Genomic DNA, 98,794 nt, shown 5'->3' with positions numbered 1-98,794 from the left:
ATGTTTGAATTTAAAAACAAATTTAAAATGATTTATATTTGTTTAATTATTTTTATAGGATTTATATTTATTTTAAATAATCATCAAGTAATGGCAATGAATGATTATAATAATTTAACAGATTCAAATTTAATAGAGAATAAAATTTATGAATTGGATTTAGAAATAAATAAATTAGTTACTAAAGTTGATTTTTTATCAATTTATGATGTAGATATTACAGGACTCCAACAACAATTATATAATCTAGATCAAAAAATTAAAATTCTTTATCAAAAACTTTCTATTGTTAACACATTAAAGGACATCAAAAAACAAATTTATAATTTTTCATGTAAAAAAAAGCAAATAGATATAAATAATTTAAGTTGTGGTTGTTTGTTGCATCCAAATAAAACAATAGAAGAAATTAATAATGAACATCAAGAAAATAAATTAACTAATAAAAAAATAAATAATCTAAGGCAAATATATATTAATTTGCAATATAAATTAAATAATTTAAATTAAAAAATATATATAATTATAATCACAAAGACTCTTTCCAGAGTCTTTTTTCTTTATCAAAAAGACATTATATAACTAATTAATAAGATCATTAGATTAACCCTAAAGGAGGAAAATCAATGATTAAAAAAACCGAAAAAATTTATCTTAATTTTTTTCTTTTATATTTTTTATTTTATTTAATAATTCAATATTTGCTTATAATTATTTTCATAACCAACCCAAATCAATCATTAAATTATACGATTGCCAAACTTATTTAACAAGGATGATTAAATACCAAACCTAAATTAATAAGACATAACATCAATGTCCTAGATAAAAAAGATATTCCTCATATTTTAAAATATTTCAATATCCAAAATTATACCTATAGACTTGAAAAGAATAGGTGATAAGTGAAAAAAATTATTTTCCCTATTTATAAAAAAATTAAAAAAGGAGATTCAAAATGGCAAAAAATATCAAACGTTATTATTCCAAAATAAAATTTTTTAGAAGAAAAAAATTGACCTTAAGGTTTTTTTATGTATTGGTTATTACCTATTTTAGGTATATTATTATTACTGTTTGTATTTTTTTAGCTCATAAAGGTTATATTTGGATTGTGAAGTAAGAGAAAATATAAATAAAGGGAAGTTTTAAAATGACTTTAAGACAAATATTAACCCTTATTGTTTTACCGTACCAAACAATAATATCATAGTTATCTTATAACAATAAAGCAAATAAATAGAAACAATAACAAATATATATCACTTTATAGCTGTTAATGTTATAATAAAAATAGAAATAGTAATTTTAAAAGATAAAATAAAACTATTTTATAGATAAACAAAAGAGGACTTAAAATGATCATTTTTCAAACTACTACTTACTTTCATCCGCATTTAAATGATTTATGTTTTTTTGAAGAAAAAAGCGGTACTACTAAAAAATTAGTTTCAGCCTTAGAACCTAGTTCTAATCAATCAGGACCTAAAGATTTATTTTGTCTTTCTTGGGCTATCTGTTTTTATAAAACTTCTAAAAAAGTATTAGAAGAACAAGGACAACAAGATAAAGATTTAAAAGTAAAAATTACTTTAGAAATCTTAAAAGATAAACAAGGTTTTTGTTTTAAACCAACTGCTATTTTAGGAATTGATAAAATGTCATTAGAACAAACCCAAATAATTTTAGAACAAACCCACCAAAGATGTCCTATTTCACGTTTAATTAGTCTTAACCCTCATGTTAAAATTAAAGTAGCCCCTTATCATGAATTAATTACTCAATAAAACCTATTATCAAAAAAAAAAAAAAACACCTTTTTCAAAAGGTGTTTTTTTTATTATTTAATTATTTAAATACATTTTAGTTAAACGACGATTATCCTTAATAACTTTTTTAACTAAAGGATTGAGAATATAACTATTACATTTATGATTAACAATAGTTGTTTTAATCTCAATAATCTTTAACTTTAATAACTTTTTAGTAATAGCAGCATCTTTAGTTAACAAAAAATCTTTTTGACTCTCTTGTAAAAAACTTTTTAACACTTCTTGTTCTAATGACTCACAAGATAATAAATACTTTTTAATTTTATCTTTAGTCTTATTTTGATAAGAATAATTCATTATCAAAAAAATAACAACAGTTAATAAAATAATTAAAACAACATAAACCTGTTCCATTACTCTTTTATTTAGCCTGTTTCATACTATTGACAATTTGACGAATTTGTTTTTCAGAAGGAGTGCGTCCCATTTGACGAAACATCTCTTTAATTTGGCGTTCATTAATAGGAGGATTCTTTTGTAAATATTTCTTAAACCAACGGAACATCAAAAAGGCTCCTATAATCCCTCCTAATACAATTCCCAAAAACAAATACAAAACATTTGATAACCCCATCTTTAAAACTCCTTTCAATCATTTCTTATAATATTTACATATTTTAAAACTAAACAGTCACTTTATGATAAAAATTAAGTTTTTTATTACCATAAATTTTAACTTTGATTAATTCAAATTCTTTCATACGCAAAGGCAAATAAATCCTACGATGCGATTCACAAATAATAATACTTTTATCATGAGTTAATTTTCCTAAATAAACAAAAGCAGGTTCATATAATGCTTTAAAATAAGGAGGATCAATAATCACAAAATCAAAAACTAAATTCAATTTTTGCATTTTTTTTAAAGCCACCAAATAATGAGCATAAAAAATAACACTTTTTTCATCATCAAGTTTTAATTTAAATTGATTATATTTTAAAGTACGAAAAGCTTTTAAGGAAGCATCTACAAAAAATACTTTTAAAGCATTATGACTTAAAGCTTCAAAACCATAAGAACCATTACCAGCAAATAAATCTAATAAGACTTTATCTTTAATAGCAGTTCCTATCATATTAAAAAGAGCTTCTTTCACTAAGGAACTAGTTGCTTTAGTATCCAAAGAAGGCACTAATTTAATTTTATGACCTTTATATCTGCCTCCTATAATAGTAGTAGTTTTAGTCATAATATATGCTTATTTTTCATTTTAATATCATCTTTTAAAGATGTTAGAATAACTTTATAATCAGCAGGCAAAGGAACCCCTTTTTTTAAAAAATCATTAAAGTTATAATTTAACATTTCATAAACAGCTTGATGAATATTACGATATGCTAATGTCTCAAAATATTTTTGTTGTGGATACTCTCTTCCTGGCTCAATTTTATCACTTAAAAAGACAATTTTATCAGCATAATTCATAGTCTTGTGACCCCAAACATGCTTTTTAATAGCATTTAAGATAACTTTATCATGAACCTCTAACTCTTTTTTTAAAAAATTAGTAGCCGATAACGCATGAAAGATAGAGGGAGTATTTTGATATTTAACCATACTTGCTGTTGTTAAATAAGGTTTTTGTTGTTCCAAAGAATCATTTTTAGTATAATCATGAAATAAAGCAGCAATTTGAATAGGAACAATAGATTTACGATAATATCTTGCCATTTTAGTAGCAGTACGATAAACTCTTAAAGTATGCGCTAAACGTATCGGATCACTTTTTAATTTAATTTCAACAACTTGACGAATTTGTTTCAATAACATATCACTTACCTTCAAAATCTTGAAATTTAATTTGCCAAAGATGATAATGATTTACTTTTAACTTCTTTAAAAAATATTTTTCTCGATAAAAACGATTAAACTTAGTCCAAATGCTTTCTTTTTTAAGATTTAAAGGTTTAACCAACAAAGAAGTAATATTTGAACGATTAGCCCCGTTAATATCTGTATGTAACTGATCCCCAATCATCAAAATAGCTTCAGGCTTAAGATCAACTATATGCATTGCTTTTTGAAATGCTTGCTTTGAAGGTTTTTTAATCCATAAAGGCAAATAAATAAAATTAAAATCTTTAGTTAAAGCATGTTTTAATCTCTTATAAGAAGCATTTGAAAGAATCATAATTTTAAAAGAAACAGAAAGTTGCTGTAAAAGTTTTTTAGTTTTCATATCTAATTCTTTTTGCTGGCAATCAACTAAAGTATTATCTAAATCAAAAAATAAAGCTTTAATCCCTTTTTGTAAAAAATAATCAAAAGGAATATAGAAGACCGAAGGATAATAATACTTTGGTAAATAAAATGATTTTAACAAATTACTGTTACTCCACATTTAAAACTTTAACCCTAAAAGTATTTCCAGTTTCACTAGTAACAAAAATCACATCTCCTATTTCATGTCCTTTAATATGTTTTCCCAAAGGAGAATCAATAGAAATTTTATCAATAAAAGGATCTGATTCCAAAGTACTAACTAATTCAATAGTTTGTTTATCCCCTAAATTTAGAAACTCTAAAAAGACCTTTTTCCCAATCCCAATTTCTTTATCTTTAGAAACTTTAACTACTCGCACATTTTTTAAAATATTTTTAATTTCTAAAATACGATGTTCTATTAAAGCTTGTTCATTACGGGCTGCATCATAATCAGCATTTTCAGACAAATCCCCTTGTTCACGCGCTTCTTTCAAAGCTTCCAAATTTTCTCTCCGTTTGACTTCTATTAAATCAACTAATTCTTTTTTTAATTTCGCTATCCCTGATTGCGTTAGTTCATAAACTGTATTTTTCATCCTAAAAACTCCTTTAAACTTATTTTTAATAAAAAAATCATGAACTTTATATTTATCATCCACTATTATTTTATCTCTTTATATAAGAAACACTTAACCCATCGCCAATATTATGAAAAATAGTTGTAAAATCTGAATGATTTTCTAAAAAAACTTTAAAATCATACATTTTTTTTAAAATACCTTTATGTTTACGTTTTGGTGGATCACTATTTTGTTCACTTAAAAAAGCATTTAAATGTAGATTGTCACAAATAATAATCCCTTGAGGACGCAACAAGGAACAATACTTTAAAAATAACTTTTGATATTGAGATTTAGCAGCATCAATTAAAATTAAATCATAAACAGTTAAACAAGTTAAAGGATAAATTAAACCCTCAGCCCAAATAACATTAATTTGAAAAGGAGCATTTTGTAAAAAATTTTTAGCCAAATGATAACTAAGAAAATCTCTTTCTAAAGTATCAATAGTAGTATTTTCATTGCTTATCGCTAAAGCACTATACCCAATAGCCGTTCCAATTTCTAAAATATTTTTAATTTGATATTGCTCAATTATTTGCAAAATTAAAGTTAAACTAGTATCTTGTAAAATAGGAATATGATGATCTTTAGCATATTTTTTTAATTTAGTTAAATGTTTTGTTTTATTAAACATCATGGGCTTAAATATCCTTTCGCTTTAACGTTTTTGATAATCTAGATAATTTTGTAAGATAATAGTAGCTGCAACGCCATCTTTAAGTTGTTTAATCTTAGTTTTTTTTTTATTATTTTGTCTTAAAATTGATAACGCTTGTAAAGTGGATAACCGTTCATCCCATAAAACCACTTCCACATCACGAAAAGTTTTTTCAAGTATCTTTTTAAAAGTAATGCTTAATTTAGCTTTAATACCAATATCATTATTCATATGTTTAGGATAACCTAAAACAATTATTTTTACTTGATATTCTGTAATAATTTTTTGTAAAGGTAATATTAATTGTTGATATTGATAAGTTGGGAACAAAAGAGTAGTGAAATTTTGAGCAATCACTCCTGTTTGAGATAAAGCAATTCCCAAAGTTTTTTCCCCCAAATCCAAACCTAAATAAGAAATTTTATTTATATTTAAAATAACAAATAACTCCTTATATGTCATAATTTTATCTTATATATATTGTATGTACAATATGATACCAAGCAAAATGAGAAAAAACAGATATCAAAAGTATATCATATTAAAAAATGTAAAATTTTTCTTTTAAAAATTTCATAACTTGATTCATATTTTTAGTTATTTTAGTACCACCTTGTCCTAAAAAAGGACTTCCACCACCAGCACCCAAAGCTAATAAAGAAACTTTTTTCACTAATTGACCTGCATGTATAGTTTTACTTTTACACAAAAAAACCACTTTTTCAGAAGTCACATAACAAAGAAATAAAACTTCTAATTGCAAAGAATCAAAAAGATAATTCACAAAATATTTTAAAGCTTCTATAGGTTTTGTCTCTTCAATTATCACAAACAACTCTTTAGTAATATGATCAGGCAAAAAGCGATCTTTTTCTTGAATCAATTTATTTTGATGATATCGTAAGATTATTTTTTCAAACAATAATAATTTTTGTTGTAATAACTTAACATATTGTTGAGCATTAACAATATCTTGATAACTTTGTTGTATCTTAGGAGAAACAGGAATATCAAAGATAACACCTGGTATTTCATTTTTTTGAGCTTTTTTGATTAAATCTTGTTGACTTTTTTGATAAGATAATAATTTATGAGCTATTTTTTGATCAAGATGAGCACCACAAACTGCTTCTATCCGATAAACACCTGAGCTAATAGTCTCACAAGATAAAATAGCAAAACGGTTTAAAGCATAAGTGTTTTTAGCATGAGTACCACCACATAAATCAATAAAATCAGGGCCAATTTTAACTATTCTAATTTTATTATAATATTTTGCTTTTTGATTCTTTTCTAAAAGAGAACTATAACGCATTTGTGCTTCCGGTAAAAAAAGCTCTTCTATCTGAACACCTAAACGCTCGTTAATTTGGTGATTTATCCGCTGTTCTATCTTAATTAAAGTTTCAGCAGTTATTTTTTCAAAATGATTAAAATCATAACGCAAAGAATCAAAGCCAACCCATGAACCTTGTTTTTCAACATGCTTCCCTAATGTTTGACGCAAAACCTCTTCCAAAAGATGAGTAGCTGTGTGATGATAAGAAATTTGTTCTCTTTTATTTTGATCAATTTGAGCCACCACTTCTTGTCCTTCATGAAAATAACCTTCCACTTCATGCAAAAATTGACCATTAGGTAATTTAACAATATTTGTTACTAAAACACCGTTAATAAAACCATCATCTGCTATTTGACCTCCCATAGGAGCATAAAAAGGAGTTTGTAATAACACTATTCCTTGATCAAAAACCCTAATCACTTTAGTTACCGTATGTCCCTGATGATAACCAACAAATTCACTTTTTTCTTTAAAATTCAAAAACTTTTCTTCTTGTTGATTCATATCAGCCATAAATAATTTCTTTTTTTTAGACATCTTTTGGTGTTGTTCTAATAATTTTTTAAATTCCAAATGATCAAAAGTAACATAATGTTTTTGAGCAGTTGCAATAATTAAATCTTCTGGGATACCATAAGTATCATAAAGTTTAAAAAAATTACTTCCTGATAAATGCTTTTGATAGACATACTGCAAAAACCTTGCTTCTGCTGTTTTTAAAGTTTCTCCAAAAATATGTTCTTGTTGCAACAAAATCTTAATTATCATATCCTGATTTTGAACCAACTCAGGATAAAAATCACACATCATATTAACTGTTGCAGGAACTAACTTGTGCAAAAAAGGACAATGTAAATTGATTTTTTTACCTTGATTAACCGCTTTTCTTAAAAGTTTTTTTAAAACATAACCTCTTTTTTCATTAGTTAAAACAGCCCCATCATTAATAGCAAAAACTAATGTTTTCAGATGATCAGCAATGACTTTAAAACTTGTTTGTCCTTGATAAGTCACCTGTGATAGTTGTTCTAAGGCTTTAATTAAAGGCAAAAAAAGATCAGTTTCAAAATTACTATTAGTATTTTGAAGGATAGTAGCAAAACGTTCTAAACCAGCTCCTGTATCAATATTTTTACTAGGAAGTTCAGGATACTGTTCCATAGGAATATTAGGATCGCAATTGTATTGAGAAAAAACAACATTCCAAATTTCAATAAAACGATCATTTTCGATACCTTCTATAATTAATTCTTTATGGCGTAAATCGTATTTGATTCCTCTATCAAAAAAAATCTCCGTACAAGGACCAGAAGGTCCAACGCCAATTTTCCAAAAATTAGTTTTTAAAGGGATTAAATGTTCTTTCTTCACTCCTAAATCAACCCAATATTGATAAGTATCTTTATCTGTAGGAAAATAAGTAATATAAATTTTATCCAAAGATAAAGCAAACCATTGAGAAGAAGTTAATAATTCATAAGCAAAATGAATCGCTTCTTTTTTAAAATAATCCCCAATGGAAAAATTTCCTAACATTTCAAAAAAAGTATGATGACGCGAGGTGTGACCAACATTATCAATATCATTAGTACGAATACATTTTTGAATATTGGCAATTCTACAGCAAGCAGGAACTTGTGTTCCATCAAAATATTTTTTTAAAGGAGTTACTCCTGCATTAACCCATAATAAAGTCGAATCTTTATGAGGAATTAAAGAAAATGATTTTTCTATATAATGCTTTTTGCTCGCAAAAAAATCTAACCACATTTTTCTAATTTCAAAAGATTTCATTAACCATTAAACTCCTTTTTTTTTTTTTTGATGGAATGATTTGGTATAATATTAATAATAAAATTAGATAATATTATAAAACTATTAATAACTAAATAACTTACGTATTATAAAAAAAATTAAACAAAAGGTTCATTAAAACAAATATCATAGGTCCTACAATTCGGGTAGCAATATTAGCAAAATGAAGCAAATTAATACGACCAGTTACTGACATAATACTAATATGACCCATACTGCCTATGCTATGAGAACATAAACCTGCTGTTAAAGAGGCTTCTAAAGGATAAAAACCAAACTTTTTAGCTAACAAAAAGGCAACCAAAACAACTGTTAACAACGACGTCAAAACCATAATTACAATTTTTAAATCAAACATACATGCTTTTAAAGTTTGAAAATTAGTAGCAACCCCAAAACAAACCAAAGCTGCTGGAGTAAAATTAGTAACTGTAAATTTAGATAAGTGAAGAACATAGTTTTGATAGCGCAAAGAGAGTAAGTCAAATCTTTTAATTAAAATTAAAATAACAATCAAATAAACCATTGTATCCATTTTAAACAAAAGTTGGTTTAACATCATGCAACTATTATACAACGCAAAAACAATCATCATTCCCATACCAAGATTTTGATATGAATCCTTAAAATCATTTTGCTGTACCTTAGAAGAAGGTTTTTTAATATCTTCTGTCTTAGTTATTTGATTAATTTCTAATTGTTTATGACCACTATAAATAGTTTTATCAAATAACTTATAAAGAATGCCCCCTAACATAATAGCTAAAAGACGCATTAGAATCAAAGGAGCAATCAAAACACTTCTAATTTTATCAGGAGCAGTGGTAATTAATGGATTTTTATTTTGAAAAACTATCGAAAAGGTTTCTTGAAAACGAGTAATACCTAAATTAGTACCACCACTTGTTAAAGGATTACAAAAATAAACAATAGCATCTAAAAAGGGATTGTACGAAATAAATCCATGTTCGTAAGGAGGATGATAATCTAATAAAAAACCAACGAGACCTACTAACAAAAAAGAGCAAAATAAAGAAATTAGGGTTAAAGGAATAAATTTAACAACAGACTTTTTTAACAAATTTTTATCAATCGCCAAAATACTACTAACAGTTACAATAGTAACAAAAAATTGAGCAAAATTAATACCAATACACCATGAATTTGAGGAAGAAGGTTTATTAAAAAAAGATTTATCAATCCGTTTAACCACTTCACCAGGAACAATGCCACAATAAGCTAAAAAGGAAGGAACCAAAATACAAAGCAAAAAACCCAAACCAAACTTATTTAAATAAGGAATTTGATTGCCCACAAAATTAAACAAACAACCAAATACCATAGTTAAAAACAAAGGAGTAATTAAGGGATGCCATAATTGATCTATTTTACCTTCTTGATGAAAAAAAGATATTTGCATAACGGCAATAAGTAAAAAAATAACAAATATCAAGTATTTAAAACCAAAAATAGTTTTATTCTGACATATACTTATAACATTAACATTTTTTTGATTATAATCACGTAGGTTCAATTTTAAAAATCCTTTATTAAATTTGTTATTATTGCATAAAACATGAATCAAAAAAATATTATAAAAATCCATATTAACGCAAATAAAAAACAATATTAATCAACCTAATAATTTAAGGTTTAAGTAAAAAACAACCCTTTTTAATTAAAAAAAGAGTTGTTAGTAAAATGAAATTATTATATTTGTAGTTTTTTTAAAATTTTTCAAGTATCAATTACTATATTAACTTACCAAATAATTTAATGCATTTTATTAAAAAAATTGATTTTGAAACAAAATTTAAATATTAAAAATAATAATATTAAACTAATAATAATTTTAATACTACTACGTAAAAGAGCAAATATCAAACTAACTAAAGAAGCTATAATTAACATTTGATAATTTACTTGGATACTGTTCCAAAAAGTCAAAATATTATGAATTATTTTTTGAATAATTGTTTGAATTCCTTAACTATATTTTTTTTATGGGTTTGATTAATCAAATTAAAAAATAAAAAAACACCAATATTAATTATAAGATATTTTTGTTATTTTATTTAAGTTTTTTTAATTATATTAAGGAAAAAAAGCTTTTTTTAATTCGGGATTAAATTTTTTATTTCTTATCATTTGAATTTCCTTTTGATAAGGGGCTTTCCCATTAATATAAGGAGTTTCTAAAATCTTTGGTATTTGCTCAAAAAAAGAATGCTCAACAAACTTCATTAAAGCATTAAATCCTATTTCACCAAAACCAATATTTTCATGACGATCTTTACGACTAGCACAAATATTTTTAGAATCATTAATATGAATAACTGAAATATGACTAATTCCTAAAAGAAGATCTAAATCTTGTAAAAATAAAGTTAAATTATTTTTCAAATCATAACCAGCATCAAAAAGATGACAAGTATCAAGACAAAAAGAAACTCGTTGCTTATAGTTAACCAAATGACGAATTTGACTTAATTCTTCTAAAGTTTTTCCCACTTCAGTCCCTTTTCCAGCCATAGTTTCTAAAGCAATTTTAATTTTTAAATGTTTAGTTTTTGCTAAAATCACATCTAAACCTTGAGCAATTAAAGTTATTGCTTGTGAAATTGATTGTTTTAAAGCATTTCCTGGATGCAAAACCATTTGATTAATTTTCATAGCATCAAATCGTACTAACTCTTCTACTAAAAAATTAATAGCAAAAGCCCTTTTACGCTCACAAGGGTTAGCTAAATTAACAATATAAGGAGCGTGTCCGACAAAATAGTTAATATCTAAATTATTTTGAGAAGCCAGTTGTAAAGCTTGTTGAATTTGCAATTGATTAATACCTGTTCTCATAGTATTTTGAGGAGCTCCACTGTATACCATAAAAGTATTAGCTTGATAAGATAAAATATATTTAATAGCGCCTAAATAGTTATCTGGTTTCTTCATTGGAACATGATTTCCTAAAATCAACATAGTAAAGACTCTCTTTTGCAATTTGATAAAGTTTGAAATAAGAAAAATAGTCTTAAAATAATTAAAGCATGTCTTTTAATCTTTGGGTGTGGATTGTTAGTTTCTTTTTTTCTGTTTCTTTAAAGACCTAATTTCCACTTTTAATATTTTCTTTTTAGGAATGTGTTTAAAGCGAGAATAAGAATTAGTTTTTTTCTTGCTAGATACACTTACTTGTTTACCATTGTTATTATACCTCTGCACCTTATTTTTAACAATCACACGATTATTTGTTGTATCAGATAACATTTTTGATGCATGCGAAGGAATCTTAACTTTATTTGTATCATCTTTCATCATACTTTTTTGATCATTTCTTAAAAAACCTTCATGACTTAAAGAAGCATTATGAAAAACAATTCCCATTTGAGTTAATTTTTTAATTTTATCTTTTTCTTTAACATCATAAGGATCATATAACACAATCACTTCCCCTTTTTTACCCATTCTTGCAGTTCTACCACTTCTATGATGAAAAAACTCCAAATGAGAAGGCAAATTATAATGAATCACACACGAAGCATCAAAATCAATTCCTCTTGAAGCTAAATCACTTGCAACAACATATTGATATTTTAATTTATGAATAGCCTTTAATTCTTGTTTTCTTTGTTTAACAGGGGAAGAAGCATTGAAATTAAGTAATTTTAAATGATCATAACACAAAGTTTGAAAAATTAATTCTTGTTCTTTTTTATTATTAACAAAAATTAAAGCTAAATAAGGATTAAGTACTTTAGTTAAATGCATCAAAGTTTGCAAACGATTAGCAACAGAAGCCTTTAACAAAAAAAAAACACACTTAGAAGTATTTTGATGACCAACATCAATAAAATTAGCTTTCCCAAAATAACGATTAATAAAGGGTTTCATCGCCAAAGTAATAGTTGCTGAAAATAACAAAATTTTAGCTTTTAAATGATTAACCAAAGGTTCTAAAGAAGTTAAAAAAGCTTGATCAAACATCATATCAGCCTCATCTAAAACTAAATAAGAAACATGTTTTAAATTAATTTTATGAAGTTTAAAAGCATATTCTAAAAATTTTTCAGGAGTTGCAATAACTAAAGAAGGCTGTTTTTTGCTAAATTGTGCCAAAGCTTTTTGTTTATCCATTCCTCCATACAAAATTTTAGTAAAAATATTTTTTTCAACCTTTTTCAACATTTCCCACACTTGAAAAACTAAATCGTTGGTTGGAACTAAAATAATGGCTTGTAAAAAAGATTTCTTAAAATCAATTTGACTTAACAAAGGAAGTAAATAAGCATGGGTTTTTCCTGTTCCTGTAGGAGCCACACCTACTAAATTACCTGATTTGGAAAATTGCGCGAAAACTTCTTTTTGAATAGGGGTTAAAGTTTTAAATCGAAGTTGAATTATTTTTTTTTGAATATAGTTTTGCAAAATAAAAACCTCCTTGAATCATATATATTATATCAACTTATATCAACTAATGATAGAAACTATTTTTTTATTTACACGTTTTTACGCATTTATGTGTTCACGTGTTCAACTATATTTTCATGCACAAACATTGATTATATTGTATTTGTATTTTTTTCATAAATTAATGGTTCAAAAAAACTAATTTCAAGTTAAAATAAAAGTAAGCTTTAAGCATAATTAAAAGATTAACAGTTTCAAATAATTGATATTAATTACTAACTATTTAAAATAGTAAATCACAAACACTCACAAAGTATTAAAAATCGAAAAAACAAGAAAGAAAATCATTTATGACACCTAAAAAAAATAATCAAGAAAGTAAAAAAAAGAAAAATCTAAAAAATAATCAACTACAAAATAAAAAAAATAATACATCCCATACCAAAATTAAAATTTCTCATATTTTAGGATGGATTTTAATTATAGCTTTATGTATGATTCCTATAACCCCTTTTATTATTTTTTTATGTAACTTAACACAATAAAAACAAAAATAAAATTAAGTTTTAATTAAAATTGCTTTCATATTGGAAATAATTAATTTTCACTATTTCTTTTTTTTAGTCTTTGAATACTTAATTGATAAGTTAAAAGATAGAATTTGATTAAATAATTAATAATGATGAAAAAAATAATATTATTCGGTAAAGTTTGAAAGATTTTTTTTTATGAACATATTTAATAGTTCCTTTCTTTAAATATTTGCTAAGTCGATAATATTATTGGTTAAAGTTAAATTATCGTTAGTTAAATGTAATAGTTGATGCAAATAATAATAAATTTTAGTGAAGAAATTATTTTTAAAAGTTTTGGTTGAGGTATTATTAGTTTGTAAAGATTTTTGCTTAATTTGTTATTTTAAAACTTGGTTTTCTAATTGTAATAAATGTTTCTTTAATTGAAGGTTTTCTTGTTCTAAGGTGGTTAATTCTTCATTCGGTAAATTATTATTAATAATATTGATGTTTGCTCCATAGTTAAAAGCATTACAACGTTGAAAAATTTGTTGGTTAAGTAAAGCAAATATTAAATTTGTTTGGATAAGAAAAAATAATAATATACAAACAGTAAACATGGATTTGCTTTTTTTAAGAGAGTCAATTGTTATCACCTCCTTCGTGATATGTGTAAATTAAATAAAAAAACTCTATTATTAGATAGAGTTTTTAAATAATTTGTTATTAAGAATTGAGGATATCTGGTTTTTTAGGGGGACGAGTGGTGTCTAAGAATTGATAATAAGTTCTTGTTTGCCAACGATCGCCGCCAAAACAACAATCGTTGCTGTCAATATACCAGTTATCACTCAAGAAACCTTCTTCATATTTATAATAATGTGTCTTACTGTTTTCATCATAAAGGGTTTTAGATGAATGACCTAATTTGTTTCTAATCACTTCTCCTTGGTAAGTGCAGCCATATTGGATATAACATTGTTCTAACCATTTGACATAATCTTTTTGATAATTAGTTAAAATATCTCTTTTGGGTTGTTTATCTTGACAAATGATACAATATATTTATCTTCAGTTTCAAAAGTGTTTAATATTAAATTAGTAGTATATGATATATTAATTTGTTTATAAGAAGGTTCAGTAATAGTTATAGAATTATCATCATTATGAGTTTGTTTGTTGTAATATTCTCCTTCATAAGAATATAAATTGTTATCTCTTTTCCAATCACGGATGGATTCGTGGGGGTTAAGGTTATCTGGGAGAATAATGTGAATTGGTTTTTTTTTTGAATGATGCAATGGAAAAGATAAATGTTTTTGGCGCCATTGGACAGTTTTAAGAGTTCTTCGATATTTCCTGGGAGTTGATTGAGTTCTTGTTTTAAGGTGTTTATTTGTTCTTCGTATTTTTTTATGTTTTGGTTTAAGAGTTGTTTAAAATCATCATCTTCAATTTCTTTTAATCGTTGTTGCCTTCTTTGATGAATTTCTTGTGTGTTTTTTATGCGTTTCCTTAAGAATTTTTTTGTTGGTGATTCACTCATAATCCGAATACCATCATCGAAATAAATGGCGTCGATTTGGACATCATTTAGAGTTTCTTGGGGTAAGGGAACAACCAAACAAGTGTTAGGTGTAGCATTGTAACAACCTAGTTTAATGAGTTTGGGTTCTTTGATGATGTTGTTGTTGATTAAATATTAATTAATTATTTCTTCTTTGTTTTGACCCACGAAGATATTGGATAATATTAAATTTATATTAGGGTTATCTTCGTTAGGTTTTTGTTTGGCATCCCAAAAGATAAATGCTTCTTCGATGGCGATTTCGTATTTGAGAAGGTCTTCTAGGGTGTATTCGTAATCTCCATAAGAGTAACTGATATTGAAGAGATTAGTTTTATGTTTAAAGTATACTCCTAAGATGCCTTGAGAATAATTTTTGAGTTTAGAGGATCAAAAAATTGTTTATTATAAGGATTGTATGAGAGTTCTTCAAGACCATAGGTGGAAGTTTGGATATCGAAATATTTTAAGATGTTGGGGATATCTTTTTTATCTAGAATGTTAATATCATATCTTTTTAATTTAGGTTGGATGTTTAACCATTCTTGTTGGAGGGTTTGGGAGTCTGTTAATTTTATTTTGGATTTTGTTTGTTTGTGAAAATAGTTATGGGTGTAGATAGGGTTATGGGATAATATAAAGATAAATAAAAAAGAAATAGTTAATAAAAGAATTTTTTTAGGTGTTTGATTTGCGTCATAGTTGATTTTCCTCCTTGGTATTGAGTTTATGGCCTAACCAATTGTTGTGTGTTTTTATGTAAAAGAAAAAGACCCTATAAAGGGTCTTAATATTATAATATATTTTATAATTATTGTAATAAATGTAATTGTTGTTGTAAATTTAAGATTAAAGAAACTAAATTTTTATGTAATCTTTGCAACAAATTTCTTTCTTCGTTATTTGTTTCATCAGAAGACAAACTAAAAATTTTTATAGCTATTTGATTTCTTTCATATGAAAATTTCCAAATACGATCATTAATTGTATTTATTTCGTTTTGTATATTAAAATTATTATCCATCGCCATTACTTGATGATTATTAAAAAGAAATAATAATCCTATAAAAACAATTAAACAAAGATAAATGGTTTTAAATTGGTTTTTTGATTTAAACATTATTGAACAATTCCTTTATTTTTCAAATCTTTTTTAGAACTTTCTGGACAATCAAAATCATTTTTATTAGAATCATATTTTGATAAATTTATATATTTAATTTCATCAGATAAATAACTATCATCCTCTGTTGATGGATTTATATTCTGTTGAGAACTTTCTGGTTGATCTTGGCGAGCAATTGGTAATTGGTTATTATTTTTCCTTTTGTTATATTTTTTTATTTCTTTTGCAATGCAACTGTGTTTATATAAAAGTTCTTGTTTTTTTTCATTATCAAGTTTGAAATTTGTTAATTCATTTTGTATTGCCAATTCTGCTTGCATATACAAAGAATATTCTTCATCATTTGAAATTTCATTATTATTACTATGTTTATTACCCATCGCCATTACTTGATGATTTTTAAAAATAAAAAATAATCCTATAAAAGTAATAAAATAAATAAAAAATATTTTAAATCGGTTTTGCAATTTAACCATTCATTAAATCTCCTTTATTTTTATTCCTCTCTTGAGGTGATTTCGTAGAGAGAGTTGAGGGATGATAGGATGTCATTTTTGTCTTCAGAGGTAAATGTATCATAATTTTCTTGTAATTTATTTTTTTGTTTTTCGGCGCGTTGGAGTTTTTCGTTTAGATTTTTTATTTTGATTTTATCACAACTATCTTTGAGATTAAGTTTGCTTATTTTTTCATTATAATCATCGCACTCTTGTTGGTATTTGTTTATTGTTTTTTTTCTATCTTTTTGTATCTCTAAACATGTTTTATAATCTTTTTTTATTTAATTAATTTCTTTATGTTCTTCTTCAGAAAGTGTTAATGTTAAAATTGCATCTTTGTTTTCAGAAAAGACATAATTTTTTATTTTTTCAAAATTTTCTTTAGTAATTGTTTTTTTTGGTTTAGGTGTATCTGTTTCGCGTTTAGTTCTTGATGGTTGATTTGATTCCTTTATTATCTTCTAATTCTTTATGATAATTTGATAATGATTTTTGTTCTTTTTTAGCATCATTAATGCATAGAAAAATACCAACAGCAATAACAATTACAAATATTATAACAGCATAAATAGTTGTTTCGTGTTTTTTAAAAAAATTCATTTCTTTTAACTCCTTTCCGATAATAATAATTTATATTATCTTTTTAAAGAAATTAATTACTACTATTATACAACTTTATCGGTTTTAAATTTAAAGAAAAAATGGTTTAAGAAGGAATAGTTATTAATTCAGGCATTTTTGTTTTATTTTTTTGTTTAATTTCTTCTTGGGTTTTAGTGTAGTTAGGATTTAATTGTTTTAATTCTTCTTTAATTATTTTCATTTCTTATTTCCTTTATTAATAAAAAAAAGACCTTAAATAAGGTCTTTTTGTTTTTTTAATTTATTAATTGCTAATTTATCAATATATTCTTTTTTTATTTTAAAGTTAAATTAAGCTCATGAGTTGTTTCTGGATTGGAATAAATAGGTTGATAATCTTTCATTAATATTTCCTAATGGAGCAACAAAACTTAATCTCATAACATTTAAATTCATTTTGACTTAATTTGGTTTTAGTTGTTTTTAAAATAATTCGTGGATGAACTTGTTTTAACCATAAATGATGCAGATTAAGCATTTTTTGGCTAGTCAATGATTCATATTTCTCTTCTTTGAAAAGAAGTAGTATTATTAGATTTATGGTTTTTTTAAGGAATTGAAGGAGAATGACTTTTTCTTATTAGTTTCTCTCTGATTTCTGATTTAATAGTGAGTGTTATATAAGCGATAAAGTCATATCCTAAATCTTCATAATTATTTAAGTCTTTAATTAAACCTAAAAATCCTTCGTGGTATAAATCCTTGTTTTTCTAATAAACGCGGATAGTATTTAAATCTGTTTACTATCTTGTTTTAACAATGGTAAATGTAAATCGATTAATTGGCCTCGAATTTTTAAATTCTTTTTATTTTTTAAAAATTCTTGAAATAATTCTTGTATTAACATTTTATTCCTTTAAAAAAAATTTTTAAAAAAAGTATAAAAATTATTTAATCTTGAAAAAAACTAAATCAATAGTTAGTCTTAAAGAAATTTTAAAAAAAGTGTATAAACTTTTGGAACATTTCATATCATATCAAAAAAAAATATAATAATTATGTTAATTATCTCTTTTATGATTATTTATTTTTATTATTTGTTTATAATATTATAGTGGTTCTTCTATTGGCTATTAACAAAAATAGATAAACATAAACCTAAAACAGATGATTTTTTTTCATTATTAAACTTATTTCGTTTTCTTTAATTCATTTGATTTCATTTAAATTCACATTCCTTTCGATGCTCTTAAATTAAACCCAACTGAGTTTCAATTTAAATAAGGTTTTATTCATCAAAAAAAACAAAAAAAGGAATTTACCAAATTATGAAAAATACCCAAATTGTAAAAATTGCAAGCCCTATGCAATCTGTCATAAACACTTTAAACAAAGCTAAGGAATTATTTAAAAAAGATAACATTGACCTTCAAGTATTTAAAGTAGATTATCAAACCCACGAAGGCATTGAAATGTTATTAACAAAAAAGATAGATGGTCTTTTATACACTAACATCCATGTACTAAACGCTTTTAATGATTTTTTAAAAGTCAATAATCAAGAAATTTTAGAATTTGTCCAACCCTTTTACCATTCTAAATACGGATTATACATCAACACTAAACGTAACCCTATTTTAAAAAATTTGGCAGAAGTTAAAAAACACACCAATTTAAAAATTTTATTAGCCACTGCTTTTTCTTATATTGGCCCCTGTGATGTTCCTCGTTCCTTGATTTTATTAAACAAAATAGGTTTGATTACAATCAAAAAAGCAATGCTCCAAACTAAAAAATTTAACCTTTCTTTTAATGATATTCAAAATCCTTATCAATTAGAATTTACTAAATCATCACAAATCCCTGAAAAATTTTTAAACAACCCTCAAAAATATGATTTAATGGCTAATTGGCCTGCTTTTATGAATCCTTATCCTGATTTTTTAAAAATAGCTTCTAATATCGAAGGAACCGAAGAACCAACAGATGATTTCATTGCTTCTTATGCTATTGGTTTAGCTTGTCAACAAAGTCACAAAAATAGTATTGAAATAGCAATTTTAACCAAAATTTTAAATAATCCTCAAGTTAAAAAATTTCATTTTCAAGAAGGTGGTCCCCAACACGATTATATTATGATTAAGAATCCCCAAAAAGTAACTCAAAAAATTAAAAAATTATGGTTAAAGAAATAACAAAAGAATTAAATGTGGTTACTTTTTAGCAAAATAAAAAACAAATTACCCAAAATAAAACTTAAAAAGGAATTTATCAATATGAAACAAATAATTAAAATAGCAAGTCCTTTTGAACGAGTAATTAACACTTTATTAAAAATCAAAGATGATTTTCACACTTATAACACTCAACTTCAAATTTTAAGCGAACAAGAGGTAATTGAACAATATCAATTATCAAGCAATGATGCTCTAAAAGCTGGTTTAATTGATGCTAATATTAGCAATAATTTTCACACTATGCAAGGATATAACAATATTTATCAAAACAGTACTACACCACAAAAACTTTTAGTAATGGTAAACCCATTATTTCACCCTAAATACGGCTTATTCATCCATAAAAATAATACCTTAGGAATAAAAACATTAGAAGATGTCAAAAAACATAAACATTTACGCATTTTATTTGCCCCTTTCAATGAGTTCCATATAGCTCCTTGTGATTTATCTCGTTCTCTTTTTTTATTAAAAAAATTAAAACTTATTAATATTCCTGAAGAAAAAATAAAAACCAAAGGTTTTGGATTAAATTTAATGGATATCGAAAATATTTATGATTTACAATTTATGAAAACATCTCATCTTTTACATATATCCCAAAAATTTCAAAATCAACAAAAATATGATTTAGCCATTAATTGCCCTGGTATGATGCGTCATGATAATTTTATTAGAATAGGTTCTATCGGCGAAGGACCAGATTACAACATTGAACCCAAAGAAGATGTTTTTTTATCTTATGCAGTCATTTTAGCCACCACCAAAGAAAAGGAAAAAGACCCTAAAATAGCTATTTTACAAAAAGTATTAAACAGTCTTAATTATAAAAAACATCAATTTGCATATGGTGGTATCACCCAAGATTATATTATGGTTGAAGATCCTATTGCTTTAAAAAAAAAAATAGAAGACAAATTCTTACATAAAATACAACAATCATCAAGTTGTCATTTATAAATCAAGGGGAAAGGGAAAAAATAAAATGTTAAATCAAAAAAAACATGAAATAATTATGAATCATTATCGCAATCCTCAAAATCAAACTGATATCAAACATCAAGGTTATAAACAATTTGAAAAAATAACTCCTTATTGCGGTGATCAAATTATCATCCAAATAAAACTAGATAATAATCAAAGAATCTTAGATCTTAAATATGAAGCTAATGCTTGTTCCATTTGTTGTGCCTCTGCAATCCTAATGTCTATAAATATGAAAAAATTAGATAAAGAAGAATCATTAAGAAAAATCAAACATTTTATAGCAATGATTAAACAAGAAAGTTATCATGATAATGAACTTAATCAAGAATTAAAAGCTTTTGATATAGTTTATCAATTACCTAATAAAATTAATTGTGTTTTATTACCTTGGCAAGCTTTAGAAGGTTTTTGGTCCCAATCATTAGGATAATAACTTATTATATGAATATATAATTAATTAAATAAACAACAAAATATAAAAAATAAAAAAGACCTTTAAAAAGGTCTTTTTTATGATATCATCCAAATTTACATTGAATTGTGAATAATTTATTCTTATGTAAAAATATCATTGTCTTTATGATTGATAAAGATAAAATAATTTTATACCTAAAACACTATCAAGAAAATATTGTTGTTGGTATATCAATTCTTAATGTTCATTATAAACATAATCATATGAAAAACCAATTCCATCTCCAAAAGTATATTCTTTTGCTTTGATAATTTACCCATTGCTATTATAATCATATATATATCTTTTTTCTTTTATGCCATAAGAACTATAACACACTTTTTCCTGTACTCGTCAATTATCATAATCAAAATAACTAAATTCGTATTTATTTCCTAAATTGTAATTAACATTATAAGTTTATTGTATTATTAATTTATCATTCTCATCATAAATATATTCATTATTTCCTTCTGTTCTAGTATTGTTTTTAATACCATTTATAATATAATTGGTTTTATCTTTGGGAAACATTTCAAAAAACTATATAATCATTGATAATTTGTTTATTATTTTCTTGTTTAATTAAGTTTAATTTAATTTTAGAGTTAAAATAAATTATTTTTATCACATTGATCTTATGAACACTTTCATTATTATTTGATTTGCTTTTCATTATTGTTTGCAAAATACCAAAATAAAATCATAAATAAAATTAAGATAAAAGATATTATTACAATAATTGTCAATCCCCAAAACAATAATTTCTTATTTTTCAAATTATATAACATCTACATATTGTCTTTCTAGTTTTATCAATAATAATTAAGATATAATTATTACATTATAATTATATGATTTTAATATATAATTTGGAATAACTTTGTTATACAAATAATATAGCAAAGCCCAAACATTTAAATGAATAAACATTTGGATTTTTTTAACTATTTAGTAAACATAACCTTTATATTTTAGCAGAAGTTTTTATAATTTTTAAAGGATTTTGTTTAAATATTTTTTTTAATTGTCTTTTCATAGCAATATGATTCAATACGTAAGGATAAAAAAAAGATAATATTAAAAAGATGATAAGGTTTAATGTAAAAATCATATATAAATGTAGAACAAAGTATTTTAATACAATGATAAAATTTTCATACATTGTTAATTTTATGTTAACAAAAATCAAATATACCCAAAATAATCCATAAACAAATACACCGATACATTGAATCAAACTTAATTTTAAAATAATTAAAGATTTTAGTAACATCTTGATTAGAGGCTCTTAATGATTTTAAAATACCAATATCTTTTTGTTTTAATGTTATAACTTGTTTTATATAAACAATAATTTGAAATGTACCAATAGCTAAAAAATATAAATGAGCTAAAAAGGATCCCCGTAAGTATAAAGAAGGGACGCTTAAATCATTTTAATGAAAATAACGAAAATAATAAAGAATTAAAAAAAATAAAAGCGAACCCACAATAAAAAAGACAACATTAACTGTATTAAAAATAACTTTAAAATAAATTTTTTTATTATTTTTAAAAATATTTTTATTAATTAATAAAACTGTTTTCTTGGAAATATTAACATTGTTTTTAGGAAAAGATATGCTTTGATGATTTTTTTTAAATATGCACTATATTCTAAAGCAGAAGTCATTATAAAACCACTTTGTAACAAGTCATCTTTTTGTTGTAATAAAGTTTCTACTTCTTCTTGAGCGTAAAGATTTTTAGATATTGATTTTTTTTGGAATATTTTAGCCATTTTTTTTAGAAAGATCTTTAATAATAGTTCCTTCTGAAATTTCAAGAATACGATCTACATATTTAAAAGCACTTTTAGTATCATGAGAAACTACAATAACTAATTTTTCTTTAGCAAACTTTACTAAATATTCAAAAATAATCTGAGCTGTTTGATTATCAAGATTACCAGTTGATTCATCTGATAAAATCATTTTTGGTTCTTTAATTAAAGCACGAGCAATACTAACTCTTTGGATTTGTCCTCATGAAAGTTGATGTAGATATCTAGATTCTAAATCATTTAAGCCTAATTGAATTAATATTTGAGTTATTTGAGAATTATTAATTTTTTTTAATTGTAAAATTCGCAAGCAATAGAAATATTTTCTAAAACAGTTAAATTTTCTAATAAATTATATTCTTGAAAAATAAAACCTAAAAAATGAATTAACGATAAAAATCTAAGATAGCATTAGAATAAAAGGTAATATTTTGATCATAAACATAAATATTTCCTTGAGTAGGATAATCTAATCCTCCCAAAAGATTAAGTAAAGTAGATTTTCCAGAACCTGATTTACCTGTGATAAAAATTAGCCCTTTTTCAGATAAAGAAAAAGAAACATCCTTTAAACCATATGTATTATCCATTTTTTTTTAATAAACAACTAATTTTTAACATAATAAATTATCAACTCCTTTTTTTTATAAATTATTAATATTAAAAATTAAAAGAACAATGTTATTTAGTTTTATTTTTTTGAAAAACGTTTTTTAAGAACCATCCAATAAATCATTGTAACTAATAAAGTGGCACTAGAAACAGATGCAATAATAATTTTTGTCACATGTTCTCTAACAGCTTTTTTCGCTTTTTCAGGAACTTCTATTTTAGCCTTTATAACTTCATTTTTTACATGATTTCCTGTTACCTCTAAAATTTTTCTACTTAAAAAAGAAATAATGTCTGGTAAATCAGTTAACTTTTCACCTAAACATCTAGCAAGTATTCGTGCTACAAAAGGATGTTCAGTAAAAAATTTTTCTAATGCTGGAATCTTTTTTTCTGATTTATATTGCAACAATACATTATTATCCAATTGAGCTGAAACAGATGGCCAAAGATTAGTTATTTTAGACCACCAACTTTTTTTCTCTTCTGATGATAAAACTGTATTTGGTAAGTTTTGTTTGAAATTTTTTAAATTACTTAATATAGTTTTGAAAGCATCTTTTAAAGTTTTTTTAGGAGTATAAGAAATCCATTCCCATAAACTTTGTTTAAGTATTAATAATTTTAAAGCTTCTTCAAAATTATTTTCTTGTTGTAATTCTTTAATTTTATCATATGTTTCTTTAGCTTGTTTATATTTCTCATCATTTTGTAAATCATCTTTTAACTCTAGTTTTTTTTCCATTAATGTTTTAATTTTATCTTGAATAAATTCTATTTCTTCTAATTCTTTAGTTAATTTTTGTTGTGATTCTTTATTTTGAAATTCTTCATTTTTAGGAAGTACAACTAATGATTCTTGAGCTAACAACGATTGTTGTTTATTATCAGAAATATTTAATGATATAACCGCGTTTGTGAATGTAGTTGCCACTTTTATAACCACTTGTTTGAATATTTCGGTTACCCAATTACAAACTTGAATTAATTTGCTAGAAGTTGTTTGTTCAGTTTCGTTACTTTGTTGTGTTTTCTCTTCTTCTTTTTTTATTGTTACTGATTGAGGTTTTTCTGGTTTGTTGTTAATTATTTCAGGATTTTCAACTGATTTTAATTGAAATATTATTTGTTGAATTAACTTCGAATGTGTTTTATCTGAATTTTCAATACCACTTTTTGTATTTATACTCAAGCCTTCACCTACTAATTGTTTTGAGTTAACTTTTGCTATAGGTTTATTAAAGCTACAAGTTGATGTTATATTTGTTATTTTTTTTTCTAAGGTTTCATTTTTAACTGTTGTATTATCTTCTAATGAATGTGTTTTTTGGTTAACTTTTTTTGTAGGTTTTTTAGAACTATAATTTCCTAATTTTCGAGTAAAATTCAAATATCCACTAAAAACATAAACAACATTATCTTGATAAGGATTTTTATTTTTAAAAAAATGACCAAAATTAAAAATATGTAAAACTAATAAAAAACATAAATAAAATAAATGTAAAATTATTCCTATAAAAAATATTTTTTTAATTTTAAAATTCATAATTTAACTCCTTGTATCTAACAAAAAATTTTTATATTCAATCAATTTATGTACTTTATATTATAATTGATTTTCTATTTTAAGATACTAATTTATAAAATATTCATAATCAAAAAAAAATTGGTAAAACAAACATTAATTATAACGTTTATAATTAATGTCATAGTAATAAAAATATAAATTTAAAAATGAAATTACTTATATAGTATACCTTATTTTGAATTATAAATTTTAAAATTTCAACTATTAAGAAGGATTGGATGCAATTAGCAAAATAAAAATAGTTAAATAGAAGAAGCTATTTTTTCTTCTAAAATTTGTTTACCTAAAGGTTTTAGAAAAATATGATTATTTTTAATCACAATATAATCTAATTTTAAAGATTTTTGGATACAACGATCATAATTAATACAAGACCATTGTAATTCTTCTTTTAATTTGGATAAATAATTAATTTTACAAACTTTATCATTATTATATAAATGCATTAAGAAAGCAATTATCATAAAAGATTTTTTTTGAACATAATTTTTAATGATCTTAGCTATTATTCCATTTTGTGGTTCAAAAATAAGGACTAATAAAAAAAGAACTAAAATAACTACTGAAATTAATCCTGATACTGGAAGATCCCAGATAATTCCTAAAAAATAACCTAAGCTAGAAGTAACAAAAGCAAACCACATTGATAACAAGATACAATTAACTAATTTTTTACTTAATAAAAGAGCAATTGAAGCAGGACCAATAATACATGCAATAGTCATTACAGAACCAACAATATCAAAAGAAATAACAGCTGTCACAGATATTAAAGTCATTAGACAATAATTAATGATTAAAGAAGAAAAACCTAAAATAGCAGCCAAAGCAGGATCAAAAATAAAAATCTTTAATTCTTTATAAAAAAGAAAAATAAAACCAAGATTTACTAATAAAACAACAATAATTTTAGGCAATTCACTTTGATTAGTTAATTCAATATTTCCTAATAAAGCAGCATCAGTATCCATATGAACATCACGAATATAAACACTAATAATAATAATGGCTAAAGCAAAGAAAAAAGTAAAAACAATCCCAATAGCAGAATCTTTTTTAATCCTAGGATTATTACCTATTAATTCAACTAAATAAAAAGTCAAAAGTCCAATTACAGTAGCTCCTAAAATTAAAAAAGGAGAATTTAAATTTTTAACTACTAAAAAAACTAAAACAATTCCTAATAAAACACTATGACTAATAGCATCAATAACCATAGAAACTTTTTTTAAAACCAAAAAAACACCTAAAACCGACAAAGCTAAAGCACAAAAAACTAAAACCACATAAACATCTAAATCAAATTGATTAATTAATTTAAACATTATTTAAACCGTCCATCAATTAAATTTTCAACTAAATGAATTCCTTTAACAGTAATAATAACTTGTTCTTGTTGTTTGCTTAAATACTTTTCTTCAAATAAAAAAGCATCGATTTCAAGAACATTGAAATAAGTACGATGTTTGTAAAAATGAATTAATTGTTTAAATTTACGAATCTTTTGTTGATAACAATAATTTTTAAATTTACGCGGAAAAACACCATATTTAGGAGAAAATAAAAAGACAATAAATAAAAGAATAGCTGTCGTAACTATAACAGCAGGTCCTGTAGGAACATTAGAATTTAAAGTACTTAAAACAACCCCAAATAAACCAGAAAAAAACATAATACAAGAAGCAATCATCAAATTAATTAATAATTTATCACTCATCTGACGAGCAATAACACCAGGCATAATTAAAAAAGCACTAGTTAAAATAATCCCTGTAATTTTTAAACTAATAACAATAATCCCAATTAATAAAATATTAAAAATAATACTAATAAAAATATTATTAAAACCCATACTTCTAGCAAATATTTCATCAAAAATAAAAATCTTTAATTCTTTCCATAAACAAAAAACAACTACCAAAACTATTAAAGAAGCCATGGCTATATAAATCAAATCATCTTTAGAAATTAATGCCACTTGTCCAAAAATAAACTTTTCTAAAACAGCAATAGAACTATCTTGAGAACTTTTTTGAGCATAAGCTATTAAAACATTTCCTAAACCAAAAAAAGAAGCTAACAACAAAGATAAAATAGTATCTATTTTAATTTTAGAATATCTTTTCATAATTTCCATCAAAAATAAAGAAACAAGAGCAGCCCCAAAGGAACCTAACCAAATAACCCAAATAGTAGTTTTATGAAAACAAAGATAAGATATAGCAATTCCTGGCAAAACAGTATGAGAAACAGCATCTCCTAATAAAGCTTTTTGTTTTAAAATAACAAAAACTCCTAAAATACCCGCAGCAAAACCTAATAAAGAAATACCTAATAAAATTTTTAAAGTACTACTTTGACATAAAATATATATAATATCAACAATCACATTAATTTACCTTTTAATATTTCTTATTTTCTGAATTAGAAGAGGGCGAGGAAAGAGTAATATTTTTTAATTGATAATTTTGATAAGTTTTTTGAATATTTTCAGCAGTAAAAGTAGTTTCAATAGGTCCACTTGCTATCTTTTGAATATTTAACAAAACAACATGATCAAAATATTGAGGAACTGTTTCTAAATCATGATGTACTACAATAATAGTTTTATTTTCTTTTTGTAAATCTTTTAAAACGGCGATAATTTTTTTTTCAGTTTGAATATCAACTCCTTGAAAAGGTTCATCCATTAAATAAATATCTCCTTGTTGTGCTAAAGCACGTGCTAAAAAAATTCTTTGTTGCTGTCCCCCAGAAAGTTCTGATATTTGGCGTTCTTTTAAAGGTTCCATCCCTACTTTTTGTAAAGATTGAATGACTATTTGATAATCTTTATTATTGGGTCTACAAAACCAACCTAAATGTCCATAACGACCCATTAAAACAACATCAAAAACAGTAGTAGGGAAATCCCAATCAACTGAATTTCTTTGTGGAACATATGCTATTTTCTTTCTTATTTTTTTATACTTTTTTCCTTGGAATAAAATTTCTCCAGAAACTTTAGGAATTAATTCAATTAAAGTTTTAATTAAAGTAGATTTTCCTGCTCCATTAGGTCCTACAATAGCTGTTAAAGAACTTTGATAAAAATCAAGATCAATATCCCATAAAACAGGTTTTAAATAATAACTAACTGTTAAATCTTTAACTATAATTGCTATTTGATTTAGTTTGGTTTGGTTGTTCACTTAATAAATTCTCCCTTATAATTTTAAGATTATTTAAAAAAGCTCCGATATAAGTTGCATGTGAATATTGATTTGAATTTGAAGTTAAAGAAGAAGGTGAAAAACTTTCTTGATATTTATCTGTTCCTAAAGAATCTGAATATAACTCTTCCTGCTCCACTATTTTAATTTCACCACTTAATCCCTGAACTCTTCTTTGTTTGTCGACCTCTTCTTTCAAACTTTTTAAAGAATCTTTAGGCATAGAGGTTTCAGTAAAAATAGCTTTAATATCTTGTTGAGCTAATTTTCGCGCTAAAGTGACTATTTTATTATTACTAGCTTCTGTTTGAGTAGAAATACCTTGGATGGATTCTAATTCAAAAGGAAATTGATGGCGTTTACAAAAAGATTCCCAATAAGAAAAGGCATCATGAGCAGTTACTATAATTTTATTGGATAAAGGTTTCATTGAATTGATAATATGTGTTTTTAATTTTTTTAAAACATCATTATAAATCTTAAAATTGGTTTCTAATTTGTCTTTGTCTTCTTGTGAGTCAACTATTTTTCTTTCTGAAAATTTGTTTTTTAAATTTGAAAAAGTATTTATCCATAAATCAATTTGAAACCAAATATGAGGGTCGTAATCTTGTGAATTTGATTCTTTTAATAAAAGTTCTTTAGATTCATTATCATCTTTTAACAATTCACCTACATCAAGCAAACAATTAGGTTTAGCAAAGTGTTGAAAAGCATCAGGCATTTTAGCTTCTAAATGAAGTCCATTCACAATTACTAAATCAGCTATTTTAATTTTTTGACGATCTGATAACTTAGTTTTATAATTATGAGGATCAATTCCAACACCCATTAAAGTTTGGCATTCGATATTTTTTATTTTTTGATATTTGTTTTCTGATTGTTCTTTGGTTTCATCACAATTAACATCGCCAATTAAATGCTTAACTAAATCTTGAAGCATAGTTGTTGTTGTTACTATTGTGACTGTTGTTTTATTTGTATTTTGAGAGTTTTTTTGTTGAAAAAAAGCAAATATAGGAATTAATAAAATAAAAGTGGTTATTCCAATTATTAAAAAAATTTTAATTATTAACTTTGTCATATTTTTATTAAAATCATTCATAAATTATAAATACTTTTTTCCTAATTTGTTAATCTTTAATATTTATTTTAAGTTATTAAATCAAAAACAGTTAAATCTTTATTAAAATCTTAATATCTTGTGAATTAATATTATTAATATTATTAGTAATATTATTAGTTTAGTTAGTAATATTATTAGTTTAGTTAGTAATATTATTAGTTTAGTATTATTAGTTTAGTTTAGTAATATTATTAGTAATATTATTAGTATTATTAGTATTATTAGTAATATTAACAATACACCATATTATTTTAAAACAACTGTTAATATAATATTATACACTAAAAATAAAATATAAGTAAATAAATTTAATAAAAAAAAAAAAAAACTATTAATTGTTGTTTTAATAGTTTGGATAGCTTAAGTTAAATAATTATTATTTTTTTAATTTTAATTGGTTGTTTTCAATTTCAATAGAATTTGTTTTAATATTTGTAAAATCTTTATTGGATAAATTTTCATTATTATCAAGTTTTTTATATTGTTCTGAATTATCTTTATTAAATATTTTTTTTTGATCTTCTATAATTTCTTTTGCTATTTTATATGATTCATCAATAATTTTTTCAATTTTTTTTTCAGCTGTTTCATTTTGTGGAACCCCTCTTAAAGGGTTTAATCCTTCCATATCATCTTTCAATGACATACCAAAATTTAAAACCATCTGACGAGCAATTTGATAAGCTTCGTTTAAATCATCACCACAACCCATACTAATATCTTCTAAATTTTTTTGTTCTGCTGCGCGTCCTCCTAAAGCAATAATAATTTTTTTAATTAAATCATTTTTAGTTGAAAAAATAGTATGTTCAGAAGGTAATAAAATAGAATAACCACCTGTTTTACCACGTGATTTAGTGGTAACACGATGAACTTTAAAACCTAAAGATTTAGCAACAACTGCATGTCCCAATTCATGAATTATAGTTCGTTTTTTATCTTTGTCTGGTTTTTTCTCTTTTTTTTCAGCACCCAGTGTAATTAAATCCATTGCATCATAAATAACATTTTGATCAATTGAATTATTTTTTTTCACTTCTTTTACTAAAGACATAATTTGAGCAGGAGAAAAATTATAACCATGAATTATTGTTGCTATTTCATTATAAAATTCATCATTTGGATTAGAAATATGGTTTTTCGGAAGCATTTTTTCAAGTAAAGTTTTAGTAGTTAGCAAATCAGGATAATCTAATAAAATTTTTCTTCCCAAACGTCCTTCTCTTAATAAAGCTTCATCCAAGACATCATCTCTATTAGTAGCAGCAATAATAATAGGTTGAGGAGTTTGATTTGATGAAAAACCATCCATTTGAGTTAATAAAGCAGTTAAGGTTGATGTTTGTTCTGAATTTCTATGAGAATCTTCTGTTCTTTTCAAACCTACAGCATCAATTTCATCAATGAAAATAAAAAAATATTTTTGATTTTTTTTTTGAGCAGTTTTGGAAGCAGTTTCAAAAAGAGATCTTATTCGAAGAGCCCCAATTCCAACATATTTTTCAACAAAATCTGAACCAGTTGTAATAAAAAAAGGAGCATTATCACAAACAGAACCAGCTAAACATTTAGCTAAAAAAGTTTTACCTGTTCCAGGAGGGCCATATAATAAAATTCCTCTTGGTAAATCTTCATTTATTTTTTTATCTGTTTTTTTATTTACTACATCGATATATTCTTGAAGTTGTTTTTTTAATTCATTATATCCAACAAAATCATCTATATTTAACTTTTTGCCATAAGGTTGATATTGTTTATCACGAGCCCAATTAGTATCTTTTTCTTTTGTTTGTTCTAAATTTTTATGCAATTCTTTAGCTCCTACCATTAATATCATTAAAAAAAAGATAACAAATGAATTAACAATAATAGTTGAAATACTAGCAATAATTGATAAATAATCTCTTTTAGGAGATTTAGGGAAAGGATAAATTGGGTTTTGTGGTGTTTGATGTGGTTGTTGATTTATTTCATCATCAAATCTTTGAGGTTCCCATTTCATAAATTATAATCTCCTTCTTTTAAATTTTGTTTAAATTTATTCGCTTTCTTAAACCTTGATATTAAAATTAAATAAAAAAATAATATATTTAGAAATAAAAATATAAAAAAATTATTAATTTATTGATAATATAAAAAACAACTTACTTACATTATAGCATAAAAAGTATTCATATTTAATATTTTAATGATCTTATTATCATATAAAAAACAATATAGAAATATAAAGAAATTAATTATTTTCTATTAAAATTGGGAAAATTAAATGAATAGAAGATTCTTTTTCTAAAGTAGTAATAATAAATGGTTTTAAAGGATTTTCAAAATAAAAAATAATTTCTTTCATGGTTAAAACTTTTAAAATATCTTCTAAATATTTAGCATTAAAAGCTATTTTAAAACTGGAAGAGACAACTTCTAAAGGAATAATTTGTTCTAAAGCAGTTCCTAAATTTTGACTTGAAGTTGATATTTCAATTATTTTTTCTTCAGTTAAAACAAATGTAATAATATTGTTATTACCTTCTTCTTTAGCAAAAAACAAAGATACTCTTTCTAAAATTTTTATTAATTCTTCTCTATTTAAAATAATTTTAGAAGTAGAATTTAAAAAATTAAATTCTTGAATTTTAGGATAATTACCTTCTAAAAGAGCAGTTTGAAACCATAAATTATCAATTTCTAAAAAAATTTTATGATTATCTGAATAAATTTTTAAAGTTTTGGTTTCACAATATTCTAATATTTTAATTAATTCTTCTAAGCTTTTATTAGGAATAACAATATTAAAATCATTATAAGCAATATCTAATTTAATATTTTTACGACTCATTCTAAAAGCATCAGTTGCCAAAGCTTTTAACATTTGTTCTTGATAAATTAAATTCATTCCCATTAAAATAGGTCTTTTTTCATTTTTAGCATTAGAAATATTTATTTCTTTAATCATATTTTTAAAACGTAAGGTTTCAATTTCAAAAAAAGGTAACTTATGGAAAGTAAATTCAAGTGATAAAAAATCTAAAATTTCCATTAATTTTAATTTATATTCACAAAAACTAGTTTTAATTACTAAAAAATTATTTTCTGTAACTGTAATTTTAATCAAAGAATCATTAATTTTTTTAATTATTTCAATAAAGTATTTTCCTAAGCAAGCTATTTGTCCTTCTTTTTTAATTTTCAAACTCGAATCATTAATTTTTATTTTAATAGCGATATGACCATTATTAACTTCTAAAATTAAGTTATTTTTACAAGTTGTTAATTTTAAAGCATTAAAAATAGGGAAAAATGTTTTTTGTGGCAAAATTTTTTGAATTTTTAAAAGTTGCTCTAAAAAGATATTTTTATTAATTTCTAAATACATTTAATTGAGTTTATCCTTTTTTTTATTATTAATTATTATTTTTATCTTAATTCTTTTTTTAATCTTTATTTTTTATTTTTTCAAATCAAATCAAGAGTTGATTTTTTTTAAAATAAGTTCAATTGATTTTTTTAATTCTAAATCATTTTTACATTTCTTTTTAATTTTTTGATAACCTTTAAAAGCAGCTGAATGTTTTCTTTTAAAAAAACTACCAATAATATTATAAGGAAATCCTTTTATTTCTTTGATTAAATACATTGCAATATGACGTGGAAAAGTATATTTATGTTGTTTTTTTTCTCCCATTAAATCACGAATACTAATATTGAAAAAATTACTAACTACTAATTTTATTTTTTCTAAAACATCTTCATCATAAGAAATATTTTTTTTACTTTTAATTAAAGGTTCTAAAGCATCATTGGCAACTTTTAAATCAATTTCATAACCAAATATTTGAGCATAATTTAATAATCTTAATAAAGCTCCTTCCATTTCTCTGATATTATTAATAAAAGAAGAGGCAATTAATTCTAAAATTTCTTTTTTAACTTTTAGGGGATTTTGATTTTCTTCTTGAAATTCTAATATTTTTTTCTTTAAAATATTTACACGATGTGAAAAATCAGGTTTTTGAATGTCAACCAATAATCCAGCTTCAAAACGTGAAATTAATCTATTCATAATATTTTTTAATTCTGATGCAGGTTTATCACTTGTAATAATAATTTGTTTTTGATTTAAATAAAGATAATCAAATAATTTAAAAAATTCCATTTGAGTCCTTGTAGCTCCTGCCATAATTTGGATATCATCAACTAAAAGAACATCAATATCACGATATTTTTCATTAAAATCTTCTATTTTGGCTTTTCTTAATTGATTAGTAAATTCTTCAATAAAATCATCTGCTTTCACATATATTACTTTTTTGGTTTGTTTTTCTATAATATAATTTCCAATTCCTTGTATAAGATGAGTTTTACCAGTGCCAGTTTTACCAAAAATATAAAAAGGATTTATTGAAATTTTATTTTCTTTAATTATTTTTTTAGCTATATTAAATGCAAATTTATTACTTTTTCCAATTACAAAATTATTTAGATTATATTTATGATTTATATTTCCGCAATTATATTTATTAAATTTTATTTTTCTTTCTTCTATAGAAACATTTAAAAAAGAATTTTCAATTTCTAATTCTGAGTTTATTTTATTTTTTTTAATTTCTGTTTTTTTTTCGTTATTGTTTTCATTAGTATTATTTGATAAAAATTTTTCTTTAGAAATGAATTCAATTGTTATTTTTTTCTTAATTTCATCTTTGATTAATTCTTTTATTTTTTTAAAATACATTTTATAAATTTTGTTTTTGATAAAGTCTGTTTCTACTAAAATGATTATTTTTTTTTCTTTATCATTTTTATAAATTTGTTTAATATTAGAAAATGTTTCTTTAAAAGCTTCATCACTATAAATTTTAGATAGTTTTTTTAAAATTTTTTCCCAAATTTTAATATAAGATTCCATGATTTTACCTTTTTTTTAATTTTTATATTTTTGTTTGTTGTTTTTTTATTTTATTATTTATTATTGTAGTAGATGTTTTTGTACACTTAAAATTAAAATCAGCTTTTAATTCTTTATTTTTTTCAAAAAAAGAAGGAACTTTTTAGTAACTTTTTTTATCATTAAGTAACAATTTTTCTTTTTTTTAAAATAATGAGAATTTCCTTATTTTCAAGAAAAATAACTTTATTCACATAAAATCATAACACAAAAAATAATAAATTTTAGGAACAAAAAAAAATTCACTTTTCCTAATTTGGAAAAATATGATCTTTTTAAAAAAAATAATAAATTTTAGGAACAAAAAAGAATTTTATTTCTTTCAAAAAAATTCCTTTTTATCCTTATAAAAAAAAGATGTTATTAATTTTTATAGGAACTTTTTTAACTCATTTAGGAAACAAAATTTTCACTTTTCCTAATTTTTATTTTGATGATTTATTTTTAAAAAAATGATGCTTCTTTTTGTAACTTTTCAGATTAAATATTTTTTTTATTTTATTTACTAAATTTTAAATATTTTTCCTACTTTTTGATTAATATTTATTTATGATTTTATTTTTAAAATATTTTTAAAAATAGATTGAAAAATGTTAAAATATCCTTGTAATTGTTTTTTAAAAAAAATATTTTATGTTTTTCCTAATTTTTTTATTTTCTTATTGCCTGCTTAATTTATTTTAAGGAAAATATATTTATATGATTTTTACATTGTTTTCTACCTTATTTTATTATCATTTTATTTAGTTTTATCTAGATTTTAAAATTTTTACAAGTTTACAAGAGTGTAAATTTTTATTTATTATGTTATTTTTCATTATATTTTTTCTTATCATATTTTTATATTACTTTTTTTATTATATTATTAATTTTATATGATATTTTTATCATTTTTTTCAAATTTTTTTATATTTTAAAAAATAAATACTATTAAGTGAGTTAAAAAATAATATTTTTAATTCTAAAATTAAAATAATTGACAACTTAAAATTCAAAAATAAATTTATCATATACAAATAAAGGAATATCTAATTATTTTGTTGTTAGTTTGATTTTTTTAAAATACTTATTTGCTAATTTATAAATTTTTTCATTTTTTTAAGTATTGCGAATTTCTAAATTATGAAATTGCGAAAGAATTAAAAAAATTATTTTTTTATTTTCATAGTTTACTCATGTTAAATCGTTAAATGTCAAATGATAAATATAACGAAATAACAAATTATTATTATAAATTATAAAAAATTAAATTAAAAGGTTGAGCCAAAACTATGGAAGTTTTTATTAAAAATATTTTTCATAAACCAAATTCTTTTTTACAAAAAAAAATTATAATTAATGGTTGGATTAGGAATTGTCGTTATCAAAAAAATTTAGTTTTTATTGAATTAAATGATGGTACTTTTTTAGAAAATTTACAAATTGTTTGTAAAAAAGAAGTTTTGGAATTAAATGACGCATTACAGATTAATTTTGAAAAATTAAAAGAAATTTTACAAATAGGAGCTTCTTTGAAAATTGAAGGTTTTTTAAAAGAAAGTAAAAATAATCAAAATTTTTTTGAAGTTTTAGCTCAAAATATTATTTTGTTAGGGTCAAGCGACTTTTCTTATCCTATTCAGCCTAAAAAACATTCTAATTCTTTTTTAAGAAAAGTAGCTCATCTAAGAGTGCGGACAAAACTTTTTGGAGCTGTTTTTCGAATTCGTAGTACGGCTTTTTTAGCTTTGCATCGTTTTTTTGATAAAAAAGGTTTTTTGCATGTTAATACTCCTATTATCACTATTAATGATGGCGAAGGAGCTGGTGAACTGTTCCAATTGACTTCCTTTAATTCAGAAAATTTGTTAAAAGATGAAAAATCTAAAGTAGATTATCATCAAGATTTTTTTGATAAAAAAGTTTTTTTAACAGTTACAGGACAGTTAGAAGCTGAGGCTATGGCGTTAGCTTTGAATAAAGTTTATACTTTTGGACCTACTTTTAGAGCTGAAAAATCAAATACTCCGCGACATGCCGCTGAATTTTGGATGTTAGAACCAGAAATGGCTTTTTATGATTTACCTCAAACTTTAACAATTGTACAAGAAATGATAAAAGAAGTTATTACAGAATGTTTATTAAAAAGTAAAGAAGATATAGTTTTTTTAGATCAAAATGTAAGACAAGGTTTAGTTGCAGAATTAACTAATATTGCTCAAGAAAAAAAATTTCTTGTAGTTAAATATCAAGAAGCTATTGAAATTTTGCAAAAAAGTGATATTAATTTTGAAAATAAAATTTCTTATGGTGTTGATTTGGCTACGGAACATGAAAAATATTTAACAGAAAAATATTTTAAAAAACCAGTTTTTATTATTGATTGGCCTAAAGAAATTAAAGCTTTTTATATGAAAAACAATCCCGATCAAAAAACAGTGGCAGCAATGGATCTTTTAATGCCGCGCGTTGGTGAACTTGTTGGTGGTTCTCAAAGAGAAGAAAACTTATTAATTTTAATTTCCAAAATGGAACAAATGAAGGTTTCCCAAAAAGATTTGCAATGGTATTTGGATTTACGACGTTTTGGTAGTTGTATTCATTCTGGTTTTGGTTTAGGTTTTGAAAGGTTTTTGCTTTTGTTAACAGGTTTGGATAACATTCGTGATGTTATTGCTTTTCCAAGAACTTATAATAATCTTGTTTTTTAATGATTTTTATGATTATGAAGCAAGTATTAATAAAGTTTAAATAAATTTTACTAATATATAATTTTTATAATCAAATTACGAAATTACTATCATACAAATGTAAAATCCAACCTAACACAAACAAAAATATTAAAGATTTATAAAGTAAAATTTAATAATATTCAAATTATAGAAATTATATACAAAAAAATAAAGGAATAAAAAACAATGGGTATAACATTAAAGCAAGTTTCTAAGGTTTTTATTGATAAAAAAACTAAAAAAAAAACTTATGCTGTTAATAATATTAATATCGATATTCCTCAAGGAAAATTAATTAGCCTTTTAGGGCCTTCGGGTTGTGGTAAATCAACTACTCTTTATATGATTGCAGGACTTCATGATATTTCTTCTGGTAAAATTTTTTTTGGAGAACAAGATGTTACTGATGTTCCAATAGAAAAAAGAGGGATTGGTTTAGTTTTTCAAAATTATGCTTTATATCCACATATGACAGCTAAACAAAATATTTCTTTTCCTTTAGAAAATTTAAAACTTGCACCTTCTGCAATTGAATGTCAAGTGAAAGAAATTGCTCAATTAGTTGGCATTGAAGAACATTTAGATAAAAAACCTATTGAATTATCAGGAGGACAACAACAACGGGTTGCCATTGCCAGAGCTTTAGTTAAAAAACCTCAAGTTTTGTTATTAGATGAACCTTTATCCAATTTAGATGCAGGTTTGCGTTTGAAAACTCGTGAAGAAATTCGACGTATTCAAAGAAAAACAGGTATTACTGCTATTTTTGTTACCCATGATCAAGAAGAAGCCATGTTGATTAGTGATGAAATTTGTTTGATGAATCAAGGAGAAATTCAACAAAAAGGACATCCTCAAGAAGTTTATGCTAATCCTTGTAATTTATTTGTTGCCAAATTTTTAGGTAATCCACCTATTTCTATTTTTCATGGCAAAATTATTTTAGGAAAGGTTTATATCGGTAATTCTTTGCTTTTTGATTTTTCTTATAATTTAAAATTAAAAACCTTAAATCAAGCTTTATTAGTGGCTATCAGACCTGAGGGTTATTGGTTTTCTGAAAAAGGTAATTTTGAAATAGAGTCTCTTTTTTTAGAAAATATTGGTCGAGATTTATTATTGTTAGCACGTCATCCTCAAGCTGTTTCCAATGCTTTTCGTCTTGTTTTTGATGAAAATAGTAAAGATATTATTTTCCCTAAAGGATTTATTTCGAAACAAAAACTTTGTTTTCAAATCAAACAAGAAAAATGTTTTCTTTTTGATCCTAAAACTGAGAAGAGGATTTTTTAAATGTCGGTATCACAAAAAGTTCGTTGTAATTATTTGAAATATAAACATTGGTATTATTTAACACCAGTTTTAATTCTTTTAGTAATTTTTAATTTTTTTCCTTTAATTAAAACTATTTTTGTTTCTTTAGATAGTGGTTATAATAAATTTTCTGATGTGTTTTCTTATTCTTTTAGTTTCAAAAATTATCATAAAATTTTTGCAGATCCTAATTTTAGAAAAACACTTTTCAACACTTGTATATTAGTTTTTACTGCAGTCCCTTTTTCTATTTTTTTATCTTTTATCATAGCTTTGGTTTTGAATAGTGTTTATCAACGTTTTTTGAAACAATTTTTTCAAATTGTTTTTTTCCTTCCTTATTTGACTAATTCGGTGGTAATGGGAATGGTTTTTGCTTTCCTTTTTTATCACAATATTTATTCTTTTAAAAATAGTTCTGAAGGTTTATTTAATCAAATGCTTGGTTTAGAAGCTGATTGGATTAGTGCTGCTAGTAGTTATTCTCATAAAATGTTTGTTTTAATTCTTTATGTTGTTTGGCGAACTCTCCCTTTTCAAATTTTAATTTTTAGTGTCGGTTTTAAAAACATTAGTAAAGATTATTATGATGCTGCTTGTATTGACGGTGCCTCTAAAATAACTATTTTAAAAAAAATTACTCTTCCTTTATTAAAACCTATGATTTTTTATCAACTAATTATTACTATGATTCAGGTTTTTAAAGAATATGAATCTGTTGTTGGTATTTTTGGTCCTCATGAATCTAAAGTTAATACTATTGTTGGATATATTTATGATCAATTGTCAAATCCTCTTACTGATGCCCATGCTAAGGCTGCTGCTGCTACCATTATTTTGCTTTTAATATCTATTTTTTTCACTATTGTGAATTTTCTTCTTTATCCTCAAAAAAATAAATCTAAGAAATATTAGGTTTGGGTAGTAGGTAATAAATTAAATGAATATGAATAAATTAAAGATTGATTTTTGTCATTTCAAGAAACAGTTTTCTAAATATGTTTTTGTTTTTTTAAAGTATCTTTTTTTGCTTTTGATTGCTCTTTTTTTGCTTTTACCTTTTTATTGGATGTTTAATGTGGCTTTGCAATCTAATTATTCAGATATTTCTTGGTATCCTAAGGAGTTTACATTACAAAATTTTGTTAATTTTTTTTCTAGTAAATTTCATTTTTTTTCTCGCTTTGTAAGTACTATTTTAGTAGTTGGTATTTCTACTATTTTAGGTGTTGTAATTTCTGCTATTATTGCTTTCGCCTTAAGTTTGTTAGAGTTTAAAACTAAAAAAATTATTTTTGGTGTTTTTTTGGTAACTACTATGATTACAACTGAGAGTATGTTTTTAATTAATTACAAAACTGTTGCATATTTAGGCTTAGTCAATCCTGGTCAAGGTTCCCTTATTCCAGGGGGAGTTTATTTAGCTTTGGTTTTGCCTTTTTTAATTAATTTTGTTCATATTTTTTTATTAATGCAAAATATTCAAAAAATTCCTAAAGAGTTATATTTATCAGCTAAAGTTGATGGTAGTAATGATTTTAAATTTTTACGTAAAATTTTAATCCCTCTTTTAAAAGGGAATTTAATTAATATTATTATTTTTAGAGCTGTTTCTGCTTGGAATGCTTATTTATGGCCTCAATTAGTGGGTGCTAAATTACTTACTAATGAAATTAGAATTTTTTATGATTCTGAACAAAAACAAAATTTAATTAATGAACAAATGGCAGCTCTTGTTGTTATTACTATTCCCTTGATTTTACTGTTTCTTTTTTGTAAAAAATATATTTTAGAAGGGAAATTAAATAGTGGTATTAAAGGATAAATTTAAAATTATTATTTTCTTTGCGACTTGCTTTTTAATATTAAGTATTATAGTTTTATTCCCTAAAACTAATGCTCAAGATTTAAGAAAGATGCATGAAGAGGAATTAGAAAAAACTCTTGAACAATATTTTGATATAAATTCACCATCATGGCAACAATTCAAAGACAAACACATTACTATTGTTTTTTGGCATCACTTAGAAGCAGATTCTACTAATAAAGCTTTTTTACAAGAAATTATTAAAAAGTTTAATAAAAAATATCCCAATATTACAGTTAAAGAAGAATTTAAAGGTAATTGGGGTGCTATTGATAAAAACATTAATATTGCTCTTCCTGCTAATAATGAACCTAATTTAATTGTTTCTTATCCTGATTTTTTAGTTAATTTTTATGAATCAGGTAAATTAGTTCCTTTGGATAGTTTTATTGGAAGCAATAATACAGATATCAAATTATTTGATGATAAAGATAAAGAAGAAAAACGTTTTTACCCTCTTTTTGAAGAAGAATCACAAATTACATTAGGAGAGGGAAAGGACAAATCCAAAAAATGGTATTCTCTACCTTTTTATAAATCAATTGAATTAATGTTTTATAATCAAACTTATTTTGCATCTTTAAAAAATAATAAAAATATTAAAAAAGAAGATTTACCGTGGTTAGAACAATTAATTAATGATAAAGGTAAACTTAAACAATCAATTACATGGAAAGATATGAAAAAGTTATGTGAAATTATTAAAAAAATTGCTCCCCAAAAAATTCCTATTTGTTATGATTCTGAATCTAATTTATTTATTGTGTCTTCTGAACAAAGAAAAATTACATATGTAGAAAAACCAGATATTGATTCTAAGTTAGGGGTTTATTTTAATAACTCAGATTCTCAACATATGATTCAAGAATTTAAACAAGATTTTATTGATAAAGGTTATTTAACTACTCATTTACTATCTGGTGAAAAATACATAGATTCTTTATTTTGCGATCAAAAGATTTTAATGCATATTAATTCTTCTAAGGGGTTTGAATATTTATCTAAAGCTAATTTTGAAGTGGGAGTAACTGCTTGTCCTTATTGGGAGAAGGGTAAAAATGAATCTGGACAAAGAAAAGCTTTACAACAAGGGGCTAATGTTAATTTATTTTATAAAAAAGATAAAGATGAAGTCCTTGCTTCTTGGTTATTTTTAAAACATTTAGTGTCTCGAGAAACTAGTGATGCTTTATTTGAACAAAAAAGTACATTTCCGATGCGTCCTAGTTATGTTAATACAACAAAAATAGAAAAATATAAAGAAGATATAGACAAATCATCATCAATACAATTTGAAAATTCAACAGAACAAACTCAAAAAGAGAAAAAAGAATTATTAAGAAAAAAAGTTTTATGTTTTATGTTTGATGAAAGAAAAGAAGAAGACAAAACAAAACAATCAGTTTATTTTTTCTCTCCTGTATTCCAAAGATCTTATATAGCAAGAATAGTAGTTAATAAATTAGTAGTAGAGTGCTTTTTAGAAAAAGAACTTGATAAAAATATTAAGAAATTATTTGAATTGGCTCAAGAACAAGCTCTTTCTTAAATTAGATTTAAAAAAGACAAAAGGATATTATGCAAATTATTTATGATAAAATAAAAACTTTTAAAACCATTATTATTCATGGTCATAGTAAACCAGATGGTGATTGTTATGGGGCTCAATTAGGTTTAAAAGAAGTTATTAAAGTTACTTTTCCTCAAAAACAAGTTTATGCAGTTGGTGAAAGTAATCCTTCTTTATCTTTTGTTGGTGTTATGGATCAAGTAGAAGATTCATTATATCAAAATGCTTTAGCAATTATAGTGGATTGTGGTCAAGAAAATAAAATTAGTGATTCTAGATTTAAGAAAGCACGTGAAATTATTAGAATTGACCACCATTTGCTTGTTGATAATTATGGTGATTATCAATGGGTTGACCCTAATTATTCTTCTTGTTCCCAAATGATTTTTGCTTTTAAAGAAAAATTTAATATGAAATTAAATTATCAAGGGGCTTTAGCTATGTACGTAGGAATAGTTACCGATACTGGTAATTTTTGTTTTGACCGGGTAAATCAACACACTTTAAAAGCTGCCTCTTCTTTGTTGTCATTTGATCTTGATGTTGCTGAAATTTTTTACCACCTTCATAAAGAAAATATTACTTTATTTCATTATAAAGCACATATTTATCAAAATGCTATTACTGCCCAAGGTTTTGTTTATCTAGTTATTTCGCAAGCAATTTTAAAAAAATTTAATTTACATATTGATGTTGCTGCTAGTTTTGTTAATATTTTAGGACATTTAGAAAATTATCCTGTATGGGCTTTTTTCGTGGAACAAGAAGATCATACTTTAAGAGTACGTATTCGTTCTCGTGGTCCTGAAATTAATTATATTGCCAAACAATTTAAAGGTGGTGGTCATTTAAGAGCTTGTGGTGCCACTTTGGAATCTAAAGATCAAATACCTCTTTTTATAGCCAAGGTTCAAGAATCTATTAGGGATTTTGAAATTAAACTTAAAATAAAGAAATTTAAAAAGTAGTTAACTTATGTTATTAATTACTTTGTTTGAGTTTGCTTTTTGATTTGTAATTATTTTAAAAACTATTTTTTTCTTAACAATTGTGAAACTATAAGACCATCAGAAAGGTTGAATGTTAAAAAAATGTTTTTTGATACTATTGCAGCTATATCCACTCCTTTAGCTACTGGGGGCATTAGTGTAATTAGAGTTAGCGGTGATCAAGCTATTACAGAAATTAATAAAATTTTTAAAGGAAAGAATTTAATTCATACTCAATCTCATACTATTCATCATGGTTATATTTTAAATGAAGATCAAACTGTTTTAGATGAAGTTTTAATTTCTGTGTTTAAAAAACCTCATTCTTTTACTGGTGAAAACATTATTGAAATTAGTACTCATGGTGGTATTTTAATTACTCAAATGGTGTTAGAACGTATTTTAACTTTAGATCTTAGATTGGCTCATCCTGGTGAATTCAGTCAAAGAGCTTACCTTAATGGTAAAATTGATTTAGTGCAAGCTGAATCTATTATGGATTTAATTCATGCTACTAATCAAAACGCTTTAAAAATTGCTCAAGTTGGTTTGCAAAAACAAACTTCACAATTAGTGTTATTATTGCGAGAAAAAATTCTTAATTTGATTGTTCAAATTGAAGTTAATATTGATTATCCTGAATATAATGATGCTTTAATTATGACTAAAGAGATTATTGATCCTCAAGTATCAAGTTTAATTACGCAATTACAAAATATTTTAAAGCATTCTCATAGAGGTCGTTATTTAAAAGAAGGTATTAAAACTTTAATAGTTGGTCGTCCTAATGTGGGGAAATCTAGTTTATTAAATGCTTTTTTAAACGAACAAAAAGCTATTGTTTCTGATATTTCAGGAACTACTAGAGATTTTGTGGATGCTTATTTTAATTGTCAAGGTATCACCCTTCATTTAATTGATACTGCAGGTATTCATCAAACTGATGATCCTATTGAAAAAATAGGGATTGCAAGAACGAAACAATTACTTGCAGAAGCAGAACTTATTTTATTAGTTTTGGATCAAAGTGATCATTTACAAGAAGAAGATCAAATTTTATTAACATTAACCAAAGATTATCCTCGTATTTTAATAGCTAACAAAGATGATCTTGCAGATAAGAAAATGTTATTAGATGATTTATCATCATCTTTGCTTGAAAAAGATATCATTAAAGTTTCTAGTTTACAAAAAACTGGTTTGTTACAATTGCAAAAAGCTATTTTAAAAAAATTTCAATTAGATGTGATTCAATCAAAAGATTTTAATTACTTTTCTAATATTAGGCACATTGATCAACTTCAAATAGCATATCAAGCTTTACAAGATTTAAAAGAAGCGTTGCAACAATTAATGCCAATTGATATTTATGCTATTGATTTAACTAAAGCTTATCAGGCTTTGGGTGCTATTATTGGTGACCATCATGAAAATGATTTAATCAAAGAATTATTTTCTAAATTTTGTTTAGGGAAATAAGATGATATATCGTTTATCTTATAAGATAAAATGTTTCATATTTTTTTGATTTTTGTTTTGTATTAATTTAATAGGATCATATTTTTTTTAATAGTTTTTTACAATTGATAAATTTATTTTTTAAGGATAATATTAGCATTTTTTAATCTAAATATATGTTTCAATAGTATATTGAAGAATCCAAAAGAGGTAAATATGAAATTAATTCAAGAAAAAATTAAAGCTTTTGATACTATCGTTATTCATGGACATAAGCATCCTGATGGTGATTGTTATGGGGCTCAATTAGGTTTAAAAAATATGTTACACACTACTTTTCCTCAAAAAAAAGTTTATGTTGTAGGAGAAACTAATGATAATTTATCTTTTTTAGGTTTGATTGATCAAATTGATGATTCCCTTTATCAAAATGCTTTAGTCATTGTGGTTGACTCTAGTGATAAGGATAGCATTAGTGATCCCCGGTTTAATTTAGGTAAATTTATTATTCGTATTGATCATCATATTTTAATTCAAAATTATGGCGATTATCAATGGGTTGATGCTTCTTTTGCTTCTTGTTCAGAGATGATTTTTTTGTTAAAAGAAAGATTAAATTTGCAATTAACTTTTAAAGGGGCTTTAGCTATTTTTATAGGAATAGTTACTGATACTGGCAATTTTAGGTATCATAGGGTTAATAGTCAAACTTTTCTGATAGCATCAGAATTAATGAATTATGGAATTGATATTGCTTTAGTTGAAAAAACTATTAAAAAAGAAAAATTAAGTTTATTGAAATATAAAGGATATATATGTCAACATATTGTTGCTGTTAAGAATTTAGTTTATGTTTTTGTTTCACAAAAGATTATGAAACAATTTGATTTAACTTTTGAAGAAACTTTTGCAGCCATTGATATTTTAGCTAATTTAGAGTATCATCCTTTTTATGTTCTTTTTTTAGAAAAAAGTAATCAAGAAATTCAAGTTCGTATTTGTTCTAATGGGCCACAAATTTATGATATTGTTAAAAAATATGGTGGTAAAGGTCATTTAAGAGCTTGTACTTTATTTTTACCTTCTGCTTCTAATATACTTCCATTTATTAATGATTTACAACAAGAAATAGTTTTATTTTTAGAAAAACATCAAACTTATTAATAGTGTTGTCAGTGTTGCAAGCACCAACAACTTTTAAGCTTGATGATTTATCATATACCAAAAGTGTTAATTAGGTCAAATTACTTTGATAAGCAATAAGTAAATATGTGCAAATAATAATTTATGACAAAGAAAGGATTTTATGATGATTAAAATTAATTTTTTTAATAATCAAACAGCTTTATTTCATCCAGGAATAACTCCTTTTGAAATTTGGAAAGAATGTTTATCAACTTCTTTGAACAAACCAGTAGCAGCTTTTTTTAATCAAAATCCCATTGAACTTAATTATCCTTTAAAAGAAAATGGTGATTTAGAAATTTTAACCCAAACCGATGTTAAAGTATTAGAAATATTAAATCATAGTGCCGCTCATTTAATGGCACAAGCTATTCAAAGGATTTATCCACAAGCTTTATTAACTATTGGACCTGTTATTAAAGAAGGTTTTTACTATGATATTGATTTTCAAAATCAAGTTATTACTCCTAAAGATTTCCCTATAATTGAAAAAATGATGAAACAGATTGTTGGCGAAAATCTTCCTATTGTAAGAGAAGAAATTTCATATGAACAAGCTAAGCAACTGTTTTCAACTAATCCTTATAAACTTATTTTATTAGAAAAAAACAAAGAAGTTGTGATTAGTATTTATCGTCAAGGAGAATTTTTTGATCTTTGTCGTGGTGGTCATGTTGCCAAAACTTCTCTTATTAAATATTTTAAACTTTTAAAAATATCAGGTTCTTATTTTCAAGGAAATTCGTCGCAACAATCATTAACCCGTATTTATGGCATTTCTTTTTTTCAAAAAAAAGCTTTAATAACTTATTTAAATCTTTTAGAAGACAGAAAAGAACGCGATCATAAGAAACTTAATAAAGAATTAGATTTCTTTATGTTTTCAAAAGAGGTTGGTTTGGGATTACCCTTTTGGTTGCCTAAAGGAGCTACTTTGAGACGATTAGTAGAAAGATATATTGTTGATAAAGAATTAAGTTATGAATATCATCATGTTTATACTCCTATTATGGCCGATATCGATCTTTATGAAATTTCAGGACATTTACAACATTATGCTGAAAATATGTTTCCTGTGATGCAATTTGATAATGGTGAAAAATTAGTTTTAAGGCCTATGAATTGCCCTCATCATATGATTATTTATAAAAAAATTCCTCGTAGTTATAAAGAATTACCTTTAAGAATTGCCGAACTTGGAATGATGCATCGTTTTGAAAAATCAGGAGCGGTTTCTGGTTTGCAAAGAGTTCGTGGAATGACACTTAATGATGCTCATGTTTTTGTTCGCCCAGATCAAATTAAAACAGAAATTAAAAAAATAATTAATTTAATTTTAGAAGTGTATCGTGATTTTAATATTGTAAATTATGAATTTCGTTTAAGTTATCGCGATCCGCAAGATAAAAATAAATATTTTAATGATGATTTAATGTGGCAAAATTCTGAAAAGATTTTAAAAGAGATTATTGAAGAACTTCATTTACCTTTTAAAGAAGCTGTAGGAGAAGCTGCTTTTTATGGTCCTAAATTAGATGTTCAAGTTTTAACTGCTTTAGGAAATGAAGAAACTTTATCAACAATTCAATTAGATTTTTTATTACCACAAAAATTTGATCTTACTTTTATTGGAACTGACAACAAACATTATCGTCCTGTAGTTATTCATCGAGCAGTTGTTTCTACTATTGAAAGATTTTTATCTCATTTATTAGAAGAGAATAAAGGGGTGTTTCCTTTGTGGTTAGCTCCTGTGCAAGTGCTTTTGATTCCAGTTTCTTGCCTCGTTCATTTAGAATTTACTCAAAAAATTAAAGATATGTTATTATCTGAAGGTTTGAGAGTAGAACTTAATAATAAAGAAACTACTTTAGGATATAAAATTAGAGAAGCTCAAAAATTAAAAATCCCTTATCAAATTGTGATTGGTGATCGTGAAATAGAACAAGATGTTATTACTTTTAGACAATATGGTAAAATTACTCAAATTGAAATGAAAATAAAAGATTTTATTGTTGTTTTAAAGGAACAAATCGCTATTAAAAGATAGTTTTAATTATTTAATTTTTAAAAAAAGATGTATATAAAATAAAAAAACAAGGTAATTGCTGAGATTCTTTATTATTTTTCATTTTATTTCTCCTATTTTTTTAACAATTAATATTTATATTATTTGTTTTAATATGATTTTTTGAGAGTTGTGTTGGTTGTCAATTAAAAAGTTATTTAAGTTAGAATGCGAGGTTTGCATGTATTCATTGAAATTTAAATTAAATAGATCAGGTAAAAAGATTTTTTTAGTAATCTCAACATATAAAGAATTGTGATTAAATATGTTAATGTTATTAAAATAAGAATTAGTGAGATATTCCATTTTATTCATCCTGCCTTTTTTTTAATTGGTTAGGGAATTTTAGATGGTATTTTTTTAAAATTTTGTTATATCCTTGATTAAAATAATATGAAGTCAATATGTCAAAATTTATTGTAAGAGTTAAAACTTGAATATTAAAAATAATTAAAATAATTAGTATAAAATCAATTACTTTCTTCTCTTATTTGTTTTTTCTACAAATTTTTGAATTTGTTTATAAAAATAAAAATCACATTCACCTAATTGTCTACTGCAGTTTTTGGCAATAATTAAATTAGTATGTGGATTTTTATCAGGTTTTTGGTAATAACTTTTACGATTTAAAAAATCATCACCATATCTGCATCTTGTTCGATTGTCCTTGAATCTCTTAAACTTGTTAATTGAGGTTCTTTCACTTCTCGAATTCTTACTGCTCGATTCATTTGGCTTAAAACTATGATTGGTATATTAAGTCCATTTACTAGTTTTTTTGATTTTTCTTGAAATCATTGCTATTGCTTGATAGGTATTAAAATTTTGGTCTTCTTTTAATAAATGAAGGTAATCAATAAAAATAACATCAACTTTTTTGGTGTATTTCATTTGACGACATTTAACTTTGACATCTTCAATTTTATTATTTCTATGATCATCAATAAAAATATTAATTTTATTTATTTTATGCTCAGTAATAACTAAAAAACATTTATCATTTACTCTGAGTTTTTTATGAATTAGATTTCTTAAAGGAATATTTGATGTTGCTAAAAAGCAACCTAATACCTCTAATTCTTCTGCTTCTATTTCTAAACTAAAAAATAATATTTTTGGTTTTTTAGTATTTTCATCAAAATTTTTAGCCATATTATAAACTAAATTAAGTATTAATGCTGTTGTTTTACCCATTCCCTTACAAACTCCTAAAATAATTAATTGTTGGTTTTTAAAACCAACAATTAATTCATCAAGATTATTAAAACCTGTTGAAAATCCTAATAATTGATGAGAATCATGATCATAAATGACATTTTTACGGATGCTAGGGATTAAGGTTTTAAATGATATAAATGGTGATTTAGTGTTTTGTATAAAACCTTCTATTTGGGTTTTAACTGTTTGTAAATAATTATGAATGTTTTTAGTTTTTGATATTTCACTAGGTAATTGTTGGATCAAAGTTAATAAATCTCTTTTTTAATGAATTTTCTTTAATTAAATCAATATATGTTTTTAAATATTGACTAGAAGGAAGAGTTATTTCAGTTAATTCAATTAAATAATTAATCCCTTAAGTTTTATTTAAATGATTGTTATTTTTTAAAATAGAATTTACAGAAATATAATCAATAGACAATTTATTTTTTGAGAAAAAATTATTTTTTTTCTTAAAAAGTGTTGTTTTTATCCGGTGTTATTTTTATGGAGCTTATCATTTTAATTTAATTATCATATATTTTACCCTCTTTTTTAGAGGGTTTTTTTTGGCTTTCTTTGTTGCATTTTTATATTACAAAATAATAAAATTAAAGTACAATATAGGTATAAATGGCGAAAGATAAAAGTTAGTTATAAATTTTAATTCCTAAAGCAAAAATAAATAACTTTCAAATTATTTAGCACTTATTGCCTATTCTTTCTTGAAAGGATAATTTTAATAGATTAAGTATTTTATTAAAATAAAAAAACACTTCATCAATAAATGTTTTAAAATGTACTTTATCCAAAGTTGGTTACCCTTCCTTTGGTTGTTGCAAAAATCATTTTTATATTTTTTTTGGCATAAAGCATCATAATTCAAAGACGCTAAACCATTATTTATCAATATCAACTTATAATTTATTAATTTTTTCATAAATGTGTTTTTAAAAAGTTTTTTTCTAGTATAATATAAGTATATTAGATAGTATTTTTTATTTTATAAAGCGATTAATTATATTTAATAAATATAATTTTTATTTGTCAATTATAATTTTGATAATTTAAAAAAAATATAGTATTGGATTAACTTAATGCGTTTTCAATTAATTGTTAAAGATAAAAAGACCACACTTTCTTATCGCATGAGTCAATAAAATTTATTGTTAAATGACTTGTATTTTAAGATTTTTATAAAATTAATACTACTTAATATCGTTTTTTCATTTAATCAAGATGAAACAAAGATATTTAAAATTTGGTTGTGTAAAATAATGATCCAATTATCATAAAATATCATGGTGATAGAATATTATTATAATTATGGGAATGATGATTATTAGTGTCGGTTTTAAACACAATGGGATAAAATGAAATTTCTATATGTTTTGCCAATTTTATTTAATCGATACATAAATGAAATTTATCAATAATTTTGTTTTTTCACCTATTTAGCTTTAAAATAATGGTTTATATGTTTATATTGTGTATTATTTGACGTGATTGTGCTCTTGTGATTTGTTTTTTTGCTTTCCAAAAATTTTCACATTTAGCAATGAAGTAGCTACTGTGGACCTGATTGTTTTTTTTGGGATGGGTCCTGCTTTGTGATCTTGTTACTGAGACGCCATAAAACAAAAAAAGCGTAATATTTTGATTGAAAACATTCATCCCCTTCTTATTTTATAATTGTTTACCATAATAAGCGATTTGGAAATATCCCTTTACATCAATAATACAATTCATCATTTAATATATTTAAATATGATAATTTTTAAAAACCATGAAAAATTAAAAAAAGACAATAATCTGGAGGTCTTAAGTGAATGACATCAAATTTTTTGCTTTAGGTGGTTTGGGTGAAGATGGAAAAAATTTTTATCTTTTACAAATTAACAAATCTTATTTTATTATTGATGCAGGGTTAAAATATCCTAATATTTCTTTGTATGGTATCGATTCTATGATATCTGATTATTATAAATTAGAAGATATTAAAGATCAAATTAAAGGTGTTTTTTTATCATCTTCCTTAGAATCTCATTTAGGAGCTTTACCTTATTTAATTCAAGATTTTAATTTACCTATTTATGCTTCTTATTTTACTATGCAAGTGGTAAAAACATATTTTCAAAGTCATAAAGTACATTATAAAAATTTGAATTTAAATGTTGTGAAATCAGAGGATATTATACATTTTGATGATGTTGCAGTTTCTTTTTTTGCTACATCACAATTAGTGCCAGAAACATTAGGAATTTCTTTTCAAACAGAAAGAGGAGCTATTGTTTACACTGGTGATTTAAAGTTTTTGGAGTTTAAAAATAAATTTTTTCAAACTAATTTTACTAGCTTATCGCATATAGCACAACAAAAAGTCTTAACTTTTTTACCTTCTTCACAAGGTGCTTTTAATAATTCACACAATAATGAAGATGATAATTTTGAATATAAGTTGAATAATTATTTTATTAATTATGCTTTAAAACCGCAAGGAATAATTGTGATAGCCTCTTTAGCCCTTGATTTGTTAAAGATTCAAATAGCAATTGATTTAGCTTGTAAATTAAATTTTAAAATATCTTTTTTAGGTCTTAAAAATGAAAAAATTATTGATGTTGCTTTAAAAAAAAATTTTTTAAAAGTTCCTTCTTTTAATTTAGTTGAATTAAATAATTTTGAAGATCAACGTAAACATAAACAATTAGTTGTCTTTGTTTTTGGAAAACATTTTGCTACCTTGCAGCGGTTGCAACAAATGTCAAAACAAAATGACCGTGTTATTCATTTAACTAATCAGGATTTGGTTTTATTAATGTCTAAAGAGATGGCAGGAATTGCTAAAATGCAATCCCAAACCTTAGATATTTTATCTCGTAACCACATTAAAGCTTATGTTTTAGTGAAAGATTTATCGATTTGCCAAAACAATTATGAAAAAAATTTAAAAATTATGTTAAATTTATTAAAACCTAAATATATTATTCCTGTTATTGGTGAATATCGTCATCAATATCAAGTTAAAAAAATAGCTCAGAAAATAGGATTTAAACCTTATAATATTTTTTTATTAGAAAATGGTTCTATTTGGAATTGTTGTGATACGCAAGAACCTTTTGTTGAACATAATCATATGACTTTGGGAGAAATTTTAATTGATGGGACTCCTGTAGTTGAGGGACAAGATTTTATTATGAAAGATCGTGAACTTTTAGCTGCTGATGGAGTGGTGATTGTGGTTGCCAATGTTAATGCTAGATATAAAAAAATTGTGGGTGAACCTCAATTGGTGAGTAAGGGTTTTTTAGCTGTTGCTGAAACTAATCATATTTTCCCTAAATTAAAAGAGATTTTCAACGAAAAAAGTATTATTTTTTTGAAAAAAAAGTATCTTAAATGGAATGATTTTAAAAAAAATATTAGAGAATCATTAGGAAAATTCTTGTTTAAAGAAACTAAAAAAAGACCTATTGTTATTCCTATTTTTATTAGTGTTAAAAGTGAGTAAAGTAATCATCAATAATATTTTTTGTTTGTTTTGGTAAAAACTATATGATATCTTTCTTCTTGCAACGGTCGGTAATATGAAGGTTCCTCCATAAATTAGTTGATATGATAAATTATTTTAATATTGACGTGATAAACATATTTATCTTACTGTTTTAAAATTAAGGTTTACTTTGTCTTTATATTTATAATAATTTTTCTAAAATGATCAAATTCAAGGAGTATTATATGAAAATAAAGGTAGCAGCAACTTCAACTAGTTGTCTTGATTATTATTCTCATCATTGTGATATTGATATTATCAGAATTAAGATTTTAATCGATTATCAAGAATATCTTGATGGTAAAACTATGTTATATAAAACCTTTTATCAAATGTTTAAACAAAATCCTGATTTTATGCCAAAAACTTCACAAATATCAGTTGGTGAGATGGTATTATATTTTGAAAAATTAATAGCTCAAGGTTATCAAAAAGTATTCATTACAACTTTATCATCTGCTTTAAGCGGCACTTATAATGCTATTTTGCAAGCTAAAAAAATAGTAGCTGATAAAATCGAAGTTTATTGTTATGATACTAAAACGGTTTGCTTTTGTGAAGGTTATTTTGCCTTACAAGCTTATCAAATGTTTCAACAAGGTAGTTCTTTGAAAGAAGTGTTAACAAGGTTAGATTGGATTAAAAAGAATAATACTATTTTGTTTATGACTAAGAAACTAACTCAATTAATCAATAATGGACGTCTTACAAGGACTAAAAGTTTTTTTGGTAGATTTTTGAGGATTAAACCACTTTTGCAAGTGCAAGATAATGGTCAAATCGCTCTTATTCAAAAACATTTAACTACTCATAAAACTTTTTTATCAATAGTTGATAAAGTTAAAGAATATACTAAAAATCACAAATATCAAGCTCATTTAATTTTTACAGGTTATCCTGAATTAAAAAATGATTTTAAACAAGTTTTAAAGGAGCAATTAGGGTTAACTAATTTATTAGAAATACCCTTGACTCCTGTTATTGGTTGTCATGTAGGTGATAGTGCTATTGGTTTGGGGATTATTCGAAATCCATTAGTAAGTTAAGATATATTATCAATATATTTACTGCATTATTATAGTTTTTTTCATTAATTTTCATATTTAGGGTTTTTAATATTACTAACTAAACTAACAAATATTTATTTTCTTCTCCTTGTTCCATTTTGACTTGACTTTTTTGATAAATGTTGATAAAATTTAAAAGTAACCTTTTTTATTCATTTTTTTATTTTGGAAATTTTTAAAATATCTATTTAAAAAATTAAAATAATTTTATTATAGATACAAATTGGGTTATGGGGTTTGTAATTGAATAATGATAAGTAATTACAATCATAAGAAATTATAAATTGGCCCGTTGGAGAAACGGTTAACTCACATGCCTTTCACGCATGCATTCACGGGTTCAAATCCCGTACGGGTCACCAAAAGAAAGCACCCATAGCTCAATTGGATAGAGCGTCTGACTACGGATCAGGAGGCTAGGGGTTCAAATCCTCTTGGGTGTGCCACAAAATTAACATTATTTTGCGGGAAGTAGCTTAGCTTGGCATAGCGCCTGGTTTGGGACCAGGAGGTCGCGGGTTCAAATCCTGCCTTCCCGACCATACAAGCTATTTCGTTTATTGCAGCGGGCGTCGTATAATGGCCATTACCTTAGCCTTCCAAGCTAAAGACGTGGGTTCGATTCCCATCGCCCGCTCCATTTTATTGATTTAAATGAATAAAAATTATAAAATTAAAAGTCAAACTACTTCTTTTCCAAAAGAAAGTAGTTTGACTTTTTTTTATTTATTCAAAAACATTTACACTAAATATTATTATTTCTTATAATTATTCCATTCTATTAATTAAATTAATTTGGCTTGTTCAAAAAAATCATAAATACGATTTTCATCGATATGAGGAGTTACTAGATTAGCAATATTTTTTAACTTTTCTATTTTGCTGTTTCCCATGGTGATAGCTATATCAGCTAATTGGAGCATTTCAAAATCATTAGGTCCATCACCAATGCAAATTAATTGATGTTGAGGATATAATTTTTTAATTTGTTTAATGCCATATGATTTATCTATTGCAAGATACATTAAATCAATATATCTGTCATCCCAAAAATAAGTTTTTAATTGTGACATTTTATTTAAAAAACATTTAATTTGTTCTTTTTGTGAAGTTGGATGATATAATAAACCGATTTGATAGATTTTATTTTGTAAATGGAAATCATTTGTTAAAGTGATTTTGATTTCATCTTTAAAATCGCTAAGATTTGGATAATTATAATGGAGATCATTAATTGCAAAAACATCTTTTAAACCAAAAAGTTTCATGGCAATTTTGTTGTTTATTTGTTGTTTTTGGACTTCTTGATATATGGTTGCAATATCTTTGGGGTTAAAACAGATTTCATTAATAATTTGATCCTGGAACATAGTTAAGGCTCCATTGGAAAGTACCCAATATTTAAATAAAGGCCTTAATTCTTTTAATACCCCTAATCTTCCGTAATTTCTTCCTGTAGCAATTCCTAATTCTACGTTAGGGTTTTTTGCTAATTTTTTAATTAATTTTTTGGTTTGTGAAAGAATTTCTTTTTTTTCGTTGCTTCTTAAAGTTCCATCGATATCAAAAAAAATTAATTTTTTCATAAATTATCCCCGCCTATTTCTCTTATATATTTTGATAATTTTTTCATCATTATATTTGTTTGTTAATTATTGTGATGAAAAATCAACATATTATAAATAATTAATTACAATTATTGCTTATATTATACTATAATATAGATAGTAATAATTGTTAAAATGCTATTTTATTCGATTGTTTTACCTTAAAGGAGTATATTTTTATGAATAATGTTATTACTAAAATTCCTTCTTCTAATAACGATATTTCTTTTTTCGCTTTGGGAGGTCTTGGCGAAGTTGGAAAAAATATGTATATTTTTGAAATTGAAAAACAAATTTTTATTGTTGATTCAGGGATTTTATTTTCGGATAATTTTTTATTAGGAGTTAATTATGTTATTCCTGATTATCAATATTTAAGAGAAAATGAATCGCGAATTGTAGGACTTTTTATTACTCATGGTCATGAAGATCATATTGGAGGAGTCCCTTATTTATTAAAAAAAGTGCGCATTCCTAAGATTTTTGTTTCAGGGATTGCCTATTATTTAGTAGAACATAAATTATTAGAACATAAAGATATTAGTTCGTTTCCACAAATAGAAAAATTTCATGCTGATTCTCGTTATCGTTTTAAAAATGTGAGTATTTCTTTTGTTCGTGTCAATCATTCTATTCCTGATACTTTTGGAATTGTTTTAAAAACCAAATATGGTAATATTTTTTATACAGGTGATTTTAAAATTGATTATACACCAGTTGGTCCTGCGGCTGAATATGATAAATTAATTAAAATTAAACAAGAAGGTGTTTTGTGTTTGCTATCAGATTCAACTAATGCTGAACAAGAAGGAGTGGTGCAATCAGAAAGTACAATTGGGCATTCTATTAATGAATTGTTTGTCCAAATTCCTGATAGAATTATTGTTGTTACTTTTGCTTCTAATTTTTATCGTATTAAACAAATTATAGAAGCTACTATTTTAACTAAAAGAAAAATTGCTGTTTTTGGTCGCAGCATGGAAAAAGCTTTGGAAATTGGTCAAAAAAATGGTTATTTGGATATTCCTGCAGGTACTTTGATTGCAAGTCATAATATTCATAAATATCGTGATATTATCTTATTATGTACAGGTTCGCAAGGTGAGCCTTTGGCGGCTTTAAGTCGTATTGCCAATAACACTCATAGACAAATTAAACTACATCCCAAAGATACTATTATTTTTTCTTCATCCCCAATTCCAGGAAATCAAGAAAATATTAATAAAATTTTTGATTTGCTTTTTAAAAAAGATGTTAATGTGATTGTGCATGGGACTTTGATTAATACTCATGTTTCAGGGCATGGTAATCAAAATGATTTAAAATTAATGTTAACTTTAACTAAACCGAAGTATTTTATTCCTGTTCATGGAGAGCATAGGATGTTGATGGCTCATAAAAATTTAGCTTTGGAATGTGGCATTGCTGAAAAAAATATTTTTATCTTAGAAAATGGTCAAATAGTAACTTTTACTCCTGAAAAAGCCCTAATTTCAAAACAATTAATTGTTGATAATGTTTTTATTGATGCTTCGGGGATTGATGATCTTGGTAGTGAAGTTTTAAAAGAAAGACGTAATTTGAGTCAAGAAGGTTTATTTTCAGTAGTAATGAGTATTGATGTTAAAAATAAAAAAGTACTTAATTCGCCTACTATTGTTTCTCGTGGTTTCATTTATATGAAAGGTAATCAAGAAATGATTAAAAAAATCTCTTTTGATATTAAAAAAAATGTTGAAAATGCTATTAGAAATAAACCTATTAAAAAAGAAGTTTTAAATCAGTTCATTATTGATTATCTTTCTGGTAAAATATATGAAATTACTTTAAGAAATCCTATTATTATCCCTATTATTTTAACTATTTAACTTTTTGCCTTTATTGTTTTATTTTTTATCTATTTATGATTACCTTATTTTTGTTAGAAAAGAGTTTTTTCAAAAATTTAACTATTTTTTATTTTTTTCCTTATTTTTCCTTTGTTTAGAACTAAAAAAACAATTTAAAATTTTTTTTAACCAAACTATTTTATCTTTAGTTTGGATTATCTTATGAATATCGTTTTTATTATTAAAATATATTTGTTGCTATATTAAGTAAACAATTTTTTTAACAAAAAAAGGGTATTTTTTTTATATTTATTGTACAAGAAAAATTTTTCTTATTTAAATATAATTCTTATTATTTTTTAGTTTTATAATGAACTTCCCCTTTCTTTTTATAATTTTCTTATTTTATGTATTATTTTTTTAACATTATTTTCATATTTTTTCATAATAATTTCATAACAATATGATTAAATTAATTGGCCAATATCAATCCTTATTATTATATTCAAAGTACAAATTCAATTCATATTTAAATTATAATATTTATTAATTATATAAATTTTTAAAACTATATTTTTTAAATCTAGAATTATTTTTATTATTTATAAATTTGTTAAAAGGAATTATATAAATTAGTATGGTAATTGTTTATACTAGTTTTAGTTGTACTTCTTGTCAAAAAGCTAAAAAATGGTTAAAAATACATGGGATTATTTTTCAAGAAAGGAATGTGTTTAGTTATAAATTTCAACTTAAGGATTTAGATTCAATTTTAAAAAATTGTGATTATGGATTTGATGATATTATCTCAAAACGTTCTAATTTCTTTAAAGTAACTAAAATAGATTTGCAAAATCTTCATACAGTCGATATGAAACAAATTATTATGGCAAATCCAGGTGTTTTAAAAAGACCTATTTTGATCGAAGGGGGTAAAATTCAAATTGGTTATAATGAAGAAGGGATTCGTATTTTTATTCCTAAAAAATTACGCGAATATTTGATTCAAAATAATGTTAATTTTTATAAAGAAAATAGTCAATATGAAGTTTTATTACGTAATTTTTTTAAAAACAATAAATTATCATGAACAATAATTTATTAACAATATAATGAAACTGATATTTCTTATGGTCTTTGGTTTTAATTGAGGCAAACTAAACAATAATATGGTAGATATCCTTATTTTTAAATTAACTTTTTTTGGTCTGTTATCGTTGTTTTTTTTGTGTGATTTTATTTGTTTTAATATTTTTAAATAAGTTAATAAATGTTATAATAAAATTGTAAAATTAAAATTTAAAGGAGTCAATAAATGTCTTTAATTACAGTAGGAATTTCAGGAAGGCATGTGCATTTATCACAAAAAACCTTAGATATATTGTTTGGTCAAAAAGATTATCAATTAACTTTTTTCAAATCTTTAAAGCAAGTAGGACAATTTGCCGCATTAGAAAAAATTGATATTCAAAGCCCTTCAGGCAAAATTATTCCTCAAGTTCGTATTTTAGGACCAACTCGTCCTTTTGATCAAGTAGAAATTAGTCAAAGTGATGCTTTAAGACATCAATTTCAATCACCTGTTAGATCTTCAGGAGATATTAAAGATTCAGGAGCCGCTGTTTTAATTGGTCCAAAAGGACAAGTATCAATTTCAGAAGGAGTTATTATTGCTGATCGTCATATTCATTTTTCTACCCGAGATGCTCAAACTTTTGGTGTTTGTGATAAACAAATAGTAAGTATTCATATTGATGGCGTTAAGTCAGGGACTTTAGAAAAAGTTTTATGTAGAGTTCATCCTGATTTTCGATTGGAATGTCATTTAGATACTGATGATGGTAGTGCTTTTTTATTAAAAAACGGAGATCAAGTTACTTTAATTAAATAAAGTTGCTTTTCTCTTTAAAAAAAAAGACTTGTTATTAATGGTCAATGTTAATAAAAAGCCTCATTTTTTATAGAGCGAAAGGCATAAATAGCTTAATTTGCGCCTTTCGCTCTATAAAAATTTTTGTCACGAATTTTTTTAAATAAGGAGGAAAAAAGGATAAAGATAAAAATTATTGTTAAGACAATAAACTATATTGGTATTATCCCTAAAAATTAATGCCACAACTTAAAATTGCAAATAAAAAGTTTTGTAGACCAGAAGTTTTCCGCGATCCTATTTATGGTTATGTTTATCTTCAATATCAGATAATTGAAAAATTAATTGATACCTCTGCCTTTCAAAGGTTAAGACGTATTAAACAATTAAGTGGTGCTAATATTGTTTTTCACAATGCAGAACATTCGCGTTTTACTCATAGTTTAGGAGTTTATGAATTAGCTAGGCGCTTTTTAAATATTAATAATTTACAACAACATTTTTCTGAAAATGAACAATTACTTTTATTAATATCTGCCTTATTACATGACATAGGGCATAGTTTCTATTCTCATTCCTTTGAAGCTTTGTTTGATTGCAAACACGAAAAACAAGGTGCTTTAATTATTCAACATGATCCAGAAATTAGTGCTTTATTAGAGGAAATAAATCCCAATTTTAAAAATGATGTTGCAAGCATTGTTGCTAAAAAAAATAAATTTCCTTTGATAGAACAAATTTTAAGTGGCCAAATTGATATTGATCGATTAGATTATTTAGAAAGAGATGCCTATTTTACAGGGGCGATTTATGGTCATATTGATTTAGAACGGTTAATGCGTAGTATGATTATTGAAACAAATCCTCAAACTCAACAAAAATGTATTGCTTTTCGTCAAAGTGGTGTTTTTGCTGTTGAAAATTATTTAATTAATCGTTATCATATGTTTTGGCAAGTGTATTATCATCCTAAAGTAAGAGCTTATATGACTATTTTAGAAAAAATTTGTCAACGTCTTAAGTTGTTATTAAAAACTAATTACTCTTTTGATTCTTATATTGATATTTTTAAAAATTTACTTGATGACCCCAAAAATTATGCTAATTATTTAGCCCTTGATGACACTTATATTAATGCTTTAATTTTGCATTTACAAAATAGTTCTGATCTGATTTTGAAAAATTTATGTCGTGATTTTATCAATCGTTCTATTTGGAATGTGTTAGATAATAACGAAGACAATCAAGCCAAGATTAATGATATTAAAAATCAATATGCTAATCTTAATCTCGAATATGTATCATATTATACATCTTTGAATACTGTTGACAAAATAGCTTATTCAGAAAATAATGAAAACTTTGCCGATAATATTTTAATAAAAACACAAAATCAACTAAAAAGTCTGAAAGAAGAATCCCTAATTATTAAGAGTTTAATAGAAAGTGGTTCAAAAAAAGATCATAAATTTTTTTATCGTGCCCTTCCTCATAACTAACAACAACTATGTGCGCAATTAATAAACACTTACTAATTGATTTTTAAAACATAAGGAAATTTTAATGCAACATCAACTCAAAAAAAAATACGGTCAAAATTTTTTAAAAGATAACAATTTATTAAAATCAATTGTTTCAAAAGCATCTTTAAAAGATAAAAATGTTATCGAAATTGGGCCTGGTAAAGGTGCTTTAACGCAATTCATTATTCCTCAAGCCAAACATATTTTAGCTTATGAAATTGATTTTACTTTAAAACCTTTTTTAGTTTTTCCTGATTCTCATAAAATTGATATTATTTATGAGGATTTTTTAAAAAGAGATTTAACGCTTGATTTTGCTACTTACTTTCCTATATCTTCTCCAGGAACAAAATTTAGTTTAATCAGCAACCTTCCTTATTACATTACCTCACCTATTCTTTTTAAAATTATTGATACACCGCAAATCAATGATGCTACTATGATGATGCAAAAAGAAGTAGGATTGCATTTAATGGCACAACCCAATAATAAAAATTATAATGCTTTATCTGTTATGATTCAATTTTTTTTTGATATTTACAAAGTTAAAGATGTATCAAGATATATGTTTTCCCCTAAACCTAAAGTAGATAGTATTGTGATTAAATTAAAGAGAAAACCAACTCAATTACATTTTGAGTCATTGGCTTTACAACAAGGATTTATTAAGTTTGTGAAAGCTTCTTTTAAACAAAAAAGAAAAATTTTATTAAATAACTTAGCACAACAATTTTCTTTTCCCAAAGAATTAATTATTCTTTTTTTTAAAAAATACAAAATTCCATTAAATATTAGAGCAGAACAAATTATTTTAGAAGAATTTAAAAAAATAACTTTGCAATGGCTGCTTTTTTCCCAACAAACCCAATACAATAAGTAGATAAAATAAATTTAAAAAACCTTTAATTTATTTATTAGCATACTTTCTATAAAAACATTTAAAATTAATGTTAGTTTATGTTAGAATGATAAGTAGTTTAAGAGTTTTTTATTACTATTAAATTATTATAAAACAGGAATATCAATAATAAATGAAAATAAATTCAGAAAATGAAACAAAAATATGGAGGCTTAAGAAATGAAAGTTACCAATGTAAAAATTAGAAAAATTAATGGCGAAAGTAGATTAAGAGGAGTTTCTTCAGTTACTTTTGATGATAGTTTCGTTGTTAATGATATTAGAATTATAGAAGGCGAAAGAGGTATTTTTATTGCTATGCCAAGCAGAAAAACTTCAAAAGGGAATTTCAGAGATATTGCACATCCTGTTAACACTGAAACTCGTCAACTTATTGAAGACTCTATTAAAACTAAATATCAATATTTGTTAGATAATCCAACAGAAGAAGAACACGAACATCATAATTCTGCTTCTTCTCAAAATTAATTATATGCTTAAAAAATTCCATATTTTTTTGGATTTTTTTTTATATACCTTGAATTTTTTAACAAATAAAACCTCTTCAACTCTACAAAAAAGTGATCAATAGAAAGGTGTTATAAATTTGAATTGTTGTAATCATTCTTCTGTTAAACACGAAGAAATAAAAGATAAAAAACCCTTAATTTGTTTTTTGATCGGTATTTTTTTATATGCTTTGTATTCGCTTTTTTCTTATATTTCACCATTTGTTTTACAATTTTATCATAACATTTTAATATCATTTGTGATTTTATTTTTATTAGGTTATCATGTGATTTTAGAAGGTTTTGTAGATACTTGGAAAGATACTTTACAAAAGAAAAAATTTACTCCTAATATTCATATTTTAATGACTTTAGCCGCTTTAGGTTCTTTATGCTTGCAACAATATCATGATGGTATTTTATTAATTTTAATTTTTTCAGGAGCTTCTTTTTTGGAAGAACATGTTGAAACAAAAAGCCAAAAAGAAATTAAAAACCTTTTAAAATTACGTCCTTTAGAAGCACGTTTGTTAAAAAATGATGGTAGTACTGAAATGATTACTTCCGAAATGCTTAAAATAAACGATTCAGTTTTAATTTTACATGGTGATCAAATACCTACTGATGGAATGATTGTTTCTGGTAACCCTAATATTGATGAATCTAATATTACAGGTGAAGGAATTCCTTGTGAAAAAAAACCTGGTGATTTTGTTTATGGGAGCACTATTAATGGTAGTAATACGTTTGTAATGCGCGTAGTTGCAACACATGAAAAAACTATTTTTGCTCAAATTATTCAATTGGTGAATCAAACGAAAAATAATTTTTCTAAAACAGCTACTTTTATTAAAAAAATAGAACCTTTTTATGTAAAAATTGTTATGGCTATAGTTGCTTTAGTTTTAATTACAACAGGAATTATTTACTATAATCAAGCATTTTTTGGTGTATCAGATTTTTCTTATTCGCAGTGGTTTTATAAGACTATGGTGTTTTTAACAGTTTCTTCTCCTTGTGCTTTAGCGGCCGCAGCTGTTCCTTCATCTCTTGCTGCTATTTCTAACTTGGCTAAAAAAGGAGTTTTATTTAAAAATGTGAAAACCTTAGAGATAATTTCAGATATTAAAGTTTTTGCTTGTGACAAAACAGGTACTTTAACAGAAGGAAAACCAGAAGTTACTGATATTTATATTGAACCTCATGTTTCTAGAAATCATTACGATCAATATGTAGATATATTATTGGCTATGGAACAAAAATCAAATCATCCCTTGGCAGCAGCTATTAAAAAATATTTTAATAAAAATTCGCATTTAGCAATTGAAATTACAAATGCAGTTGGGATTGGCTTAGAATCTGTTTACCAAGATAATTATTATCAAATTACCAAAGCAATTGTTTCTTCACAAGTATCACATGATTTATCTGCTAAAACAAAAATATTGTTGTCTCAAGGAAAAACAGTTATTTATTTTGGAGCCAATAAGCAAGTCATGATAGCTTTAGCTTTTTTAGATAAATTGCGTCCTCAAGCTTCTCAACTAATTAATTATTTTAATCAAAAAAAAATTTATACAACGGTTATTACAGGAGATAATCAACAAAGTGCTTCTTTTTTAAAAAAACAATTGCATTTAAAAAATGCTTGGGGCAATAATTTGCCTGTGGATAAAGTTGAAAAAATTAAAGAATTGCAAAAACAATATGGAACTACTATTATGGTAGGTGATGGCATTAATGATGCTCCTGCTTTAACATCTGCTGATGTGGGCATTGCTATGCAAAATGGAACTGATGCTTCTATTGATTTAGCTGATGCTGTTTTAATGAATAATGATTTATCTAAAATTATTTATACTCATAAAATAGCGATTAAATTAAAAAATATCATTTGGCAAAATATTATTTTTGCTATGAGTGTAGTTGTTTTATTGAATTTGATTAATTTAGGTATTTTTAGTTCTTATAACATTCCTCTTCCTCTTGCGGTAGCTTGTCATGAAGGAAGCACTTTAATAGTTATTTTAAATGGGTTAAGACTTTTAAAAACACAAAAAGATTTGCCTGTTAAAAAATGATAAAAATTGATATATAAAATGGAAAAAGACCTTATGAAAAGGTCTTTTTTGTTTTTGTAGCAATATTTCATTTAATTTTACTATATAATATTAATTTGTTCTCCCTTTTTTTATCAAAAAAAACTATACATATAAAATTAATAACAAAACTAAATAAAAAAAAATATTTTACTGGATATGGACTAAAGTTTTGCTTCTGGTAAATATATGTTTTTTTGAACCAAAAGAAATAACTTTTACTATTTAATTATTTTTTTTGCATGTTAATAAAATATTCTTATATGTTATAATAATATTAATTAGTGTTTTTTTGAAATTGTTTCAAATGAGCTATCAAAACTTTATTATTTTTTTTGTTAGTTGTTATGGGTTAGCGATTAACAAAATAGCGAAATATAAATAATTGGTATTATTGGTAATAAAAGAAAAAAAGGAGATGTGGTTTGAGAAAAGCTTTAGTGATTAGATTTTTAGCTGGTGTTTATGATCTTCAAGATTTAGAAAGTAAAATTTTTTTACAAGCTATAAAAAGAGGTACCTTAAAAGGGCTTGATTCGAATCTTGATGTTAATAAAAAAAATAAAATTAATGATAAATCCAAGCATTTAATTATTAAGGTGGGCGACATTGTGGGTTATCAATTGTGTTATGATAAATATTTAATTGATGCTGTTTTTTTGCGAAAAAATGAATTACAGAGACCTAATATTACCAACATTAATCAAGTATTATTGGTTTTTTCTTTGATTAGACCTCATTTTCAAACGCTTTTGTTAGATAAATTTTTATTAATTTTAAAGAAACAAAAATTAGATTTAGTTTTAGTATTTTCTAAAATTGATTTGCTTGAAAGCAATGATTTGGAAAATATTAAACAACAAATTGTGTATTATGAAAAATTTTATCCTTGTTATTTTGTGAACAGCAAACAACAAATTGGGATTGATGTTTTAAAGGATATTTTTGCTAATAAAATTACTGTTTTAGCAGGACAAACAGGAGTTGGCAAATCTACCTTGTTAAAATCATTAATTCCTGATGCACATTTAAAAACACAAGAAATTTCAGAAAGTTTAGGTAGAGGTAAGCATACTACTAAAAATGCTCAATTATATGAATTTAATCATGGTTTTATTGCTGATACTCCTGGTTTTTCGAAGTTAGATTTAAATGATTTTACTTATGGTGATTTAAAGGATTTTTATCCTGATTTTTTATGTTATGTGAATGATTGTTTTTTTGGTAATAATTGTTTGCATTTGCAAGAAGATAAATGTGGTGTTAAGCAAGCTTTGGAAAAAAGCGACCTTCCCCTTTGGAGATATCAAAATTATATTTATTTTATGGCTGAAATTAAAAAAACAAAAAAAAGTTATCTAAGATAGATCAAAGATAGTAAATATTAATTATAATATTATTTTTTAATTACTATTGTTGTGTGGGATTTAGATTTAATTACAACAATAAACCTCTCTCATCAAAAACAACAAACAAAACTAAAAATAAAGGAATAAAGGTGTGTAGGAATTACAAAATGAAAATAGGAATTATTGGGTTACCTAATGTAGGGAAATCAACTTTATTTAATGCTTTAACCAAAATGCAAGTTTTAGAAGCTAATTATCCTTTTGCTACTATTGAACCTAATGTAGGAGTTGTGGAAGTTCGGGATCCTCGTTTACAAACTTTAGCTCAAATTTTTCAATCGCAAAAAATTATTGCTACTTTAATCGAGTTTCGTGATATTGCAGGTTTAGTAGCTGGTGCGTCTCAAGGAGAAGGGTTAGGTAATCAATTTTTAAGTCATATTCGCAGTGTTGATGCTATTTGTCACGTTGTTAAATGTTTTCAAGATCCTAATATTGCTCACGTTATGACGAAAAGCGATCCTTTAGAAGAAATTAAGATTATTGAAACCGAATTAGCTTTATCTGATTTAGATCAAATTGAGAAACGTTTACAAAAATTAATGAATCAAAAAAAGAAAGGTGATAAAGAGTTATTATTCGAAGAAACTGTTTTAATTAAAATTAAATATCATTTAATTAATCAAACTTTAAAGGATTTGAGTTTAGATGTTAAAGAAATGAAAATGGTTAAAAATTTTAATTTATTGTGTTTAAAACCTTCGCTTTATTTAGCTAATGTCAAAGAAAATGAATTAGCCAATATTAAAAATAATCAACTTTATCAACAAGTATTGTTACATGCCGCGAAAGAAGGTAAAACTATTGTTCCTATGTGTGTGCAATTGGAAAAAGAGTTGTCGAGCTTATCTGAGGAAGAAAGACAACTCTTTTTAAAAGATTATGGTTTAACCCAAACTGCATTAAATCAATTGATTCAAGTTAGTTATCAACTTTTAGGGTTGCAAACTTATTTTACAGCAGGTCCTAAAGAAGTACATGCTTGGTCTTTTCAAAAAGGATTTAAAGCCCCTGAATGTGCTAGAATTATTCATACAGATTTGCAAAAAGGTTTTATTAAAGCTGAAGTAGTTGCTTATCAGGATTTAGTAGAAGCTCAAACTTTTCAAAAAAGTAAAGAAAAAGGCAAAGTGAGAATCGAAGGAAAAGAATATCAAGTGCAAGATGGCGATATTATTATTTTTAAGTTTAATGTGTAAAAGTGCGTTGCCACACATGTTAATAATTCAGATATCAAACTTTGTTTTCGCTTTTAAATTTAATTTTGCTGATGTCACACATAATAATTATTTTTTAATAAGATAGTTTTTAGTTTTTGGATGGCATTTAAATGGTTATGTTATAATAGTCATCATATAGACACAATAAATATTAAGGAAACAAGTTAAGATTATGAAAAATTATAAAAATACTCTTTTAATGCCACAAACAGATTTTCCTATGAAAGGTAATTTGGGTAAAAATGAAATTAATATTCAACAAAAGTGGCATCAACAAAAGTTATATCAAAAAAAATTAAAGCAAAATCAAGGTGCTCCGATGTTTATGTTGCATGATGGTCCTCCTTATGCTAATGGAAACCTTCATATTGGACACGCTTTAAATAAAATCTTAAAAGATTTTATCGTTCGTTTTCATAGTATGAAGGGTTTTTACACCCCTTATATTCCAGGATGGGATACTCATGGGCTTCCTATTGAAGCAGCGGTTCTTAAAAAGGATAAAACTAAGTATTTATCTAGTCGTCAAAAACTTTTGGAAAAATGTCAAGCGTTTGCTTTAGAAAATGTGACTAATCAAAAAAAACAATTTCAAAGATTAGGAGTCTTAGGAGATTGGGATAATCCTTATTTGACCTTAGACTCTAAGTTTATATCGGATCAAGTGAGGATTTTTGGAAAAATGGTGGCTGAAGGAGTTGTTTTTAGAGCTCTTAAACCTATTCATTGGTCGCCTACTTTAGAATCGGCTTTAGCTGAAGCAGAATTAGAATATCATGAGCACCAATCTCCCTCCATTTATGTCGCTTTTCCTATGACTGTTGCCTCAGATAGTTTGTTTCAAAATGCTTGTGCAATTATTTGGACTACTACTCCTTGGACTCTGATAGCTAATAAAGCTATAGCGGTGCATCCTCATCAAAAATATCAATTAATAGATGTTTTGAACAAACGATATTTAGTTGGTAAAAATGCTCTTCCTCAATTAAAAAAAACTTTAGCTTGGGATGATGTAGCAATTAAAATTATTAAGACTTATCAAGGAAAAGAAATAGAATATTTAACATATCGTAATCCTTTAGTAGTTACAACTGGATTTTTCATTTTATCAGAACATGTTTTAGATAATGAAGGAACTGGGTTGGTTCATATTGCTCCTGGTCATGGTTTAGAAGATTTTATTGTTGGTCAAAAATATCATTTAGAAGTTGTTTGTAGCATTGATAAAAAGGGATTAATGAGTGTTTGTGCAGGGAAATATCAAGGTTTATTTTACACCAAGGCCAATGATGTTATTATTGCTGATTTATCAGAAAATGATTATTTATTAAAAGCTGATGTGATTACACATTCTCATCCTTGTGATTGGCGTACTAAAAAACCAGTGATTTCCTTAGCACTTTCGCAGTGGTTTGTTTCTCTTAAAAAAATTAAAACTAATTTATTAAAAGCAATTCAACAAGTTAAATGGGTGCCTAAATGGGGTAATTTAAAAATGACTAATATGATGCAAGAACGTGAAGATTGGAATATTAGTCGTCAAAGAATTTGGGGAGTTCCTATTGCTATTTTTTATGCTGAAAACGAAGAACCTATTTTAGATTTGGCAGTTACTAATCATGTGGCTAATTTATTTGAACAACATGGTAGTGAAATTTGGTATGAATGGGATTGTCAGCAACTTTTACCTTCTAATTATCAACACCCCAATAGTCCTAATGGTATTTTTACTAAAGAACTTGATATTATGGATGTTTGGTTTGATTCAGGGACTTCTTATAGTGTGATTAAACGCAGATATCAAAATGATGTTAGTTCCCTTTATTTGGAAGGCAATGATCAACATCGTGGTTGGTTTAATTCTTCTTTGATTACTTCTGTTGCTGCTTTCCAAAAATCCCCTTATCACACTGTTATTACTCATGGTTTTGTTTTAGATGGCAAGGGTCAAAAAATGAGTAAATCCCTAGGAAATATTATTGATCCTTTAACTATCGCTTCTCAAAAAGGTGCTGACATTATTAGGTTATGGGTAGCTAATACTAATTATAATTTTGATGTTCGTATTAATAATGCTATTTTGAATCAAGTAGAAGATATGTATCGTAAAATTAGAAATACCTTGCGTTTTATGATTGGTAATTTAGCTCGCTTTGATAAAACTAAGCATTATTTAAGTTGGGATAAACGTAAACCTATTCATCAAGCTGTGATTCTTGATTGGGAAGAAATTGTAGCCAAAATAATTCATTCTTATCAAGTTTATGATTTTGAAGTGATTATAAGGAATCTTTTCCCTTTTATTACCAATAAAATTAGTGCTTTTTATTTTGATTTTATTAAAGATATTTTATATCTTGAAAAAGAGGAACATTTAGAACGCCAAATGGTTCAATCAACTATTTATGATTTATTATTAGGTTTTTTACAAGTATTAACTCCTATTATTCCACATACTACGTCTGAAGCTTATAGTTTTTGTCCTTTTTTTGATCAGGAAGATGTTTATTTAGAGTCGATGCCACAATTACATCATTATGAAGGCAAACACCTTTTAGTCGAATATTATCATTTTTTAACATTGAGAAAAAACGTTTTACAAGTTTTAGAAAAAACAAGACAAAGTAAAATTATTAATTCCTCCCTGCAAGCGCATCTTTATTTAGAATTAACAAAAGAACAACTTTATGCTTGTGATGTGTTGCAAATCAAAGAACAGTTACACCAACTGTTTATTGTTTCCAAAGTGACTTTAGTATCAAAAGATGTTTTGGGAATTAAAGTTGAAAAAGCAAGTGGATATCCATGTCAAAGATGTTGGAATGTAGTTCTTGCCCATAGTAATCAAAATTTATGTCTTCGTTGCTATAATATTTTAAACCTTCAAGAAATGTAAGGTGAATGGGATGAAAAACAACAATATCAACATTAATCATGGTATCAACCATAAGAAACTAAACTTAAATCCAAGCAAAATCCAATATGGCGCAGAATTAAAAAAATTACTAATTGTTTTTATGGCCTTAATAGGTTATGATTTTATTTCTGTTTGGGCTATTAATTGTACTGGAGGACCAAGTGGTAATGAAGGGTATAAAACCGATCTTTATCTTGGTGGTATTCATGGTTTAGGTGATTTAATTGGTAAAATATTAGATAAAATGGGTGTTTTGCCTTATGCTCAGATTACTAATTTTGGGATGATTTTTTATTTGGTTGTTAACATTGTTTTTTTATGGTTTATTTCTTATCGTTATTTAGATTTATATTTTACCGTTACCACTGCTTTAGCATTTGTATTTTTACCTTTCATGGGGATGTTACTTCACACAGCTGTTAAAGATGGTTTTTTACAACGTAGTGAACGTTTTTTTGGTCTTTTTACTGCAGAAGCTGGTTTTGTTTCTGATTTTTCACGAGCTATTTTTGCTGGTTTTTTTATTGGGATTTTTTATGCCATCCCTATTAAATTAAGATCTTCTACTGGTGGCATCGATATTATTGGTAAATACTTATGGGTTTATAAGAAAAAAAACATCGCTGTTACTATTGAAGTGTTTGAATATGTTTTAGTTTTAATAGGTTTTATTGCTAACCTTTTTTTAGAGGATATTTCAAATGAAACTTGGAAACTTTTATTATCACTTTTATATGCTTTTGTTAGAATTAAATTAACTTGTTTTATGATAAACATAATTACTACTAAAAGCGAACAATAAAAATGATTTATTAAAACTATGCCAAACTGGTTTGTAACAGTTTGGTTTTTGATCTTTTTTTGCGCTTGAAAAAACATTTGTAAAGATAAAAGTGTGATCATGAGTATATCAAATTAGAACTAAGTCAATTGATTTTTCGTGATATGCATTTGCATTTATATTTTAATTAAATAAAAGGATTTTTTAATGAACAAAATATTTAGTCAAAAAACTCCTGAACAATTACTCAAAATTTTTAAAACTGATTTTACTAAAGGACTTGCGTCTCAAGAAGCCTTGCAAAGATTAACTATTTATGGCAATAATCAAATTAATACTTTAATTCAAGAAACTTTTTATCAAAAATTAAAAAAACAATTTCAAGATTTTTTAGTTATTATTTTGTTAATAGCAGCAGCCATTAATTTAATAATTGGTATTTGGCAAAATAAACATGAAGAAATTTATGAAGCATGTTTTATTTTGTTAATTGTGTTAGGTAATGCTTTATTAAGCATATATTATGAAAATAAAACCCAACAAGCATTGTTTTTTGTTGAAAAAAAAGTAGCTCTTAGGATTAAAGTTATTAGAGATAATAAACATCTTTTAATTCCTATGGTGAATTTAGTTCCAGGAGATATTGTTATTTTAGAAACAGGTGATTTGGTTTCTGCTGATATGCGTCTTTTGGAAAGTTTTAATTTAACTGTGGACGAATCTCTTTTTACAGGAGAATCGCAAGCTATTTTAAAAAAAGATCTTACTTTGCCTCAAAATAAAAATATAGCTGATTTGTCATTTGTAAATATGATTTTTATGAATACTGTTGTTTTAAAAGGAAGAGGCAAAGGACTAGTAGTTGCTACTGGGATGAAAACTGAAATTGGTAAAATTAACACTTTTATTGCTAAACCTCAAATTAATAAAACTCCTTTAGAACAAAAATTAACTAAATTAATCAAAACTCTAACTTTATTAATATCTATGATCATTATTTTGAATGCTTTGATTGTTTTGTTGAAAAAAACTGGGTTTGGTTTTCTGCAATGGGATGTTTTACAAAGTATTTTTTTAGATTCGCTTGCTTTAGCAGTTGCTGCTATTCCTGAAGGTTTGCTAATTATTATGACTTTAATTTTGGCTTTAGGAATGAAGAAACTAACTGTTTTAAACGTAATTGTCAAAAATTTAAAAACCTTGGAAACTTTAGGCGCTGTTAATGTTATTTGCACTGATAAAACAGGTACTTTAACACAAAATAAGATGACTGTTAAACAAATTATTGCTGCTGATGTGTTAGTTAATATACTTCCTTTATCTCATTCCTTTTCTCTTAATCCTAATAGATTGATGTTAGAAAAATTAATGCTTTTTGGTGTTTTATGCAATGATGCTTTAATTAGTTTCAAACCAAATCAAAAGTTATTAGAAGTTTTTGCTGATCCTACTGAAAAAGCTTTGATTAATTTAGCTTTATTTTATCAAATGGATGTGTTAACTTGGAAAAAAGAATATGTGCGTTTAGGTGAAATTCCTTTTGATCCTCAAAGAAAATTAATGACTACTTTTAATCATAATATGGTCGAAAACACTATTTATCAAATTACTAAAGGGGCTCCTGAAGTTTTATTAAAAAGAAGTCATCAAGTTATTTATCAAGGTCGCATTATTTCTAAAGATGACAGAATTAATCATATTTTAGAAAAACAAATTAGTCAATTAACTAATCAATCTTTAAGAGTTTTGGGGATAGCTTATAGCGTTTTACCTTTTGATCTTGGTTTTAAAGTTGATCAAGTATTGCAACCAGAGGATAATCTTATTTTTGTAGGAGCGGTAGCTTTAGAAGATCCTATTCGTCCTGAGGTTTTTCAAGCCATTGCCAAATGCCAAGCAGCTTATGTGACTCCTGTTATAATTACAGGTGATCATCTTCAAACAGCTATTGGGATTGCTCAAAAATTAAATATTTTAGCTACTCGTGATGATTTAGCAATTACAGGGGAAACCTTGAATCATCTGTCAGAAGCAGAATTTTTGGATAAGTTAGAATATATTAAAGTTTATGCACGTACTAATCCTCAACATAAGTTAAAAATAGTAAAAGCATGGCAAAAAAAAGGGTTTGTGGTGTCAATGACAGGTGATGGTGTGAATGATGCTTTAAGTATTAAACAGGCTAATATTGGTATTGCTATGGGAATTACTGGGACTCATGTTGCTAAAATGGCATCTGATATGATCTTAACAAATGATAATTTTGCTACTATTGTGAAAGCTTTAGAAGAAGGACGTAATATTTTTAATAATATTAAAAAAAGTTTAGTTTTTCTTTTAAGTTGTAATGTGGGCGAAATCATGTTAATTTTACTTAGTAATTTATTTGGTAGTTATTGGTTGAATGGGGATTTTAAAATTTTAACAGCTTTTCAAATTCTTTGGATTAATTTAGTGACAGATTCTCTAGTTGCAATGGCTTTAGGGTTGGAACCACAAGAACAAAACTTAATGTCTCAAAAACCACGTCAGATTAATGAAAATCTTTTAAATAAAAGTATTTATTATAAAATTATGTTTGAAGGTTGCTTAATTGCTTCATTAGCTTTTTCAGCTGCTTTGGTTGGTTATTATTGGCACGGATACAATTATCAATATGCCCAAACTTTTGCTTTTATGGTGCTTGCTATTTCTCAATTAATTCATGTTTGGAATTTACGTAGTTTTAAGGTGTCTATGTTTAAATTAACACCCAATCTTGCTTTAAGAAAAGCCTTTGTTATTAGTTTGTTGTTGCAATTAATGATTATTTTAATTCCTGCTATTAGGTCACTTTTTAAATTAATGCCTTTATCAAGTATTGATTATTTGATTATTTTCTTTTTTTCTTTGTGTCCTTTAATTGTAGTTGAAATATATAAAAAAATAATGACAAAAATTTGTGTTTAATTGATGATTTTTATTTATATAAATTAATGATATAAATAATTATATTAATTGATAAAATTTGATTTTTATAAAATGGGATATGAAATTAAATAACGATATTAAAAAAACAAGTTAAACCATTGATGTTCATAAAACAAACAGTTTAATTTTTTTTGTTATTTTTTTAAATGTAATGTTAAATCAAATTTTTCATTTTTTTGAGATGTTAAATTTTTTATTTTTTCTTGTAATTGTGTTTTTTTTGCATTAAACTTATAATTTGATTTGTGTTTTGTTTAAAAATAATGCCACCATTATAAACAATCATAAAGAAATAAGTATTTAGCGCGCTAACCTAATAAAGAGATTATACTTATAAGTGTTAATGCACCTATTTGCACACCATTTAATCCAAAAGGGTTTTTGTGAATAAAGTTTGTTGTTGTTAATGCATTCCTTGCATAATCAATTGATGTCTCCTTATATTGATTTTTAATATAATATTAATTATTAATTAATTTTTGTTTAATTTTATTTTTGATAAGCTAATAATTTACTGTTATCTGCATCTTTTTCTAATTGTTTTAAATATTTGCTGTAATTACATAATTTCAGATATAAGTTGATGTTTTTTCATATTTTGTATTTTACATATCTCTATTATAAGCAAAAGTTTTTAACAAAGGATACATCAAGATATAAACTAATTCCTATAAAGTTAGAAAAACTATAAGAATGAATACTGTTATGGCAACATTACTTAATTTACATATATAAATTTTTTCTCGAAGAACTTTATTTTAATCATTATACATTTTTAATTTTTCACTTTTTTTCTTTTTTATTTAAATAGTAATTTTTGCTCCTTTATGAGATTGAAAAACAATTATTAATTATATAATTATACATTAAAAAATATTATCAATAATAATTGGCATTATTAAATCAAGAATAATTATGAAAGAACTGATATTTTTTTATATGATATGTCAATGATATTTATTGATACAATATATTAAATTTACGCACTCTCTTGAATAACAAAAACATATTAAACGACTTTATTATAAGAAAATGCAATAAAAACTTGACTATTGCTCTCTTTTTTTATAAAATATTAGTGATGGTAAAACAGTGATAGCTAAAATTATTAAAATAATCCTTGGTCTTTAAGAGACTTTTCTAAGTAATTCTTTGCTGTTTGAGAAGGAAAGGAAAGCAGGTGATTGTTAATGATTGAAGTTATGCAACTTTATCTTAATAAAAGGAGAGTTAAAACTAATGTCAAGATATACAGGTTCACTTTGGAAAATTTCAAGACGTCTTAATTATTCTGTGACAGAAACCGGAAAAGAATTACGTAAAAGAGTTTATGCGCCGGGACAACACGGTCAAAAGCGTTCTAAATTAAGTGATTATGGGTTACAATTACAAGAAAAGCAAAAATTACGTTTTACTTATGGTGTTTCAGAAAAGCAATTTCGTAAAATTTTTGAAAACGCTAGTAAATTAAAAGGTATTCATGGTGAAATGTTTTTAATGTTGTTAGAATCACGCCTTGATAATGTGGTTTATCGTTTAGGTTTTGCCAAAACTCGAGCACAAGCAAGACAGTTGGTTAATCATGGCCATATTTTAGTTAATGGTAAAAAAACTGATATCGCTTCTTATCGTTTGAAACCAGGAGAAACTATTACTTTAAGAGAAAAATCAAAAAATTTAAAGATTGTTGAAGAAGCTTTGAAAAGTAAATTTGTTCGTTTGGATTATGTTTCTTTAGATAAACAATTAGTTGGCAAATATGTTAGATATCCTCAAAGAAATGAATTTTTGTCTGAAATTAATGAACAATTAATAGTCGAATATTATAATAGATAATTTAAACACCCTTTGGAATAGGGTGTTTTTTGTGTAATGATTTTTTTACTACTCCACAAAACAACTTTATTAAATTCATCCATATACATATTATATTTTAAAGTTTCTTCCATTCCATTATTTTATTATTTTTACAATCAGAAACTTAGAAACAAGGAGAAACATTTGTTTTAGGGGGTTACTCAAATGGTAGTAAAATATTTTTTACTCTTTTTTTAATCACTTTACTGCTTCGCCTTTTTTCAAAAAAAACGTCATTTATATGATTTCGTTTTGATTTCAGTTTTGTTATATTTTTAACAAATCTAAAAAAGGATTATTTATTATTATGAAAAAAAATAATTTTTCACGTGAAGAAACAATTAATTTTCTTCAAAAAATAAGTCATCAAAGTGCAGAAATAACTTTGCAAACTTTGTTCTCTTCTTCTAAAGGCTTAGATCATGTCACAGTTTCTTTGCAAAGAAATTTATGTGGCCTTAATGTTTTATCAGAGGAGAATAAATATAATTGTTTTAAAAAAATATTGCAATTGACTTTTTCTCCCTTTAATATTGTTTTATTAATTTTAATGGTAGCCTCTTTGATTAATGATGTCATCATGCCTTCTCAATCAGAAGAAAAAAGTTTTACCACCATTATTATTACTGCAATTATGTTTTTTAGTTCTTTGGTTGTCCAATTGACTCAAGAAAATAAATATTTAAAAATTATGTCACAGTTAAAACAATTAGTTCAAAACACAACCGCTGTGAAACGAAATGGTCAAAAACAAGAAATTCCTTTAGAAGAAGTGGTTCCTGGAGATATTGTTCTTTTGGCTGCAGGTGATATTATTCCTGCTGATATGAAATTGCTTGAAACTAAGGATTTTTTTGTTAAAACTACTACTTTTACTGGTGAATCAGATCCTATTGAAAAAAAAGCTCAATCGCAAAGTCGATATGATGATATCTTAGAAGATCAAAGATTAGTTTTGGCAGGAACGACAGTTATTTCTGGTTATGCAACAGGTATTGTTGTTTTAACTGGTAAAAATACTTATTTAGGGCATATTAGTAAAACTATTAATCAAAAAAAAGAGCTTTCTCATTTAGATACTAATTTAAATGCTATTTCTAAATTATTGATTGTATGTATTGTTCTAATGGCACCCTTAGTTTTTTTATTGAATTTTTGTAAGAATTCGGTGAATTCATCGCTTTTACAATCTATCTTATTTACTTTAACGATTGCTTTTGGATTAACTCCTAAAATGCTTCCTTTAATTATTGCTACTTCTTTTTCCAAGGGTATCGTCTCTTTATCTAAAAGAAAAGTGATTGTTAAAAATTTAAATGCTATTTCTAGTTTTGGAGCTATGAATGTTTTATTTACCGATAAAACAGGAACTTTAACTCAAGATCAAGTTTTTTTAGAAGATTTTTTAGATTTAAGTGGAACTAGGAATTTGCGTATTTTAAGACATGCTTATTTAAATAGTTTTTTTCAAACAGGATTGAAAAGTTTAATTGATGAAGCAATTGTTACTAAAATGGGTAATTATGAAACTCATCAAACTTCTTTGCAAAATCTTTCTCAACGATTTGTTAAAGTTGATGAAATACCTTTTGATTTTACTAGAAGAAGAATGAGTGTGGTTATTGAGGATCAATCTCACAAACAACAAATGATTACTAAAGGTGCTATTGAAGAGATTCTTGGTGTTTGTGATTTTTTAGAATCAGAAGGAACTATTAAACCTTTAACTAAAACAGAGAAACAATTAGTTTTAGAACAAACAACACTTTATAATCAAAAAGGATTACGTGTGGTAGGAGTAGCTCAAAAACAAATTATTCCTAATAAAACTCCTATTGAAGAGCAACAAATGGTGTTAATTGGATTATTAACTTTTTTAGATTCCATCAAACCTGGCTCTACCCACGCTATTGCTTTATTGCGTCAAAAAGGGATTGTTGTTAAAATTTTAACAGGTGATAATGAAATCTTAACTAAAGCAATTGCTCAAAAATTAAATATTGACACTACTTATTGTTTGCAAGGGCATATTGTTGATCAACTTAGTGATGAATCGTTATATGAACAAGCTCAAAAAACTCATTTATTTATTAAATTGTCGCCGGAGCAAAAAGCTAGGATTGTTGGTTTTTTTCAACAAAAAGGTAAAGTTGTTGGTTTTATGGGTGATGGCATTAATGATGCTTTGGCTATGAAAAAAGCAGATTTAGGTATTTGTGTTGATACTGGTGCTGAAATTACTAAGGAAATAGCTGATATTATTCTTTTAGAAAAACAATTAAATGTGTTAGAAAAAGGAGTAACAGAAGGTCGTAAAACTTATACTAATGCTATTAAATATATTAAATTTACTTTATCTGCTAATTTTGGTAATTGTTTAAGTATTTTGTTAGCTAGTTGTTTTTTACCTTTTCAACCGATGTTAGTTTTACAAATTTTATTTTTAGATTTAGTTTATGATTTGATTTGTTTTTCAATGCCTTTTGATAATGTAGAATCGATTTATTTAAAAAAACCACGTAAATTTGATTTTAAAAATATTAAAAATTTTATGTTGTGGTTTGGTTTCTTTTCCTTTTTAATCGATTTGTTATTTTTAATAGGGTTAACGTGTATCTTTAAAGCCCCTGAATCTTTATTTCAAACTAGTTGGTTTATTTTTTCTATGTGGTCGCAAACATTAACCCTTTTTTTATTGAGAACTGATCATATTTTCCCTAAAAAAGGGCCTCATAATCTTCCTTCTTTTTGGATTATTCTTTGTTCTGTGATAGGTTTGATTATTGCTACTATATCTCCTTGTGTCCCTTTAATTGCTAAACCTTTGAAGTTAGATAAAAACATTTTTAGTTCTCATCAAAACATTTGCTTTTTTTTAATTTTACTATTAATCTTTTATGCTTTTGTGATGCTTTGGGCTAAAAAACTCTTTATTAAAAAAAATAAACAATTATTATAATATTTGATATTGGATTGTTAATTGTGAATGTATCTTGTCACCCCTTCCTTCCTATTTCTTGACACCTCAAATATTTTGAAAGGTTTTTTTATGTTTGGTTTTCCCTTTTTAGCTTTTTTATTTTTAACCTTAATGTTGATTTTTTGTCATTTTTTCTTGGTAAAATATCAAATTTTAAAAATTTTATACCTTTTTTTGTGGTTTTTTTCTCTGACTCATCTTTTAAAATCACATCACTCCTCCATTGCTAATTTTTTTCAAAATAAATTTAATGTAATAATTACAGATCATTTTTATGACAATTTATTAAATTTTATTTTACTAAGTGTTATTATTATTAAAGCTCCTTATTTAAGAGTAGTTTTAAATAATTGGGGTAAATATTGGGATATTAAAAGAAGAAATATTTTTATGGGAGGTGATAAAACTCAAAAAGAGATTATTAAAACAGTAATAGAACTCTCTTCTCATAAAATAGGTGCTTTAATTACTATTGAAAAAAATAGTACTTTAGAACAATATGCTCAAAAAGCTATTTTAATTAATGGTGATGTTTCCAAAGAGTTGTTGTTGAATATCTTTACTCCCAATACTCCTTTGCATGATGGAGCTGTGATTGTGAGAGGTGATAAAATTTTGTGTGCAAGTGCTTATTTCGCTCTATCTTCAGCTAATGATAATTTTGATAAAAAAACAGGTTCACGTCATCGCGCTGCTTTGGGGATTAGTGAAACTACTGATAGTATGACTATTGTTGTTTCTGAGGAAACGGGAAATATTTCTATTGCTTTAGAAGGCATTATGATTAAAATTAATGAAAAAACAAAACTTCAAGAATATTTAGCAATTTTTATGAATTAAAAAAGGAAAAAAAGAGGGACAAAATGCAAAAAAGAAAAATTGGAATTGTAGTTGATTCTACTTGTGGTAGTAATTATAGTCAAAATTTATTTAATGATGTTTCCATAGTTCCTTTAACTGTGATGGTTGATGGACAAGATTATGTTGATGGTACCATTGATAATGAAAAATTACTTCAATTTATTGATCAAAGATGTAAGGTTACTACTAGTCAACCTAATCCAGAGATTTTTATTCAAGCTTTTCAAAAACAATTTGATTTAGGTTATCAACATGTTATTTGTTTAACTTTGTCACATACATTAAGTGGTACTGTTAATAGCGCTCTTTTGGCTAAAAAGATATTAAATGAATCAAGAATTACTGTGATTGATACTGAAAATGTTGGTCCTGCAGTTATTTTTGCTTTAAAAAGAATTCATTATTTATTAGAACAAAATCCTAATATCATCCCTCAAGCATTAGCTTTACAAATTAAACAAGAACAAGATCAAGGGGTCTTGTTTTGTACTGTTGAAAACTTAAAAATATTAGCTTATAATGGGCGTATTAGTAAATTTAGGGTACTTCTTGGTAATCTTTTAAGGATTCATCCTATTTTGAAATTTCAAAAAAGTATTTTATCGATAGAAAAGAAAGTTCGTAGTTTTAAAAAATGTCTTGATTATTTAATTAACAAAATCATAGATTGTAAAACACTCAATAATATATTAGATATACAAGTGATTTATGTTGTTGATGATCAAAATGCTCAAGAGTTGGTGGATAAAATTAAGAAACTCGGTGATCCTCAAATTCAAATTTCGTTGTATGGAAAAATTTCTTCTGTTATAGCTGCTCATATTGGGTATAAAGGTTTTGGCTTATATATTAATGAAATTAAAAAATAAGTTCCATTTTGTATATTGCATATATAATTTTTAAGATGATAGAAGTTTAAAGGAAAAATTTATGATTATTTTATCTTTTGAGACTAGTTGTGATGAGACCAGTGTTGCTGTGACGCAAGATGGGAAAACAGTTTTATCTAATATTGTTTTTTCTCAAATTAAATATCATCAAATTTTTGGTGGTGTAGTTCCTGAAATAGCATCACGTAAACATATTCAATTTATGACTTTTGTATTAGAAAAAGCTTTAAAAGAAGCACGGGTTCAACCTCAAGATATTGATTTAGTAGCGGTTACTCATGGACCTGGTTTAATTGGTTCTTTATTAATTGGCATCAATGCTGCGAATGTTTTTGCTTATGTTCATCAAAAACCTCTTTTAGGTATTAATCACTTATTAGGACATGTTTATGCAGCTCAAATTGAGCATGAAATTAAACCTCCAGCATTAGTTCTTTTAATTTCAGGAGGACATACTGAATTACTTTATTTAAAAGAACATGGGCAAATTGAAGTTTTAGGAACTACTTTAGATGATGCTGTAGGAGAAGTTTATGATAAAATTGCTAAAGTGCTTCAATTACCATATCCTGGAGGCCCTTTGATTGATCAATTAGCTCAACAAGATCAAGATACTTATCACTTCGTGAGACCTTATTTAAAAAATAATAATTTAAATTTTAGTTTTTCAGGTCTTAAAAGTCATTTAGTTAATTTAATTCTTAATCAAAATATTAATACTTTAAATGTTCCAAATATATGTGCTTCTTTTCAAGCTAGTGTGATTGATGTTTTATTTGAAAAAACTAAAAGAGCATTAACAAAATATCCTGTTAAACAATTGATTGTAACAGGTGGAGTAGCTTCTAATTTAGGTTTAAGACATAAATTTAGCATTTGTTTTAAACATGTAGAAGTTATTTTTCCAAGTGTTTCGTATTGTACTGATCAAGCAGCTATGATAGGGATTGCTGCTTATTATAAAAATAAAATTACTAAAGCTAATTATAAATATGATTTAACCGCCTTACCTAATTTAACTTTTTAATTTAAGTATTTCTCAAAATATAAAAAAACAAGTGGATAAGAACAATACTTAAGGTTAGTCTTAAAGAGTTTTTAAAAAGTAAAAAGTGTCTAAACTTTTGGAACATCTCATAGCTGTCACTTGATGTCAAAGAACCATCAAAACAATAATTTTATTAAATATCATACTATTTAAAAAGTAATAAATTTAACTATTAAATTAGATAAATTAAAAAAAACAACCACAGTTCAATAAATTAAACAAGAAAAATGTATTTCAAACATTTAATAATTCTGATTTACAAAACAAAATAGTTTTATTTTTAGAAAAACCATCTTATCGAATCACATGGTATAGTAATTTTACAATTTGATGCAAACCTAAAAGAGATAAATAGTCCGCGTTCTTGAAATAATTTTGATACTTAAAAAATTTCAAATCTATCTTTTCTGTAAAATAACTAAAAAACATTTTAATAATTTAAAATTATATTTCATTAAATAGTTTTTTGCCTATAACAAAATTTAATTTTAAAATGATGAAAAAAAAAATTTATTTTCCTAATTGAATAATTTTGTGATTTACAATAAAAACAAAATAAATTAACAATATCTCCTAAAAAAGGTAATTTTAGTTCACATTTTAAGAATGAGGTTATAATAGAAGTTGATTATTACTATAAGTAAAATATATAAAAAAAATAACTACCTTAAAAGATTCCTTTTATTATAAATAAAATTTGATATTATAATTACAATAGATAATAATAAACGATATATATTAAACTATTAATACTATTTATTAAGTTAATAATAAGTAATTATATATGATTAATTAAAAAATATTAATAATTTAAAAATAATATGTTATAATTCTAATAAGTTATAAAATAGTTTATATTTATTAGATTTAAATAAAGTTTTTTATAATTATACAAAAAAATAAATATAAAATAAAAAAGAGGTATCGGTGTAAAAAAGTATTATATAGAGAATGTATTCTATGAAGTATAAGAAAGGTAATCACCGCCGAATAATAATTATGGCAATAAATTAGTTATGAAATTATTAGATAATATCTATAATTTTTTACTGTTTATTAAATACAGTTAAGGCGCTTTTTTCGTATCAAGTCCTTTAATCTCTTCTTTTGAAAGAAGAGATTTTTTTATTTTAAAGAAAGGTAGTTCCATATTGTTTTTACGTTCATTTATTAAAAAAATTAAACATCATCCTTTAAAATATCTATTTTTAATTTTCTTTTTAATGATTGTTATGTATTTAATTTATGATGATTTGAAGCATGTTTTAAGTAGTAAAGATCCTAATAGAGAAAATACTTTAATTGTAGGAATGGAATCTAATTATCCTCCTTATGGTTTTTTTACTATGGAAAGTAAGACAGATGATGATTTTCATTTTGTATTGTCTACAGACGAAAATATTTATATTATTGGTTATGATGTTTGGGTGGCTAAAAGGTTAGCTAAAGCATTAGGGAAACAATTAGAAATTAAGATTATTGATTGGGAGGGGTTAATTCCTTCTTTAAAGCAAGGTAATATTGATTGTATTTTAGCAGGAATGAGTGCTACTGAGGAAAGAAAGCAAGAAATAGGTTTTTCTGATTCTTATGCCCCTGATGTGAAGCATGTGGTGATGGTTAATAAAAAGAATGATTATTTTAAAGATAAAAATTTTTTAGATAAAGAAGGTAGAGATTATATAGAAATACAGATGCACATGTTATATCAAAGTGGTACTTTTTATAATAAGATACCATATGATAAAGATAAAATAGATTTTCCTTTTGACTTTTTTTCAGATTTACCATTAAAAACGAAAACAGATGAGAATAAGTATTATTATTGTGAAGAATCCATTGCTTTAAAACATTTACAAAATTATGGTAATGATATTAAAAGCCTTGAAATTAAAGATGATGAATTAAATGCTAAAATTAAAAAATTATCCGGTAATATCAGCGTTGGTGTTAAAAAAGAAAATACAGAACTTATAGATAAAATAAATAATATTATCAAAACTAAACTCAATGAAAAAGAACAACATATGCAAAATGTTAAAGAATTAACTAGTAATAAAAAGGAAGATAATAGTTTATTAAGTGTTTTTAAACGTTATTATCCTATTTATAAAAAAGGGATTTTTACTACTTTAAAATTTGGTATTTATGGGACGTCATTAGGTTTTTGTTTGGCTTTAATTTTAGTTTTGATTAATCGGTTAGTGGTTAATAAAAATATGCGACGTCTTAATTATTTGCTATATTATCTTCATTTAAGTTTTAAAAAATTAATTATTGGTTATATCTTTATTTTTAAAAGTACTCCTATGATTGTACAAGCTATGATTTGTTTTTATGGTTTAAAGGAGTTTTCTTTTTTTCAAGATTCATGGTTTAGTCCAATGTTGGCGGCTTATTTAATTATTATTCTTAATTCAGCAGCTTATATTACTCAAATTATTGATAAAAATATTTCTTTTTTAGATAGAGGACAAATTGAAGCTGCTAATTCTTTGGGAATGACTTATTTTCAAATTAATAGATATATTATTTTTCCTCAAGTTGTTAAAAGATCACAAACAGCTATTATTAATGAATTAATTATTAATTTAAAAGATTGTGCTATTTTTAGTATTTTAGGTGGTATTATTGATATTTTTTCAGCTTCTAAAAATATATATAGTAAAATTGTAACTCCAAAGCCTTATTATCTTGCTTCTTTGCTTTATTTACTTATTATAGGGATTATTATTTTAGGTTTTGAAATTATCAAAGTTAAAAAATTAAAAATTAAAAGTATTTAAACAATATTATTAGTATTTGATAAGATACTAATAGTAGGTTACAATAAATATCAGAATGAATAGGATTAATGTTATAATAATGGTGTTAATTTTTAATTAAATTAACTTTCTTTATTGTTTTTATTTTTATTATATATTTATATGCAAATGTGATTAATATAAAAAGTTGCAATAAGTCATTTTAATATTTTTTAGAAAATAGGTGGATTGCTATTATTAACCAAACAAATACAACAATTAAAAAAAATAATTTATTTAATTTTTCTTTGCAAAAATATATTATTGCATCTACTTTATTAGGTTTAACAATTATTTTAGAATTATCTTATGATAAATTAGGAATTCCTAAAATGGTGGCAGGAATTGGTTCTTTTGTGAAGATTTCACTGATTCCTTTGCTTTTCATTGGTTTTTTATTAGGAATGAAATATAGTTTTCTTTTTTGTATGATATATGCTTGTTTTCATCTTGTCAAAGCTATTTATTTTAATCATTTTATAGATTTTATGAGAAGTGTGGGATTTACTAATAATCAAATATTAGGATCTGTCTTTTTGGATTATGTTTTAGTTGATTTATCTTATAGTCTTTCTGGTTTATTATTTTATCCTCGTTTGCAATATTTTGATAATAAGAGAAAAATTTGGACTACTTTATTAATTATTTTTACTAGTGCTTTTATCTTTAAATTTTTATCTTCTCTTTTGATTTGGTTTGTTTCGATAGAAACTAAAACAAGTTGGCATTCTTTTTTAAACCCTCTTTTAAAATATCCTAATATTTGGTGTGCGGTTTATAATTTGATTCCTGTTGCGGCTAACTTATTATTAACAGGATGCTTGTTTTCTTTTTTAAACCCTAGAATTAAAGTTTATTTAAAACATAAATAATTAAAATTAAGATAAATTAATATGATATCAGTAAATTATTTAACTTATGAAGAAAGATTACATTAAATATTCATCAAGGAATCTTTTATGTTAACTTATAATGTTTATCAAAAACAAAAACTTTTAAGACAAATTATTTTAACTGCTTTTTTTTCATGCATTCCTCTTGTTTTAAGTCAATGCTTTAAAGAAATACGGGTTTCCTCTATTAAAGTTATTCTCTTTCCTCTGTCAGCTTTTACCTTATATTTTGTTTTTTTTCCGATCATTTTATTATCTTTTTATGTACCTTGCTATTTAGCTTGTTTGGGAGCATTTTTAGCTGATGTATTTAACTATTTGATTGTTGATACTAATCCTAAGTTTTGTTATGAACCACTTTCAGCTATGATGTGTGTTTTATCTTTTGCTCTTATTCCTAGTTTATTTTTAAAAAAAACAGATCATATAGTTAAATTTTATTTTGTTATTCTTATTTCCTCCTTGTTATTTCAAATGGTAGATTGGGTTTTGGCCTTAAAATATCGTTATCACATAGATGTTTGTGATGCTGGTTTGCATACTAAATTAACACAAATATTGAGTATTATTAAAACATATTTTTTAATTCGTTTGCCGTTTGTTTTTATTGTGTCTTTGGTGATGGTGATTATGATTAAGGAATTATTGAAAAGATTATCGTTTTTAACTTCTTCTTATTATAAGTAAATTGATTACAATCCAAAATTGATAGATAGTTATTTTTATAGGATTGATCAAATACAAAAGATTATAAATCTAAAGGAGTTCAAATTTGCAATTTCAAGATTTTCCATATCAAAGAGTTGATATTAAAAAAATACAAACAACAGTAGAGTCTATGATTGATGCTTTTTTAACTTTATCTTTAAAGGATCAAATATCTTCTATTTATCAGTTTCATCAAATTATGGATCAAGTAGGTTCGATGTTTACTTTAGCAAGTATTCGTAATAGTTTAAATGTTAAAGATTCTTTTTATCAACAAGAAAAACATTTTTGTGATCAAAATGGTCCTTTAATTACAGATATTCAACATAAATATGTGATTAAAATTATGAAAAGCCAATATTATCAAGAGTTAACTCAAGAATTTGGATCCTTGTTATTTGAACAAAATCATTTGTTTTTAAAAACTTTTAATCCTCAAGTAATTCCTTTATTACAACAAGAAAATGAATTGGTAACTCAATATCAAAATTTAATTTCGGAACCGAAAGTGTTGTTTCAAAATAAGTTTTATAATTTAAGTCAAATGGGTCTTTTTGCTGAAACGTCGCAAAGAAATATTAGAAAAGAAGCTCAATTAGCTGTTTCTGCTTTTTTTGCTAAAAAGGAAGATGAATATGATCGTATTTATGATCGATTAGTTAAAATAAGAACTAAAATAGCTCATTTATTAGGATATGATAATTTTATTCAATTAGGTTATGATCTTTTGGGAAGAACCGATTACACTCCTCAAGAAATTATTAATTATCGAAGAAATATTGTTAAATATGTTTTACCTTTTTATCAATTAACACAACAAAAGAAAAGTAAACGTTTAGGGATTGCTCAACTTCAAAGTTATGATAAATCCTTTTCTTTTGTCACAGGTAATCCGAAGCCACAAGGAAATATGGATGATAAAATAGCTGCTGCTCAACATATGTATGATGAAATGTCTTCTGAAACTAAACTTTTTTTTGTTTTTTTAAAAAAGAAACAATTATTAGATTTAAATAGTAAACCTAATAAAACAGGGGGTGGATATTGTACTTATTTGCCTCAATTTGAAACTCCTTTTGTGTTTGCTAATTTTAATGGGACTAGTCATGATGTTGATGTTTTAACTCATGAAATAGGACATGCTTTTCAAGTATATCAAAGTCGTCATTTAATCCCCGAGTATCGTTGGCCTACTTTGGAAGCGGCTGAAATTAGTTCGATGGGGATGGAATTTTTATCTTGGCCTTGGATGAAAGATTTTTTTGGGAAAGATGAGTCTAAATATAAATTTTTACATTTAACACAAGCTCTTAATTTTTTACTTTATGGTGCTTTAGTTGATCATTTTCAACATGAGGTGTATCAAAATCCTCAAATGACTTCTTGTCAACGAAAACAAACATGGTGTTATTTAGAACAAAAATATGGGTTGATTAATAATTATGGTGATGATCCTTTTTTACAAAAAGGTAATTTGTGGTTGCGTCAAATGCATATTTTTGCTAACCCTTTTTATTATATTGATTATACTTTGGCTCAAATTTGTGCTTTAGAAATTTGGTCTTTAAGTCAACAAGATTATCATCAAGCTTGGGAAAAATATTTAAAATTATGCCAAATAGGTGGTTCACAAAGTTTTTTTAATCTTTTAAAAACAACCGGTTTGACCAATCCTTTTGATGAGAAACATTTACAAAATATTATTTCTCTTGTAACTTCATATTTGGAGATAATTGATGATACTAAATATTAAAAAGATTAAAGAATGGGAATGTGAAATAATGATAGTAATTGCGGATTTAACTTTTTATTATGAAGATGAACTAGTTCTAAAGAATTTAAATTTTAATATTAAACCAAATTCATGGATTTCTATTATTGGTCACAATGGTTCTGGTAAATCTACTTTTGCAAAAATTTTATTAGGTTTATTAAAACCTTCAAAAGGATATATTGCTATTAACAATATCTTGGTTAATGAAACTAATTTACCATTTTTACGTCCTAAAATAGCTATGATTTTGCAAAATCCGGATTATCAATTTACAGGTCTTACTGTGAAAGAAGATATAGCTTTTGGTTTAGAAAATTATAATGTTCCAAGAAATAAGATGTTTTCTCAAATTTTAAAATATACTAAAATATTAGGAATTCAACATCTTTTAGATTGTGATGTGACTCAACTTTCAGGGGGACAAAAACAACGGGTTGCTATTGCCTCTATTTTAGTGCTTGAACCTGATATTATTGTTTTTGATGAAGTTACTGCTTTTTTGGATCCTCAAGGGGCTTTAGAAATTGAAAATATTATTGCTCAAATTAAAAATAAAACTTTAATTACTATTACACATGATTTAAAATTTGCTGCTAAAAGTGATGAAATTATTTTATTAGATCAAGGGAAATTAATTAAAAAAGCAACACCACAGGTTTTTTTTCAAAATGAAGCTTTTTTAAATAAATATAATTTACAACCTTTTTTATCTTTAAAACTTTATTATCAAATGGAAGCAGATAGTCGAAGTCACAGTCACAGTCAACACCAAAATAAACCAATGTTAACAAAATTAAAGGATGCTTTATGGGAATACAATTTGAAAAAGTAAATTTTTCTTATGGAAAAAGCAATAATATGCAACAAAAATGGGTTTTAAAAGACATTAATTTAAAAATTAATTCCCAAGATGAATTTATTGCTTTAGTTGGTCAAACAGGATCTGGAAAATCAACTTTAGTGCAATTAATGAATGCTCTGCTTACGACTAATATGGGTAAAGTGGCTATTTTTGGACAAACAATTGATTGTAAGACTAAAAAGAAATTATTAATTCCTTTAAGAGGTCAAGTAGGTTTAGTTTTTCAATTTCCTGAATATCAACTTTTTGAAACTACTATTTTAAAAGATGTGATGTTTGCTCCTTTAAATTTTTGTAAAAACAAAAAAGAAGCAACTATAAAAGCTATTGAGGCTTTAGAACAAACCAAGATTGATCCTAGTTTGCATCAAAAATCTCCTTTTCAAATTAGCGATGGGCAACAAAGAAAAGTGGCTATTGCAGGTGTTTTGGCAATGGAACCTAATATTTTAATTTTAGATGAACCAACTAGGGGCCTTGATTTAGAAAGTCAAATTAATATTATGCTTTTTTTAAAAGAATTAAATACTGTTGCTCGCAAAACAATTATTATGATTACTCATGATATGAATTTAGTAGCTCAATATGCTAAAAGAGTAATAACTTTATTCCAAGGTAAAATTCTTTTTGATGGTTTGAAAGAAGCTTTTTTTGAACATCCTCAATTTTTAAAATTTCATTTAGATATGCCAGAAACTTTTAAAATTTTAAAATATCTTAATTATACTTTGGGAATTCCCTTTAAGCCGCAATACCATTTTTCGGATTTGTTACAATATTTAAAAAAATTTTATGATTAAAAAAAAGGTATTTTTACATGAATAAACAAAATTTAACTACTTCTTTCTTGAAGCCAACTTTGATTAATCAAATTCATCCTTCTTTAAAAATTATTGTTTTTATTTTTTTGTTAATTTTGGTTTTATATCTTCCTATCAATATTGTTTCTAATAGTAATTTAATGGATGTGCAAAATTGTAAAATTTTTGCTTTTTATTTAATTGCTTTTGTCTCTTTGGTGGCATCTTGTTGTTTTTTGGGTCTTGATATTCGTGATTTTTGGTCTAAAATTAAAAATTTGAGATTTTTTTTACTTTTTTCTTTGCTCCTTAATTTAACTAAAGTCCCGTGCTCTCAAGAAGTTTGGTGTCCTATTAAAGTTTTTAATTATCATTCTTGGGCTTTTGGGGTGTTAGTCATTTTTTTTTTATTTTATCATTTTACTCAAAAAAAAATTACTTTTAAATTATATTATTTTTTATTTTTATTTGGTTGTTTTTTTATTATCCCTTCCTATCTTATTTCCTCCTTGCCATCGTCATCTAATTTTAATTGCTATTATTTACCGCAAGTTGCTGGTGTTAAAATAATTTTAATTATGATGCGTTTATTAATGATTATTATGTTTTTTTTTATTTTTAATAAAATAACATCTTTTATGGAAATTCAAGATGGTTTAGAAATGATCTTATCTCCTTTAAAAAAATTAAAAATACCTATTGACATCTTTACTTTAATGTTATCTTTAATTTTTATGGCTAATTCCTTTTTATTGCAAGAGACTAATAAAATTTTAAAAGCTCAAATATCAAGAGGGATGGATTTACATAAAAAAAATATTTTTAAAAAGATTCATCATTTGTTATCTTTGTTGATTCCTATTTTTGTGTTAGTCTTTAAAAGATCGATGATACTTTCTAATGCTATGGAAATTAGAGGTTATGTATTGGGGGTTCCGCGTACTAAAATGAGGGTTTACCGTCTTCATAAAATAGATTTTGGTGTTATTTTGATTGCTTTATTATTTTTGGGGTTAAAATTATTACTGTTTTAACTAAGGGTTTATCAAATATAATTAAATTTTTTAAATTAAATAAATAAAAGGATGATATCATTTTTATGAATCAAAAATTAACTTTAAAAGAACAAGATCAAGAAATTTTTAAACTCATTGAACAGGAAAAAAAAAGACAACAAGATCATATTTTATTAATTGCATCGGAAAATTTAGTTTCTTTGGCTGTTTTAGAAACTCAAGGAAGTATTTTGACTAATAAATATGCTGAAGGTTACCCTAAAGCTCGTTATTATCATGGATGTCAAAATGTTGATCTTATTGAACAAACAGCTATTGCAAGAGCAACTAAATTGTTTAATGCTAAATATGCCAATGTGCAACCTCATTCAGGCTCTCAAGCTAATATGGCAGTTTTAAAAGCTTTGTTGCAACCTCAAGATAAAATTTTGGGTTTAGCTTTAAATGATGGTGGGCATTTGACTCATGGGCATCGTTTAAGTTTTTCGGGTCATTATTATGATCCTTATGCTTATCATGTTGATTCTCAAACAGGAACTCTTGATTATGATAAAATTCGTGAATTGGCTTTACAAATTAAACCTAAATTAATTATTGCAGGATATTCTGCTTATTCAAGGAAAATTGATTTTGAGAAATTTCGTCAAATTGCTGATGAAGTAAAAGCATATTTAATGGTTGATATTGCTCATATTGCAGGTTTAGTTGTATGTGGTTTGCATCCTTGTCCTTTAGCTGCTAAAGCTGATATTGTTACTTCTACTACTCATAAAACTTTAAGAGGTCCTCGTGGGGGTTTGATTTTAACTAATCAAGAAGAGATTATTAAGAAAATTAATAGAGCGGTTTTCCCTGGTATTCAAGGTGGTCCCTTAATGCATGTTATTGCTGCTAAAGCTGTTGCTTTTAAAGAAGCTTTAAGTCCTGAATTTAGAAAATATCAACAACAAGTAATCAATAATGCTTTTGCTTTTGCTCGTGCTTTTCAAGATAAAGGTTATCATGTTGTGAGCGAACAAACTGATAATCATTTGTTTTTAATTAATTTAAAACATAAAAATCCTCATTTTAGAGGTGATAAAATAGCTAGCTTGTTAGCCAAAATTAATATTATTGTTAACAAAAATACGATTCCTTTTGATCAAGAGACTCCTTTTGTGACTAGTGGTATTAGATTAGGGACTCCTGCTATGACGACAAGAGGTTTTAAAGAAAAAGATTTTATTAAAGTAGCAGATTTTATTGATCAAGCTATTAATTATGCAGATGATGAACTTTATTTGCAAAAGTTAAAAGAACAAGTGGTAGCTTTTATTAATTTATTTAATTAGTTTTAAAAGTTTAGTTCTTGCTTTTACATATAAAAACTTAATAATATTATTTTAAATATTTGGGTTTGGTTGTTTATGGTGTTTTTTATCAATTATTTAATTGATTTTTCAATTTAAAACATAAATAATCGCGAGGAATATAAATCATTTCTAAACCATATACAACAATCGGATAGGACATAATAAATTTAAACCCAAGGAGGTAAAACAACCATGACTAAAATCAAAAACCTAAAAAAGTCTTTATTAATTATTTTTTATTAATCATTATTTTATTATTTCATAACCCCATCTACGCACATAATTATTTTTATAAACAAACAAAATCAAAAATAAAATTAGAAGACTTCCAAATTCTCCAACAAGAATAGTTAAATTACGCAACTTAAAACTCAAAGACATGATATAAACGTACTAGATAAAGAAGATATCCCCAACATCTTAAAATATTTCGATATTCAAACTTCTTATAAACACTATCAAAAAAATTCCTAAATTAAAAAAACTTTGTATTATCCACTCCGATCAAGGTACAGTTTATTAATCCTAAAAAATACAACAAACACTAATTAAAAAAAGTTTTTTTATCAGCATGTTTCGTAAAGAAACCCCTAGAGATAACGCGTAGTCATCAAAAACTTATTTGGTCAAAGTGAAAAGTATTTTATTCTATCGTCCTCCTTTATTTATTTCACAATTATAATTCCAAAATAAGTAAAATCATTAAACAATTTCCTGTTTTTTTGAATCAAAAATGGCTCTTAATTAAATTATCCCCCCCCTATTCAATATTCTCAAAGATTAAGATAAAGCAATTAAAAAATAGCTTTTAAAATAAACCTTTTAAAAAGGTAGTTTTATTACGCCTTTTTTCAACAAAATGATATAATTTATAAAAAAAATTAATTTTGTAGGCAGGTTTTTAACTTTTTTTGACTTCACTATATAGTGTAAAGATAAAATATCTTTTTCAACTAACAAATTATGAAAAAATATTAGGTACTTTTTTAATTTAATCAAAATATTTTATTAGTTTGAAAAGATATAAAATTATCACTTAATTTTAAGTTTTAAAGACAAAAGTTGTCTAAAAAAACGGAACAGCGCAAACCAAACCTTATCTAAAAGAGTAATCCTACGACAAATAAACGATCATATTTTAAACCTTATTTATTCCCTAGGAAAAAAATTTAAAAAGGTTTGACATTATTTTTTTTCTATGTTATAATAAAAGAGCTTTGTTGTTTATAAATCATAAATTAAATTTGCACTTCCTATTTATGATTCGTCCAAACTCCAAAAAAAAATCATTTAAAAGTTGATTGCATTCTTTAATGTTGCGAATCATTTTGATGAATTTTATAAGCTATATATTTTTTTTTATTTTTAATTTTCTTTTTACATCATTATTTTGTAAAAACTCTTTTAATCTTTGAAAACTGAAGATGATACTTATAAATTTTTAATTTCATTTCTTAAATTTCTTAAATTAACTAGTTTAATTTAAAAGTAATAGTAATAATATACGAAGAGTTTGATCCTGGCTCAGGATTAACGCTGGCGGCGTGCCTAATACATGCAAGTCGAACGGGAATTTAAGCAATTAAATTTTAGTGGCGAACGGGTGAGTAACACGTAAGTAATCTGCCCTTAAGACGAGGATAACAGTTGGAAACGACTGCTAAGACTGGATAGGAGATAAGAAGGCATCTTCTTATTTTTAAAAGACCTAGTAATAGGTATGCTTAAGGAAGGGCTTGCGTCACATTAGTTAGTTGGTAGGGTAAAGGCCTACCAAGACGATGATGTGTAGCCGGGCTGAGAGGCTGAACGGCCACATTGGAACTGAGACACGGTCCAAACTCCTACGGGAGGCAGCAGTAGGGAATTTTCGGCAATGGAGGAAACTCTGACCGAGCAACGCCGCGTGAACGATGAAGTATTTCGGTACGTAAAGTTCTTTTATTAAGGAAGAAAAGATGGTGGAAAAACCATTATGACGGTACTTAATGAATAAGCCCCGGCTAACTATGTGCCAGCAGCCGCGGTAATACATAGGGGGCAAGCGTTATCCGGAATTATTGGGCGTAAAGGGTGCGTAGGCGGTTTAATAAGTTTATGGTCTAAGTGCAATGCTTAACATTGTGATGCTATAAAAACTGTTTGACTAGAGTTGGATAGAGGCAAGTGGAATTCCATGTGTAGTGGTAAAATGCGTAAATATATGGAGGAACACCATGAGCGAAGGCGGCTTGCTGGGTCTTAACTGACGCTGAGGCACGAAAGCGTGGGGAGCAAACAGGATTAGATACCCTGGTAGTCCACGCTGTAAACGATGAGTACTAGATGTTGGGTTAAACCAGTGTCGAAGTTAACACATTAAGTACTCCGCCTGAGTAGTACGTACGCAAGTATGAAACTTAAAGGAATTGACGGGACTCCGCACAAGCGGTGGATCATGTTGTTTAATTCGAAGATACCCGAAAAACCTCACCAGGTCTTGACATGCTTCTGCAAAGCTGTAGAAATACAGTGGAGGTTATCAGTTGTACAGGTGGTGCATGGTTGTCGTCAGCTCGTGTCGTGAGATGTTGGGTTAAGTCCCGCAACGAGCGCAACCCTTGTTGTTAATTGCCATCATTAAGTTGGGGACTTTAGCAAGACTGCCAGTGATAAATTGGAGGAAGGTGGGGATGACGTCAAATCATCATGCCCCTTATGACCTGGGCTACAAACGTGATACAATGGCTGTTACAAAGGGTAGCTGAAGCGCAAGTTTTTGGCAAATCTCAAAAAAACAGTCTCAGTTCGGATTGAAGTCTGCAACTCGACTTCATGAAGTTGGAATCGCTAGTAATCGCGAATCAGCATGTCGCGGTGAATACGTTCTCGGGGTTTGTACACACCGCCCGTCAAACCACGAAAGTTGGCAATACCCAAAGCCGGTGGCCTAACTTGAGCAATCAAGAGGGAGCCGTCTAAGGTAGGGTCGATGATTGGGGTTAAGTCGTAACAAGGTATCCCTACCGGAAGGTGGGGATGGATCACCTCCTTTCTAAGGAAAAAATTATCATCTTCAGTTTTGAGAAACTTAAAAAAAGTTTTTCATTTTTTAAGATTAGGGCCTATAGCTCAGTTGGTTAGAGCACACGCCTGATAAGCGTGAGGTCGGTGGTTCAAGTCCATTTAGGCCCACCAAAATAGGTCATATCTTAAAAAAGCTCTTTGAAAAGTAGATAAACTAAGGTTAAAAAAATCAAAGGAATTAAGGGCGCACAGTGGATGCCTTGGCACTAAGAGCCGATGAAGGACGCAATTAACGGCGAAACTCCACGGGAAGCTGTAAATAAGTGGAGATCCGTGGGTATCCGAATGGGATAACCTGTTACATTGAAGATGTAACATCCTCGCAAGAGGAAGGAAACGCAGTGAACTGAAATATCTAAGTAACTGCAGGAAAAGAAAGTAATAACGATTCTGGTAGTAGTGACGAGCGAACCCGGAATAGCCTGATACCATTTCTAGTTACAAAGTTTTAATGAAGTAGAAGCTTTTGGAAAGAAGCACCATAGTGGGTGACAGTCCCGTAAACGCAAGTTAAAATCTAGGGTATCAATAAGTACGGCGAGACACGAGAAATCTTGTCGGAAGGTGGGAGGACCATCTCCTAAGGCTAAATACTACTTAGTGACCGATAGTGAACTAGTACCGTGAGGGAAAGGTGAAAAGAACCCCGAAAGGGGAGTGAAATAGATCCTGAAACTGTGTGCTTACAATTAGTCAAAGCACGTTAAAGTGTGATGGCTTGCCTTTTGCAGAATGAACCGGCGAGTTATGATGTGGAGCAAGGTTAAGTTTGAAGGAACGGAGCCGTAGCGAAAGCGAGTCTTAAAAGGGCGTTTTAGTTGCATGTCATAGACCCGAAACTGAAGTGAGCTAGCTATGAGCAGGTTGAAATTTAGGTAAAACTAAATGGAGGACCGAACCAGGACACGTTGAAAAGTGTTTGGATGACTTGTGGCTAGGGGTGAAATTCCAATCGAACTCAGAGATAGCTGGTTCTCCCCGAAATAGCTTTAGGGCTAGCGTTGATTTGGTTATTTGATGAAGGTAGAGCACTGAATGAGTAAGGGCTCCACCTCGGGGTACCGAATTCAATCAAACTCCGAATGTTATCAAATAAAATCAGCAGTCAGACTGTGGGTGATAAGGTCCATGGTCAAAAGGGAAAGAGCCCAGACCGTCAGCTAAGGTCCCCAAATTGATGTTAAGTGGCAAAGGAAGTGAAGACGTTAAAACAACTAGGAGGTTGGCTTAGAAGCAGCCATCCTTTAAAGAGTGCGTAATAGCTCACTAGTCGAATGACTCTGCGCCGAAAATGTACCGGGGCTAAAACATCATACCGAAGCTACGGATTAGAATAACTATTTATAGTTATTTCAATGGTAGGGGAAGCGTTCTGACATCAGTGAAGCCATAGCGGAAGCAGTGGTGGAGAGGTCAGAAGTGAGAATGCCGGTGTAAGTAACGAAAAGATAGGTGAGAATCCTATCCGTCAAAAACCCAAGGTTTCCAGGGCCAGGTTCGTCCTCCCTGGGTTAGTCGGGTCCTAAGGTGAGGGAGAAGTCCGTAGCCGATGGCAAGCAGGCTGAGATTCCTGTACTAGTTAATCAACTGATGGAGGGACAAAGAAGGCTAAACACGCCCCTGATTGGATTGGGGTAGAAAAACTAAGTCTGAGCAGATAGGCAAATCCGTTTGTTCATTTAAAGATGAGGTTTAAAAGTAAAGTGATTGATGTCATGCTTTCAAGAAAAGCTTCTAGGGTTAATTGGTTAACTACCCGTACCGTAAACCGACACAGGTGGGAAGGTAGAGTATACTAAGACGCGCGAGCAAACTCTTGTTAAGGAACTCGGCAAAATGACTCCGTAACTTCGGGATAAGGAGAGCTTTTATTAAAATTAAAAGCCGCAGAGAATAGGCCCAAGCGACTGTTTATCAAAAACATAGGTCTTTGCTAAACCGCAAGGTGATGTATAAGGGCTGATGCCTGCCCGGTGCTGGAAGATTAAAAGGAGATGTCAGGTAACGAAGCATTGAATTGAAGTCCCAGTAAACGGCGGCCGTAACTATAACGGTCCTAAGGTAGCGAAATTCCTTGTCGGGTAAGTTCCGACCCGCACGAAAGGCATAACGATTTGGGCGCTGTCTCAACAAGAGCCTCGGTGAAATCAAATTACCGGTGAAAATGCCGGTTACCCGCGACAGGACGAAAAGACCCCATGGAGCTTTACTGCAACTTAATATTGAAATTGGAAATAGGATGTACAGGATAGGTGGGAGACTATGATCAAAAAACGCTAGTTTTTTGGGAGTCATCCTTGGGATACCACCCTTGTTATTTTTAGTTTCTAACCTGCACAAGTAGATTGTGAGGGACAGTGTTTGGTGGGCAGTTTGACTGGGGCGGTCGCCTCCTAAAGAGTAACGGAGGCGTTCGAAGGTTCCCTCAAAATGGTTGGAAATCATTTGTAGAGCATAAAGGCATAAGGGAGCTTGACTGCGAGACTGACAAGTCGAGCAGGGACGAAAGTCGGACTTAGTGATCTTACGGTACCGAATGGAAGGGCCGTGACTCAACGGATAAAAGCTACCCTGGGGATAACAGGCTTATCGCTTCCAAGCGTTCACAGCGACGAAGCGGTTTGGCACCTCGATGTCGGCTCATCGCATCCTGGAGCTGGAGAAGGTTCCAAGGGTTGGGCTGTTCGCCCATTAAAGCGGAACGCGAGCTGGGTTCAGAACGTCGTGAGACAGTTCGGTCTCTATCCGTCGTGGGCGTTGGAAATTTGAAAGGAACTGTCCCTAGTATGAGAAGACCGGGATGGATATACCGCTGGTGTTTCAGTTGGTTCGCCAGAGCCACAGCTGAGTAGCTATGTATAGAAGGGATAAATACTGAAAGCATCTAAGTGTGAAGCCTCCCTTAAGATGAGATTTCCCTATGAGATCCCTGAAAGACGATCAGGTTGATAGGCTAGAGGTGTAAGAAGAGTGATCTTTTCAGCTGACTAGTACTAATAGATCCATTGACTTTGATTTTTTTTAACCCGTTTATCTAGTTTTGAAAGATCCTTGGTGCATAAAACTAAGGGGCCACACCTGTTCCCATCCCGAACACAGCAGTTAAGTCCTTAGTACTGACAATAGTTTTAACGAGCGAAGATAGGGAGTGCCAAGGTTTGCTTTAATTATTTTCTGTCATTAAATTTAAACTTCTAAAAGAGGATTAGCTCATTTGGGAGAGTATCTTTCTTATAAGCATAATGTCGGGGGATTCTAACTCCTCATCCTCTACCATAAAATTTTTTTCTGATATTGGATAAAATAATTTTATATTTTGTTTTTAATATCAACCATAATAATTTTATAACTAATTTATTGCCAAAATAGCTCAATCGGTAGAGCAACTGATTTGTAATCAGTAGGTTACGGGTTCGATTCCTGTTTTTGGCACCACTTGTCCCATTAGCTCAGTTGGTAGAGCACTTGACTTTTAATCAAGGTGTCGAAGGTTCGACCCCTTCATGGGATACCAATTTTTTTGTATACAAATATAAATTTTAACTGTTTTTTTAATTATTGCCTGGATGGTGGAATAGGTAGACACGTGGGACTTAAAATCCCATGGTTGATAGGCCGTGTCGGTTCAAGTCCGACTCCAGGTACCAATTTAGGGGCTTTAGCTCAGCTGGAAGAGCATCTGTCTTGCACACAGAAGGTCAGCGGTTCGATCCCGCTAAGCTCCACCAAAAATAAAAATAAATATTAATATTGATTTTTGCACAATGGCGGTGTAGCTCAGCTGGCAAGAGTGCACGGTTCATACCCGTGAGGTCGAGGGTTCGAACCCCTCTGCCGCTACCATGGACCTGTAGCTCAGCTGGTTAGAGCTACCGGCTCATAACCGGTTGGTCGTAGGTTCGAATCCTACCGGGTCCACCATTTTTTTGGAGGAATACCCAAGTCCGGTTGAAGGGGTCAGTCTTGAAAACTGAGAGGTCTGAAAGGGCGCGGGGGTTCAAATCCCTCTTCCTCCGCCATTAATCATTTTTTTATTTTATTATCATCATATATCGCGGGGTAGAGCAGTTTGGTAGCTCGTCGGGCTCATAATCCGAAGGTCGTAGGTTCGAATCCTTCCCCCGCCACCAAATAAAGGTTCGGTGGTGTAGTGGTTAACATGCTTGCCTGTCACGCAGGAGATCGCGGGTTCAAGTCCCGTCCGGACCGCCATTTTTATTAGGCTCTGTAGCTCAGTCGGTAGAGCAGTGGCTTGAAGAGCCTCGTGTCGGCAGTTCGATTCTGCCCGGAGCCACCATATTATTATTTTCTGATTTTATTTTTTAACTATATCTTTCTTAAGCCAATATATAAACATAAGTAGCCTCAACGGGCTACTTTTATTATTATTTTTCTTTTCGTTATCAAAAAAAGACTAATTTTGAGAAAAAAAGAATATAAAACCCATTAAAAGCCCTCCTTTAAGAGGATCTTTTTGATAACGAAAAGAAAAAAACATGACTTTTGTGCTAAAATTAAAAAAATAATAAATAAATTTAATTATATAATGTAAAGATTTTAAAAGAAAATCAATTAAACATAATATATGAGGTAAAAATAATAAAATAACAGTTAACGAAACTAAATATAATGGCCTTAACAATATCAGTCGCCATTTCCTTAACTTATCAAAAACCAATGGCTTAATTTAGTTTCGTTAACCAAGTATTAATTAGGTTCGACATTATGATTGTTTAGCAAAAAGTGGTTAGATATTGATAGAATTTAAATACTGTCCCTTGTTTTTTTAGTTTTTGGATGCTTAATTGATAAGTAAAAAAAATAGAATTTGATTAAATAATTAATAAAAACTAATGGGATTAATAAGATAAAAAATAATGATGAAAAAGATGATGTTATTCGGTAAAGATGTTAATATTTTTTTTTAATGAACATATTTTAATAGTTACTTTCTCTTTTAAAAGTATTGGGAAATAAAAAAAAGACCCTTAAAAAGAGTCTTTGATTGGTAAATATTTTATTTTTTAATTATTTTTTCATTTTTTTATTATTTTTAGAATTTATAGATTTTTCTTCGTTTTTTTGTTTTCTTTTTTCATTTTGAGATAATAAT

Annotated in this window: 74 protein-coding genes, 16 tRNA genes, 3 rRNA genes, 1 pseudogene and 1 riboswitch; of the genes and pseudogenes, 61 read left to right on the top strand and 33 right to left on the bottom strand. The window is 26.2% G+C overall.

What is annotated here, in order from left to right; all coding sequences use genetic code 11:
- Together J8J04_RS01110 and J8J04_RS01105 are read left to right on the top strand one after the other, a co-directional pair.
- Positions 1 to 510: SVM family protein (locus tag J8J04_RS01110; protein ID WP_212331080.1), on the top strand; the 510-nt coding region annotated here is incomplete at its 5' end.
- A gap of 848 nt (positions 511 to 1,358) precedes the next feature.
- Complete coding sequence (locus tag J8J04_RS01105) at positions 1,359 to 1,787, top strand: OsmC family protein (RefSeq protein ID WP_212331078.1); 429 nt, start codon at positions 1,359 to 1,361, stop codon at positions 1,785 to 1,787.
- 57 nt (positions 1,788 to 1,844) lie between these two features.
- Here the strand turns inward: J8J04_RS01105 and J8J04_RS01100 are convergent, their stop codons facing one another.
- From J8J04_RS01100 to J8J04_RS01045, 12 genes are all read right to left on the bottom strand, one after another.
- Positions 1,845 to 2,186, bottom strand: a complete 342-nt coding sequence (locus J8J04_RS01100; protein ID WP_212331076.1) for a hypothetical protein — start codon at positions 2,184 to 2,186, stop codon at positions 1,845 to 1,847.
- 7 nt (positions 2,187 to 2,193) lie between these two features.
- Positions 2,194 to 2,406 carry a YneF family protein gene (locus J8J04_RS01095; protein WP_212331074.1) on the bottom strand — a complete coding sequence of 71 codons (213 nt, stop codon included), beginning with the start codon at positions 2,404 to 2,406 and terminating at the stop codon, positions 2,194 to 2,196.
- A 49-nt stretch (positions 2,407 to 2,455) separates the two neighbouring features.
- Entirely contained in the window at positions 2,456 to 3,022 is a 567-nt protein-coding gene (gene rsmD, locus J8J04_RS01090) for a 16S rRNA (guanine(966)-N(2))-methyltransferase RsmD (RefSeq protein ID WP_212331072.1), read from the bottom strand.
- Positions 3,019 to 3,603 (bottom strand): bis(5'-nucleosyl)-tetraphosphatase (symmetrical) YqeK, encoded by a 585-nt coding sequence (yqeK, locus tag J8J04_RS01085; RefSeq protein ID WP_212331069.1) that lies wholly within the window; start codon positions 3,601 to 3,603, stop codon positions 3,019 to 3,021. The genes rsmD and yqeK overlap by 4 nt, the downstream gene beginning before the upstream one ends.
- A 1-nt stretch (position 3,604) precedes the next feature.
- On the bottom strand, positions 3,605 to 4,156 hold the full coding sequence (locus tag J8J04_RS01080) for a YqeG family HAD IIIA-type phosphatase (RefSeq protein ID WP_225885802.1): 552 nt from the start codon (positions 4,154 to 4,156) through the stop codon (positions 3,605 to 3,607).
- A 7-nt stretch (positions 4,157 to 4,163) separates the two neighbouring features.
- Positions 4,164 to 4,634 (bottom strand): transcription elongation factor GreA, encoded by a 471-nt coding sequence (gene greA / locus J8J04_RS01075; protein ID WP_212331065.1) that lies wholly within the window; start codon positions 4,632 to 4,634, stop codon positions 4,164 to 4,166.
- Positions 4,635 to 4,704: 70 nt separating this feature from the next.
- A complete protein-coding gene (locus J8J04_RS01070) occupies positions 4,705 to 5,298 on the bottom strand; it encodes an O-methyltransferase (RefSeq protein ID WP_212331063.1) in 594 nt (197 codons plus the stop codon).
- 21 nt (positions 5,299 to 5,319) lie between these two features.
- On the bottom strand, positions 5,320 to 5,781 hold the full coding sequence (ruvX, locus tag J8J04_RS01065) for a Holliday junction resolvase RuvX (protein ID WP_212331061.1): 462 nt from the start codon (positions 5,779 to 5,781) through the stop codon (positions 5,320 to 5,322).
- Positions 5,782 to 5,860: 79 nt separating this feature from the next.
- On the bottom strand, positions 5,861 to 8,455 hold the full coding sequence (gene alaS, locus J8J04_RS01060) for an alanine--tRNA ligase (RefSeq protein ID WP_212331059.1): 2,595 nt from the start codon (positions 8,453 to 8,455) through the stop codon (positions 5,861 to 5,863).
- A gap of 100 nt (positions 8,456 to 8,555) precedes the next feature.
- On the bottom strand, positions 8,556 to 10,010 hold the full coding sequence (locus tag J8J04_RS01055) for a 2-hydroxycarboxylate transporter family protein (protein ID WP_212331057.1): 1,455 nt from the start codon (positions 10,008 to 10,010) through the stop codon (positions 8,556 to 8,558).
- A gap of 560 nt (positions 10,011 to 10,570) precedes the next feature.
- Entirely contained in the window at positions 10,571 to 11,455 is an 885-nt protein-coding gene (locus J8J04_RS01050; RefSeq protein ID WP_212331055.1) for a deoxyribonuclease IV, read from the bottom strand.
- Between the two features lie 96 nt (positions 11,456 to 11,551).
- Complete coding sequence (locus tag J8J04_RS01045) at positions 11,552 to 12,901, bottom strand: DEAD/DEAH box helicase (RefSeq protein WP_212331053.1); 1,350 nt, start codon at positions 12,899 to 12,901, stop codon at positions 11,552 to 11,554.
- 332 nt (positions 12,902 to 13,233) lie between these two features.
- Here J8J04_RS01045 and J8J04_RS01040 point away from each other — a divergent pair, with 332 nt between their 5' ends.
- Complete coding sequence (locus J8J04_RS01040; RefSeq protein ID WP_212331050.1) at positions 13,234 to 13,428, top strand: hypothetical protein; 195 nt, start codon at positions 13,234 to 13,236, stop codon at positions 13,426 to 13,428.
- A 368-nt stretch (positions 13,429 to 13,796) separates the two neighbouring features.
- Here the strand turns inward: J8J04_RS01040 and J8J04_RS01035 are convergent, their stop codons facing one another.
- From J8J04_RS01035 to J8J04_RS03350, 7 genes are all read right to left on the bottom strand, one after another.
- Positions 13,797 to 14,018 carry a hypothetical protein gene (locus tag J8J04_RS01035; protein ID WP_212331047.1) on the bottom strand — a complete coding sequence of 74 codons (222 nt, stop codon included), beginning with the start codon at positions 14,016 to 14,018 and terminating at the stop codon, positions 13,797 to 13,799.
- Between the two features lie 106 nt (positions 14,019 to 14,124).
- Positions 14,125 to 14,340 carry a hypothetical protein gene (locus tag J8J04_RS03105; protein WP_225885801.1) on the bottom strand — a complete coding sequence of 72 codons (216 nt, stop codon included), beginning with the start codon at positions 14,338 to 14,340 and terminating at the stop codon, positions 14,125 to 14,127.
- 205 nt (positions 14,341 to 14,545) lie between these two features.
- Entirely contained in the window at positions 14,546 to 15,022 is a 477-nt protein-coding gene (locus J8J04_RS03100; RefSeq protein WP_225885800.1) for a hypothetical protein, read from the bottom strand.
- Between the two features lie 754 nt (positions 15,023 to 15,776).
- Positions 15,777 to 16,085 (bottom strand): SVM family protein, encoded by a 309-nt coding sequence (locus J8J04_RS01025; protein WP_212331045.1) that lies wholly within the window; start codon positions 16,083 to 16,085, stop codon positions 15,777 to 15,779.
- Positions 16,085 to 16,567: an SVM family protein gene (locus J8J04_RS01020; RefSeq protein WP_212331043.1), complete on the bottom strand. Its 483-nt coding sequence runs from the start codon at positions 16,565 to 16,567 to the stop codon at positions 16,085 to 16,087. The genes J8J04_RS01025 and J8J04_RS01020 overlap by 1 nt, the downstream gene beginning before the upstream one ends.
- Before the next feature lie 447 nt (positions 16,568 to 17,014).
- The gene (locus tag J8J04_RS01015; RefSeq protein ID WP_212331041.1) at positions 17,015 to 17,191 is read right to left on the bottom strand and encodes a hypothetical protein; all 177 of its coding nucleotides are present in this window, start codon (positions 17,189 to 17,191) and stop codon (positions 17,015 to 17,017) included.
- Positions 17,192 to 17,781: 590 nt separating this feature from the next.
- Positions 17,782 to 17,904 (bottom strand): hypothetical protein, encoded by a 123-nt coding sequence (locus J8J04_RS03350; protein ID WP_425305782.1) that lies wholly within the window; start codon positions 17,902 to 17,904, stop codon positions 17,782 to 17,784.
- A 597-nt stretch (positions 17,905 to 18,501) separates the two neighbouring features.
- On the opposite strand from J8J04_RS03350, the gene J8J04_RS01005 reads away from it, so the two are divergent.
- The 3 genes from J8J04_RS01005 to sufU all read left to right on the top strand — a co-directional run bounded on the left by J8J04_RS01005 (position 18,502) and on the right by sufU (position 20,827).
- A complete protein-coding gene (locus J8J04_RS01005) occupies positions 18,502 to 19,368 on the top strand; it encodes a MetQ/NlpA family ABC transporter substrate-binding protein (protein WP_225885799.1) in 867 nt (288 codons plus the stop codon).
- Positions 19,369 to 19,449: 81 nt separating this feature from the next.
- The gene (locus J8J04_RS01000) at positions 19,450 to 20,370 is read left to right on the top strand and encodes a metal ABC transporter substrate-binding protein (RefSeq protein WP_212331039.1); all 921 of its coding nucleotides are present in this window, start codon (positions 19,450 to 19,452) and stop codon (positions 20,368 to 20,370) included.
- Positions 20,371 to 20,395: 25 nt separating this feature from the next.
- On the top strand, positions 20,396 to 20,827 hold the full coding sequence (sufU, locus tag J8J04_RS00995; protein ID WP_225885798.1) for a Fe-S cluster assembly sulfur transfer protein SufU: 432 nt from the start codon (positions 20,396 to 20,398) through the stop codon (positions 20,825 to 20,827).
- Positions 20,828 to 22,424: 1,597 nt separating this feature from the next.
- Here the strand turns inward: sufU and J8J04_RS00990 are convergent.
- From J8J04_RS00990 to dnaA, 11 genes are all read right to left on the bottom strand, one after another.
- Positions 22,425 to 22,634 (bottom strand): hypothetical protein, encoded by a 210-nt coding sequence (locus J8J04_RS00990; RefSeq protein WP_212331038.1) that lies wholly within the window; start codon positions 22,632 to 22,634, stop codon positions 22,425 to 22,427.
- Positions 22,627 to 22,827, bottom strand: a complete 201-nt coding sequence (locus J8J04_RS00985) for a hypothetical protein (protein ID WP_212331036.1) — start codon at positions 22,825 to 22,827, stop codon at positions 22,627 to 22,629. Before J8J04_RS00985 ends, J8J04_RS00990 begins: the two co-directional genes overlap by 8 nt.
- 235 nt (positions 22,828 to 23,062) lie before the next feature.
- A complete protein-coding gene (locus tag J8J04_RS00980; RefSeq protein WP_212331033.1) occupies positions 23,063 to 23,266 on the bottom strand; it encodes an ATP-binding cassette domain-containing protein in 204 nt (67 codons plus the stop codon).
- 101 nt (positions 23,267 to 23,367) lie between these two features.
- Positions 23,368 to 24,834: a hypothetical protein gene (locus tag J8J04_RS00975; protein ID WP_212331030.1), complete on the bottom strand. Its 1,467-nt coding sequence runs from the start codon at positions 24,832 to 24,834 to the stop codon at positions 23,368 to 23,370.
- 284 nt (positions 24,835 to 25,118) lie between these two features.
- Positions 25,119 to 26,201, bottom strand: a complete 1,083-nt coding sequence (locus tag J8J04_RS00970) for a metal ABC transporter permease (RefSeq protein WP_212331027.1) — start codon at positions 26,199 to 26,201, stop codon at positions 25,119 to 25,121.
- On the bottom strand, positions 26,201 to 27,265 hold the full coding sequence (locus J8J04_RS00965; RefSeq protein ID WP_308705511.1) for a metal ABC transporter permease: 1,065 nt from the start codon (positions 27,263 to 27,265) through the stop codon (positions 26,201 to 26,203). Before J8J04_RS00965 ends, J8J04_RS00970 begins: the two co-directional genes overlap by 1 nt.
- 13 nt (positions 27,266 to 27,278) lie before the next feature.
- Positions 27,279 to 28,067 (bottom strand): metal ABC transporter ATP-binding protein, encoded by a 789-nt coding sequence (locus J8J04_RS00960; RefSeq protein WP_212331024.1) that lies wholly within the window; start codon positions 28,065 to 28,067, stop codon positions 27,279 to 27,281.
- Positions 28,024 to 29,193, bottom strand: coding sequence for a metal ABC transporter solute-binding protein, Zn/Mn family (locus J8J04_RS00955; RefSeq protein ID WP_212331021.1), 1,170 nt, complete (start codon positions 29,191 to 29,193; stop codon positions 28,024 to 28,026). The genes J8J04_RS00960 and J8J04_RS00955 overlap by 44 nt, the downstream gene beginning before the upstream one ends.
- Before the next feature lie 397 nt (positions 29,194 to 29,590).
- A complete protein-coding gene (locus J8J04_RS00950; RefSeq protein ID WP_212331017.1) occupies positions 29,591 to 31,216 on the bottom strand; it encodes an AAA family ATPase in 1,626 nt (541 codons plus the stop codon).
- Positions 31,217 to 31,447: 231 nt separating this feature from the next.
- The gene (gene dnaN / locus J8J04_RS00945) at positions 31,448 to 32,584 is read right to left on the bottom strand and encodes a DNA polymerase III subunit beta (protein WP_212331013.1); all 1,137 of its coding nucleotides are present in this window, start codon (positions 32,582 to 32,584) and stop codon (positions 31,448 to 31,450) included.
- A gap of 90 nt (positions 32,585 to 32,674) precedes the next feature.
- Entirely contained in the window at positions 32,675 to 34,117 is a 1,443-nt protein-coding gene (gene dnaA / locus J8J04_RS00940) for a chromosomal replication initiator protein DnaA (RefSeq protein WP_212331010.1), read from the bottom strand.
- Positions 34,118 to 35,427: 1,310 nt separating this feature from the next.
- Here dnaA and asnS point away from each other — a divergent pair.
- The 9 genes from asnS to thrS all read left to right on the top strand — a co-directional run bounded on the left by asnS (position 35,428) and on the right by thrS (position 47,300).
- On the top strand, positions 35,428 to 36,846 hold the full coding sequence (asnS, locus tag J8J04_RS00935) for an asparagine--tRNA ligase (RefSeq protein WP_212331007.1): 1,419 nt from the start codon (positions 35,428 to 35,430) through the stop codon (positions 36,844 to 36,846).
- Between the two features lie 207 nt (positions 36,847 to 37,053).
- Complete coding sequence (locus tag J8J04_RS00930) at positions 37,054 to 38,160, top strand: ABC transporter ATP-binding protein (RefSeq protein ID WP_212331004.1); 1,107 nt, start codon at positions 37,054 to 37,056, stop codon at positions 38,158 to 38,160.
- Positions 38,161 to 39,096, top strand: coding sequence for a carbohydrate ABC transporter permease (locus J8J04_RS00925; RefSeq protein WP_212330999.1), 936 nt, complete (start codon positions 38,161 to 38,163; stop codon positions 39,094 to 39,096). It begins immediately after the preceding gene.
- A gap of 25 nt (positions 39,097 to 39,121) precedes the next feature.
- Positions 39,122 to 40,006, top strand: a complete 885-nt coding sequence (locus J8J04_RS00920) for a carbohydrate ABC transporter permease (RefSeq protein ID WP_225885797.1) — start codon at positions 39,122 to 39,124, stop codon at positions 40,004 to 40,006.
- Positions 39,990 to 41,597, top strand: coding sequence for an ABC transporter substrate-binding protein (locus J8J04_RS00915; RefSeq protein ID WP_212330996.1), 1,608 nt, complete (start codon positions 39,990 to 39,992; stop codon positions 41,595 to 41,597). Before J8J04_RS00920 ends, J8J04_RS00915 begins: the two co-directional genes overlap by 17 nt.
- A 29-nt stretch (positions 41,598 to 41,626) precedes the next feature.
- Positions 41,627 to 42,586 carry a DHH family phosphoesterase gene (locus tag J8J04_RS00910; RefSeq protein ID WP_212330994.1) on the top strand — a complete coding sequence of 320 codons (960 nt, stop codon included), beginning with the start codon at positions 41,627 to 41,629 and terminating at the stop codon, positions 42,584 to 42,586.
- Between the two features lie 123 nt (positions 42,587 to 42,709).
- The gene (mnmE, locus tag J8J04_RS00905) at positions 42,710 to 44,086 is read left to right on the top strand and encodes a tRNA uridine-5-carboxymethylaminomethyl(34) synthesis GTPase MnmE (protein WP_212331085.1); all 1,377 of its coding nucleotides are present in this window, start codon (positions 42,710 to 42,712) and stop codon (positions 44,084 to 44,086) included.
- A gap of 195 nt (positions 44,087 to 44,281) precedes the next feature.
- A complete protein-coding gene (locus tag J8J04_RS00900) occupies positions 44,282 to 45,229 on the top strand; it encodes a DHH family phosphoesterase (protein WP_212330992.1) in 948 nt (315 codons plus the stop codon).
- A 145-nt stretch (positions 45,230 to 45,374) separates the two neighbouring features.
- The gene (gene thrS, locus J8J04_RS00895; protein WP_212330990.1) at positions 45,375 to 47,300 is read left to right on the top strand and encodes a threonine--tRNA ligase; all 1,926 of its coding nucleotides are present in this window, start codon (positions 45,375 to 45,377) and stop codon (positions 47,298 to 47,300) included.
- A 114-nt stretch (positions 47,301 to 47,414) separates the two neighbouring features.
- Here thrS and J8J04_RS00890 read toward each other — a convergent pair whose 3' ends face one another.
- Positions 47,415 to 47,624 (bottom strand): hypothetical protein, encoded by a 210-nt coding sequence (locus J8J04_RS00890; RefSeq protein ID WP_212330988.1) that lies wholly within the window; start codon positions 47,622 to 47,624, stop codon positions 47,415 to 47,417.
- 168 nt (positions 47,625 to 47,792) lie between these two features.
- Positions 47,793 to 48,954 (bottom strand): annotated as a pseudogene (locus J8J04_RS03295) (replicative DNA helicase); the annotation flags it as partial.
- Between the two features lie 1,389 nt (positions 48,955 to 50,343).
- Here J8J04_RS03295 and J8J04_RS00880 point away from each other — a divergent pair.
- The 6 genes from J8J04_RS00880 to J8J04_RS00855 all read left to right on the top strand — a co-directional run bounded on the left by J8J04_RS00880 (position 50,344) and on the right by J8J04_RS00855 (position 53,778).
- The gene (locus J8J04_RS00880) at positions 50,344 to 52,029 is read left to right on the top strand and encodes a ribonuclease J (RefSeq protein ID WP_212330986.1); all 1,686 of its coding nucleotides are present in this window, start codon (positions 50,344 to 50,346) and stop codon (positions 52,027 to 52,029) included.
- A gap of 227 nt (positions 52,030 to 52,256) precedes the next feature.
- Entirely contained in the window at positions 52,257 to 53,117 is an 861-nt protein-coding gene (locus J8J04_RS00875) for a DegV family protein (protein WP_212330984.1), read from the top strand.
- Between the two features lie 307 nt (positions 53,118 to 53,424).
- Positions 53,425 to 53,500: transfer RNA gene (locus J8J04_RS00870), tRNA-Glu, on the top strand.
- A gap of 7 nt (positions 53,501 to 53,507) precedes the next feature.
- Positions 53,508 to 53,584: transfer RNA gene (locus tag J8J04_RS00865), tRNA-Arg, on the top strand.
- Between the two features lie 19 nt (positions 53,585 to 53,603).
- Positions 53,604 to 53,680 (top strand) — tRNA-Pro (locus tag J8J04_RS00860).
- A gap of 23 nt (positions 53,681 to 53,703) precedes the next feature.
- A tRNA-Gly gene (locus tag J8J04_RS00855) sits at positions 53,704 to 53,778 on the top strand.
- A 145-nt stretch (positions 53,779 to 53,923) separates the two neighbouring features.
- On the opposite strand, the gene J8J04_RS00850 is transcribed toward J8J04_RS00855, so the two are convergent.
- Complete coding sequence (locus J8J04_RS00850) at positions 53,924 to 54,724, bottom strand: HAD-IIB family hydrolase (protein WP_212330981.1); 801 nt, start codon at positions 54,722 to 54,724, stop codon at positions 53,924 to 53,926.
- Between the two features lie 200 nt (positions 54,725 to 54,924).
- On the opposite strand from J8J04_RS00850, the gene J8J04_RS00845 reads away from it, so the two are divergent.
- The 40 genes from J8J04_RS00845 to J8J04_RS00650 all read left to right on the top strand — a co-directional run bounded on the left by J8J04_RS00845 (position 54,925) and on the right by J8J04_RS00650 (position 97,978).
- The gene (locus tag J8J04_RS00845; RefSeq protein ID WP_212330978.1) at positions 54,925 to 56,613 is read left to right on the top strand and encodes a ribonuclease J; all 1,689 of its coding nucleotides are present in this window, start codon (positions 54,925 to 54,927) and stop codon (positions 56,611 to 56,613) included.
- Positions 56,614 to 57,211: 598 nt separating this feature from the next.
- Positions 57,212 to 57,664: a transcriptional regulator Spx gene (gene spx, locus J8J04_RS00840; RefSeq protein WP_212330975.1), complete on the top strand. Its 453-nt coding sequence runs from the start codon at positions 57,212 to 57,214 to the stop codon at positions 57,662 to 57,664.
- 225 nt (positions 57,665 to 57,889) lie between these two features.
- Entirely contained in the window at positions 57,890 to 58,465 is a 576-nt protein-coding gene (pduL, locus tag J8J04_RS00835) for a phosphate propanoyltransferase (protein ID WP_212330972.1), read from the top strand.
- Positions 58,466 to 58,683: 218 nt separating this feature from the next.
- Complete coding sequence (locus J8J04_RS00830; RefSeq protein ID WP_212330969.1) at positions 58,684 to 59,943, top strand: HD domain-containing protein; 1,260 nt, start codon at positions 58,684 to 58,686, stop codon at positions 59,941 to 59,943.
- Between the two features lie 64 nt (positions 59,944 to 60,007).
- Positions 60,008 to 60,847 carry a 16S rRNA (adenine(1518)-N(6)/adenine(1519)-N(6))-dimethyltransferase RsmA gene (gene rsmA, locus J8J04_RS00825; protein ID WP_212330966.1) on the top strand — a complete coding sequence of 280 codons (840 nt, stop codon included), beginning with the start codon at positions 60,008 to 60,010 and terminating at the stop codon, positions 60,845 to 60,847.
- A gap of 198 nt (positions 60,848 to 61,045) precedes the next feature.
- On the top strand, positions 61,046 to 61,354 hold the full coding sequence (gene spoVG / locus J8J04_RS00820; RefSeq protein WP_212330962.1) for a septation regulator SpoVG: 309 nt from the start codon (positions 61,046 to 61,048) through the stop codon (positions 61,352 to 61,354).
- Positions 61,355 to 61,472: 118 nt separating this feature from the next.
- On the top strand, positions 61,473 to 63,455 hold the full coding sequence (locus J8J04_RS00815; RefSeq protein ID WP_212330959.1) for a heavy metal translocating P-type ATPase: 1,983 nt from the start codon (positions 61,473 to 61,475) through the stop codon (positions 63,453 to 63,455).
- Positions 63,456 to 63,898: 443 nt separating this feature from the next.
- A complete protein-coding gene (gene rsgA / locus J8J04_RS00810) occupies positions 63,899 to 64,840 on the top strand; it encodes a ribosome small subunit-dependent GTPase A (protein ID WP_212330956.1) in 942 nt (313 codons plus the stop codon).
- Positions 64,841 to 64,989: 149 nt separating this feature from the next.
- Complete coding sequence (gene ychF, locus J8J04_RS00805) at positions 64,990 to 66,081, top strand: redox-regulated ATPase YchF (protein ID WP_212330953.1); 1,092 nt, start codon at positions 64,990 to 64,992, stop codon at positions 66,079 to 66,081.
- Positions 66,082 to 66,274: 193 nt separating this feature from the next.
- A complete protein-coding gene (gene ileS / locus J8J04_RS00800; protein WP_212330951.1) occupies positions 66,275 to 68,998 on the top strand; it encodes an isoleucine--tRNA ligase in 2,724 nt (907 codons plus the stop codon).
- A gap of 10 nt (positions 68,999 to 69,008) precedes the next feature.
- Positions 69,009 to 69,821, top strand: a complete 813-nt coding sequence (locus tag J8J04_RS00795) for a YitT family protein (protein ID WP_212330949.1) — start codon at positions 69,009 to 69,011, stop codon at positions 69,819 to 69,821.
- Between the two features lie 186 nt (positions 69,822 to 70,007).
- Positions 70,008 to 72,749 (top strand): cation-translocating P-type ATPase, encoded by a 2,742-nt coding sequence (locus tag J8J04_RS00790; protein ID WP_212330947.1) that lies wholly within the window; start codon positions 70,008 to 70,010, stop codon positions 72,747 to 72,749.
- 1,260 nt (positions 72,750 to 74,009) lie between these two features.
- On the top strand, positions 74,010 to 74,606 hold the full coding sequence (gene rpsD, locus J8J04_RS00785; protein ID WP_212330945.1) for a 30S ribosomal protein S4: 597 nt from the start codon (positions 74,010 to 74,012) through the stop codon (positions 74,604 to 74,606).
- Positions 74,607 to 74,934: 328 nt separating this feature from the next.
- Positions 74,935 to 77,586 (top strand): magnesium-translocating P-type ATPase, encoded by a 2,652-nt coding sequence (gene mgtA, locus J8J04_RS00780; RefSeq protein ID WP_212330943.1) that lies wholly within the window; start codon positions 74,935 to 74,937, stop codon positions 77,584 to 77,586.
- Positions 77,587 to 77,676: 90 nt separating this feature from the next.
- A complete protein-coding gene (locus J8J04_RS00775; protein ID WP_212330941.1) occupies positions 77,677 to 78,447 on the top strand; it encodes a diadenylate cyclase in 771 nt (256 codons plus the stop codon).
- A 23-nt stretch (positions 78,448 to 78,470) separates the two neighbouring features.
- On the top strand, positions 78,471 to 79,337 hold the full coding sequence (locus tag J8J04_RS00770; RefSeq protein ID WP_212330938.1) for a DegV family protein: 867 nt from the start codon (positions 78,471 to 78,473) through the stop codon (positions 79,335 to 79,337).
- Positions 79,338 to 79,398: 61 nt separating this feature from the next.
- Positions 79,399 to 80,385 carry a tRNA (adenosine(37)-N6)-threonylcarbamoyltransferase complex transferase subunit TsaD gene (gene tsaD / locus J8J04_RS00765; RefSeq protein WP_212330935.1) on the top strand — a complete coding sequence of 329 codons (987 nt, stop codon included), beginning with the start codon at positions 79,399 to 79,401 and terminating at the stop codon, positions 80,383 to 80,385.
- Between the two features lie 929 nt (positions 80,386 to 81,314).
- Positions 81,315 to 81,491: riboswitch (Lysine riboswitch) on the top strand.
- A 66-nt stretch (positions 81,492 to 81,557) separates the two neighbouring features.
- Positions 81,558 to 83,192 carry an ABC transporter substrate-binding protein/permease gene (locus tag J8J04_RS00760; RefSeq protein WP_212330931.1) on the top strand — a complete coding sequence of 545 codons (1,635 nt, stop codon included), beginning with the start codon at positions 81,558 to 81,560 and terminating at the stop codon, positions 83,190 to 83,192.
- A gap of 266 nt (positions 83,193 to 83,458) precedes the next feature.
- Positions 83,459 to 84,082, top strand: coding sequence for a hypothetical protein (locus tag J8J04_RS00755; protein WP_225885796.1), 624 nt, complete (start codon positions 83,459 to 83,461; stop codon positions 84,080 to 84,082).
- A gap of 87 nt (positions 84,083 to 84,169) precedes the next feature.
- Positions 84,170 to 84,790 carry a hypothetical protein gene (locus tag J8J04_RS00750; protein ID WP_212330928.1) on the top strand — a complete coding sequence of 207 codons (621 nt, stop codon included), beginning with the start codon at positions 84,170 to 84,172 and terminating at the stop codon, positions 84,788 to 84,790.
- A gap of 85 nt (positions 84,791 to 84,875) precedes the next feature.
- Entirely contained in the window at positions 84,876 to 86,564 is a 1,689-nt protein-coding gene (locus J8J04_RS00745; RefSeq protein ID WP_212330925.1) for a M3 family oligoendopeptidase, read from the top strand.
- Between the two features lie 28 nt (positions 86,565 to 86,592).
- Positions 86,593 to 87,417 carry an ATP-binding cassette domain-containing protein gene (locus J8J04_RS00740; RefSeq protein WP_212330922.1) on the top strand — a complete coding sequence of 275 codons (825 nt, stop codon included), beginning with the start codon at positions 86,593 to 86,595 and terminating at the stop codon, positions 87,415 to 87,417.
- Positions 87,393 to 88,247: an ATP-binding cassette domain-containing protein gene (locus J8J04_RS00735; RefSeq protein WP_212330919.1), complete on the top strand. Its 855-nt coding sequence runs from the start codon at positions 87,393 to 87,395 to the stop codon at positions 88,245 to 88,247. The genes J8J04_RS00740 and J8J04_RS00735 overlap by 25 nt, the downstream gene beginning before the upstream one ends.
- A gap of 17 nt (positions 88,248 to 88,264) precedes the next feature.
- Positions 88,265 to 89,281, top strand: coding sequence for an energy-coupling factor transporter transmembrane component T (locus J8J04_RS00730; protein WP_212330916.1), 1,017 nt, complete (start codon positions 88,265 to 88,267; stop codon positions 89,279 to 89,281).
- A 65-nt stretch (positions 89,282 to 89,346) separates the two neighbouring features.
- Positions 89,347 to 90,594: a serine hydroxymethyltransferase gene (glyA, locus tag J8J04_RS00725; protein ID WP_212330913.1), complete on the top strand. Its 1,248-nt coding sequence runs from the start codon at positions 89,347 to 89,349 to the stop codon at positions 90,592 to 90,594.
- Positions 90,595 to 92,116: 1,522 nt separating this feature from the next.
- A 16S ribosomal RNA gene (locus tag J8J04_RS00720) occupies positions 92,117 to 93,649 on the top strand.
- Positions 93,650 to 93,715: 66 nt separating this feature from the next.
- Positions 93,716 to 93,792 (top strand) — tRNA-Ile (locus J8J04_RS00715).
- A 57-nt stretch (positions 93,793 to 93,849) separates the two neighbouring features.
- Positions 93,850 to 96,699 (top strand): 23S ribosomal RNA (locus J8J04_RS00710).
- A 32-nt stretch (positions 96,700 to 96,731) separates the two neighbouring features.
- Positions 96,732 to 96,838: ribosomal RNA gene (gene rrf / locus J8J04_RS00705) — 5S ribosomal RNA — on the top strand.
- Together the 16S, 23S and 5S rRNA genes with 12 tRNA genes alongside form the textbook arrangement of a ribosomal RNA operon.
- Positions 96,839 to 96,880: 42 nt before the next feature.
- Positions 96,881 to 96,957, top strand: a tRNA-OTHER gene (locus tag J8J04_RS00700).
- Between the two features lie 83 nt (positions 96,958 to 97,040).
- Positions 97,041 to 97,116: transfer RNA gene (locus J8J04_RS00695), tRNA-Thr, on the top strand.
- A 3-nt stretch (positions 97,117 to 97,119) separates the two neighbouring features.
- Positions 97,120 to 97,195, top strand: a tRNA-Lys gene (locus J8J04_RS00690).
- Between the two features lie 46 nt (positions 97,196 to 97,241).
- A tRNA-Leu gene (locus tag J8J04_RS00685) sits at positions 97,242 to 97,328 on the top strand.
- 5 nt (positions 97,329 to 97,333) lie between these two features.
- Positions 97,334 to 97,409, top strand: a tRNA-Ala gene (locus J8J04_RS00680).
- Positions 97,410 to 97,447: 38 nt separating this feature from the next.
- Positions 97,448 to 97,524 (top strand) — tRNA-Met (locus tag J8J04_RS00675).
- Position 97,525: 1 nt separating this feature from the next.
- Positions 97,526 to 97,602, top strand: a tRNA-Ile gene (locus tag J8J04_RS00670).
- A 7-nt stretch (positions 97,603 to 97,609) separates the two neighbouring features.
- Positions 97,610 to 97,700 (top strand) — tRNA-Ser (locus tag J8J04_RS00665).
- Between the two features lie 34 nt (positions 97,701 to 97,734).
- A tRNA-Met gene (locus tag J8J04_RS00660) sits at positions 97,735 to 97,811 on the top strand.
- Between the two features lie 6 nt (positions 97,812 to 97,817).
- Positions 97,818 to 97,893, top strand: a tRNA-Asp gene (locus J8J04_RS00655).
- A gap of 9 nt (positions 97,894 to 97,902) precedes the next feature.
- Positions 97,903 to 97,978, top strand: a tRNA-Phe gene (locus J8J04_RS00650).
- Positions 97,979 to 98,794 lie beyond the last annotated feature (816 nt).

It is taken from the genome of 'Fragaria x ananassa' phyllody phytoplasma (genome assembly GCF_018274325.1).
Classification (GTDB): domain Bacteria; phylum Bacillota_I; class Bacilli_A; order Acholeplasmatales; family Acholeplasmataceae; genus Phytoplasma.
This window is presented reverse-complemented; position numbering and strand designations above follow the sequence as displayed.

What these genes read in the sequence shown, in the direction of transcription:
- dnaA (WP_212331010.1), bottom strand. Translation starts at nt 34,117, where the DNA reads ATGGAATCTTATATTAAAATTTGGGAAAAAATTTTAAAAAAACTATCT.
- J8J04_RS01040 (WP_212331050.1), top strand. Translation starts at nt 13,234, where the DNA reads ATGACACCTAAAAAAAATAATCAAGAAAGTAAAAAAAAGAAAAATCTA.
- J8J04_RS01000 (WP_212331039.1), top strand. Translation starts at nt 19,450, where the DNA reads ATGAAACAAATAATTAAAATAGCAAGTCCTTTTGAACGAGTAATTAAC.
- tsaD (WP_212330935.1), top strand. Translation starts at nt 79,399, where the DNA reads ATGATTATTTTATCTTTTGAGACTAGTTGTGATGAGACCAGTGTTGCT.
- J8J04_RS00740 (WP_212330922.1), top strand. Translation starts at nt 86,593, where the DNA reads ATGATAGTAATTGCGGATTTAACTTTTTATTATGAAGATGAACTAGTT.
- J8J04_RS00890 (WP_212330988.1), bottom strand. Translation starts at nt 47,624, where the DNA reads ATGGAATATCTCACTAATTCTTATTTTAATAACATTAACATATTTAAT.
- J8J04_RS01020 (WP_212331043.1), bottom strand. Translation starts at nt 16,567, where the DNA reads ATGGTTAAATTGCAAAACCGATTTAAAATATTTTTTATTTATTTTATT.
- mgtA (WP_212330943.1), top strand. Translation starts at nt 74,935, where the DNA reads ATGAAAAAAAATAATTTTTCACGTGAAGAAACAATTAATTTTCTTCAA.
- J8J04_RS01015 (WP_212331041.1), bottom strand. Translation starts at nt 17,191, where the DNA reads ATGAATTTTTTTAAAAAACACGAAACAACTATTTATGCTGTTATAATA.
- J8J04_RS01050 (WP_212331055.1), bottom strand. Translation starts at nt 11,455, where the DNA reads ATGTTGATTTTAGGAAATCATGTTCCAATGAAGAAACCAGATAACTAT.
- asnS (WP_212331007.1), top strand. Translation starts at nt 35,428, where the DNA reads ATGGAAGTTTTTATTAAAAATATTTTTCATAAACCAAATTCTTTTTTA.
- J8J04_RS01035 (WP_212331047.1), bottom strand. Translation starts at nt 14,018, where the DNA reads ATGTTTACTGTTTGTATATTATTATTTTTTCTTATCCAAACAAATTTA.
- ileS (WP_212330951.1), top strand. Translation starts at nt 66,275, where the DNA reads ATGAAAAATTATAAAAATACTCTTTTAATGCCACAAACAGATTTTCCT.
- J8J04_RS00955 (WP_212331021.1), bottom strand. Translation starts at nt 29,193, where the DNA reads ATGAATGATTTTAATAAAAATATGACAAAGTTAATAATTAAAATTTTT.
- J8J04_RS00775 (WP_212330941.1), top strand. Translation starts at nt 77,677, where the DNA reads ATGTTTGGTTTTCCCTTTTTAGCTTTTTTATTTTTAACCTTAATGTTG.
- J8J04_RS01095 (WP_212331074.1), bottom strand. Translation starts at nt 2,406, where the DNA reads ATGGGGTTATCAAATGTTTTGTATTTGTTTTTGGGAATTGTATTAGGA.
- J8J04_RS00790 (WP_212330947.1), top strand. Translation starts at nt 70,008, where the DNA reads ATGAACAAAATATTTAGTCAAAAAACTCCTGAACAATTACTCAAAATT.
- spx (WP_212330975.1), top strand. Translation starts at nt 57,212, where the DNA reads ATGGTAATTGTTTATACTAGTTTTAGTTGTACTTCTTGTCAAAAAGCT.
- J8J04_RS00980 (WP_212331033.1), bottom strand. Translation starts at nt 23,266, where the DNA reads ATGGATAATACATATGGTTTAAAGGATGTTTCTTTTTCTTTATCTGAA.
- J8J04_RS01005 (WP_225885799.1), top strand. Translation starts at nt 18,502, where the DNA reads ATGAAAAATACCCAAATTGTAAAAATTGCAAGCCCTATGCAATCTGTC.
- dnaN (WP_212331013.1), bottom strand. Translation starts at nt 32,584, where the DNA reads ATGTATTTAGAAATTAATAAAAATATCTTTTTAGAGCAACTTTTAAAA.
- thrS (WP_212330990.1), top strand. Translation starts at nt 45,375, where the DNA reads ATGATTAAAATTAATTTTTTTAATAATCAAACAGCTTTATTTCATCCA.
- J8J04_RS00920 (WP_225885797.1), top strand. Translation starts at nt 39,122, where the DNA reads ATGAATATGAATAAATTAAAGATTGATTTTTGTCATTTCAAGAAACAG.
- J8J04_RS00900 (WP_212330992.1), top strand. Translation starts at nt 44,282, where the DNA reads ATGAAATTAATTCAAGAAAAAATTAAAGCTTTTGATACTATCGTTATT.
- J8J04_RS01100 (WP_212331076.1), bottom strand. Translation starts at nt 2,186, where the DNA reads ATGGAACAGGTTTATGTTGTTTTAATTATTTTATTAACTGTTGTTATT.
- J8J04_RS01070 (WP_212331063.1), bottom strand. Translation starts at nt 5,298, where the DNA reads ATGATGTTTAATAAAACAAAACATTTAACTAAATTAAAAAAATATGCT.
- J8J04_RS00930 (WP_212331004.1), top strand. Translation starts at nt 37,054, where the DNA reads ATGGGTATAACATTAAAGCAAGTTTCTAAGGTTTTTATTGATAAAAAA.
- ychF (WP_212330953.1), top strand. Translation starts at nt 64,990, where the DNA reads ATGAAAATAGGAATTATTGGGTTACCTAATGTAGGGAAATCAACTTTA.
- rpsD (WP_212330945.1), top strand. Translation starts at nt 74,010, where the DNA reads ATGTCAAGATATACAGGTTCACTTTGGAAAATTTCAAGACGTCTTAAT.
- J8J04_RS00830 (WP_212330969.1), top strand. Translation starts at nt 58,684, where the DNA reads ATGCCACAACTTAAAATTGCAAATAAAAAGTTTTGTAGACCAGAAGTT.
- J8J04_RS00845 (WP_212330978.1), top strand. Translation starts at nt 54,925, where the DNA reads ATGAATAATGTTATTACTAAAATTCCTTCTTCTAATAACGATATTTCT.
- J8J04_RS00910 (WP_212330994.1), top strand. Translation starts at nt 41,627, where the DNA reads ATGCAAATTATTTATGATAAAATAAAAACTTTTAAAACCATTATTATT.
- ruvX (WP_212331061.1), bottom strand. Translation starts at nt 5,781, where the DNA reads ATGACATATAAGGAGTTATTTGTTATTTTAAATATAAATAAAATTTCT.
- J8J04_RS00770 (WP_212330938.1), top strand. Translation starts at nt 78,471, where the DNA reads ATGCAAAAAAGAAAAATTGGAATTGTAGTTGATTCTACTTGTGGTAGT.
- J8J04_RS00925 (WP_212330999.1), top strand. Translation starts at nt 38,161, where the DNA reads ATGTCGGTATCACAAAAAGTTCGTTGTAATTATTTGAAATATAAACAT.
- J8J04_RS00750 (WP_212330928.1), top strand. Translation starts at nt 84,170, where the DNA reads ATGTTAACTTATAATGTTTATCAAAAACAAAAACTTTTAAGACAAATT.
- J8J04_RS00975 (WP_212331030.1), bottom strand. Translation starts at nt 24,834, where the DNA reads ATGAATTTTAAAATTAAAAAAATATTTTTTATAGGAATAATTTTACAT.
- J8J04_RS00730 (WP_212330916.1), top strand. Translation starts at nt 88,265, where the DNA reads ATGAATAAACAAAATTTAACTACTTCTTTCTTGAAGCCAACTTTGATT.
- glyA (WP_212330913.1), top strand. Translation starts at nt 89,347, where the DNA reads ATGAATCAAAAATTAACTTTAAAAGAACAAGATCAAGAAATTTTTAAA.
- mnmE (WP_212331085.1), top strand. Translation starts at nt 42,710, where the DNA reads ATGTTTTTTGATACTATTGCAGCTATATCCACTCCTTTAGCTACTGGG.
- J8J04_RS00970 (WP_212331027.1), bottom strand. Translation starts at nt 26,201, where the DNA reads ATGTTTAAATTAATTAATCAATTTGATTTAGATGTTTATGTGGTTTTA.
- J8J04_RS00850 (WP_212330981.1), bottom strand. Translation starts at nt 54,724, where the DNA reads ATGAAAAAATTAATTTTTTTTGATATCGATGGAACTTTAAGAAGCAAC.
- sufU (WP_225885798.1), top strand. Translation starts at nt 20,396, where the DNA reads ATGTTAAATCAAAAAAAACATGAAATAATTATGAATCATTATCGCAAT.
- J8J04_RS00795 (WP_212330949.1), top strand. Translation starts at nt 69,009, where the DNA reads ATGAAAAACAACAATATCAACATTAATCATGGTATCAACCATAAGAAA.
- pduL (WP_212330972.1), top strand. Translation starts at nt 57,890, where the DNA reads ATGTCTTTAATTACAGTAGGAATTTCAGGAAGGCATGTGCATTTATCA.
- rsmD (WP_212331072.1), bottom strand. Translation starts at nt 3,022, where the DNA reads ATGACTAAAACTACTACTATTATAGGAGGCAGATATAAAGGTCATAAA.
- J8J04_RS00735 (WP_212330919.1), top strand. Translation starts at nt 87,393, where the DNA reads ATGGGAATACAATTTGAAAAAGTAAATTTTTCTTATGGAAAAAGCAAT.
- rsmA (WP_212330966.1), top strand. Translation starts at nt 60,008, where the DNA reads ATGCAACATCAACTCAAAAAAAAATACGGTCAAAATTTTTTAAAAGAT.
- spoVG (WP_212330962.1), top strand. Translation starts at nt 61,046, where the DNA reads ATGAAAGTTACCAATGTAAAAATTAGAAAAATTAATGGCGAAAGTAGA.
- J8J04_RS01105 (WP_212331078.1), top strand. Translation starts at nt 1,359, where the DNA reads ATGATCATTTTTCAAACTACTACTTACTTTCATCCGCATTTAAATGAT.
- greA (WP_212331065.1), bottom strand. Translation starts at nt 4,634, where the DNA reads ATGAAAAATACAGTTTATGAACTAACGCAATCAGGGATAGCGAAATTA.
- alaS (WP_212331059.1), bottom strand. Translation starts at nt 8,455, where the DNA reads ATGAAATCTTTTGAAATTAGAAAAATGTGGTTAGATTTTTTTGCGAGC.
- J8J04_RS01025 (WP_212331045.1), bottom strand. Translation starts at nt 16,085, where the DNA reads ATGTTTAAATCAAAAAACCAATTTAAAACCATTTATCTTTGTTTAATT.
- J8J04_RS00990 (WP_212331038.1), bottom strand. Translation starts at nt 22,634, where the DNA reads ATGGCTAAAATATTCCAAAAAAAATCAATATCTAAAAATCTTTACGCT.
- J8J04_RS00950 (WP_212331017.1), bottom strand. Translation starts at nt 31,216, where the DNA reads ATGAAATGGGAACCTCAAAGATTTGATGATGAAATAAATCAACAACCA.
- yqeK (WP_212331069.1), bottom strand. Translation starts at nt 3,603, where the DNA reads ATGTTATTGAAACAAATTCGTCAAGTTGTTGAAATTAAATTAAAAAGT.
- J8J04_RS00985 (WP_212331036.1), bottom strand. Translation starts at nt 22,827, where the DNA reads ATGATTTTATCAGATGAATCAACTGGTAATCTTGATAATCAAACAGCT.
- J8J04_RS00875 (WP_212330984.1), top strand. Translation starts at nt 52,257, where the DNA reads ATGAAAATAAAGGTAGCAGCAACTTCAACTAGTTGTCTTGATTATTAT.